This window comes from Clostridium sp. M62/1 (assembly GCF_020736365.1).
Lineage (GTDB): Bacteria > Bacillota > Clostridia > Lachnospirales > Lachnospiraceae > Otoolea > Otoolea saccharolyticum_A.
This window is the reverse complement of the sequence record NZ_CP085988.1, coordinates 3,714,236-3,829,578: the sequence shown is the minus strand read 5'-3', so window position 1 is coordinate 3,829,578 and position 115,343 is coordinate 3,714,236. Positions and strand designations below refer to the sequence as shown.

The following is a 115,343-nucleotide window of genomic DNA, read 5'->3' as shown; positions in this document are numbered from 1 at the left end:
GAGATGCTCCTGGCTGGAATCGCCATCATCTGTCTGACAGGCGGCCTCCTGGTGATGTGGGTGTACCGATCGATTTTATCGCCGCTCCACAGGCTCAGGGAGGCGACACAGAAGATACGGGACGGAAATCTGGATTTCACGCTGGACGTGGGAGATGACGATGAGATCGGACTTTTATGCCAGGACTTTGAGGAGATGCGCCTCAGATTAAAGGAGTCAGCGGAGGAGAAGGTTCAGTATGACAAGGAGAGCAAGGAGCTGATCAGCAATATTTCCCACGATCTGAAAACGCCCATCACGGCCATTAAAGGATATGTGGAAGGGATTCAGGATGGCGTGGCCTCCTCTCCGGAAAAGCTGAGCAAATATATCCGCACGATTTACAACAAGGCAAACGATATGGACCGCCTGATCGACGAGCTGACCTTTTACTCTAAGATTGACACAAACAGGATTCCATACACGTTTTCCAAAATCAATGTGGCTGAGTATTTCTGGGACTGCGTGGAAGAGGTCGGCCTGGATATGGAGACCAGGGGAATCGAGCTTGGCTATTTCAACTATGTGGACGAGGATGTGCTGATTATCGCGGATGCGGAACAGATGAAGCGCGTAATCAACAATATTATCGGAAATTCTCTCAAATATCTCGACAAGAAAAAGGGCATTATCAATATCAGAATTAAGGATGACGGCGATTTTGTCCAGATTGTCATAGAGGATAACGGGAAGGGCATAGCGGCGAAGGATCTGCCCTATATTTTCGACCGGTTCTACCGGACAGACTCTTCGCGAAACTCCTCCAAGGGAGGCAGCGGAATCGGTCTCTCCATTGTGAAGAAGATTATCGAGGATCACGGGGGACGCATCTGGGCCACCAGCAAGGAAGGAATCGGCACAGAGATTCACTTTGTGCTTAGAAAATATCAGGAGGTTATTCAGGAATGAGCAGAATTTTAATTGTTGAGGATGAGGAAGCTATCGCAGAGCTGGAGAAGGATTATCTCGAGCTTTCCGGCTTTGAAGTGGAAATCGAAGACAATGGGGAAACCGGCCTGAAAAGAGCGCTGGAGGAGGATTTTGATCTCCTGATTTTAGACTTGATGCTTCCGGGAGTAGATGGATTTGAGATTTGCCGGAAAGTCAGGGAGGCGAAAAATACGCCCATTATCATGGTTTCCGCAAAGAAGGATGACATTGACAAAATCCGGGGACTGGGGCTGGGAGCGGACGACTATATTACAAAACCCTTCAGCCCAAGCGAGATGGTCGCCAGAGTCAAGGCCCACATGGCCAGATACGAGAGGCTGATCGGAAGCGGGATGCCGGAGAATGAGATTATTGAGATACGCGGACTTAAAATTGACAAGACAGCCAGAAGAGTCTATGTAAATGGGGAGGAGAAAAACTTTACCACAAAGGAATTTGACCTGCTCACATTCCTCGCGCAGAATCCGAACCATGTATTCACCAAGGAAGAGCTGTTCAGCCGTATCTGGGATATGGAATCTCTGGGGGATATTGCGACAGTGACCGTGCATATTAAGAAGATCAGGGAGAAGATCGAGTTTAATACGGCAAAGCCTCAGTATATCGAGACGATATGGGGAGTCGGCTACCGCTTCAAGATGTAGGATGGAGCGGAAAAAGCGGCAGAAAAGCCGACGGCTGCAGGCTGAAACGTATGGGGGACAGGGATAAAGAGCTTATCCCTGTCCCTGTTTTGGTGTGAGAGCAGAGACGGCGAGAGAGAAGAGAAAGGCGCAGAGGAGGATTTGAAGAACGGAGATGGAGAAAGGTACATTTTCAGGAAAAATGCGCGGCAGCTGCAGGCGGAGACAGTCTGAAAATATCCGGGAGCAGAGAACCTGCCTGGAGGATGCAGCGGTAATTGTAGTACTTTTTATATTTTCGCTGATTCTGCTGCTGCTTCTTTTTTTCAGTGTGACGAGAAGCGCAACCGTCTACGGCGGGGCGGAGAAGGTGAGGTTTTATACAGATTCACCGCTGTTTCACCTGTTCGTATTCGCAGTCGTCACCGCTGCGGGAGTGATTCTGACCAGGGAGCAGGAAAACGGAAGCCGCCTCTGTCCTGCACTGAACAGGATTCAGTATAAACGCTGGATGACGATTCTATCCGGGCTGTACCTGATCTGGATTATGGGGATGCTCTTTGCCCCCGCGTCAGATCAGAGGCTGGTAGTGGATTCTGGAAAGGCCCTGGCAGAAGGCGATATGTCGCCGTGGAATCCCATCGGTTTTAAGTACAGCGGTTACAGCTGTGAGGGGTATGCCTACACCTATCCCCACCAGAACGGGCAGATTCTGTACGCGGCTTTGCTGGCGCTGATAGCGGGGGAAAACACGGCTTTTCTCTGGCAGATTTTAAATGTAGCTTTTCTGGCGGCCGGAATGTATTATACGGGAATGCTGGCGAAGGAAGTTCTCCCGCTCAGGCGCAGATATGGACTGACGCTTTTCCTGTCTGCCTTCCTTCCGTTTTCCTTCTATTTTACATTTGCTTACAGTACAGTTCCGGGATTTGCCTGTTCTGCGGCAGCTCTCTGGTACCAGAGATGTTTTCTGAGGGGCGGAGGAAGAAAAAATCTGCTCCTCTCGGCCCTCTCTATTGCGGCAGCTATTCTGCTTAAATCCAATTACCTGATCGTGCTGACGGCTATGGTAATCTTCTTTGCGGCAGATGCAGTATTTAAGCGGAGGGCCGCCTCCCTGCTGGGGGCTGTCCTGGCGGTATCTTTTTATGTTATCAGCCACAGCGCCGTGCTCTTTGGGCTCTCTGCGGCAGCCGGACATCCGGTGGAGGGAGGGCCCCCTATGATAATCTGGCTGGAGATGGGACTTCAGGATGGCAGCCGCGCCCCCGGCTGGTTCAACAATTATAATGTATATATTTATCTCGACAACCATGAGGATCCGGAGCTGACTCAGGCTGCCGTGGAGCGGGATCTGGCTATGACTGTCCAGTATTTTCTGGAACACCCTGATTATACGGCCGATTTTTTTGAGAAAAAGATTCAGTCTGTCTGGGCAGAGCCCACCTTCCAGAGTCTCTGGATTCAGGAGGTGAAGGGGCCGGGGTGGCTGTTTCCGTCGTTTACCCGCTCACTGTTCAGGGAAGGAGGATGGGCGAACGAAATCTACTGGGAGCTGTGCAACGCGCTGCAGAGCCTGATCTACGGGGGAGCGCTTCTGTTCGTAATCTTTAAGGGGGGCAGAGTGAGATTTGAAGGGCTTATCTTTGCGGTGATTTTTATCGGGGGATTTTTGTTCCACCTGTTCTGGGAGGCGAAAGGGCAGTACACGGTCTGTTATTTTCTTATGCTGCTCCCCTATGCCTGGAGCGGGTTTGGAGGATGGATTGCCTGGGTTAATGAGCAGCTGGGAGACAGGGCGAAAGGCAGAAAAACGTGAAGGAAGAAAACTGCTTGCAAAGGAAAGAGAGTACGCCTATAATGTAGGTTATATGTGCCTGCATGCCCGAGAGCCGTCCAGGAAATAAGGGCATGGAGAGGCAAAAGGAAATAGAATAAGTTAAGACTGAAACAAAGGAAAAGGGGAGAATGATATGAATGAAGCACTGAGGGGAAGAAAGCTCCTGATCGTGGGGCTTACTCTGTTCTCTATGTTTTTTGGAGCAGGAAACCTGATATTTCCGCCGTTTCTGGCAGCCCAGGCGGGGACGGCAGTGTGGCCGGCCCTTCTGGGTTTTCTGGTCAGCGCGGTGGGACTTCCTGTGCTGGGAGTGATTGCCGTATCACGTTCAGGAGGTCTTGACAGGCTGGCGGGGAGGGTTCATCCTGCCTTTGCCAGAGTATTTACTATCCTGATTTATTTGTCTATCGGTCCGTGTCTGGCAATTCCCAGAACGGCCAGCACTTCATTTGAGATGACAGTGCTTCCGGTTCTCAGAGACGGGCAGGGGACGGCAGTGTGGCAGCTCATATATTCTGTCGGATTCTTTTTCATAGCCGCACTTCTGGCTCTCAATCCGGAGAGACTGACCCAGAGGCTTGGAAAGATTCTCTGTCCGGTACTCTTATGCCTGATTTTTCTTCTTTTTGCAGGAAGCCTTTTTACAGCCGGTCAGACAGCGCCTGAGCCTGCGGCCGCTTACAGCGGGGTTGCACCTGTAAGTGGATTTCTGGAGGGATATCAGACAATGGATACCATTGCCGCTCTGAACTTTGGCATTGTCATTTCTCTGAATATCAGGGAGATTGGGGTGAAAAGCGAGAAAGCAGTGATGAGTTCCACAATCAGGAGCGGACTGATTGCCGGCGTTCTGCTTGCGGTTGTATACATTGCCCTTGCCTACACCGGAATCAAGGCAGGGCCTTCTGCCCAGAGCCTTGACAATGGGGCCAAGGTGCTGACCTTTGCAGCCGGAACCATGTTCGGAAGCGCAGGGGAGGCGATCCTGGGTGTGATCTTTTTTATCGCCTGCCTGAATACCTGCGTCGGGCTCCTGAGCTGCTGCAGCGAATTTTTCTGTCAGCTTATCCCGGTGCTGAAATACAGGATGTGGGTGCTTCTCTTTGCAGCGGTGAGCGTTGTGGTGGCCAATGCAGGCCTGACCAGAATCCTTGCCCTGTCTACCCCGGTGTTGAACGCCATCTATCCGGTGGCCATTATGCTTATTTTCCTCTCCTTCTTAAAAACTGCAACGAGAGGAATGTACCGCCTGGGCGTCCTGTTTACGGGAATCGTGAGCGTGTTCTATGCCTCTTGGGGCGCCGGGATCGCTATCCCGGGAGTAAATGATATGATGGTTCTTCTACCCGGCTACAGCCTGGGACTCGGATGGATCCTGCCGGGAATTGCAGGACTGGCCATAGGCCGGGTGACGGACAGGAGTGCGCTGCCGAAAGAGTAGAGACGACAGGCCTATAAAGAAAAATAAGACGACAGCCTGCTTCCCTTCTCTTCTGTTGGGAAGCAGGCTGTCTTTCTGCCGCTCAGGCCTCGTATTTATCCTCTGAACACAGCCGGAAACTTATTTTGGACCTGTTCTGAATTCAGTTTCGGCAATGTCTGTGATGTCCGTTTGCGCCGGGACTGTTCTGCCCGGGACGGCAGTATGTGCCGCCTCCTGCCCCATCACAGGAACCGTCGCAGTATCCGTTCTCATGGGCACCTGTGCAGTAAACGGAATCGCCGTGCCAGTGAAGTCCCGTTTCCTCACAGTCCTCAAAGCTGCAGACCGCCGGACATAATGCTCTCTGCTCTTCCCCACAGCAGGTTCCTCTGCCATGGTGGGCGTAGGCAGGGACGGCAAAAGTCCCGGCAGCCAGCAGGCAGAAAACCCCGGAGATCAGACATTTTTTTACTGCTCCAACAGACATAAAAACACCTCCTTGGAAGATAGAATCCTGGCAGACAGACGATTGAAGTCCTGGCTTTCTGCTGTCTGCTTCAGGAAACCGAACGATGGTGATACTGTTATTATAGCACAGTTGACGCGTTCGTCCAGTGATTGACAGAAATAAGATTTTCTGATATAGTAAACTGGACGTAAAAGCGGGAAGGTTCAAGAACTGAAACGGTCTTGAATCTTTTTTTATTTAACAGGAAATTCTGTTGAATTTCCTGTTAAATAAAAAGCCCGCCGGGCGGGAACGCACTGGGTTGGAAAGGAATACGGCTGCTTTGCAGCCCCGCCGCAGGCGGAGAATCCTGCAGAGCAGGATTCTTTGTTCGATTAAGGACAGTATGCTTTACAAAAGTTTTCCGAAACTTTTAGACAGGTAAAAATAAGAGGGGAGGCTGTCCGGCAGGAAGGGCAGCCCCCAGACGGTAGCTTTAGAAAGGAACAGAATGGAAACAATCAGATTTGAAGAATTAAACCTGGACGCAAAGATTCTGCGGGCAGTGACGGACATGGGGTTTGAGGCGGCGTCCCCGATTCAGGCGAAGGCGATTCCACTGGAGCTGGAGGGAAAGGATATTATCGGGCAGGCCCAGACGGGAACAGGAAAGACTGCCGCCTTTGGTATCCCCCTTCTGGAAAAGATCGATCCGAAAAATAAAAAGCTGCAGGCAGTTGTGCTCTGCCCTACCAGAGAGCTGGCAATCCAGGTGGCTGAGGAGATCCGAAATCTTGCAAAATACATGCACGGGATCAAGGTACTTCCCATTTACGGAGGTCAGGAAATTGTAAAGCAGATCCGCTCATTAAAGGATGGCGTGCAGGTGATTATAGGAACGCCGGGCCGGGTGATGGATCACATGCGGAGAAAGACCATCAAGTTTGGCCAGGTACACACCGTTGTCCTGGACGAGGCGGATGAGATGCTCAATATGGGCTTTCTGGAGGATATGGAAACCATCTTAAGCGAACTGCCCGAGGAACGGCAGACGGTGATGTTCTCCGCCACCATGCCGCAGGCTATTGCCGAGATTGCGAAGAAGTTCCAGAAGGATCCGGAAATCGTGAAGGTAGTAAAAAAGGACCTGACAGTTCCCAAGGTAACCCAGTATTACTACGATGTAAAGCCGAAGAACAAGCTGGAGGTTATGTGCCGCCTTCTCGATATGTACGCTCCCAAGCTGTCTGTCGTCTTCTGCAATACGAAAAAGCAGGTGGATGAGCTGGTGCTTGCCCTTCAGGGCCGCGGCTACTTTGCAGAGGGACTTCACGGGGATTTAAAGCAGGTGCAGCGTGACCGGGTCATGAACGGCTTCAGGAAGGGCCGCACGGACATTCTGGTGGCAACGGATGTGGCTGCCAGAGGAATCGATGTGGACGACGTGGAGGCTGTGTTTAACTATGACATCCCCCAGGACGAGGAGTATTACGTTCACCGCATCGGCCGTACCGGCCGGGCAGGAAGAGAGGGAAAGGCCTTCAGCCTTGTGGTGGGCAAGGAGGTCTACAAGCTCAGGGATATTCAGCGCTACTGCAAGACCAAGATTGTCCCTCAGCCGATTCCGTCCATTGACGATGTGACAGAGATCAAGGCGGACAAGATTCTCTGCCAGGCGGAGGAGATCCTCCAGGACAATGACATGGATCGTCTGATCGACATTATTGAGAGGAAGGTTCTCGAGGAGGACTATACCACCCTTGATCTGGCGGCAGGGCTTCTCCGGATGATCATGGGTGAGGATAATGAGGATATTATCGAGGATTCCCGTCCTCTGCGCTCCCTGGATGACCTGGGTGACTGGAGAGACAGAAATTACGGCCGCGGCAGAGGCTCCAGATCAGGCGGACGGGGAAACCGTTCCGGCGGGGATGACATGGCAAGACTGTTTATCAACATCGGAAAGAATCAGAATGTGAAGCCGGGAGACATCCTGGGCGCTATCGCGGGAGAGTCCGGAATGCCTGGCAAGATGGTGGGAAGCATTGACATGTATGATAAGTATACCTTTGTGGAAGTTCCGAGAGAGCAGGCGGACATTGTGCTTCAGGCCATGAAGGATGCGCGGATCAAGGGCAAAAACATCCATATCGAGAAGGCAAACAGGAGATAAAAAGAAATAAACAAGCAGAAATAACAAGGCAGAACCTGAAAGAAAAAACGGAAAGACAAAGTAAAAAGCGGAAATAGATAGCGAAAACAGAAAGCAAAAATAAAAAGCGGAAATAAAAAGACGCAATAAAAAGGCTGGAAGCTGCAGACGCCGGGGAGAGGCACCTGCAGTTTCCGGCTTTTTTCGCGTGGCTCCGGCGGCGCGCGCCTCGTTTTCTTTAGAATTTCTTTCGTTTTTTATGCAGGCTGTGTTTAGATTTCCCCGCTATACTGTCACTGACAGAGAGGAGGGGGAAGAGATGAATTATGACGGGCTTATAACGGCAGTGCTTTTCGTATTTGCCGGCATAACGGCAGTGAACCTTGTGATTCAGTTTTTTCAATTTGCGGCAGAGGAGAGGAAAAAATGTAGTATAATCAGAACAGAGCCGAAAAACATAAAAAAGGTGAAATTTTGCGGCAGCTTATCAGGGTACCGTCAGGGTAAAACGGGCGGCTGTATTTGTGATACAGAGCTTCCGGCAGCTGCGGCCCTGAACGGGCAGAGGGGACAGGCAAGACAGGCGGCCAGGCAGCCAGTATGTCCCGCGGGGCAGAAAATATAAAAGACGGAGATGAAAAGGGATATGGAAAAGCAGACAGGCGCGGATGCAGGGCACATTCTGATTGTGGAGGATGACAGAGAGATCAGGCAGGGCATCGAAATTTTTCTGAGAGGCCAGGGATACAGGGTATTTCAGGCAGCAGACGGAATAGAGGGGCTCAGAGTGATTGAGAAGGAGGAGATCCATCTGGCTATTGTAGACATTATGATGCCCAGAATGGACGGAATCACAATGGTCATAAAACTCAGAGAGCAGTATGATTTTCCGGTTATCTTCCTGTCAGCCAAGTCAGAGGAGGTCGACAAGATTATGGGACTCAACATGGGAGCTGACGACTATGTGACTAAGCCGTTCACTCCCATGGAGCTTCTGGCCCGGGTCAATTCCCAGCTTCGCCGCTACCGCCGGTTTATGAAGCTTCTGGAAGAGAAGGAAGCAGGCGGACAGGAAGAACAGGATAAAAATGTCTACCGCATCGGCGGACTGGAGTTAAATGAGGACACGGTGGAGCTCTTTGTGGATGGCTCACCGGTGAAGGTGACGCCCATGGAGTTTAAGATCCTCCTCCTTCTCATGAAGAATCCGGGACATGTGTTCTCGGCGGAGGAGATCTATGAGCGCGTATGGAACGAGCGGGCCGTCAATATTGACACGGTGATGGTCCATGTGAGAAATATCAGGGAAAAGATCGAGATCAATCCCAGAAATCCAAAATATTTAAAGGTGGTGTGGGGCGTTGGCTATAAAATTGAGAAGCAGCAGTGAGAAACAGATTTTAAAGGATGAAGGCAGAAACTGTGGACGGAACCTGAAGGGCAGAATTATGGGGCTTTTCCTGGCTCTTTTCCTGGCGGCCGCCGTAGCGGGAGGAGTGATGGCCTTTTATCCCTGGCTGTCAAAGGAGATGCAGGCCGGAAAGACCATTGTGCCTGCAGAGGAATGGGAGAGCGGGCCGGAAGAATACGCGGGCAGTGCGGAGAGCCTCTATGGGGAGGAGACATACGTCTATCCCGGCTATGATTACTATGTGGAAAGCCGGGACAGCTCCTCATACGAAGGCTATGTAATCTATATGGAGGATGAGGTATGGGTTCTGCCTGGCTATATCAGAGTGGAGGATGCCCTGGAGGCCATTACTCTGGGGGCTGCAGTGCTGGTGGTGCTCCTGGCCTTCTTTCTGGCAGCAGTCCGGTATTTCCAGATGACGGACATCCTGATTTTTAAAATGCCCTTTGAGCTGATGGTTCTCACTGGATTTCTGATCTTCGGGATTTCCATGGGAAGCGGGATGGGCCCCCAGATGGCCTGCGCCGCCCTGAGCGGAGAGAGCATGGCTCTCATGAGCGGCGGATATTACCAGATGAGCCCTGAGAGCGCTGAAACCGTGCTGGCTGCAGTCAATTATGCATCCTGGTTTTTCCTGGCCCTGACGCTGTTCTGGATGGCGGAGACGGCTGCCTCCTTCTTTACCCTGGGACCGGCCAGATGGTTCAGGGAGAGGACGCTCACCGGAGCATTTCTGCGGTTTTTAAAAAGGTTTGCCGTGAACAGCTACAGACAGGTGGAGAAAATAGATTTGAGGGAGCGCTCCACAAAGACGCTTATCAGGATCGTGGGAATCAATTTTGTCCTTCTCACTGTATTCTGCAGTCTCTGGTTCTTTGGGATTTTCGGGCTGATCGTATACTCTGCAGTCCTGTACCTGATTCTCAGAAGGCTGTATGACCGGATGCAGGAAAAATATAAAATCCTGCTCAGAGCGACGAATGAGCTGGCGGAGGGAAATCTGGATGTGGAGATCACAGAGGATCTGGGCGTGTTCGAGCCGTTTCGGGATGAGATACAGAAGATCCGGACAGGCTTTAAAAAAGCAGTGGAGGAGGAGGTAAAGAGCCAGCGGATGAAGACGGAGCTGATAACCAATGTCTCCCATGATCTGAAAACGCCTCTGACGGCGATTATTACTTATGTAAACCTTTTAAAGCAGCCCCAGCTCACGAAGGAGGAGCGGGAGGCGTATATTCAGATCCTGGATCAGAAGTCCATGCGGCTGAAAGCACTCATAGAGGATCTGTTTGAGGTCAGCAAGGCCAACAGCGGAAGCATTGCCCTGAACCTGGTGGAGGTGGACGTGGTAAGCCTGATGAAGCAGGTAAGGCTGGAGCTGGACGACAGGATGAGAACGAGCGGGATCGATTTCCGGTTTCAGCTGCCGGACAGAAAGATAAAGCTCCTTCTGGACAGCGAAAAGACCTACCGGGTATTTGAAAATCTGCTGATAAACATTGTCAAATACGGAATGCCGGGAACCAGGGCGTATATCGAGATAACGGAACGGGAGGAGGAAGGCCAGGAAAAGACAGGCGAGGTTCGCGTTGCCATGAAGAATATCTCTGCCGCGGAGCTGTCTGATGACGGACGTGATCTCACAGACCGTTTTGTGAGGGGAGACCAGTCCAGAAACACAGAAGGCTCCGGACTGGGCCTTGCAATCGCCAGGAGCTTTGTGGAGCTCCAGGGAGGAAGATTTGAACTGGAGACAGAGGCAGATCTGTTCAAGGTGACGCTGATGTGGAAAAAAGACGGGGAGAGAGAAGAGACGGCTTTCTCATAATACAGAGTACCCGAGCCTTACCCCAGATTCGCCTTTGGCAGGCTGAAAATAAACTCTGTTCCAACCCCCTCGGTGCTGACTACATCGATATTTTCGTCGTGGGCCTGAATAATCTCCTTCACGATGGCAAGGCCCAGGCCGGTCCCCTTTTTGTCCTTTCCGCGGGAAGGGTCGGACTTGTAAAACCGCTCCCAGATTTTTTTGATGCTGTCCTTTGGTATCCCCACTCCCGTATCTTTGACGGAGACGAAGATCTTCTCGTGCTTTTCTGCAACCTGGATATAGATCACAGAATCCTCGTGGCTGAATTTGATGGCATTGTCGATCAGATTGTACAGCACCTGCTGGATTTTTCCCAGGTCCGCGAAAACCATCTGGATGGAGTCACTGAACGTCAGATCAAAGGTGATGCCCTTGGCATTGCAGGTGCCCTCAAAGGCGGCCGCCGTATCCTTGATGACCCGGTTGATATCAAAGTTGGTGCGGGTCAGAAAGCCCTTGCTGTCAAGGGAGTTTAAGGTCAGCATTCCCTGGGTCAGTTTGTTGAGCCTCTCCGTTTCTGCAATGATGATATTCAGATATTTTTCGTACAGCTCCGGCGGGATAGTGCCGTCGATGATGGCTTCCAGATACCCCTTGATGGAGGTCAGAGGTGAGCGGAAGTCGTGGGACACATTGGCAATGAACTTGTGCTGATATTCCTCCATCTTGTTCAGCTCCATGGCCATGTAGTTCAGGGTATTGGCCAGATAGCCCATCTCGTCCTGAGTGTGGAGCTCTATACTGTAGGACAGGTTTCCTGCCGCGTACTCCGTGGCCGCCCGGGTAATTTTTTTCAGCGGGAAATACACGGTCTTGGTGAAGAAGAGCAGGAGGATCAGCGAGATGGCAAAGATAATTCCCGCTGTAATGTATATAATATTCAGAATACTGTTCTGTTCCTCTGTCACCAGGCTCATGGGCATGTGGATCACAATATAGCCGTATGTGTTGAAATTTCCCGTTATGGGAGACGACACGGACAGCACCTCATCAGAAAACATTCCGTAGTACATTCCAATCGCATAGGGCTTATTGCCTCCAGCCGTCGGGTCGAAATCTTCAATGGAGCTTCCGGTCAGTCGGCGGCTGCTGTCCATGATGATGGTGCCCTCGTGGTTTACAATCCAGATGTCGGAGGAGAGGTAGGATGCCATAGCTTCAAGCTGGGGTTTTGCCGCCTCCAGATTCAGCTGTTTTCCTGTGTAGACATTGCTGCAGTTTTCTGCAATCAGGTTGGCCTCATCGTACAGCGCCTCCGCCTTCTGTTTTACCAGATAGTCATGGGTTATGTCTGATGAGAAGGTGGCGATGGTCACAAAGCCCAGGAAACCGAAAATGAGATAGCCGAGAATAAATTTATAGTACAGGGAGTGGATCATGGGAATTTCACCTCTTAAATTCTCAGTCCGGCAGCCGGGAGGGCTGTCTGCCGGATGAAAAGTAATATTCAGATTTCATTACGGCGGAAGGGGAGAGCCCCATAGAAAAAAACGGGGCTGTTCCCTTCCGCCAAAATTCAGGGGCATATCTGCGCCCCGGCATTCACACAGTCCTACCGCTTTACTTCAAATTTATACCCGATGCCCCAGACCGTGGTTAAGGCCCATTTTTCGTGATCTTTGATCTTTTCGCGCAGGCGCTTGATATGCACATCCACCGTTCTCGTATCGCCGATATACTCATATCCCCAGATATGGTCGAGAAGCTGCTCCCTTGTGAACACCTGGTTCGGTGAGGAGGCCAGGAAGTATAAAAGCTCCAGCTCCTTGGGAGGCATCTCGATGGAATGGCCATTGTAAATGACAGAGTAGTTGGTCAGGTTTACAATGAGATCCGGAAATTCCACATACTGTCCCTTCTGATCCGGACCTGCCGGTTCCTGGGGCTGGGGGGCCGCCTGGTAGCGCCTGAGAACAGCCTTCACCCTGGCCACCAGCTCCTTGGAGTCAAAGGGCTTGATCATATAGTCGTCGGCGCCCAGCTCCAGTCCCAGAACCTTGTCAAAAATCTCTCCCTTGGCGGAGAGCATGATAATGGGTACCTGGGAGGAGGAGCGCAGCTCCCGGCACACCTGGTAGCCGTCCATGCCGGGAAGCATCAGGTCAAGGAGAATGAGGTTTGGCTTAAAGACCGGGAACACCTTCAGGGCCTCCTCGCCGTCGCCTACAATCTTCGTCTCATAGCACTCCTTGGTCAGATACAGGGAGATAAGCTCCGCAATATTTTCGTCGTCATCCACAATGAGGATTTTCTGTTTTTCTGCCATGATATTCCTTTCTGTCCTATTTAAAGGTAACAATGGTCACGCCGGAATCCCCCTCGCCGAACTCGCCCAGATGGAATTCCTTTACATATTTAAGACGCCTTAAATGCTGGTGTACGCCGGCTCTCAGCGCTCCCGTTCCGCGGCCGTGCACCACCCGCACCTGGGGAAGATGGGCCAGATAGGCGTCGTCCAGATATTTATCAAGCTCCGGAACGGCCTCGTCCACAGTAAGTCCGATCAGATTGATCTCCGGGGAAACGGAGAAGGACTTGGACATCTTGATTCCGCTCTGGGAGGAGCCGCCCTTCTTTCCGAAGGCTCCCGGCGTGCGCATGGGGGAGCCGGCTTTCTTTCCCGCTCCGTTTAAGCCGCCATGGCTTTCCAGGCCGGGGCCGGAGATGGAAGATTCGTTTAAGAGCTCCAGATCCCGGATGTTCACAAGGGAGCGGAGAATTCCCATCTGCACGTACAGATCCCCCTTGGCATTGGGCAGGGAGCTGACAGTCCCCTTCAGGTTCATGGAGAGCACCTTCACGCCGTCGCCGATTTTCAGAGACTTGGGAGAAATGGTCTTTCTGGGAGCCTGAGGCTTCTTGGGAGCCAGCTTTTTGTCCACATCCTTGATTTTATTCCTGAGCTTTGAGCGCTGTTCCTCCAGCTCCTTTCCAGCTCCGGACTGGTTGGCCAGTTTGTTGATATTTCGGATCGTGGAATCAGCGGTGTCCTTGGCATCCTGAAGGATCTTCTGGGCCTCCTCTCTGGCCTTCTCGAGAAGACGCTCTTTCTGATCCTGGAACCGCTCCTCCTTCTGGGTAAGCCTCTGCTTGAGCTGGGCGATCTCTGCCTTGTAGGCGCTAAGCTCCTCCCTCTCCTTTTCAATGGTTATGCGGCTCTCCTCCAGGTTCGCCAGCAGATCCTCAAAGGCCGCGTCTTCCTTCTCAATATGCCGCTTGGCGTCCTCGATAATATAGTCGGGAAGTCCCAGCTTCTTCGAGATGGCAAAGGCATTGCTCTTTCCCGGAATACCGATGAGGAGGCGGTAGGTGGGGCGCAGGGTTTCCACGCTGAACTCACAGCAGGCGTTTTCCACCCCGGGCTCAGTCAGGGCGAAGACCTTTAATTCACTGTAGTGGGTGGTGGCCATGGTGCGGCACTGCATGTTGTGGAGGAAGGTCAGGACGGCCACAGCCAGGGCAGCGCCCTCTGTGGGATCCGTTCCGGCTCCCAGCTCGTCGAACAGGCACAGGGAGTTGGAGTCTGCCTCATTCAGGATCGAGACAATGTTCGTCATATGAGCGGAGAAGGTACTGAGGCTCTGCTCAATGCTCTGCTCATCTCCGATGTCCGCGAACACATTGTCAAAGACTGCAAGCTCCGAGCCGTCAAAGGCCGGAATGTGAAGCCCTGCCTGGCCCATGAGAGTGAAGAGGCCCACGGTCTTTAAGGAAACCGTCTTTCCGCCTGTGTTGGGGCCTGTGACGATGAGAAGATCAAAGGAATCGCCCAGGTAGATGTTGATGGGCACTACCTTCTTCGGATCCAGAAGGGGATGGCGACCGTCCTTGATGTTGATGTAGCGTCTGTTATTAAACTTCGGCTCCGTACAGTTAAAGTGCCTGGACAGGGAGGCCTTCGCGAAGATGAAATCCAGTCTGGCCAGAATGGAGAGGTTCTCTGCGAGAGTCTCCGTGTAGGGGACAAGCTGGGAGCTCAAGGCCATGAGGACGAACTCAATCTCCCGCTTTTCCTGGATTTCCAGCTCCCTCATCTCATTATTCAGACGGATCACGGCCATGGGCTCGATAAATACAGTGGAGCCTGTGGCTGACTGATCGTGAACCATGCCGGGAACCTGGTTTTTATGCTCTGCCTTCACAGGGAGGCAGTATCTTCCGTCCCGCATGGTAATCACGGCGTCCTGCAGGTAGGTACGGCTGGAGTTGAGCACAGAGTTCAGCTGGGTGTGGATCCGGTCGTTGATCACCTTCATCTGGCGGCGCACCTGGCGAAGGCCCGGGCTTGCGTCGTCGCTCACCTCATCCTCGGAGAGAATACAGCGCTTGATCTCCGTATTGACGGGGGTGAGAGGCTCTAAGAGCCGGAACATCTCATCCAGGGAGTCGTCGGGAAGCTCAGATTCCTCCCGGCGGCCGTAGGACTTGGCCCTGGCGGCCACCGTGAGAACAGAGCTGACAGCCAGAAGCTCCACGATATTTAAGGAGCTGCCGATTTCCAGGCGCTTTAAGGAATCTGTAATGTCCTTCAAACCACCGAAGGACAGGCTGCCCTTCTGCCGCACCCTGGTGACGGCGTCGGTGGTTTCCTGCTGGTTTTGTACAATCTCACTGTAATCGCAGGACGGCAGAAGCTCACGGCAGAGCTTCTTTCCCGGCTCAGTGGAGGCATACTCCGTCAGGATGTCAATTATTTTATAATATTCCAGAGTTTTTAATGCTTTCTGATTCATATTCATTCACCTGTTAAAAAATTTAGACGGGCGGTTGCAAAATCCCATGATGATTATAACACAAAGGCCACAGAAATTGCTAGATTCAGTTCTCTCTTTCCTGGACGGCTGCGTTTTGCGTCTGATTTTATAACAATATTCTTGCAATCACCAGGGAAGAAACGTATAATACATATATGTTGTCCGCCGCAGACAGGGCGGACAGACGGATACTGAAACCAGATTGGATTCTCCTGTCCTCTCTGTGCAGGAGATAGATGGAATGAAGGAGAAGAATTATGCCAGATACGGAAGGACCTGATAAAAAGGTTCCCCGCGAGCGCGAGTTCATGAGGGAGAAGATAGTAAAACGCCCGCTGACAAAAAAACAGATAGCGGCGCGGGCGGCTGTTCTCCTCCTGTCGGCAGCTGCATTTGGGGCTGTGGCAGCCCTGAGCTTTGCGGCGGTAAAGCCGTGGGCGGAGAGGCGATGGGGGAAAAATACAGAGAATGAGAGCCCGTCTATACAGTTCGACAGAGATGATCCGGATGCCCTGCCGGAGGAAACCGCTGCATCAGCGGCGGAAACTGCCGAGAGCCAGACACAGCCTGTGGAGGATGTGGTGAAATCCTATATGGAGACATATAAGTTTTCCGCTGAAGATTTAACATCCATGTACGAGGGCATCAGACAGGTGGAGCAGCAGGCGGACAAGGGAATTGTCACCATCAATACGGGTAAGCAGCAGACCGATCTCTTTGGAAATCCCATTGAGATGAGCGGCTACTATGCCGGCGCCGTGATTGCCAGGACAAGCGGCTCCTATGTAATCCTTACAAGAGCTGAGGCTGCGGAGCAGGCAGACTCCATCCATGTGGTGTTTTTTGACGGCACTGAGGCTGCGGGGACCATACTCCAGACTGACGAGGTGATGGGGATGGCTGTGATCAGTGTGGATGCGTCCCTGGTGGATGCTGAAACCAGGAAGGAGATTCACGTAATCCCTCTGGGAAATTCCTATTCCGTAAAAGAGGGAGATTTTGTCATTGGCGTGGGGGCGCCTGCGGGAATCGTCCATTCCTCCGTTTATGGAACGATCACCTATGTGGCCAGAAATATTCCGGTGACAGACGGCTTGTCGCGCATTCTGTTCTCGGACTTAAGCTGCAGTGACGGAAAGGGAACCTTCCTTTTAAACACAGATGGGGAGATGATCGGCTGGCGGGATGAAACGCTGAAGGGAGAGAGTCAGATCTTCGGCAGTTCCGTTACGAGTATTTCCGATTATAAGGGAATCCTTGAAAAGATGACAAATGGCGAGGAGGTTTCCTATTTCGGTGTAAAGGGCCAGGAGGTAAACGACTCTATGCTGGAAGAGGGAATGCCGGCCGGCGTCTATGTGTCGGATGTGATTGCCGGCAGCCCTGCTTACGAGGCAGGACTGCAGAACGGGGACATCATTGTGAGCTTTGAGGAACACAAGGTGGCCACGCTGAAGGAGCTCAGCACTCAGATAGCAGGCTACCAGGTGGGAACCGCCGTCAAGGTGACGGTTATGCGAAGAGGACGCGAGGGCTACACCCCTCTGGACTATGAGGTGGTAATCAGAGGAAGATAGAGCAGGCGTCTGCCGTTTAAGGCTGCCTGAAAAGATGGAGAGTTCCGCTTAGGGGACTCTTCTGTTTCTGTGGAAAGCGTTTCTGCGGAGAGTATTTCTGCGGAAAGGCGCGGCTGTGCAGGTGCAAAAAGCCAGGCATGGCGGAGCCTTTTGGCCGGCTGATATGAGGCGGGAGATGAAAGAACTGCCGGGCGCGGCAGGGGAGCAGTGATGAGAATGAAGATGAAAGAGGATAGAAAATGAAGTATATCGGACAGTTTTATGACGGAATGCATGTTTCAGACGTGTATCTTTGTAAGAAAAAGCAGATTGCACTGACGAAGAACGGCAAGGAATACGGGGCCCTTACCCTTCAGGATAAGACCGGAACCGTGGACGCCAAGATCTGGGATCTGGGTTCTCCGGGAATCGGCAGCTTCGAGGTGCTGGACTATGTGTATATAGATGGAGATGTGACCGTATTCCAGGGCGCCAACCAGGTCAATATACGCCGGATCAGAAAGGCAGACGCAGGAGAATATGTGGAGAGTGACTATCTTCCCGTCAGCTCCAAGGACATTAAGACCATGTACGGGGAACTGAGAGGGCTGATCGATTCCATGAAGAATCCATTCCTGAGAAAGCTGGCGGGCAGCTATTTCATAGAGGACAAGGACTTTATGCGCCGCTTCTGCTTCCACTCCGCAGCCAAGAGCGTGCACCACGGCTTTGTGGGAGGGCTTCTGGAGCACACCCTGAGCGTGATGAAGCTGTGCGACTATTTTGCTGCCGTCTATCCGCGTCTGAACAGGGATCTTCTGCTGACAGCGGCCCTGTTTCATGACATCGGAAAGACGAGAGAGCTGTCTGCCTTCCCGGAGAATGACTATACGGATGACGGGCAGCTTCTGGGGCATATTATAATCGGGACAGAGATGGTGTCTGAGCGGATCAGGGAAATTCCTGGATTTCCGGAGAAGATGGCCGCAGAGCTCAAACACTGCATTCTGGCCCACCACGGAGAGCTGGAATACGGCTCGCCGAAAAAGCCGGCGCTGTTTGAGGCCCTGGCTTTAAGCCTGGCGGACAACGCAGACGCGAAGCTGGAAACCATGAACGAGGTGCTCACCGGCGCAGGCGACAACAGCGGCTGGCTGGGCTACAACAGGCTCTTTGAGTCCAATGTGAGAAAGACCACGGAGCTGTAGGCGGAGAACAGGGCAAAGAGTACAGGAAGTATAGGAGCATCTGAAATTTAGATTAAGTTGGCAAAGGAGAACAGAGATGAAAATTGCAATAGGAAACGATCACACAGCAGTGGAGCTTAAAAATATTATTAAAGAGTTCGTGGAGTCAAAGGGATATGAGGTCATTGACATGGGAACAAATTCCAGCGAGAGCTGTGATTATCCGGTTTACGGTGAGAAAGTAGGCCGTGCAGTGGCTTCCGGCGAGGCAGATCTGGGGATCACCATCTGCGGCACCGGTGTGGGAATCTCCCTGGCAGCCAACAAGGTGAAGGGCGTGCGCGCCTGCGTATGCAGCGAGCCGTACACGGCAAGGCTGTCCAGGATGCACAACAATACAAACGTGCTGGCCTTCGGCGCAAGGGTAGTGGGAAGCGAGATGGCCAAGATGATCACCGAGGAGTGGCTGGACGCCAAGTTTGAGGGCGGAAGACACCAGAGACGGGTGGATATGATCATGGACATCGAGAACAGGTAAGAAAGAGGACGATCAATATCGGGAACACCGGAAAGCGGTTCGGAAACGGCCGGGAAACGGCAGAAAACAGCCGCGCATTTTGTGACTTTTAGAGGAACAGAATGCGCGGCTGTTTTTTTGCACTTTTTTGTGGAAGAGGGGATGGGGGGGGGGAAGGCAGATGGCCATCGGGATACGAGGGCTATCTGGAAACAATCCCCAAATGGCGGAGGTATCAGCTGTCAATGCTGATGATAAGGACGAGTTATCATAATTTGGTCTTTATGATATTAAATAAAAAAGTTGCATAATTTTTGAAAGCGAAATAAAATAGAATTAAAATATAACAGATTTATTAAATAAAGAAAGGATTAAATTACAAAATACATAAAAAATGTTGAATAATAGTAAGATGACAATGTTATTGGTAAAAATGAAATAACATAGCAATATAACTTGAAAAAAACTAAATTTTGCAAAAATATACAGTATAATCACATGCTGCAAATATATTTCCCTCAGATTCAGATAAGAGACAGGAGTATGTCATAACAGCTCCTGAAATTCCATTATCAGATTTATAAAGTTCAGGCCTTATAGATGGAACAGCCTCATTACAGATGCGGAAAAGACTTTGGATGCATGGATTAAAGGCACAGATGTCATGCTTAGCCTGCTTGCTTATTAATGATGGTGTTTCTGGCTCGAAGACCAGCTCTGTTTACCAATATAAAAATCTAAAACGAAATGTAATTTAAAATTATTTTTACAGGAGGTGTTTCCAATGGGATGTGATTCAATGTAATTATTGTTAATAAAAATTGCAGGAGGTAGCATATGAAAAATATGATGAAAAGATTTATTTGCAGTTTATTAATTGCATCTTTAATGTGTGTCAGTATTGGGACTTCTGTGTTTGCTGCTGATAATGTTAAGGCCGGTGTCACGGGGGTATTAGAGATTCCTCATGAAGCTGATGATTTAGAACGTAGATTGAATGAAATGACATATGAAGAATTAAGAACAGTGCTGATGGAAGAGTTTGGCGCTACGCCGGAAGAAGCTACGTTATTGGCAAACTATCAAATGATGGGAAATGTGCAGACAAGAACCTTCCCATCAAATCCTGAAATTGGAGACGTTCATAAAGAATCTTTTACTGTTCATGTTGCACTAGATGCATCTGTTGCAGCATTAGCTGCTGCCATTGTATCTGGATCAAAATATATAACTCTAGCAAAGGCTTTGACAATTGCCAGCGCGATCCTTAGCGTTGGTTCTAATGTATTAGGAAATACTGTCAGAGTTACAGTAAACTATACATATGGGTATACAAATGATGGAGTTCTGGGATGGACACCTGGGTACTTTGAATATGAAATTCTGTAGGTGATGTCAATGAGCTTTTTCATCAACGAAAAAAAACAAAATTATTTCCTGGGTATTCTCTATCTGATTGACGCGCTGGCCATATATACGGACAGCCGCCTCCTGATATATTTTTTTACAGGGGCTATTCTTGTTCTTCAAACACTCAGTCTGATAGAGGCTTTGAGAAATCCCCCGGAAAAAAGCATTTCGCAGAAGGAGGAGAACAGATTCAGCAGCCTGGTATACAGGGCAGGGCTGGTTCTTTTTGCTGCCGCCATTTTGATTCATGCTTATCTGTAGCGATATGTGATTTATTTTCAGGGAGTATCCCGGAATCTTAAAGGGGGGGGCTGCCGGTTCTCCGGCAGCCCCCCAGGCTATGAATGCCATATCCTGAAAAAATCTGTTCCCGTCTTTCGCCTTAGAGCGCCACTGTCACAAAAATGTCATAGATCGCTTTCACAGCCGTCTCAAAATCTTCATTTTTGACCCCAATGATAATATTCAGCTCGCTGGAGCCCTGATCGATCATCTTTACATTGACTCTCGCATGGGCCAGGGCGGAAAAGATCCTTCCGGCTGTGCCGCGGGCCGACTTCATCCCCCGGCCTACCACGGCGATGAGGGCCAGATCCGAGTCAAGCTCCAGGTGATCCGGGGCCACGGCCCGGTGGATTCCGGCGATGACAGACTGCTCCTGCTTCTCGAACTCAGACTGGTGAAGGAAGATGCTCATGGTGTCAATGCCGGACGGCATATGTTCAAAGGAGATGCCGTTTCGCTCAAACACGTCCAGCACCTTTCTGCCGAAGCCGATCTCCGTGTTCATCATGGCCTTTTCAATATTAATGGCGCAGAAGCCCTTCTTTCCGGCAATTCCTGTGATGGTGTAGCGGGGCTTCTTCAGAGTGCTCTCCACAATCATGGTGCCCGGATCGTCCGGCCGGTTGGTGTTTCGGATATTGATCGGAATGCCTTCCTTTCTCACCGGGAAGATGGCCTCCTCGTGGAGTACGCTGGCGCCCATGTAGGAGAGCTCGCGAAGCTCCCTGTATGTAATGGTCTCGATGGTCTTTGGGTTGTCCACGATCCTGGGATCCGTAACCAGAAAGCCCGATACATCCGTCCAGTTCTCATAGAGATCCGCGTGAACGGCCCTGGCCACGATGGAGCCTGTGATGTCGGAGCCTCCCCGGGAAAAGGTCTTTACCGTGCCGTCAGGCATGGAACCGTAGAAGCCTGGAATTACGGCGCGGGGAGACTTCGCGAGGCGGGCGGAAAGTTCCGCGTTGGTTTTTTCCGGCAGAAAGACGCCGTTCTCGTCAAAGAGCACCACCTCTGCCGCATCTATAAACTCGTAGCCTAAGTAGGAGGCCATAAGAATTCCGTTTAAGTATTCGCCTCTGGAGGCTGCGTAGTCGCGGCCCTTTCTCGCCAGGAAATTTTCTTCGATAGTCTTAAACTCATAGTCGAGATTCACATTCAGGGACAGACCCTCGATAATCTGCTCATACCGCTCTGTGATGGCGGAAAAAATTTTTTTATAGCTCCCGCCGGAGGAGGCCGCGTCATAGCAGGCGTAGAGAAGATCCGTCACCTTATCGTCTTTGCTGCTCCGCTTTCCGGGGGCCGATGGGACAACATAGCATCTGGACTTGTCAGCCGTAATAATATCTTTTACCTTTTTAAACTGTTTTGCGCTGGCGAGAGAACTTCCGCCGAACTTCACAACCTTTTTCATGTCTTACTCTCTCCTCTCACCGGCGTTTCCTCGCCGGAGAATTTTATCTTTCCAGTCAGTCTGGCGGCTGCTTCCCTATTCCCTGTACGCAGCCGGTGATCAAAGCACATTCGAATCATGGCCTGTGCCGTCATTTTTCGTTTCAGGCCTGGCTGACAGGGCTTAATGGAGAATCTGAGGATTCGGGAAGTATTCCAGATAAACCTTGGCCACCAGATCCTCTTTTGGCACATATTTGTGCTCCCAGAACCGGGCATCATTGGAATTATTCCTGTTGTCGCCCAGCATGAAGTAATGGCCCTCAGGCACTTCATAGTGAAGGTGATCCTTTCCGTACATGTCCATAGGCTCATGCAGGTAAGGCTCGTCGAGGGGCGTATCTGAACCATCAATATAGATCTTTCCGTCTACGATGTCAACCGTTTCACCGGGAAGACCGATAATACGCTTTACATAATAGGTTTTCTTGCCTTCAGCCTTGTCGTCCGGGTAGATGAATATGGCGATATCGCCCCGCTCAGGCTCGCTGAATTTGTAGGTAAGCCGGGAACCCAGCACGCGGCTGTGAGCCATAATGGTATTTTCCATGGAACCAGTGGGAACGGTACTGTTTGCGATAATACAGCTGTTGAGAACGAGGGCTATGATCCCGGCGATGACTAAAATCTGAATCCAGCTTAAAATTTCCCGTTTCCAGCTGAAAGGCTGGTTTTCCTCATCGCGTTTCCTGCTTTTGGGAGGCTCATCATGTCTTATGCTTCCAAGACGCTTTTCTTTATTTTCCATATTTCAGCTTCCTCTTTTCATGGTTTCTGGACGAGGAGGAGAATGGCAGCTCACCGCCGAATCTGCTGTCCTCTGCCCGAATTGCTTTTAACAATGAATTACATGTCCTTTAGTTTATCTGAGTTTTTTTGATTTAGCAAGTATTATGCCTAAAAAAACATGGATTTTTCATATCAGGGAAATCCCGTCTTTTGACAGATGAACTGGGGGATTCTGCGGAAAGTACAGTTAAAATGGGCGGCAGAGCGTCGAAGGATGAGAGATTTTGGAGCGGCTGAGGCGAAATTTGTAAAATTATGGAATATTTCCTGAAAAAGGACCTTTCATCAGCTGGATGTAAAATATATTGTATTATTCAGGGCGAAATGATAGAATAGGAACTACCACAGAAGGAATTACAAGGGGGCGCATTTATGGACAAAGTATTATACGATCTTATGGACTGGGCAGGCATTGAGGAGCTGGTGTACTCTGAATCTTCTGATCCTCACCGGATGCTGGGGGCGCATCTGACGGAGCAGGGGATGCTGGTGCAGGCGTTTATACCCACAGCCAGAGATATTACAGTAAAGCTCTCAGCCACGGGAAAAACCTATCCCATGGAGATGGCAGATGAGGCTGGCTTTTTCGCCGTGCTGATTCCGAGAAAGACACTGGCCGACTATACGCTGCAGGTGTTCTATGACAATGGGACGCTGGGGGAGATCCGCGATCCATATTCCTTTGCGCCTCAGTTCACAGAAAATGATTTAAAGAAATTCGAAGCAGGAATCCACTATTCCATCTATGAAAAAATGGGAGCGCACCCGATGACAGTAAAAGGCGTGGAGGGAGTTTACTTCGCCGTGTGGGCGCCCTGTGCCATGCGCGTCAGCGTGGTTGGGGATTTTAACTTCTGGGATGGGCGCCGCCACCAGATGAGAAAGCTGGGGGATTCCGGTATCTTTGAACTCTTTATCCCGGGCCTTAAGAAGGGAACCATTTATAAGTATGAGATCAAATTCAGAAACGGGGATCCGGCTCTGAAGGCGGACCCATATGCAAACTATGCAGAGCTTCGACCGAATACTGCGTCTATTGTATGGGATCTGGGAAAATATGAGTGGAATGACGGGGACTGGATGAAGCAGAGGGCAGCCGCCGACAGCAAGGACAGGCCTATGTCTGTCTATGAGGTGCATCTGGGCTCCTGGAAGAGAAAGGAGTTCTCTCTGGACGAGCATGGCGATGAGATACCAGGCTCTGAGTTCTATAATTACCGCGAGATTGCACCGGAACTGGCGGCCTATGTGAAGGACATGGGCTATACTCATGTGGAGCTGATGCCGGTGATGGAGCACCCTCTGGATGCGTCCTGGGGATACCAGGTGACTGGCTATTATGCGCCTACCAGCCGCTACGGCACCCCGGATGATTTTATGTATTTTATGGATTACATGCACGGTCAGGGGATCGGCGTGATTCTGGACTGGGTTCCGGCCCATTTTCCGCGGGATGCCTGGGGAATGGCCCAGTTTGACGGCACCTGCGTCTATGAGCACCAGGATCCGAGGCAGGGCTCTCACCCACACTGGGGAACTCTGATCTACAATTACGGCCGTCCCGGGGTATCCAATTTCCTGATTGCCAATGCCATGTTCTGGGCAGACAAGTATCACGCTGACGGAATCCGCTTCGATGCGGTGGCATCCATGCTCTATCTGGACTATGGAAAGAACCCGGGAGAGTGGGTGGCAAATATTTACGGAGGCCATGAGAATCTGGAGGCCGTGGAATTTTTAAAGCATTTAAACTCTGTGTTTAAGGGAAGGAAGGACGGCGCTGTGCTGATTGCCGAGGAATCCACAGCCTGGCCGAAGGTGACAGGCTCTGTGAAGGAGGACGGCCTTGGTTTTGACTACAAGTGGAATATGGGGTGGATGAACGACTTCCTCGGATACATGAAGTGCGATCCCTACTTCCGCTGCCACCATTACGGGGAGCTGACCTTCAGCATGATTTATGCCTACAGTGAAGATTTCATCCTGGTATTCTCCCATGACGAGGTGGTCCACGGCAAGGGCTCCATGGCGGGAAAGATGCCGGGAGATACCTTTGAGGCGAAGTTTGCGAACCTTCGGGCTGCCTACGGCTTTATGATGGGCCATCCGGGCAAGAAGCTCCTGTTTATGGGACAGGAGTTCGGACAGATTGACGAGTGGAATGAAAATAAGAGCCTTGAGTGGGAGCTTCTGCAGTATCCGATTCACAGAAACATGCAGACCTATGTGAAAGCCCTCAATCATTTCTACAGAGAACATCCGGCCCTTTACAAAGAGGATTACACGCCGGACGGCTTCGAGTGGATTAACTGCATGGATTCAGCAAATAACATTGTAGTCTTTCTCAGAAAGACGGGAAAGCCGGAGGAAACGCTGCTTTTTGTCTGCAACTTTGCGCCTGTAGAGCATCAGAAATACCAGATCGGCGTGCCGTTCGCAGGAAAATACAAGGAAATTTTCAACAGCGAGTCCCAGGAATTCGGCGGCTCAGGAGTGGTTAACCCGCGGGTGAAAACCTCAAAAGAGGAGGAACACGACGGAAGGGAGAATTCGATCACTGTGCGCATCGCTCCTCTGGGCGTCAGTGTTTTCTCGTGCACACCGGATGAAAAAAAGAGCGCGAAGACATCTGCGGCAGGCAGGAAAGCGAAATCAGCAAAGAGCAGGACAGGAGCAGGAAACCCGAAGAAAACGGCAGGGAAGAAAAAGGGTTCCAAAACACCAGAGACAGCCTTCCCTGTAAATGAAGAGAGCGCTTCTGAGGACAGAGGGGACGCCGGGGATGAAAGGGAGCCTGCCAGGGGACAGGTGATCTCATTTAAAGCAGAAAAAAGCCTGTACGGCGCCCTGGCAGATTTGAAGGACGACGAGGAGGCCAGGGAGAGGCTCAAGAAAGAGATGGAGGGCAGCCGGACGGAACCAGAAAAGCAGCCCGAGAGTGTAGTGAAGAAGGCAAAAAAGGCTCAGAAGGCGGCCAGAAAGAAAGCCCAGGAGGCGGCAGATACCCTGATTGCAACTGTAAATGGGGTAAAGAGGGCAGCCAGAGAGAAGATAGAGAGTGTTCAGGAGCCGGACAAGAGAGAAAAGCCAAAGCATCCTGACGGAAAAGCAGAGCAGCCTAAGAAAGAATAAGGCAGAATGGTTCCTCCGGCCGCTCCTGAGATATCGTAGAAAGAGAAAAAACAGACAGGAAAAAACAGAATGAACATTTTATATACAGCAGAGACAGAAGGTTTGGCAGAGCTGGGGACAGAGCTGCAGGAATTAAAGGAGCTGAGCCAGCCGGACGTGCTTCTTGATATGGTGAAGGGATGGATTCCCGATTTGACCTCTCTTGGGATTAAACTCCTGATAGCCCTGGTTATTTTTCTGGTTGGGCGCAAAATTATCGGTCTGATACTGAGGATGGCCAAACACTCCTTTGAGCGGGCGGGAATGGAAATCAGCGTCATGAAATTTCTTAATTCCCTGATAGGCTTCTGCCTGAATGCCCTTCTCATATTCATAATAGCAGGACAGATGGGGATTGACTCGGCATCTATTGTGGCTATTCTTGGTTTTGCCGGTCTGGCCCTGGGCCTGGCCCTTCAGGAGAGTCTTAAAAATCTTGCCGGAGGCATTGTCATCCTGATAATGAAGCCATTCCGGGTGGGGGATTATATCCTGTCGCCTCAGGCTGAGGGAACGGTTGCCCTGATTGGGCTCGTATACACCACCCTTGTCACCATTGACAACAAGACGATCTCTATCCCAAACGGAACTCTTTCCAACTCTGTTGTCACCAATGTGACGGCTATGGACAGGAGACGCCTCGACCTGACGGTGGGCATCGGATATAATTCTGATCTGAAACAGGCAAAGGAGATTTTGAAGCAGATCTATACGAGACATCCGTCGATTCTCAAGGAGGAGGAGATATTAGTCTATGTGGACTCTCTGGCCGAGGACAGCGTGGTGCTTGGCGCAAGAGGCTGGACAAAATCGGAGGACTACTGGAAGACCAGATGGGATATTACCGAGCAGATGAAGCTGGAATTTGACCGGGCAGGTATCCAGATTCCTTTTAAACAGATGGATATCCACATCAGCACCTTCCCCCGGGAGGAGACGGCGGGACAAGAGCAGATGCATCTGCGGGCTGCCGGGTTTGACGGGGATGAAAAGGAACAGAAGCCCAGGCTGTAAGGAAGCTCTGCGGGCGAAATTCAGCACTGGATGACGGAGAGATGCAGGAAGAGGAACTGCCAAAGAATGGAGGAGGGATCGAGATGGATGCGGAAGAGACGCCAGACGGCATAAGGACAGCCGGGACTGTCAGGCTGATTCAAAAGGCTGCAGCCTTTGCGGCCAGAGTTCATGCAGGGGCAGTGAGAAAGGGCGGAGTAATTCCCTACATCACACATCCTCTGGACGCGGCTCTGATCGTTTCATCTATTACAGAGGATGAAGAGCTGATTGCGGCAGCGATTCTGCACGATACTATGGAGGATGCAGGAGTCGCTTTTGAGGAACTGGAGAGGGAATTTGGCTCCCGTGTGGCCTGGCTGGTGGCAGGGGAGACAGAGGACAAAAGCCGCCCATGGAAAGAGAGAAAGCAGGCTACCATCGACTACCTGAAGCAGGCTGACACAGATGCGAGGATTCTGGCTTTGGGCGATAAGCTGAGCAATCTGCGGAGTACGGCCAGGGATTACCTTCTGATGGGAGATCAGGTGTTCGAGCGGTTTAACATGAAGGAAAAAAGGTGGCAGGGCTGGTATTACACCTCTCTGATTGAAGGATTCTGGGAGCTTAAGCAGTTCCCGGAATATCGGGAGTTTGTAAGACTGTGCCATATGGTATTCGGATAAGCACAGGCAGGTATATGAAGGAATACTTAAGAAGATGAACAAAGAACAGGAAAACTGAGGTGACAGCGGCTTCGGACAGCCGCCGCATATTCCCGGAAGAATGTGGCCGGAGATATGCGGCGGTTTTTATTTTTGCGAATATTCTGGCAAAACATAGTCTGCAGAATCCGGTATGGCAGAGCATTTGGCTGGGGCATTGACAGGACAAAAAGAATACTTATATAATGTATAGCAATCAGGCACAGAGTTTTTTCAGCAGAAAAAGGAGAAGAGGTATGATTTTAAAAGATATTTGGCTTGACGTAAAGGCAGTGAAGGAGAGAGACCCGGCAGCCAGGAACTCGCTGGAGGTCCTTCTTCTGTATCAGGGCGTCCATGCACTGATCTGGCACAGGATCGCTCACTGGTTTTATAAAAAGAGAATGTTTTTCATTGCCAGGCTGATTTCCCAGATAGCCCGGTTTTTTACACTGATCGAGATCCACCCGGGCGCAGAGCTTGGACATGGCATCCTCATTGACCACGGCGCAGGCGTCGTGATAGGGGAAACGGCGGTGGTGGGAGATAACTGCACCATCTACCAGGGAGTGACGTTAGGGGGCGTGGGAACGAAGAAGGGCAAGCGCCACCCTACCCTCGGCAACAATGTGACAGTGGGCTCGGGAGCTAAAATTTTAGGTTCCTTTGAGGTGGGAGACAACTGCTCCATTGCCGCCAATGCAGTTCTTCTTCAGCCTCTCGAGGAAAATATCACGGCAGTGGGAATCCCGGCCCGCCCGGTGAAAAAGGACGGGGTAAAGCTTCAGAAGAAGGAGAAGGTGGTTCTCGGAGAGCATGATAAAAAGCTGGTAGAGCAGATAGAGGCTTTGCAGGATGAGGTAAGTCAGCTGAAGCGGGAGCTATGCCGTATGGAGAAAGAGCTTCAGGGCAGGAAGGAAGCTGAGAAGAAAGGCGAAAAAAAGGTTGGCTGAAACAGGGTCTGAAAAAGATGGGAAATCCGCTGCACAGCGGCATCAAATACGGATTGGACGGAAATTTATGGAAAATACAAGTGTGAATATGGACGGCCTGAGGGCAGAAAGTGTGGAAAAGAGGGAGCATAAGGAAGCGGCTGCTCAGGCAGGAGACTGCAGCGGGACGGCTGCAGAGGATCGGTGCAGAGAGATCGAGAGAAGCATTATCAAGAAATTCCGAAAAGAGATCTGGCGGCCCTTCGTGAAGGCGCTCAATGAGTACGACATGATTCAGGAGGGAGACAATATTGCCGTGTGCATCTCCGGCGGAAAGGATTCCATGCTGCTGGCCAAGTGCATGCAGGAGATTCTGCGCCACGGGAAAATGGAATTTGGTCTTCACTTTCTGGTAATGGATCCGGGCTACAACCCGGAAAACAGGAGGATGATAGAGGAGAATGCCAGGATCATGGGCATTCCCATCACCGTGTTTGAAAGCGATATTTTCAATGTGGTGGTAGATGTGGACCAGTCGCCCTGTTATCTGTGCGCCCGCATGAGAAGAGGCTATCTCTATGCAAACGCTAAGAAGCTGGGGTGCAACAAGATTGCCCTGGGACACCATTTTGACGATGTAATTGAGACGATCCTCATGAGCATGCTCTACGGGGCGCAGGTGAATACCATGATGCCAAAGCTCCACAGCACAAACTTTGAGGGCATGGAGCTGATACGGCCGCTCTATCTGGTGAAGGAGGCCGACATACAGGCGTGGAGAGATTTTAATCAGCTTCGCTTCCTGCAGTGCGCCTGCCGCTTTACGGAGGCCATTTCCAGGGAGGAGGAGGCCCACCTGTCAAAGCGCCAGGAGATGAAGGAGCTGATTTCAAAGTTCAGGACCATCAATCCTCATATTGAGACGAATATTTTTAAGAGTGTCGAGAACGTGAACCTGGACGCCTGCATCGGGTATGTGAAGGGCGGGGAGAGGCATCATTTTCTGGAGGAGTATTAAAGTGGGAAACCCTGGAAGATTTACAGTTCCAGCGAAGTCACAGTAAATCTTCCAGGGTTTCCCTGGGAAGAGTGGAGGAAGATTTACAGTTCCAGCGAAGTCACGGTAAATCTTCCAGGTTTCCCTGTGGGGAGAGTGGAGGAAGATTTACAGTTCCAGCGAAGTCACAGTAAATCTTCCAGGGTTTCCCTGGGAAGAGTGGAGGAAGATTTACAGTTCCAGCGAAGTCACGGTAAATCTTCCAGGTTTCCCTGTGGGGAGAGTGGAGGAAGATTTACAGTTCCAGCGAAGTCACGGTAAATCTTCCAGGGTTTCCCTTTGGGAAGGTAGTGGAAGAAAGGGAGAGAGCGGAGGAAGAATGGAAAGATGCGGGATATGCTCTGGAAAGAGGGCATATCCCGCATTTTCTGTGCATAGACTTTCACAAAGCAGTTGTGAAGGAAAGGCGTGGTGGCAGAGATGATGGAATTGGTTAAGAATAATATTCATATGAACCGGCAGAAGGGGACAGCCGTTTCGCAGATTACACTGGATGACGACTTTATTGTGCCTGATACGATGGATGATGTGTCGTCTGTGCTTCTTGGAAGCGGGGACATTCAGATAGAATCTTCAAAGATACAGGGGGATAAGGTGCTGATAAGGGGGAAGCTGATGTTCTGTGTGCTCTACCGGAGGGAGTCGGGGGGACTGCAGGCGCTTAAGGGGGAGATCCCGTTTGAGGAGACGGTCAATGTGCCGGATTTGGAGGAGAGGGATTACACACAGGTTTCCTGGAACCTGGAGGATCTGAGCACGGGGATGATTAACTCCAGAAAGCTGAACATCAAGGCGGTAGTCGTGCTGGAAGTGCGGGTGGAAAGCCTTTACGATGCGGAGGCCGCTGTGGATGTCCAGACAGATGACGGGCAGGTGGAGCTGTGCAGGAGAAATATCGATGTGGCTGCCATCGCGGTCAGGAGGAAAGATACATACCGGATACGGGAGGAGCTGTCTCTTTCTGCCAATAAGCCCAACATGGAAACGATTCTGTGGCGGGAGATGAAGCTTAGGGGAACGGCCTGCCGCTCCGGTGAGGGGAGTATGCATCTGGACGGAGAGCTTATGATCTTTGTGATTTATGGAGGGGAGGGGGAGAATACTCCGGTTCAGTGGGTGGAGGAGAGTATTCCCTTTTCCGGCGAGGTGGAACTTCCGGAGGCGTCAGAGCAGATGATCCCCTTTGTGTCTGTAAGACTGCTCCACCAGGAAATAGAGATGAAGCCGGACCGGGACGGAGAGATGAGGGAACTGTCGGTGGATGCCGTTCTGGAGCTTGACATGAAGCTCTATGAGGAAAAGAATGTGGAGCTTTTAAGTGATATGTATTCTACAGGCTGTGAGCTGGTTCTGGACACGGGAAATGCCTGCTTTGACCGTCTCCTCACCAGGAATACCTGCAAATGCAGGGTTGCGGAGAAGATCTCCCTCAACAGGCCGGAGCGGATCCTCCAGATCTGCCACAGCGCCGGTACCGTGAAGCTGGATGCGGCTGAGGCGAAGGAGGACGGCCTTCACATGGAAGGCGTTCTGGAGGTGGGGCTTCTGTACCTGACAGACGATGATGGGGAGCCGGTGGGATACACGACAGAGCTGGTGCCTTTCCACTGTGTAGCGGAGGCCAAGGGAATGAATGAGGAGAGTGTTTACCAGCTGAATCTGGGACTGGAGCAGCTTACGGCGGTGATGCTGGGGTCGGAGAGCGTGGAGGTGAAAGCGGTTATCACAGCAGACCTTCTGGTGCTGCAGCCAGTGTGTGAGCAGGTAATTACAGGGGTGAGGGTTGAGCCTCTTGACATGAAAAAACTGCAGGAGATGCCGGGAATCGTGGGGTATATTGTACAGCCTGGGGATACGCTGTGGAAAATCGCGAAGAAATTTCACACAACTGTGGATCATGTGGCTGAGGCTAACGGCCTGGCCCAGAACGATGTAAAGCCTGGAGAACGTCTGGTACTTGTAAAAGAGATTGCCCAGTAAACTATGCTGAAAGCAGATGGAATTCAGCCCTGGCATAAAAGAAACGACGACAGACACCCAAAGAGCATGGAAGGTATGAGAGAGGCAGCAGGAAAAGAAAGAGTTTAAAATAATAAAGGCAAGGAAAACGGAGAATTATGGGACAATAATGGAAAAACGGGAGAAACCGGAGCTGCCGGTTTCTCCCGTTTTTCTGCGGCGGATAAAGCAGCGTCCTATTTCAGCTCTCCGTATTTTGACTCATGTTCCCTGATGGCCTGTCGGATCAGGTAGATGACCTCTCGGTTAATCGAACGTCCCTCGAAGTCGGACAGGAGCTTCAGTTTTTCGTGCGTTGCCTTGTCAAGCCGCAGACCCAGATGTTTTTGACTTTCCATACTTTTATTCTTCTCCACTAAAGAAAGGCTATACGGGTTTCAAGTAAATACATTTTAGTCATATTTATGGTAAAATGGTAAAAAAGAACTTAAATTAAGTCCATAAAATTTCAAAATTGTGTCAAAAGAGGTGAAAATATGTATTTATCGGAGCAATTTTTGGATAAGGTGGGAAGCGATTTTTCCATGGAATCAATTCGTCAGGCAGTTCGGATATGCAGCAGGGAATTTTTAAACAGATACAGAGAGATGGACTGGGAACGGGATGCGAGAGCGCTGTTTTTTTATGAGGAAAACGGAGAAGTCAGGCCGACGGCTCAGTTCTGGGAGCTGATGGATTTCTGGGAGGTATTTCGGGAATTTTCCAGTCTGTTCGCAGGAGAGAAGGGGGAGGAGATGGAGCTTCTGCATACAGTCAGGAAGATTGATCAGATGTACCACTGCCTTCTGAATGGCAGCATTGTGAAGCGTCTGGGGGAAGAGGGCAGAAACCGCCTTCTGGAGCTGTGCAGGGATATGGAGAAGGCCGGGGAAGACAGGACGGTCAGAATCTTTTTCAGGGGCAGCAGGGGAATGGGACTAGTTTATGAAATGCAGGAAGACAGAGAGAAGGAGCGCCAGATCGGTCAGCTTGCCCTGCAGAATCGTCTGGCTGAAGCCATGGAGACGGGGGGAATGGCGCTGGCATATGCCGGCGCAGAGAAGGAAAACCGGGGAGTGAAGCAGGAGGAAGCAGGGAGAGCGCACTCAGGGAATGCGAGAGGATATGTTTTAAAGAAGGGAGACTGGAGTCCCTGCAGCGCAGAAGAGCTTTCGCAGATGCAGGAAGAGTTTTCAGGAGAGGACTGGATGGCCAGATTTCGGGGGGAGCTGAGGGGGCTGTAGCGCTAAAGGCAAAGCTGGCTGAAAGGAAATAACACCCCGTGCCGGCGAAGACTTTGACTTTCTTTGCATATCGTCTATAATAAATCCATACGTTTGAAACAGGTCTGAAAAACCCTGAGCTGCTGTGAAAAGACGGATAGAGAGGAGGCGCGCCATGCGTTTTACGTATATCCGCATCAGAAATTTTAAATCCATCCGGGATATGGAGCTGTCAGAAATTGACAGTGCCCTGATTCTGGTGGGAAAGAACAATACGGGAAAAACTTCTGTGCTGGATGCTGTCCGACTGATGACGGGCGGGCGGAAGGTGCAGGAGAGCGATTTTCTGGAGAGCGGACAGAACATTGAAATTGAGACAAGGCTTCAGATCGAAAAAGAGGATCTGAGACTGTTTCACGAGCTGGCAGTGGTCAGCGCCTACAGGAGGTATGAGGTCTGGGAGAGGGATTTTCAGAAAAAGCTGCCCTCCTTTCAGAAAGGGACCCTCTCCTTTACCTGTATGGTGAACCGGGAAGGGAGGATGCGTTTTTCAGACGGGGTGAGAAAGCACAACCCCTATATCGAGGAGGTGCTCCCCAGACTGCTCTACATTGACACAGACAGAGAGCTCGATGTGTTCCAGAGCGACCTGTTTCTCCTTGGAGAAAGCCTTCTGATGAACCAGATGAGGGAGGGAGCCTGTCTGTTTGACGCAGGAAGAAAGTGCTCCCATTGTTTCCAGTGCATCGGCCTGATTAACCAGAAAAAGCCGGAGGAGCTGAATGCTCTGGAGGCTCAGAAGCTGTTTGAGTATAAGCTCTATCAGCTCAACCTGGGGAAGATGGCCCGGCGCATCAATGAAAATTTCGAAAAGAACGGGGGGTATGACGAGATCCGCTACAGCCTGAAGGGAAATCTGGACGAGCTGTTTTCAGTAAAGGCAGAGGTCTACAGCAGTGAGAGGGGAACTATAAGCCCTGTCTCCAGAATGAGCCGAGGTATGAGGTGTATTTATATGCTCTCCCTTCTGGAAACGTATGTGGAGGGGGAGCATCAGCTTCCGTGCATTATTGTGGCAGAGTACCCGGAGCTGTTTCTGCACCCAAGGCTTCAGAAGACAGCCAGCGAGATCCTGTACCGTCTCTCGAAGAAGAACCAGGTGATCTTTAACACCCATTCTCCCCAGCTTCTTCTGAACTTTACCTCCCGCCAGATCCGCCAGGTAGTTCTGGACAGCGAGTGCTTTTCCACTGCCAGGGAGAACGTGGACATAGGGGAGATCCTGGACGATCTGGGATATGGGGCAGGGGATGCCATGAACGTGGATTTCGTGTTTATCGTGGAGGGAAAGCAGGACAAGAGCAGACTGCCTCTGCTTCTTAGAAATTATTATTCTGAGGTATACCGGGAGGACGGAACCCTGTCCAGGATTTCCATTATCACCACTAACAGCTGTACCAATATCAAGACGTATGCCAACCTGAAATATATGAACCAGGTAAGGTTCAGGGACCAGTTTCTGATGATACGGGACGGGGATGGAAAGGACAGGGAGGAGCTGAAGCGGCAGCTCTGCCGCTATTACAGCGAGCAGGGGAAGAAAGACGCAGACCGCCTTCCGCCGGTGACGGAGAAAAATGTGCTGGTTCTCAGGTATTATTCCTTTGAGAATTACTTCCTCAATCCAAAGATCATGGAAAAGCTTGGAATCGTGGAGTCGGAGGAGGAGTTTTATCAGATTCTGTACGAAAAATGGAGAGAATACCTTCACAGGCTGGCATCGGGAAAGAAACTGGTGGAGGTGATGGGAAGGGACTTCGATTCGCCGGAGGATATGAGGGGGCATATGGAGGAATTCAAGATCCATATGAGGGGACACAATGTGTTTGACATCTTTTACGGGAAGTATAAAAAGCAGGAGACAGAGCTGTTAAACCGCTATATTGAGCTGGCTGACAGGGAGGAGTTTGCAGACATATTGGACGCTATTGACCGGTTCCTGTATTTTGACAGCCGGAAAAAAATGCCTGGATGAAAGTTGCATTTCAGGAGAAAATTCATATAATAGAGTATAAACCGGAGAGTCGGAAGGAAATTCCGGCGCTTTGGCTGGCCAGGAGGCATTCCGCATCCGGCCGATGCTTTAGATAGATACGGGGTTTTAGGCTCTGTCTGTTCTGAGGCTCCGGGCGGCAACGGCACATCTGCGCAGGGTGCTGCTGCCGTTTACATAGCCCGGATTTCACAGGACAAAGGAGCGGCGAGAATCTGGCGGGAGGAGCGGCAGACGGTGAATTATACATATCTTCTGCGCTGTGCGGACGGGTCTCTCTACTGCGGGTGGACAAACCGCCTGGAGGAGAGAATTCTGGCTCACAACAGCGGAAAAGGGGCGAAATATACGAAAACCAGAAGGCCGGTGGCTCTGGCCTATTTTGAGGAGCATGCCACAAAGAGCGAGGCCATGAAACGGGAGGCCGCGATTAAGAGAATGACAAAAAGCCAGAAGGAAAGGCTGGCCGACCAATTCGGCCGGAAGAACCAGTCTGGCGGGGAAGGGCAGGAGCCGCAGCAGGCCTGCCCCTTTTGTCTGAAAAAGGGAAGGAAAAGGAGAAAAGAGCCGGTGAGCATGAAAATAATTATTTCACCTGCGAAAAAGATGCAGATAAGAAATGACGATATGCCATGGAGAGAGACTCCGGTGTTCTGCAGGGAGGCGGAAGAGCTGCTTAAGCTGCTTCAGAGCTTTTCTGAGGAGGAACTGGGAGAACTGTTTAAGGCGAATGCCGCTATTACCCATGAAAATTATCTGAGGTATGCGCAGATGGATCTGAAAACAGGGCTGACGCCGGCGGTGCTGGCCTATGTGGGGATCCAGTACCAGCATATGGCTCCTCAGATTTTTACTGGAGAGGAGTGGGAATATGTGTGCAGGCACCTCAGGATCTTAAGCGGCTTTTACGGAGTGCTGCGGGCAGATGACGGGATTGTGCCCTACCGCCTGGAAATGCAGGCAAAGCTGAAAACAGATTTACATAAGGATCTGTATGGATTCTGGGGCGATAAAATTTACCGGGAACTGGCCGCCGATGGGCCGGCCGTGATTTTAAATCTGGCGTCTAAAGAGTACAGCCGGGCGGTGGAACCTTATCTGAGGACGGGCGACCGGTTTGTCACCTGCGTGTTCGGGACACTGAAGGACGGAAAGGTCAGGGTAAAGGCTACAGAGGCAAAGATGGCGCGGGGGGAGATGGTGCGCTTCCTGGCAGGGACTCAGGCCTCGGAGCCGGAGGAGGCGAGAGCTTTTAACGAGATGGGCTTTTCCTTCTGTGAGGAGCGCTCTACGGACTGCGAGTATGTATTTCTTAAGGAGGACTGACAAGAGATGGTAACGCTGCTGGAAAAGCTTTTTGTAAAGAAAAAAACGGGGGCTGAGGAGAGACGGGCCTACGGCATATTGTGCGGAACCCTGGGAATCACCCTGAATATCCTTCTGTTTGCCGGAAAGTACCTGGCAGGAGTGATCAGCGGATCCATTGCCATTATGGCGGACGCCTTCAACAATCTGTCCGATGCCGGCTCTTCCGTTATCACGCTTTTAGGCTTTCAGTTTGCCGGAAGACAGGCCGATGAGGAGCATCCCTTCGGCCACGGAAGGATAGAGTACCTGTCCGGCCTGGCCGTATCCCTGGCAATCATTGTCATGGGAGTGGAACTTCTGAGATCCTCGGTAGAGAAAGTTCTCCACCCGGAGGCTGTGGACACGGGATTTCTGGCAATGGGAATCCTTGTGGTTTCGGTGGCTGTGAAGCTGTACATGAGCTATTATAACAGGAGAATCGGGAAAAAAATTGATTCGGCAGCCATGAAGGCAACGGCGACGGACAGCCTGAGCGACGCCCTGGCTACCTCCGTGGTGTTTTTATCCATGATTGTCCTGCGCACGACGGGCATTAACGTGGACGGCTGGTGCGGCGTGCTGGTGGCGGTTTTCATCCTGCGCGCCGGATATGGGGCAGCCAAGGAGACTCTCAACCCGCTTTTAGGCCAGGCGCCGGAGCCGGAGTTTATTGACGAGATCGAAAAAATCGTGCTTTCCAGGCCTGAGATTATCGGAATACACGATCTGGTGGTGCACGACTACGGTCCGGGTCACAGAATGATTTCCCTCCACGGGGAGGTGGACGGCAGCGGCGATATTTACGCCCTTCACGATGCCATTGACAGCGCGGAGATGGAGCTTCATGAGTGCCTTGGCTGTGAGGCGGTGATCCACATGGATCCGGTGAATCTGAAGGATCCTGAGATGAAGGAGAAGAGGGCTGCCACGGAGGCTCTGGTAAAGGAGATAGACAGCCGGCTTACTATCCATGATTTCCGCCTGGTACATGGAGGAGGGGTGACAAAGATTCTGTTTGACGTGGTAGTCCCCTTTGAGATGAAGATGCCTGAGGAGGAACTGAAGGCCAGAATTCAGGACAGTGTGAGCCGGACCATGGAGAACTGCGCGGCGCTGATCAATGTGGATCATTCCTATGTTTAGGCAGGAATTTCCGCTTTATGGATATTATGGATGAGCCGGCAGCTCGCTGAGACGGCAGAGAGATGATGCAGAGAGTAGAGGGATATACATATGAGGAAAAGAAAAACAGCGCTGGCTGCGGCAATAGCCGGGCTCTGTCTGTTTGCTGCCGGATGCCAGAACCAGACAAAGCCGGCGGCTGTTCAGTCTTCTGAGGCGGAGAGTGGAAGTGAGAGTACTGTTCCGGCTGAGGAGGAGAGCACGGACGGCAGTGAGGAGACGCTGGAGAGCCAGACAGCGAAAGAGGAGAGCCGGGATGAAACGGAGGAGGCAGAAACAGAAAACGGTGAAGAGGGAGAACGGGAGGATGAACCTCTCCATGAGATAGTCGTTGCCACAGACATGCACTATCTGGCAGAGGAGCTGGCGGGAAAACGCTGCCAGAGCTTCGTCCAGATGACCTACGGAAGCGATGGCCGAGTTCTTCTGTATGGCTGGGAGGTGATGGACGCCTTTGTGGAGGATATGAAGGAAAAAAGGCCGGATCTGGTGGTTCTGAGCGGGGATCTGACATTGAACGGGGAGAGAGCCAGTCATGAGGAACTGGCGTCCATTCTGAGGGAGCTGGACGAGGAGGACATTCCGGTGCTGGTCGTCCCTGGAAACCATGATATTAATAATCCCAACGCTCGCCGGTTTTCGGGCACACAGTCCTATCTGGTAGAAAGTGTCAGCCCGGAGGAATTTGCGGATATCTACGCAGACTTTGGCTATGTGGCTGCCGACAGCAGAGATCCCTCCTCTCTGAGCTATCTCTATAAGGTGGATGACAGCCTGTGGCTTCTGATGCTGGACTCCTGCCAGTATGATCCGGCCAATCTGACAGGGGGAATGATCCAGAGCGGAACCTACCGGTGGATGGAGCCAATTCTCTATGAGGCGTGGGAGAATGACACGGAGGTAATAACGGTTACCCACCACAACCTGCTGGAGCAGAGCGGAGTCAGCGATGCCTTTTACGATGACTGCACTATTGAACACAATGAGGAGCTTCTGCAGATGCTCTCTGACAATGAGGTGAGGCTCCATCTGAGCGGCCATCTCCACCTGCAGCATTATATGGAGGAGGATGGAGTGACAGAGGTGGTGACTGGCTCCCTCGTCATGGCGCCGTGCGGATACGGGGTAGTGGAGCTGTACGAGGACGGCTCCATTACCTACCATACCCAGCCGGTTAATGTGGAAAAGTGGGCCAGGGAGAATTCCTACAAAAACAGAGATCTGGCTGACTTCTTTGACTACAGTGAAGATTTTCTGAGGGAGATCTCCTACAGTCATGCGGTAAGAGATCTGGAAAAACAGAACAGACAGGGGATTTTAGATCTCTCTGAAGACGAGATTCAGGAGATGGCCCGGTTTTACGCAAAGCTCTGCGTATATTATTACGGCGGGCGGATGTATGAGATCCGGGATGAGGTGGAACACGATCCGGCCAGGGAGCTGTGGGACAGATACCAGTACGCCAGTGATCTGAGTGATTTCCTTCAGAGGATCCTGGAGGATGACGCGAAGGACTTCGGGAGACTGTATCTGGAGGAGTAGAAGTGAACTGCAGGCTGAAACCGGCAAACAGCGGGACAAAAGAATGAGACAGGAGGAAACGCCATGAGAGAAAAATCACAGCTTACCACGCTCTGCTATATTGAGAAGGACGGGAAGTATCTGATGCTTCACCGGGTAAAGAAGGAGAAGGACGTCAACAAGGACAAGTGGATTGGCATTGGAGGCCATTTCGAGGAAGGTGAAAGCCCGGAGGAATGTCTGCTCAGGGAGGCGAAGGAGGAGACAGGCCTGACGCTGCTGTCCTGGCAGTTCAGAGGCATTGTGACATTTATCGCTGATGGATGGCCCACAGAATATATGTGCCTGTACACAGCCGACGCATTCGAGGGAGAATTAAGAGAGTGCAGCGAGGGGACACTGGAATGGGTGAAGAAGGAGGAGCTTGATAAGCTCAATCTCTGGGAGGGAGACCGGATCTTTTTTGGGCTCCTCGCAGAGAACCGGCCGTTTTTTTCCTTAAAGCTGAGATATGAGGGAGATCATCTGGCAGAATGGAGTCTTGACGGAGAGAGGAAAAAAGGATGATAGGAACTTTTGTAAATGTAGGCACAATTTTGGCAGGAAGCCTGATAGGAAGTGTGGTAAACAGGGGGATTAAGGACGAATACCAGGGAGCCATGTTCAACGCCATGGGTCTGGCCGCCGTGATGCTGGGCGTCAACTCGGCGGTGAGCCATATGCCGGAGAGCAGATATCCGGTGCTGTTTATCGCAAGTCTGGCGGCAGGAAGCCTTCTGGGGACGATCCTGGATCTGGACGGCAGGTTTAAGAAACTGACAGGAGTGCTTCGTTTTGGCTCCTCCAATCTGGGGGAAGGCCTTTCCACTGCAGTTCTTCTGTTCTGCATCGGAACCATGTCTATCGTAGGGCCTATCGAGAGCGCGGTAAATGGAAACCACACCTATCTCTTCACCAATGCTACACTGGATTTCGTCTCTTCCATTGTCCTGGCATCTACCTATGGGATCGGGATTGCCCTGGCCGCTCCTGTGCTGTTTTGCTGGCAGGGGGCCATTTATATGGGTGCCAGCTTTCTGGCAGGCTTTCTCTCAGAGCCGCTGATGGCGGAAATCTCCATCGTGGGCGGAGTCCTGATTGCCACCTCCGGCCTCTCGATCTTAAATATAAAAGACTGTAAAACCATGAATATGCTGCCGTCCCTCCTGGTTCCTCCCCTCTGGTTCCTCCTTGCGGGAGTTCTGGGACTGGGCTGACAGGCAGCTCAGGGGCGCTCCGGAAGGATGCTCAGGACAGACGGGAGAGGAATACAGAAGAAGGAAGCAGCAGAAACAGCAGAAACAGCAACAGAAGATACAGACGAAAAGGAGTCAGGCTATATGGCAGAACATATGGACAGACATAGAGCGGCTGAAGACAGGATAGAGGCTGTCATTTTTGACATGGACGGGCTGATGTTCGACACAGAGCGCCTCTATGCGGACTGCTGGATTCAGGCCGGCAGGGAATTCGGAGTGGAGATCGGGGAAGAATATCTGAGTAAGGTCAGAGGAAGTTCGGCGAAGGAGGCAGGAGAAATATTCAGACGCTTTTTCGGAGAACAGCCGGATTTCTGGGAAGTAAGGAAGAGAAGGACAGAGCTGGCAAAACAGGCGGTAAGAGAGCGGGGAGTGCCTGTTAAGCCGGGGTTAGAGAAGCTTCTGAGCTATTTAAAGAAGCACGGGTATCGGATCGCCCTCGGCACATCCACAGAGTCCGGACGGGCTCTCATGTACCTGGAACAGGCCGGGGTGAAGGGATACTTTGACGCCTTCGCCTGTGGGGAGATGGTGGAGAAGGGAAAACCTGATCCGGGAATCTTCCTCCTGGCCGCCAGACTTTTGGGATGCGCGCCGGAGCGCTGCGCCGTGCTGGAGGACAGCTTTAACGGAATCCGCGCGGCCAAGGCGGGCGGATTTATCCCTGTCATGATCCCGGACATTACACAGCCGGACGGGGAGATTGAAAAGATGCTGGCAGGCAGGTACGAAAGCCTCGATGCAGCGATTGAGTTTTTTGCTGCCCGGGAGGGGAGGATACAGGATGGGATTTAAGCTGCTCTATGAGCAAAAGAACGGTACGGCGAAAATACTGAGATGTTTCGGTGAGGCAGAGGAAATTTCCCTGCCTGCTTTTGTGCACGGCTGTCCGGTGACTGAGATTGGAGATTATATCTTTTCGGCAGGCATGAGGACGGAACCCTTCGGATATCTGTGGGAGGAGGGCTGCCAAAAGCTTCCGGTCAGAAAGACGGCCGCCTCAGAGCTTGGTCCGGCCTTCTGCGGGGACAGGGTTCGGGAGATTTCCCTGCCGCCTGAGCTTTTGCGGATCGGACGGTATGCGTTCTACAACTGCGACGGGCTTCGCAGGCTTCAGTTTTCCTCAGGGATCCGCGACATAGGGGCAGGTGCTTTTAACGGGTGCAGGAAGATTGAGGAGCTGACGGTGACGGAAAACAGGGAGGAAAAATCCTGTCTGAAGGAGATCCTGTCAGAGCTGAATGAGACGGTGGCTGTACACTATCTGTTGACGGGACCTGATAAAGACAGGCCCGGCTCTGCTCCTGTGGGGGAAGAAAACCGGGCGGAGCTTCTGTTTCCAGCCTTCTACGAGGAGGCGGTGGAAAATACGCCTGCCAGAATTACAGAAACCCATGTCCATGGCTGCGGACACCGGTACAGATACTGCTTTCAAAATACCAGGTTCCAGTTTGCAGAGTATGACAGCCTGTTTCCCTACATGAAGGCGCAGGAAAACGTAAAAGAAGCCGTCAGGCTGTCAGTGGGAAGACTTCGCTTTCCCATGGAGCTGTCAGAAAAAGCCAGGTGCAGCTACAGGGCGTATCTTCTGGAACATCTGGAAGATACGGCCGAATATATCTGCTCCCTTCAGGATGTGTCTGAATGGAGATGGCTTGTAAATGAATGTTTTGGGATAATAAAGGTTGAGCACGCCGCTGCGGGTTGGTTGGGGAATGAGGGTTTGGCAGGGCGTGCTCACGAGGAATATTCAAATATAAAGGAACCGGCTCTTGATAAAACCGGATTTGATAAGCTGATTCATACTGCCGTCCGCCGCAGTCAGACGGAAGCGGTAAGCTTTCTGATGGATGCAGGCCGCAGAGCCTTCCCACCGAAGCGCAAAAAATTTGAACTGTAGGGCAGAAGTTTATGAAATCTTGATGAACTTTTGCTCTATGGCTTGATTATATACCAGGCTTGGTATATAATCAAATTCATATAGGAAAATAATTATTATTAATTTTTGATTATAGGAGAAAGCATGTTTGACGGAAAAGAATATGTATACGCGGTTTATGAGGAAAAGAGCTTTTCCAAGGCCGCGCAGAAGCTCTACATCACTCAGCCGGCTTTGAGCACCGCCATCAAAAAGGTGGAGAAAAAGATTGGAAGCCCTATTTTTGACAGGAGCACCTCTCCCATCGGTCTTACGCCCAGCGGCGAGGTCTATATTGACGCCATTGAAAAGCTGTTCGCTCTGGAGCAGAACACCATCAACCAACTCAACAATCTGAACGGCCTTCTGGCCGGAAAGCTCACTATCGGCGGCACGGTTTTTTTGACTTCCTACATTCTGCCGGGCCTTCTGGCGGAGTTTTCCAGGAAATATCCTCAGATTAAAATTGAACTGGTGGAGGGAACCACCTCCCAGCTGACGGACAAGCTGCTGTCAGAGGAGATCGATCTTCTCATAGACAATTCGGAGATGGACGACAAAAATTATGAAAAGTATTACTACAGCACGGAACGGATTATTCTGGCTGTTCCGGCCGGGTTTGAGATCAACGAAGAGCTCAGGCAGTATCAGATCTCGAGAGATGCCATTGAGACGAGAGCGTACCAGTCAGAGAAAATGCCCGCGCTGCCTCTTCCCCTGCTGAAAAAGACGCCGTTTATCTTCCTGAAGGAAGAAAACAGCATTTATAAGAGAGGAGTAAAAATGTGCAGCCGGCAGAACTTTACTCCCAATATTATCCTGAAGCCGGATCAGGTCATCACAGCCTTTAACATGGCAAGCAAGGGCGTGGGGGCCACCTTTATCCCGGATGCCCTGGTCAGCAGCGTGCCCTACGATGTGCCTCTGTGCTATTATAAGATGGACGACGATCTGGCCATCAGAAATGTATATTTTTATAAAAAGCGCAACAAATATATGACAAAGGCCATGGAAGAGTTTCTGAAGGTGACGGCAGGAGACGGAGAGCTGAAGCCTGTTCCCGTGCCGGAAAAGCCCTGCGGTGCAGCCGGAAGAGCCTCCCGGCAGGAATAAATGGCAGGAAGCCGCAAAACGCCAGGCTGGGAGACCGGCAGATAGAAGCGTTGCAGGAAAACGGCACAGGAGGAGACGGCGATGGAAAAATCCCCGATTGTCTGGGAGCAGGAGAAGGCAGAGGCGCTGACAGGCGTCTGCACCGATATTTTGAAGAATGCCAGAAATGAGCTGTACCTGAACATGAGATTTCTGGACGTGGCCTTAAGCTCCCTTCTGTTTTCACCGGACTTTAAGGCTGAGGGAATCGGAACGGACGGGTTTGTGCTCAGGTACAATCCAAACAGGCTTTCAGAGCTTTTCAGAAAAGGGAGGGTTTATGTAAACCGTGCCTATCTTCATATGATTTTTCACTGCCTGTTTGTCCATATGGACACCAGAGGAAGGAGAGCAAAGCCGTACTGGGATCTGGCCTGCGACATTGCGGTGGAATCCATGATTGACGGACTTCTGATCAGGGCCCTGAGAGTTCCTCCTTCCCCGGCCAGGCGGGAGCTGTACCAGCGCATTCAGGGAAAGATTCCCGTTATAACGGCCCAGGCGGTTTACGCATTTCTTCAGAAGGAAGGGCTGACGGAGGGGCGGTATCTGAGCCTTGCCCGGGAATTTTACGTGGACAGCCACGCGCTCTGGGAGGATGAGAAAAACAGGAAACCCAGGGCCCAGGAGAGAAAAAACAGGTGGGATGACATCCGACAGAGCATGGAGACAGAGATGGAAACCTTCTCAAAGCTGGCCTCCGACAAGGCGGGAGACCTGCTTGAGCAGGTAAAAATCGAGAACAGAGGCCGGGTGAACTACCGGGAATTTTTAAGAAAATTTTCCGTCATGCGGGAAACCATGCAGGTGGATACGGATGCTTTTGACTATATTTATTACGATTACGGGCTGAGAACCTACGGGAACATGCCCCTGATTGAGCCCCTTGAGACAAAGGAAATCAAGAAGATAGAGGAGTTTGCCATCGTCATTGACACCTCTATGTCCTGCTCCGGGGAGCTGGTGCACAGGTTTCTGACAGAGACCTACAGCGTGCTGTCGGAGGCAGAGAGCTTCTTTACCAGCGTGAATATCCACATTATCCAGTGCGATGAAAAGGTACAGAGCGATAAGCGGATTGCAGACAGAAAGGAGCTTTCCGACTATATGGAGCATATGGAGCTTCGGGGCCAGGGAGGGACAGATTTCCGGCCTGCCTTTGAATATGTGGATCAGCTCATTGCGGAAAAGCAGTTTACGAATCTGAAGGGGCTTATCTATTTTACAGACGGATACGGAATGTTTCCTGTAAAGATGCCGGCCTATGAGACGGCCTTTGTCTTTATGAGGGAGGACTACAGCGACGCGGATGTGCCGCCCTGGGCGATCAAGGTGATCCTGGGGCCGGGGGAGATAGAAGCGTCTGAGGAGATATAGAAGGAGCGTACAGCCTATGAGAAGAAATGACAGGGAAATTACAGATTTAAGGGAGATCCTCCGGCTGATGGATCGCTGCGACGTGGTGAATCTGGCCTTTGCGGACAATGGAGAGCCGTATGTGGTTCCGGTAAATTTCGGCTATGTGAGCGACGGGGAGACGAAGGTTGTCCTCTATTTTCACGGGGCCAGGGAGGGGAGGAAGGCATCTCTCGCCGAAAAGACAGGGAGGGCAGCGTTTTCCATGTACGCTTCCCACACACTGGAGCTTGCAGGAGAGGGAGAGCCTGCCTGCCGCTCCACTATGAAGTACAGCAGCGTGTGCGGTGTGGGAAGCATCGAGCTGGTTGAGGACAGGGAGGAAAAACGCCTGGGCCTGAATGCCATTATGGGACAGTACAGCGAGCCGGATGAGCAGGGCTTTTCCTTTGAAGAGGCTTCCGTGGACGCAGTGGCCGTTTGGCGGCTTACGGTGGAGGAAATCCACGGAAAGAGCAACAGAAAACAGGCATGACCTTCAAAAGGAGCAGACAGAAACGATGAATATTAAACGCGCAAAGCAGGAGATAAAGAACTGTATTGAGGCCTACCTTCTGAAAAATGAGAGAGGGGAATACGTGCTTCCGGCTGTCCGGCAGAGACCTCTGTTTTTGATTGGGCCGCCGGGAATCGGGAAAACCCAGATCATGGAGCAGGTGGCCAGGGAGTGCCAGGTGGGGCTTGTGTCCTACACCATCACCCACCACACCAGGCAGAGCGCCATCGGTCTTCCGTTTATTGAAAAAAAGCAGTACGGAGGCAGAGAGTATGCGGTGACAGAGTACACCATGAGCGAGATTGTAGCCTCGATCTACAACCAGATCGAGGAGACCGGGCTTAAGGAGGGAATCCTCTTTATCGATGAGATCAACTGCGTGTCAGAAACCCTGGCGCCCACCATGCTTCAGTTCTTACAGTGCAAGACCTTTGGAAACCACAGGATTCCGGAGGGCTTTATTATTGTAACTGCAGGGAATCCGCCGGAGTACAATAAATCTGTGCGGGAGTTTGACATAGCCACTCTTGACCGTATCCGACGGATCGAGGTGGAGGCAGATTTTGAGGTGTGGAAGGAATATGCCGCGGATATGGCGGTCCACCCGGCGGTGATCTCCTATCTGGAGGCCAGGAAGGAAAACTTTTACCGCATTGAGTCAACTGTGTCCGGAAAGCAGTTTGCCACTCCCAGAGGATGGGAGGATCTGGCCCGGCTGATGGAAGTTTATGAGAAGCTGGGAAGGAAGGTTGACAGAGAGGCAGTGGTGCAGTATATTGAAAATCCCGGGATTGCCAGGGACTTTGCGGCCTACCTGGAGCTGTATTATAAGTACAGGACGGATTATCAGATAGACGTGCTGCTGTCGGGAAAGGTGCCGGAGCGCGTATACGAAAAGCTTTCAAGGGCTGCCTTTGACGAGAGGTTAAGCGTGGTAAATCTGATTCTGGCATATCTGAACGGAAGATTCAGGGAGGCAGAGGACAGGGAGACATATCTGTCTGTTCTCCTGGAAGAGCTGAAGAAATTCCGGGATGGCCAGGTACCGGAGAGTGAGCAGGACAAAGAGGAAACACAGAAAGGCAGAGAGAACCACAGTCAGACTGCAGGAGGAGAGAAAAGGGCATCCGAGCTGCTTGGATTTCTCTCAGAGGAACTGGATCGAAATACAGGCTGGAAGAAGAAGGCAGGTTTTCTGGACAGGCGGGAGGAGTACACGCTGCTTGCTGTCTCTGACCGGCTGAGATTCTACGGCTCCATACTCGAGAAGGAGGAGTTAACCGGCAGAAATGAGGGCTTTTCGCGTGTGCGGGAGCTGTTTTCGCAGGAGCGGGACAGTTATGAGTCCTTCTGCCAGGAAACGCTGGAAATGCTGGAGAGAGCCTTTGATTTTCTGGAGGCTGCATTCGGCGACAGCCAGGAAATGGTTATTTTCGTCACAGGGCTGACTACGGGAAAGAGCAGCGTGCGCTTCCTGCAGGAAAATGAGTGTGAAAGATATTATGAGTACAACAGACGGCTGCTGTTTGAAAACCAGGAAAACAGCCTGCTGGAGCGGCTTGACAGCCTGAGCAGGCAGTTCCCTCTGCAGTAAGAAAAACATAGGAAATGATACGATGAATGAAGGAAAAGACAGGCAGCAGTTTGTGAGAGCGCTCATTTATCTGGGGGAGATTGCCATTCTCATTGCTGCAGTAGCGCTCGCAGTCCGGTTTCTGCCGGGCCAAAAGGGAGGGGGAGATGACGGCGGGACAGAAGCTTCAGGGGAAACAGGGCCTCTCACAGAGCTGACAGAGCCGGCAGAGACGGATAGGGAGCTTCCGAAGGAGACGGAGGAAGTACAGGAGCCCGGGACAGAAGAGGTTTTTTGGGAAGAACAGTGGAAACCGGCCCACCAGACAGAGGAGGAACCGGGCGAGCCTCCCTATGAACCGCCGTTTTTTATTGTAGCTTCTGATATTCATTACCAGTCGCCGAAGATGACAGACTTTGTCGGGGAGGCCTTCTGCCAGTTTGTCAGGTGGGACGACGGAAAGGTGATTCCGTATCTGGACACAATCACAGATGCATTTCTCGAAGAGGCGGCAGAAAAACAGCCGGATGCTCTGATTCTAAGCGGTGATCTGACACAGAACGGGGAGCTTGTGAACCATGAGGAGCTGGCAGAAAAGCTGCGAAAAGTGGAGGAACAGGGGGTCCCGGTGCTTGTGATACCGGGAAACCATGACATTAACCACCCTGAGGCGTCTTATTTTGAGGGGGCAGAGAGAAAGAAGGCTGACAATATAACCGCCGATGATTTTTACTCCATCTACCGGGAATTCGGATATGACGAGGCCATGGATCGGGACGAGGCTTCCCTGAGCTACATGTACCGGGCGGATGACAGGTACTGGCTGATGATGCTGGATTCCTGCCAGTATGATCCGGAGAATAAGGTTGGCGGCAGGATAAGGAAGGAGACGCTGGCCTGGATGAGCGGGTGGCTTGAGAAGGCCAGGGAGGAGAATGTCCTGGTGATTCCCATTGCCCACCACAATCTGCTGAAGGAAAGCACCCTCTACCCTGAGGACTGTACGCTGGAAAATTCCAGTCAGGCGGCAGAGCTCCTGGAGAGCTATGGGCTTCCCGTTTACATAAGCGGTCATCTTCACCTTCAGAGGATTAAAAAAAATATAAACGGCGGCCCGTCTCAGACAGAACCGCTTTACGGAATCTATGAGATTGTGTCAGATTCTATGGCTATTCCTCCCTGCCAGTACGGGGAGCTGAGATGGCAGGAGGACGGGAGCTTTGACTATCGAACCTGCCGGATCGATGTGGAGAGCTGGGCCAGGGATCACGGGATTACGGATGAGAACCTGCTCAATTTTAAGCAGTACAGCGAGGACTTTCTGGTGGAAACCATCCAAAGTCAGGTTTACGGCCAGCTCTCAGGGATTCCCAATGACAGAAAGTTCCATATGGCCAAGCTGTACGGCCAGCTCAACAGCGCCTACTGCGCGGGGACTCCCGTAAACAGGAGAGGCGTGAAGGAAAACCAGATGTATTTCTACTGGGAGAGGTACCTGGGTACGAGCGCATGGTATGATCAGATGCAGGCCATTTTAAAGGATGTAGGCCGGGACAATAATTCCCTCAGCCTGAAAGCCGGATCAGATTTCCCGTATCAGTACAGGGAAGAGAAGGACAGCAGTCTGGCCGGAGGCGAAGAGGGGGAGATATCCGGTGCGCAGGCAGCTGAGGAACCAGAACCCCAGTCTGGGGCGCCAGAGAAAGATGACGCCTCCGGTCCCGCGGGAGAGACTAAGCAGTAAAGGTCTGAGAACCCAAGGTCAGACAGAACTGGAAAATAGATTAAAGGAGAACAGAAAAATGAAATACGAGGGAATTGTTTACCGTCCGCCCAGCGAGGCGAGAAGCCTGATTGTGCAGGTAACCATCGGATGTGCCCACAATACGTGCACCTTCTGCAACATGTACAAGGCAAAGGATTTCCGTGTCAGAAGCATGGATGAGATTATGGAGGATCTGAGAGAGGCCCATGACGGCTACGGAGCGTATGTGCAGAAGGTATTTCTGGCAGACGGCGATGCGCTGGTGCTTCAGACTGAGAAGCTCCTTGCCATTTTAGATGCAGTGAGAGAGCTGTTCCCCAACTGCGTGAGAGTGGCATCCTACGGCACAGCGCAGGATATCCTCAGAAAGTCTGAGGAGGAGTTAAGGCAGCTGAAGGAGGCGGGGCTTGGCATTGTGTATGTGGGAGCCGAGTCCGGAGATGATGAAATCTTAAGGGAAATCAACAAAGGAGTAACGGCCCGTGAGCTCAAGGAAGCCGGACAGAAATTGAAGCGCTGCGGCATTCAGACATCTGTGACGCTGATTTCAGGGCTGGGAGGAAGAAAGAAGGTAAAGGAACACGCCCTTGCCTGCGCGGAGCTGATTACGGCTATGAATCCGGAGTATGCCTCTTTCCTGACGCTGCGGCTCTATGAGGGAACTCCCATGTATGAGGATGTAGTGGAGGGACGGTTTGAGAGGATAACTGCCGACGAGATTGTGGATGAAATGAAAATTTTCCTGGAAAATGTGGATTCACCGGGAACAGTATTCCGCACAAACCACGCATCCAACTATGTGGTGCTGGCGGGAACCTTAAATGAGGACATTCCGTCCATGCTTACTCAGCTCGATGAGGCGAAGAGAAACCACCATTACAGAAGATTCAGGGAGACAGGAGATCTGTAGGAAACCGGCGGCCGATCCGGATACTGCATTCGGCAAAAGAAGAAAATCGCGGATGCGAGAAAAGAGGAGAACAAGATCCCTGCTGGAAATACGGAACAGGAGCCGTATGATCCGGCAGGGATCTTTTGCATCACAAAAAGCCGAGCCTCCTTATCTCTCTCAGAATGCAGGAAATGAGAAGGCGGAGATTCAGGATATAAAAGGGAAAACAGAGATGATTTTTTAACGGATTTGGAGTACAGGAAAGAAACTTCAAATCCGTCTGCTTTTTTGGGATATAATCGAATTTTGGATAACATATATAAATTGCAGCCGATGTTAAAATAAATAACAGAAAACGAAATATGAGAGATAGAGGAAGGTACGAATGATTATTCTCGCTTCGATGATTGACGAGCCGGGAGATCTGGTAAAATTTCAAACTCTGTATTCTCTGTACAGCGGCGCCATGTATACGACAGCGTTTAATATACTGGAGAATGCAGACGATGCCGAGGACGCTGTTCAGATATCATCGCTGAAAATTATTAAAAATTTGAACCGACTGGAAATGGAGGAGATACACGACATAAAGACTAAGAGTTTCCTGCTGACCATTGCAAGGAACACTGCTCTTGATATTTGGAGAAAAAGGAAGAAGGAGCCGGTTTCTGTGGAAGAGGTTGAAATGGATGGACTTGCGCCAAGTGCAGAGAAGATCTATTTTGATAAGGTTTCCGTAAATAATCTGGCGGAGGCGATTGGCCGTCTGGACGGAATATATCAGGATGTGTTAAGACTTTACTATGTTCATGAGCTGCCGTCAAAAGAGATTGGGAAAATTTTGAATATTAACCATCTGACAGTCAACACCCGGTTAAAGAGAGCCAGAGAAAAGCTGTTTAAGATGCTGAAGGAGGAAGGGGCATGAAAACTAGGGATAAAAAAGATGAAATGATTCTTACCCTGGCCCTTCTGGAACAGATGGAAAATGACGAGGATCTGAAAGCATTTGATGCCTGTGCGGATGAGACAACAGGACAAAGCGGCACAGCAGGCCAGGGAGCAAAGCCGCATGTCTTTTCTGAACGCCATAACCAGAGAATGAAAGAGATTTTTAAAATTGCAGCCAGGGCCGAAAAGCGGAGAAAACGCCGCCGCATCGTTAAGAGGGCCGTCGCAGGCCTTGCGGCCTGCATCTGCGTCAGCACCTGCATGGTATTCTCGTCATCAGCCTTCCGCATTCCAGTGATGAATTTTTTCACAGATGTAAAGGAGAAGTACAGTGAGCTGGTTGTGGACAAGGGAACAAAAACGTATGTGACAAAAAACTTCCAGGAGTATGAGCCGAGGTATGTGCCTAAGGGGTTTAATGTCGCGGAGGTGGTAGAAAACAAGAGTGATTTTAGGATTTCGTATATAGCGGATAATGGACAATGGTATGACTTTTGCTGTTATGAAGAACCGTATAATACTCAAATAGATACAGAGGATCTGAGAAAAAAAGATATAGAGATAGATGGTGTTAAGGGAACATTTTGTGACAAGGGAGTTTATAGCCAAGTGGTCATTTATCATAACTCTCATCAGTTTATCGTATTAGGTAATATTCCTGTAAATGAATACAGAGAAATTATTAAAAGTATAAAAAATTGGGAAAGTTGAAATATTGATTAAGTTTTTTTCGTGTATAAATATAGAACAACATAAAGGAGGATTTACTATGAAAAGAGTAAAAAGAATTGTACAGTTATTGTTGATTGTAAGTGCAGTTTTGAGTTTTTCAACGACAGCATTTGCAAAGACCCAGGTTGATCCAAGGTGGTCATACTTTACTACCGTTGTAGGGGATTTGGATATAAGCAGTAGCGGCAAGGCTACAATTCTTGCAACTGTTTCTGCAAACAGAAGTTTGGTTGATGAGGTAAAAGCAGACTGCAATTTACAGAGATTAGAAGGAAGTACATGGAAAACAATCAAATCTTGGTCGGAAGAATCTTCTTCTGGTGCTCCTCATATTGTAGACTTTCGTAAAACATATTATGTAGAAAAAGGATACAGCTACAGAATTCAGGTGAAATCAAAAGCATATAAGGATGGTTCCTTAAAGGAATCTATTACCAGCACGTTTGATTATGGTTATTTCAACTAACTTTAACAGTTCTTCTTACACAAACCGCAATGCAGTTGGGAAATAGATGTTCCCAAACAGGGGCAGGTGTGACTCATACGAGTTACACCTGCCCCTGAAACTTTCTCACAAATGAGAAGGAAGGCCCTGAAGCGCAAGACACCGCTGCCGATAAGCCCGTACCGCAACTCAGGATTGGAAGCCTGTTCTGGCCAAGAAATTTTCTACCTCACCTTCCCTCTCCTCACCCTCTCATAATAGAATATATACTGCTGCATAACCCCCGCATACCCCTTGTACATGCCAAAGTGATCGGCAATCATTTCCTGATACAGCTTGGACTTTGGAAGGGAGTCATATTTTTTCTTCCGTTTCCTGTAATATTCCGCCATCAGGATCTGCTCGATCCAGGTGTCCACGGGAAAGGCCTCGATATGGTGAAGGCCGAACAGGCAGATACAGTTGGCAACCTTTGTTCCGATTCCGTAAAAGCTGCCAAGATAGGTCATGGCCTCGCCGTAGCTCAGCCTCTGGAGCAGTTCCAAATCCAGCCGCCCCTCCACAGCATCCTGGCAGAGGCGAAAAATATACTTGGCCCGGTACCCCAGCTTCAGCTCCCGCAGTTCTGTCTCCGATGCCGCTGAGAGCTGCGCCGGGGTCGGGAAGCTGTACCAGACGACGGTATGCTCCCCTTCGTCATCGTTTACCACTGTTTCATGCCGCGTCCCATAGTTTCTGCTTAAAGCTTCCACTGCCTCCCTGATCTTTGGGATGGTTTTCTGCTGTGAGATGACAAAGGTGATAACCATCTCCCAGGGATCCTGATTCAGAATTCTTATGCCGCTTCCGGCCCGGGCTGCCTGCGACAGATAGGAGTCTCTCTTTCTGACGGAATTTATGTAAACCCCATAATCGTGTTCCAGATCAAAGTAGTGTTCCCAGAAGTGCAGCTCTTCCTCATCACAGCAAAAGGTGAAAGACCGTTCTGCTGCATGGTCCTCGCCCGGTCCCTGAACAATCTCCAGGTAATGCTCCCCGCTTATAACAGAAAAACGCTTGTCCTGCAGCTTCGCCATGCGGAAGGACTGGCCGGAATCGGCGATCTGTCTCAAATCCATATAAGAAATTTTCTTTTGTATTCTATGAACCATTGTCTGCTTCCTTTCACGTATCGGCTGTCGCTGTCAGCCCTTATCTAGTTATAACAGCGCCTCTGGCGAAATACAAGAGGTTTTGAGAGTTTAGCCACCAGCTGACCTGGAATGGCATGGAAACAGAGATGGGACAGCCTGGCAGAGAGGAAAAGAAAAAAAGGCAGAGAAAGAGGGGGAGAGAAAAAAGGAGTGAGAAAAAAGGGAAGAAAAAAGGGAGAGAAAGGGGACAGAGAAAAGACCGGGGGAAAGGCAGAAGAAAGAAAAGCGCAGGCTTCTGATAAAATTATAGAGGAAAATCGGTTGCGAAACCCGGTATGATTTTGTATACTTGTATCAGATTTTTTCGGACAGGCATTCAGACGTCAGAAGGGCTGGGAATGCGGCAAAGAGGAAGGAGAAATATGATTTTTATAGGCGGGATCAGCTCGGCTGTAAAGCAGCTTAATTACCTGAAAACGGTTATCTGCAGCAGATGCGGCGGATACGGGAGATACCAGGTTTTCATGACATACACCTATTTCAGCTTCTTTTTTATTCCTGTTTTTAAATGGAACCGCCAGTTCTATGTAAAAATGTCCTGCTGCGGTTCTGTCTATGAGCTGGATCGGGAAGTGGGAATGAAAATCCTGAGAGGGGAGAGCGTGGATATACGGGAGGAAGATCTGACGCTTATAAAAGCGGGCGGAAGGAGCTTTGAGCTCTCCGATTTTGAGGAGGAGCGCACCTGCCCCGGATGCGGAGCCTCTGTCTCTGAAGATTATTCCTACTGCCCCTACTGCGGAGAGCCCCTTGACAGAAGGTAAAAACGGAAATTCTCCAGAGAATACTCTGTTTTGCAGGCATCCAGCCGGCAGGATGAGAGCAGGGGTCAGGCCTTTTGAGTGCCACAGCGCCAACCGAAAGATTGACAGCAAGAGCTGAACCTGCTGAACATTTGGGACAGCAGGACAGATAAATAGAATCAGAAAAGCAAAGAGAGGTAAATGAACATGTTAGAAGTGGGAATTAAGGGCAGAGAAGAAGTTATGGTGACAGAGGAGAATTCAGCGGCAGCAGTTGGCAGCGGCCTTTTACCGGTCTTTGCGACGCCGGCTATGGTGGCACTGATGGAGCAGACCTCCTGGAAGTCTGTGGCACCGTACCTGAATGAGGGAGAGGGAACCGTGGGAACCAGCTTAACGATCTCCCACAGCTCTGCGACACCTCTGGGAATGAAGGTGTGGTGTGAAAGCGAGCTTACAGAGGTAGACAGAAGACGCCTTGTGTTCCATGTAACCTGCTACGATGCTGCAGGCGTAATCGGTGAGGGAACCCATGAGAGATTTATTGTAGGCAATGAAAAATTCCTGGCAAAAGCACAGGCGAAAAAGGATGCAGAGAAATAAATGCAGAGATAACGGCGGCGGGCGAAGAGATGTCCGGCCGCCGTTTTTCGAGAATCGTTGTATTTTTTACAGGTGTCCGTTATAATGAAAACAGATGCAGGGTACAGGCTTTGGCGCAGGTTTGTGCAGGCAGATCTATCAGGAGGAGAGAAGATGAAAATTACCTATATCCACCACAGCGGCGTTTCCGTGGAGACAGAACATGCAGTGCTGCTGTTTGACTATTTTAAGGGACAGCTTCCTGCATGGGATGAAAAAAAGCCGCTGTTTGTGTTTGCCAGCCATTTCCATGAAGATCACTACAGCCCGGTTATTTTTGAGCTTCTTGAGGACAGGGAGGACGTGCATTATATTCTCTCAAAAGACATCAGGGGACGGAGGATTCCCCCCAGGGCAGAGGGGAAAATCCGGTTTGTGAAGCCAGGGGAGGTGTTTGCGTCTGCGGCAGACAGAGAAGGAATCACTCTGCGGGTTCAGACCTACAAATCCACAGATGAGGGAGTGGCCTTCTGGGTGACTGCAGACGGACAGGAGATTTACCATGCAGGAGATCTGAATAACTGGTGGTGGGAGGGGGAGGATAAAGCCTGGAACCACAATATGGCCGCCAATTACAGGCGGGAGGTGGAAAAAATCGCTGCCGATCACCCGGAAGGGGCAGATGCTGCATTTATCCCTCTGGATCCCCGACAGGAGCAGTGGTTCTATCTGGGAATGGACGATTTCCTGCGCCGGGTAAAGGCAGAGACTGTATTTCCGATTCACTTCTGGAAAGACTATACAGTTGTAAAAAAGCTCAGAGAGCTTCCCTGCAGCGAGCCGTACCGCAGCAGGATTAAGGAGATTGAGAGAGAAGGAGAGGAGTTTGAGATATGAAATTTACATTTGCACACAACAATTTCAACGTCATGAATCTGGAGAAATCCCTGAAATTTTATGAGGAGGCCCTGGGACTTAAGGAGGTGCGCAGGAAGGAGGCAGCCGACGGCAGCTTCATTCTCGTGTATCTGGGGGACGGTGTTACCCCGCACCAGCTTGAACTGACCTGGCTCAGAGACTGGGAAAAGGACAGCTACAACCTGGGAGACAATGAATTTCATCTGGCTTTTGAGGTGGATGATATGGAGGAGGCCCATAAAAAGCATGAGGAGATGGGCTGTATCTGTTTTGAGAATCCTTCCATGGGGATCTATTTTATCGCAGATCCGGACAACTACTGGCTGGAAATTGTGCCGAGGAAGATGAAATAGCAGAGGAACCGTCTGGTCAGCAGAGAGAAAGACGAGATGAAATCACGACACAAAAATTAGAAAATAAAAATTAAAATAAAAGCAGAAAACGAAAATCAGCAGAGGAATATGGGATGATAATTAAACATGGCCGGATGATTGATCCGGGAAGCGGTTTTGACGGAATCGCAGATATTGTTATAAAAGACGGGAAAATAGAAAAAATTTACAGAGACGGCGAGAGCTGTCCGGAGCCGGAGGAGGGGGAAGAGATCGTTGACGCCTCAGGCCTGGTGGTGGCTCCGGGACTTGTGGACGTGCATGTGCATTTCAGAGACCCGGGACTCACCTATAAGGAGGACATTGAGACGGGAGCTGCAAGCGCCAAGGCAGGGGGCTTCACAACCGTCGTCATGATGGCAAACACGAAGCCTGTGATTGACAATGAGGAGACGCTCAGGTATGTGCTGGAAAAGGGCAGCCATACGGGCATCCATGTGCTCTCAGCTGCCAATATTACCCGGGGAATGAAGGGGAAGGAGCTCACGGATATGGAAGCCCTGAGGGAAGCGGGGGCAGCCGGGTTTACGGACGACGGAGTCCCGATTATGGATGTGAAGCTCCTGATGGAAGCCATGGAGAGGGCAAAAAAGCTGAATGTGCCCCTGAGCTTTCACGAGGAGGATCCGGCGTTTATCACCAATAACGGAATCAACAGGGGAGAGGTCTCCGAAAAGCTGGGGATCGGCGGATCGCCCAGAGTGGCGGAGGATTCCCTGGTGGCAAGGGACTGTATGATTGCCCTGTATACGGGGGCCTGCGTCAATGTCCAGCATATCAGCTCCAGGAATGCAGTGGCTGCAGTGGCCATGGCGAAGACCCTCGGGGCAGATGTGTGGGCGGAGGTGACGCCTCACCACCTGACTCTGAACGAGACGGCAGTGCTGGAGCACGGGACACTGGCCAAGATGAATCCTCCTCTCAGAACCGAGGAGGACAGGCTCGCACTGATCGAGGCGCTGAAGGCCGGAACCATCGATATGATTGCCACGGATCACGCGCCCCACAGCAGAGAGGAGAAGGATAAGCCCCTTGTGGAGGCTCCCAGCGGCATTATCGGCCTGGAGACCTCCCTTCCTCTCTGTGTGACAGAGCTGGTGAAAAAAGGCCATCTCAGCTATGTTCAGCTTTTTGAAAAAATGTGCCTGAACCCGGCAAGGCTGTACCGCCTGGATGCGGGGTATCTGGCAGAGGGAGGACCGGCAGATCTGGTAATCTTTGACGACTCCCGTCTGTTTAAGGCAGGGCCTTTTGTATCCCGCTCATCCAACTCCCCGTTTACGGGAAGGGAACTGTTCGGAAAGGTGAAGATGACGATCTGCAGCGGAAAGGCGGTATACAGGGATTGACAGAGAGAAACATGGGAGAAGAAAGCCAGGGGAGCGGAAAGCTCGGAAAAGCAGACAGGAGAAAAAAGCGCTACCGGGCCCTGTTCTTAGATCTTGACAATACTCTGCTGGACTTCGACGCCTCGGAGTCAGAGGCCTTTAAAAAGGTTCTTGTCCGGTTCGGAATGAAGCCGGAGGACGAATTTGTGCGGGAGTACCACCAGATTAACCGCCAGTGCTGGGAGCTCTTTGAGGAGGGAAAGCTGGAAAAGAGTACGGTTCTGATAAGAAGGTTTGAAATTTTCTTTTCCGGACACGGCAGAGGGGAGGTCAGTTCAGAGGCGGAGGCTCTCTACCGCGCCTTCCTGGGAGAAAGCGCGATTCTGATACCGGGGGCCCTGGAACTGTGCCGGGATCTGAGCCGGGAGTACCGGCTTTACGCAGCCACAAACGGGGTGGCGCAAACCCAGTATAAAAGACTTAAAAAAAGCGGACTGACGCCCTTTTTCTCCGGTGTATTTGTTTCCGAGGAGGCGGGCAGCCAGAAGCCTCAGAAGGAATTTTTCGATTACTGTTTTCGAAAAATCGAGGAGGCCTCCCTGGGAGCAGGGGAGGGCAGCGGCTGCAGCCTGGCAGGGGAGAAGGACAGACATCCGGTCAGGCCTGAGGAGGTACTTTTGATCGGTGATTCCCTCACCTCCGATATGAGAGGCGGGGAAAATGCGGGAATTGACACCTGCTGGTACAACCCGGGACGCATTGCAAACGACCGCGGAGCGGCGGTGACCATGCAGGCGGCCTCCTATGAGGAGATACGAAGCATACTCCTTCCGTGAGAGGGGTGAGGTAAAAAATATGTTTCTTACCCGGATCGTAAGTCTGCGGGAGCCGATAGGCAAAAGTAAGCCGCGGCTGAAATGAAAACTGAATTATAACTACAGGAGAGTTACATATGACAACAATGCTGAAGCGGGGCGCGGGCATCCTTATGCCCATTTCCAGCCTTCCGGCTCCATATGGAATCGGCACCTTTGGAAAGAGCGCCTATGAATTTGCAGACAGTCTGAAACGGGCAAGACAGAGCTACTGGCAGGTGCTGCCCCTGGGACCCACCAGCTATGGGGACAGCCCGTATCAGTCTTTTTCTGCCTTTGCAGGAAATCCGTACTTCATTGATCTGGACACGCTTCTTGAGGAAGAGCTTCTGACGAAGGAGGAGATTGACGCCTGCTACTGGTTGGACAGCGAGGAGGAGGTCAAATATGACGCGGTCTATTATTACCGCTTTCCGCTGCTGAAAAAAGCCTATGAAAGAAGCCGTCACGGGGAGACAGAGGAGTACCGGGCATTCTGTGCTAAAAACAGCCACTGGCTGGACGATTATGCCCTCTACATGGCTCTGAAAGGCCATTTCGGCAATAAAGAGTGGATGAAATGGGAGGAGCCCATCCGGCTCAGAAAACCGGAGGCTGTAAAAAGGTATGAGGAACTTCTGAGGGAGGAGATTGGCTACTGGAAGTTTCTGCAGTTTAAGTTTTATGAGCAGTGGGAACAGCTGAAGAATTATGTCAACGGGCTGGGCATCAGCATAATCGGCGACATCCCGATCTATGTGGCCCTGGACAGCGCGGATGTGTGGACCCATCCGGAGCTGTTCCAGCTGGATCCGGATACGCTGACACCCCTCAGAGTGGCGGGCGTTCCGCCGGATGCCTTTTCTGATGACGGCCAGCTCTGGGGAAACCCGCTCTACGACTGGGATAAAATCGAGGAAACCGGCTTTGCCTGGTGGAAGGACAGGATGAGGGCTTCTGCCAGACTCTACGATGTGGTGCGGATCGATCATTTCATCGGTGTGGTGCAGTATTATTCGATTCCCTACGGGGCAGAGGACGGAAAGACGGGAGAGTGGAAGCAGGGACCAGGAAAGAAGCTGACGGATGCCATCAATGAGGCGGCCGGGGACGCAAAGATCATTGCTGAAGATCTGGGAATCTTCTGCCCGGCGGTCAAGGAGCTTCTGCGGGAGACTGGATACCCGGGAATGAAAATCATCGAGTTTGCCTTCAGCGGCGACCGGTTTAACGAGCATCTGCCCCACTGTTATGAGCCAAACTCCGTGGTTTACGGAGGAACTCATGACAATGAGACACTGGTGGGCTACTTTAAGCCGGAGGCAAGGCAGTGGTGGGAGCTGCAGTATATTGCGGATTATCTGGGAGCAGCACACCACGAGGAGGTGCCTGACAAGGTGTTCCGGGCAGCCTATGGCTCGGTTGCCAGTGTGGCAGTTTTCCAGATGCAGGATGTCCTCGGGCTGGGAAATGAGGCCAGAATGAATACGCCGGGAACGGTTGGAGGAAACTGGAAGTGGAGGATGAAGCCGGGAGCCTTCGGAGAGAGGGAGACAGGGTATCTGGCCTTCCTGGTAGACACATTCGGAAGGTTTTAAGGCCTGTGCCGGCGCGCGGCGGAAAGACTAACTATTAAAAGTCAAGTCTAAAATGAAGACTTTTGAATGAATTGCGGGAACGCATTTCATAGATCGTTGTACCTTGAAAATCGCACGACAAACAGAGCATCGGATATCGGTGCTCTAAAAGAGTGTTATAGGGCAGAAAAAGTTATGCCGTTTTTATGTAAGGTTTGCCGGATTTTTCCATTGCGTAAATTAACCGTACAAGTTTCTTTGCGGCGTGGGTGATGGCGACGTTGTAGTGTTTCCCTTCAGAAATCTTCTTCTGAAGGTATGCACCGAAAGTTTCATCCCATTGGCAGACGTATTTGGTGGCATTGATCAGAGCAAAACGTAAATAGCGCGATCCCCGTTTCTCCATGTGGGAATAAGAGGATTCCATCTGCCCGGATTGATAGGTAGATGGAGAAGCTCCGGCATATGCCAGGATCTTATCCGGCGAATCAAAGCGGGAGAAATCTCCAATCTCTGCCAGGATCATGGCGCCCATGCGGTAGCCTATTCCTGGAATGGTCAGGATGGGAGAATGGATTTCATCCATGATCCGTTTGATTTCGGATTCAATTTCTGAGATTTCGGAATCCAGTTCACCAATTAGCCGGAGTGTGTGCTTTAATTCCAGAGATTTGGCAGGCATGTTGGAACCGATGGAGGCTCTGGCAGCATTCCGTATTTCAATCGCTTTCTCCCGGCTGTAACGGCCTTTTGAAGCGTTTTCCAACCGCTTCGTCAGGTGTGTCAAATGGCAGGAGGCAATCGTTCCGGCAGAAGGAAACTCGGAAAGAAGGGCGTAGATAGAAGCGATATGAAGCGAAGGAACAAGTTTTTCCAATTCTGGAAAGAGAATGGTAACAAGCCTGGAAACAGACTGTCTAAGCTGAGCGCGTTCCTGAACCTTACGAAAACGATAACGGGTGAGTGACTTTAACTCCTCGTTATGGTATGATGTATCTGAGTAGGACTTCAGGTTCACGTCAGACATGAGCATCAAAGCAATGGTTCGGGCATCAACCTTATCTGTTTTCGTCTTTCTAAGGCTGAGACTTTTTCTGTAAAGATTTGTGTGGAGCGGATTGATAACGAAGGTGTGGAGACCTTTGTCAATAAGATAACCGAGCAGGTTGTAAGAGTAGTGTCCAGTGGCCTCCAGTCCTACTTTTATATTGGACACATCTGAAGAAGAGGATTGAATCCTGGAAAAAAGAACATCAAATCCATCCCGGTTATTCTGAATGGTAAAAACCGGAAAAAGGACTTTGCCATCTGAATTGGTGATAAAGCAGTCATGCTTATCCTTAGCGACATCAATTCCAACGTAGATCATAAGAACACTCCTTAGTAATAGATTTAGATACTGTTTAGGACCACAGAGCTCTCTGCGCTTGTAACCTCGTTCTAAATCAACCGTCATGCGGTATCTAACTGATTAACAACGATACAAAGAGACTGTGGTTGGAGCCTTTCCGTAACCATCAAGTGGTAGGAAAATGAAACCAATCCACAGTATCTCCAAACAGTATAGCATACAGACCTTGGAGAGGGTCTATAAACACTACTACTATATAATACGAGGAAAATGTCGCTTTTGCGGCCCGCCGCTGGCGGAGAATCCTGCGAAGCAGGATTCTTTCTTGGACGGGCGCTGACGGGAAAGGAGATGGACAGCCATGAAAAAGAGAGACAGATGGCTCATGACAGCGGCTCTGACAGTGGGAGTGCTGACCTTTGCAGCCGGCTGCGGAAGACAGGAGGAGACAAAGCCGGCGAGCGCCTCCCAGAGCGCTGTGGAGGAGGCAGAGGATGATACTTCGGAGACCTCCGGGACTTTGAGCCAAGAGGAAGAAGGAAAAACACAGGGGACAGAGACGGTTTCCGTGATGACGGGAACCGTTCTGGACGCTGCCATGAATTCCATTGTCATTCAGAATCAGGAGTATCCGGACGGAATTATTTTTTCCAAGGAGGATTCGGCGGCCAGCTTCACAGACGGCCTGACACTGGGGCTCGATGCCACCCTGTTCTACACAGGGAGGATTCAGGGAGACGATACCACAGAGACGGAGGTAGTCCTGGTGCGCGATGGCAGGGACGGCGATGACGGACTGGCGGCATTCCTTGTTTCCGGAACGGTGAGCGCAGTGAGCGGGGAGGAGCTTACGGTAAAAGCGGATGATAAGACAGAGGTTACCGTAAAAAGAGGCTCGGAGCTTATGGAGTTAGAGGGCGAGCCTCAGGAAGGCGACTTAGTGACCGTGCTTTATTCCTGCCCTGAAAGCGGCACAGAGCAGAAACAAGCAGAGCTGATCCGCTGATGAAACAGTCAGGCAGGCGGATTGGAAGGGAGGGTGAATATGGAGAAAATGCAGTACAGATGTCCCAAGTGCGGGGGCGGTGAGTATGTGAGCGATCAGTTTCAGGCCACAGGCGGAAATTTCGCAAAGATTTTTGATGTTCAGAATAAGAAATTTATTACGATCAGCTGCCGCAGCTGCGGATACACAGAGCTGTACCGGGCTGAGACGGACGGCGCTATGAATATTTTAGATTTCCTGATGGGATAGGCTGAGAAGAGAGACCTGGTGAAAAAGACCTGGTGAAAAAGGCTGCTGTAAAACGGAAGTTTGTGAAACCTTCCTTTTGCAGCAGCCTTTCTCCATATGTAGAATCGAGATATAACGGTTTTTCATTTCCGAAAGCGGAAAGTGGATAAAAAGCTAGCTCTCTTTTCTGAAATTCAGGAACCAGTCAAGAGAGTATTCGCCCTCCGGTGTGTGTTCCATCCGCTCCTTGGCCTCATCGCAGGTAGTCGGAGAAGGGATCAGCACGTCATCTCCCGGACGCCAGTTTGCCGGCGTGGAGCAATGCTCGGCATCCGCCTTCTGAAGAGCCTGGACAGCCCTCTTGATCTCGTCAAAGTTCCTTCCCAGATTCAGCGGATAATAGATGATTGCCCGGATCACAGACTGGGGATCGATGATAAATACGGCCCGTACAGCCTGGGTGCTGGACACATTTGGCTGAAGCATTCCATATTTGTGAGATACCTTCATATTCAGGTCTGCGATAACCGGAAAATCCACATGCACGTGGTCAATTCCGTTCCAGGAAAGCTCCTCGATCCGGCGTACCCATGCGATATGGGAATAGAGGGAATCGACAGAGAGCCCTAGAAGCTCTGTATTCAGGGCCCTGAATTCTTCTGCCATGGAGGCAAGGGTCATAAATTCTGTGGTGCATACCGGGGTAAAATCAGAGGGATGCGAGAAAAACAGCACCCATTTCCCCTTGTAATCTTCAGGAAAATTGACAGTTCCCTTTGTGGTAAGAGCTTTAAAGCTGGGAGCAGTGTCGCCGATCAGAGGCAGACGGTTCATTTCCATATCTTCCATGATATTCTCCCTTCTGGTAATTAATTTTTGATAGGTGTTATCCTGCGGAACTTAGCCCGAAAGCCGGCACAGCCTGTGATCGCCATTCGCTGCTCGCCTCGCGTGAGCAAGCTTTCGCAGGCTCGCTTGTGCTCATTATATCATTGTTGCATGGAAAAGACAATTACCTGGCTGGTGTTTAACAGCTGTGGAGCGGACAGAGAGAACAGGCAGGTGAAAACACCTGCCTGCCAGAGTGTACATTATAGGTTTTTTGCCTATTCTCTGCTGCCTAGTTTTCCGTAAAAGCTGATCAGGTAAAGTCCGCAAAGTCCTACAAGCGCGTAGATGATTTTGGAGACGGTCGAGGTACCGAACAGCCAGGCAACCAGATTGAAGCCGAAGAAGCCGATCAGCCCCCAGTTGACAGCGCCGATGATGGCGAGGGTGAGAGCTGCTCCGCCTAAAGTTTTCTGCATACCCTATCATTCCTTTCCGTATGGAAGCCTGCCTGGCAGCATCAAAAATCCGGCGCAGACAAGAAACAGAGAGGACAGAAACTGTCTGCCGCAAACTCGGATCAGGAAGCCGCCAGGCTGTCCTTACAGCATAAGTTTACCCGGAATGGAGGAAGGCTATTCTTATTTGCCGAGCATAATATTTAAAATTTCCACATCTGTGGACCGCATGCCCTCGCGTCCCATCCGGCCGACACTCTCAATGGTTTTTTCTACATTTTCCATCACCAGCCCCTCGCCCGGCTGAAAGGAAAGGCCCTGGCGGGCAAGCTCCATGGCAGTGATGGCACAGTCTACGGCAGAAGCGATCTTCGCCGCGCAGGAGGGCTTGGCCCCGTCACAGACCATGCCGCCGATGGTGGCGATGGTGTTTGTGATAAGCCGGGAGATCTCTTCATATCCAGCGCCGAACATCCAGGCAATCCCTGCCCCTGCCCCGCAGGCTGCGCTGACGGCTCCGCAGTAGGCGGAGAGGCTTCCGATGTATTTTTTCTGGTGGAGGGCAATCAGGTTGCTGACGGCCAGAGCCCGCAGAAGCTGCTCATCGCTGATATGATATTCCCTGGCATATGCAATCACGGGAAGAGAAACGGTCATACCCTGATTCCCGCTGCCGGAGTTGATGACAACCGGAAGAGGACAGCCGCTCATTCTGGCATCAGAGCCGGCAGCCGCCGAAGCCCTGGCGCGGACAGCTATGCTGCCGGAGCCGTAAGCGTTCAGGAGAGTCCTGCCCACCTGGACTCCCCAGGGATTTTTAAGCCCTTCCTCGGAGATTGCCGTGTTGCAGGCGATCTGGCGGGAGAGGACAGGGCGGATGGCTTCAAGCTCCACCGATGCGGCATAGTCCAGGATATCTCTGACGTTCAGAAGCGATTTGTCCGGAAACAGGGACTGTCCCGGGGAGGAAGTGCCGTCCTGCTTTGGAGATGCAAAGAGGGTGCGGCCGTTTTTTGTGATTTTTGTAATATTGCTGTGAAAATTTCGGATTTCTACCTGGGCCCAGTCACTGCCTTTGCAGGCGGTGATGACAATGTACAGGTTTTCCACCCCCTCGACCAGCTCGCACCGGCAGAAACCCGAGGCGGTCAGGCGTTTCGTCTGTTCAATCTGTTCGGCCGTCACATCCTCCAGAACAGCCAGAACCTTTTCAGGATTTCCTCCCACAATGCCAAGAACAGCGGCAGTATCGATGCCCTTCATTCCGCCGGAATTGGGAACCGTGACGCCCTTCACATTTTTAATAATATTTCCGCTGCATGCTGTCACGCAGCGATCCGGCATGGTTCCCAGGACTTTCCGAACCGTTGCGCCCGCATAGGCGATGGCAATAGGCTCTGTACAGCCCAGAGCCGTAATAAGCTCTGTATTTAAAATTGCAGTATAGTGATCACAGATTGACTGGTTCATATCAATATCCTTTCTTAACAGAAATTATCGTTTGTCGGGGCAAGGGCTATGGTAAACATAATATACCTTGCTTTTTGCCTCTCCCAGCCGTATAATCGTTAGATAAAGATGGCGGGGAGGTGTGTTATATGAATTTTCTGAATCTGAAATATTTTATCGTGGCAGCCGAGGAGATGAATTTTACAAAGGCGGCAAAGCGCCTGTACATTTCCCAGCAGTCACTGAGCAACCACATTGCAAAGCTGGAAGAGTACTTCGGAGTTCAGCTTTTTGACAGAAATACGCCTCTGACGCTTACCGTGGCAGGGCAGAGGCTTCTCAAAAATGCCCAGCTGATTATGGACGTAAAAAAGCAGACAGAGCTGGAGCTTCAGGATATACGGGATTTCAGGAGCGCTGAGCTGACCGTGGGCATTCCAAACGCCAGAGGCTCTGTTATGCTTCCTCCTCTTATCACGAGGTTCCACCGGGAATTTCCTCAGGTTCAGCTCCATCTGATGGAAAAGACCTCCCTCGAGATCACCGAAGCCCTGTACAAGGGAAAGGTGGATCTGACCATAGGCTTTGAGCTGGACGATCCGGCCAATATCCAGACGGAAACGCTGCAGGAGGAGCATACCATGATTCTGGTGCCTGCCTGCATCCTGGAACAGTTTTTCACAAAAGAGGAAAGGCTTCAGATAGAAAGGCGGGAATCTCTGCCCATCGATGTGTTTAAAAACTGTCCGTTTATCAAGATGAAGCATCAGAACTGGATCGGCGCAGTATTTGAAAGGAGCTGCCGTGACAGCGGATTTTCCCCGGATATTGTCCTGGAGACGGCCAATATTATGACCATGATCTCCCTGTGTATTTCAGGCCTTGGAATTATCATAGTGCCCAAGGTATTCCTGGGGGAGAGCAGTCCCATGTATGCGAGGATCCGGCAGGAGAAGGCAAAGATGTTTGTCCTTGATTATCCATCGGCTCACAAGCGGATTACCGTCAACTATCTGAAAAATAAATACCAGACAAAGGCTGCCAGAGAATTTATCGCCATAGCAAAGCAGGTCATCGGCAGCGGCCTGCTGTGAGAAGAGGACAGAGAAACCGTTTCTCTGCCTCTTTTTTGATCCATGGGAAGGAACTTGTCTTGAAGCCGCGCCCCCGCAGTTCTTTTTATCATGAAAACAGGAAAATCCGCCTCATGCTCTGCAGGAGTATTCCCCGGCGGAACGGGAATGCACTGAACCGGGAACGCCATTAAATGTGATTCTGCATTTTCGACTCTACAAAATCCTTAGTGCGCTTTACATACTCTAGCATCTCATCATCCAGCGGGTAGCGGATGACGCAGCCGGGTGTGAGAATCTGATGGAGCCCCTTTAACTGCTTGAAGCTCTCGAAAATCTGGTGCTGAATGGCATTCTTGTTCCGGTTGGTTATGTCCATTCTCTGAAGGCCGCCCATCAGGCATTTTCCAGTCAGGCAGAAAGCCTCGTCCAGATCCGGCAGGGTTTCCCAGGCGTGCCAGTTAAAGACGGAAACGGGATAGTCCTTCAGAACCTCAAACATAATATTATTGCCGTGGGCGTGGAGGGTGTTAAGCCATCCGTCCCCGGCGGCTTCCAGAACTCTCAGGTCATAGGGACGCCCGTATTCCATATACTCCTCTGCCGTCATGGTATCATAGGAGCTCATCTGAGAGGCAAAGAAAATCCCGTCAGCCCCCAGACGGATAGCTTCTGCCGCCACCTCCATGGTAGTCTCCGTAATAATTTCAAGAGCTTTTTTGACCATCTCCCCGTGGCCGCTTCTGATGTGGGAGAGCATTTTCTTGCCGGACAGCTTATCGGCTGTGGTGGCAGGGCTGAATACTGTAAACACCACAGGCACATCCTCTCCTTTTACCTTTTGAAGGAGGAGCTCTAAGGAGGCAAGCTCTCTGTGCAGACTGCCCTCATGGCAGGAACACTTTTTCAGAGTGAGCCAGTCCTCAGGCTCATGGACGGGAGTCTTTGTGACTCTGGCCACACCGCCTCTCTCAATATCTGAATAGTCCACCTCACAGCCGAAATCCTCAATAGCATACATACCGTTATTCATGGTCTTGATGAAATCCACGTCATAGGTTTTATAAAATTCATAAGTCTTTTCAGCCAGAAGAACCGGATCCAGGTCAATACCGGGCATATGTGTCCAGAGCGAGTAGGGAAGACAGTCAGGCTTTTGGCCGGATACGGCGGCTTTGATGCGTTCTTTTTTTGTCATTTAGTTGTTACCCCCTGTATTTTTCGGATTTTATTTAATAGATTACTCTTGTGGTTAAGTATAGAAATAAAATAGTGAAAATGTCCAACAGATTTTCGGATAAATCCAACAACTTAAAGGTTGTGGGCGTCAGAAAGAATTGAAGATACATAATAACCAGACAAATAATTATGTATTGAAAATAAAGCAGATATTTCTGCGAAAAATAAAGTAAAAAGACAATACTTACGAAAAACATCCTGAATAGTTATGAATATAGGAGAATAAAAAAGAGTAAACCGTGAAAACAGGAAATTTCTGTAAAATAACAGCTAACAGATTGTGAAGATAAAATAAAATAGTTGTTAGACAATAGTTTGATATTTTTTTATAATCATACTAATAATTTGAATATTTACTTAGAAACGGACTATATGGAGGGTATACGAAGGGGGAGTGATGAATTAATAGCGAAAAACGAGGATGTAACGCCGTGTTTTTCAGATATTCAGTGGTATTATAAACTGACCAAGAAATTGTAGAAGGCAGACTGCAGATAATGCCTAAAAATGTAAAAGGGTGGTGTTTTATGGCAAAAATGATTTTGAAGCGCCTGATCCAGATTATTCCGATTCTTCTGATCGTTCTCACGATTACGTTTATTTTTACGAGGATGATACCAGGAGATCCGGTGCTTACAGTTCTGGGAGATCAGGCAACGCCGGAGATGGTTGAAAAGCTCCGGGCAGAGATGGGGATGGATAAAAGTATACCGGAGCAGTATGTGATGTATATTCTGGATATTCTCCACGGGGATTTCGGTACATCCTTCGCTTATGGAAGACCTGTTCTTGAGCTGATCGCTGAGAGGCTTCCCAACACACTTCAGATTTCTCTGACGAGTATGGCCATTGCCGTTGTCATCGGGCTGAGCGTGGGGATTCTCTCGGCAGTGAAACAGTATTCTGTCTGGGATTACCTGGCAACCGTGATAGCGCTGGTGGGAGTTTCCATGCCCAGGTTCTGGCTGGCTCTGATGCTGGTGCTTCTGTTCAGCGTAAACTTGGGAATTCTTCCCGCATTCGGCATGGGAACGTCAGGCTTTGGGGATACGGTGCTGCACATGATTATGCCCTGTATCTGCCTTACGGTAGCCCCGGCGGCTACATTCACCAGAATCACCCGTTCCAGTATGCTGGAAGTCATAAACAATGATTCCATCAAGGCGCTCAGGGCGAGAGGCATGAGCGAGAAGGCGATCCTCTGGAAGCATGCTCTGAAAAATGCTCTTCCTCCCATTGTGACCGTATTCGGCCTTCAGCTTGCGACTGCGTTTACGGGCGCCATTCTGACCGAAACGATTTTTTCATGGCCTGGAATGGGTTCCCTGATTGTGGGGGCGATCGACAACCGTGACTACTCTCTGATTCAGGGTGCGGTGGTGCTCGTGGCCTTTGCCTTTGTGTTCATCAACCTGATCACAGACATTATTTACATGATTATCAACCCGAAGTTTGCGGCAGAAAGCACAAAAGGAGGTCAGTAGAGCATGGAGAACAGCAAAGTAACGAAAGCGGGAGCCTTAAGCCAGGAATCCCATGCTGCGATGATCAGGAAGGAACGACGCTCCAATGACGCGCTCCACAAGTTTTTGAGGAACAAGACCGCCGTTTTCGGCTTTATCGTCATTTTTATCATGACAGTGTTTGCGGTCTGTTCCCCGCTGATCGCGACCCACGATCCCAACGCCCTGAGCCTGGCAAACGCATATCTGCCGCCGGGCACAGACGGTCACCTGTTTGGCACGGACGAGCTGGGAAGGGATCTGTTCAGCCGTATTGTCTACGGCGCCAGGATCTCCATGGCAGTGGCCTGGGGCGGTACACTGATGGGCGGAGTGCTGGGAAGCATTCTGGGCATGATCGCCGGATACAATGGAAAATGGGCAGACAGCATTATCATGAGAATTATGGACGGTATGTTTGCCTTCCCGTTTATTCTTCTGGCCATCTTCCTGATGACGATTTTTGGCTCCGGCCTTTTCAACGTGATTATGGCAATCGGAATTGCGGATGTTCCCAAATTTGCCCGTATTGTCCGGGGCCAGGTGGTGATTCTGAAAAATGAGGAATACTGCAATGCAGAGAAGGTGCTGGGCGCATCGGGATTCCGTATCCTTGTCCACCACATTCTGCCGAACGCCATTTCTCCAATCATCGTCTACGCCACCTTAAATATAGCGACTGCGATCCTGGCAGAGTCATCCCTGAGCTTTTTGGGACTGGGAATTCTGCCGCCGACGGCTTCCTGGGGAAATATCCTCCGGGCCGGCAAGGACTGCCTGAACACAGCTCCGCATATTGCCACGCTTTCCGGCGGGTTTATCATGCTGACTGTGCTGGCATTTAACCTGTTCGGCGACGGTGTGAGAGATGTGCTGGATCCGAAGATGAAGAAATAGGCAGGAGGGACGTATGGGAGAACGCTTATTGACAGTAAAAAATCTGAAAACATATTTTTCCCTGGCCAGCGGAACTGTGAAGGCGGTAGACGGAGTCAGCTTTACCCTGGACAAGGGAGAAATACTCGGCATTGTGGGTGAGTCCGGCTGCGGAAAAAGTGTGACGGCCTCCTCTATTATCAGGCTCCTTCCGCCGAAAATCGGAAACATTGTGGACGGGGAAATCAATTTTGAGGGCAGGGATGTGAGAGCGCTCTCAGGGAAAGAGCTGCTGAAGTTCCGGGGACGGGACATCAGCATGATTTTCCAGAACCCCATGACATCATTGGATCCGGTGTTTAAGATAGGAAGCCAGATGGTGGAGATGATCCGGACCCATCACAGCGAGATCAGCAGGGAGGAAGCCCTGAAGATCAGCATTGAGGCCCTGAGAAAGGTGGGAATTCCCAATCCGGAAAGCCGGATCAATTCCTACCCCTATGAGCTCTCCGGCGGAATGTGCCAGAGGGTGATCATCGCCATGGCTATCTGCTGCGAGCCGAAAATGATGATAGCGGACGAGCCGACGACAGCTCTCGATGTGACCGTCCAGTCCCAGGTGCTGAAGCTCCTTCGGGGACTTCAGAAGGAGAAGGGAGTGGCCATCCTGATGATCACTCACAACCTGGGAATTGTGTGGGAGATGTGCGACAGTGTAATGGTCATGTATGCGGGAAAGACGGTGGAATATACGAGCGCTAAGGAACTCTACAGAAATCCCCTTCATCCCTATACATGGGGGCTTCTTGATTCCATGCCGAAGCTGTCGGATGATACAAATAAACGGCTGGTGGCCATAGACGGGATGCCGCCGGATCTGCGGCTGACGGGAACCTGCTGCAATTTTTACAACCGGTGTCCATATGCTTCCCCGATCTGTATGGAAAAGGTACCTGAGCTGACAGAGACAGAGCCGGGACACTTTGTTGCCTGCCATAGGCAGAATGGAAAAACTGCACTGAAAAGGGGGGAGAGGAATGGGGGAAACTAAGAAGGTTATTCTGAAAGTCAGAAATCTGTCCAAGGATTTCAGACTGCGTTCCGCTTCCTTCGGCGGAGAGAAAAAAATACTTCATGCGCTGAGCAACGTATCCATCGATATTTATGAGGGAGAAACCCTTGGAATCATCGGCGAGTCAGGCTGCGGAAAATCTACCTTCGGCAAGTGTCTGGTGCGGCTCCATGAGCCTACAGGCGGTGAGATTGAATATGAGGGAAAATCGCTCCTGAAACTTCGGGGAAAGGAGCTTAAGCATGCCAGAAAGGATCTGCAGATGGTGTTTCAGGACCCCTTTGCATCTCTGGACCCCAGGCAGGAGGCGGGGAAGATTATCGCTGAGCCCATGGTGATCCACCGGACGGAGATGGATGCGGCAAAGAGAGAGAAAACAGTCCTGGAGCTGATGCAGGAGGTGGGGCTTGACGCCCAGCATGTGCACCGCGTTCCCCATGAATTTTCCGGAGGGCAGCGCCAGAGAATCAATGTGGCGAGGGCCCTGGCTCTAAATCCCAGGATCATTGTCTGCGACGAGCCTGTGTCGGCTCTGGATGTTTCCGTTCAGGCCCAGGTGCTGAATCTGCTAGAGGATATACAGAAAAAATATAATCTCACCTACATCTTTATCTCTCACGATCTGGGTGTGATCAAGCACATCTCTGACAGGGTGGCGATTATGTATCTTGGAAGGATTGTGGAGCTGTGTGAGGCAGATGAAATCTATAAAAACCCGCTCCACCCCTATACAAAGGCTTTGCTCTCCGCCATACCGCCGGAAAGCCCCTTTGAGAAAAAGGAGGAGATCGAGCTGAAGGGAGAGATACCAAGCCCCATCGGAGACATGAAGGGATGCCCTCTGGCCGGCAGATGTCCAAACTGTATGGCTGCCTGCCGGGAAAAGACGCCGGAGCTTATGGAAGCAAAACCGGGACACAGCGTGGCCTGTCTGCTCTACCAGAAGTGATGCTGAAAGCCCTTTAAATGGACGGGGCAGAAGGGGACAGGGAAAGAAAGAGGAGAAAGAGGAATTTCTGCACAGGGCAGTCAGACTCTTAAGAAGATTTTAAAAAAAAGGAAGGAGAAGATGTATGAAAAAGAGGATAGCAAAGATGATGCTTCTGGCAGCGGCAGCCTTTTCGCTGACAGCCTGCGGGGGAAGCGGAGGAAACCAGGAGGCAGAGGAAACAGAAGAAACCAGCCTTGCATTGGTGGAAAAGGAAACGGTGGCAGAGGAGGATCTGGTACCCCAGAAGGGCGGAATGCTGAAAATAGGTCTGGAAGGCTCCCCGAAGAACCTGGATCCCAAGAACAGAACCAGCGTCTACGAGTCGAGGATTATTTCCCAGGTGTGCGACACCCTTATTATCTATAATAACGATCAGACAGAATACCTGCCGTCTCTGGCGGAAAGCTGGGAGATCAGCGACGATGGACTGGAATATACATTCCATCTGAGAGATGACGTACACTTCCACAAGGGTGAATTTCAGGACGGAAGGCTGATGACTGCCGAGGATGTGAAGTATTCTCTGGAGAGAGCCAAGGAGGCGAAGAATGTAACCCTTGTTATGCTGGACCATGTGGAGGTTATCGACGAGCACACCGCCAAGTGCGTTCTGACAGAGCCAAACGCCGTATTCCTCGACGTGCTGACCGGACCTACCAATGTGATTGTGCCCAAGGAAGAGGTAGAGGGCTGGGGAGATCAGTTTGGAGAGCACCTGATTGGAACAGGCCCCTTCAAGCTGCAGGAGTTTAAGCTGGATCAGGAGGCCACGATTGTCAGAAATGAGGATTACTGGGGGCCGGAACCATACCTGGACGGTGCTGTGTTTAAGGTGATTACCGATATCAACCAGCATGTGAACGGGTTAAAGACAGGGGAGATTGATTTTTCCTGCAAAATTTCAGGAGAGGCAGTTAAGCTGGTAAATGAGGACCCCAACTTAAGGCTTTTAGTTGCCCCGAATACCAGCATCAACTTCGTGGGATTCAACACGGAAAAGGGAATTACAGCGGATCCGAAGGTGAGACAGGCCCTTGCGGAAGCTGTGGATCTGGAGGATCTGTGCGCCGGCCTCTACCAGTATGAGGAGGCCGTCTATGCCGGACAGCCGATGCCTCCGGCATCCTGGGGCTATGACCCGTCCATGGATGAGTATAAGCAGAAATACGATCCGGAACATGCGAAACAGCTTCTCACAGAGGCCGGTTACCCGGATGGGTTTGAGATTACCATTACATTGTCAAACTCTTCCACCAACACAAGCCTTGCCACCATCCTTCAGCAGTACTGGAAGCAGAACTTAAATGTAGACCTCAAGATCAATATGTCGGAATGGGCAGTGTACAGCCAGACTGTCACATCAGGCAATCATGAGATCTATGCGGTAGGAATCGATTCCACAGTAGATCCTCACAACTTCACCGGCAAATGCCTCGGTTCTGATTACATCGGCACTCTTCCGGCCGGCTGCCGCTTAAACGATCCGGAGATGGACGAGCTGATCCGCCAGTCCCTGGAGGTGACCGATCAGACAGCGAGAAAGGAAATTTACAAGGAAATTGTGAAAAAGACCATGGAGCTGACGCCTGCCCTCTACTATTCCAACAACAACCTGCTCTGGGGAACCACAGATAAGGTGCATGGGCTGTGCCAGAAAACCTACTGGAACCTCTGCAACAGCGAGGTAAATGTGTGGATGGAGCAGGAGTAGCAAAATCTGCGAAGATGAAAAAGGAATCTTGATGAAAGTCTGGGGATGGGCAGCTGCCCGTCCCCTTCCTGTAAACGGACTTTGTGCTTATTCGCTTTGGACAGGGAAGAGGAGGAAATACAGAATGGAAATGGGCAAGAGCAGAGAGAAAACGGCGACAACCGGATATGGAAACTATGGCGGAACCATGAAGGAAGGACAGACCGGAAAAACTGCTGTGGAGGAGATAGACAGAAACCGGGATGTGTTCATCGGTCTTGCAAAAAAGATATGGGAGAATCCGGAGGTCGCCTATCAGGAATATCAGGCCTCCAGGTGGACGGCCGAAACTCTGAAATCCTTCGGCTTTGATGTGACTCTGGGTGCATACGGGATACCGACGGCTGTCCGCGCATCATGGGGAAGCGGACACCCGGTCATCGGGCTTCTGGGAGAATACGATGCGCTGGCAGGGCTCAGCCAGAAGGCAAAGCCGGAGAAGGAACCGGTGGAGGGGCAGAAATACGGTCATGCCTGCGGCCACAATCTGCTGGGAACAGGCCACCTGGCAGCGGCAGTTGCCATGAAGAAGGAGATGGAAGAAAAGAAGCTGCCCGGAACCGTTATCTTTTATGGATGCCCTGCAGAGGAGGTGGGGACAGGAAAGGGCTTTATGGCAAAAAACGGAGCATTCAGGGAGTGCGACGCGGCCATGGCCTACCATCCGTCCTGGTTCAGCTATGTTTTCACAGGGGGAAAAGCAGGGGTTCATTCAATGAGGGCAGAATTTTTCGGAAGGAGTTCCCATTCGGGAAGCTCCCCCCACAACGGAAGGAGTGCTCTACTGGCGGCAGAGATGGCAAAGCTGGCCGCCAGTATGATCCACGAGCAGCTGCCCCCGGGAAGCAGCATCCATGGGGCCGTGGCCGACGGCGGATTCCTGCCTGGGCAGATACCGGCCTATGCGAAAATTAATTTTTCCATCAAAGCCCAAAATCTGGAAGATATGGAGCTTGTCTGCGGCAGGCTGGAAAAAATCCTGAAGGCCACGGCGCTGGAAACCGAGACAGAGGTAAAGTACGAGCGAAGAGGCGGATGCTGTCCGCTGTTAAACAACCGCGTGCTGGCTGAGGTAGCCTATGAAGCCATGGAGGAGGCGCCTCAGGAGCCATGGACAGAGGAGGAGATCGCGTTTGCAGGCCGGTTAAACGAAACCACGCCCCTTCCCTACCAGAATAAGCTGAAGGAGGCAGGGATGACCGGCACGGATATGCAGCTTTTAAGAGGCATACTGCCCATGCGGGAGTTTGATACAAACGGCTGCACAGACGTGGGGGATGTGAGCCACATCGTGCCTGCGATCTTTTTCAAGGTATGCTGCTACGCTATGGGAACAAACGGCCACACCTGGCAGGCAGCCGCCTGTGCGGGAAGCTCCATCGGAATGAAGGGAATGCTGTTTGCTGCAAAGATCCTGGCCATAGCGGGACTGAAGCTGATGGAAAATCCAAAGATTCTGGAAAAGGCGAAGGAGGAATTTGACCGGGAAACAGAAGGACAGCCTTATGTGACAGCGCTGCCGGATGACTTTTCGGTGGAAAATGCCCTGGAATAGGCTTACTGCAGGAGAGCAGAGGGAGGAAGCAGTAAACGGCTTCCTCCCTGTTCTTAAAAGCGTTTCAGCTCTTTCTCAGCCGGAATGATAACCTGCTCATACCGCTCGATTTTCTGGTTCAGGCGTTCAAGGGACGCCTGCATGTCGGCCATTCGCTCCATCAGCCGTTCACGCTGCTCCACCAGGATTGCCTTCCTGGCCTCTGCGGTGCCATCTCCCTGCTGAAACAGGGCTACATACTCGATTAACGCCTCGATCTGCACACCGGCCTTTCTCATACATTTCATCAGCTCAATCCATCGGCAGGAATCCTCGCCGTAATCGCGGATCCCGCTCTTGTTTCTGGGAACGGGAGGGATCAGCCCGATTCTTTCATAGTACCGGAGTGTGTCTGCGCTTATATCGTATTTTTTGCTCACTTCTGCGATTGTCATAGTAATAACCGTCTCCTCTCATACGATTTTTGTAAATGAATGATAAATTAAGTGTACCACTTTGAGCCGGCTCCATGTCAAGCCGTCAGCGCGGATTATCCTGCAGACGGCTCTCTTTCTGCCGCGCCGTCTCTCCCTGGGACTGGAAAATCAGCTTCAGGGTTTCCGGCTATAAGTTTAAAAGCTTGTACGCTAAAAACAAAACAGCCGCATCTTTTGGAAGCCGTGGATCGTAGCCGGTCAGATCGATGATTTTTTTGATTTTATACTGTACCGTATTTTTGTGTATGTATAGTTTCTGGGCGATCTGGTCCAGCGAGCCGTTGGAGTCAAAGTAGACGGCCAGGAAATCTGCGGCCTGATTCCTCTGACCTGGCTCTGCATCTTTCCACACGTTATCTAAAAATGCGTGAATACTGTCGGGAGAAAGCTGGCTGATGATAATTTCCAGGGCCAGGTTTTCATAGATCAGACACTGGCTGATCCCGGCATGGGAAGCGATCTCCATGGCTTTTTCTGCATACAGGTAGGCAGTGTGGATCTGAGAGGGATCTTTTACACAGCAGCTTAAACCGCAGAATATGTGGATCTGTTTCTGCATGGAAAGCTCTCTGATTATGGCGTTAATATGGGCTACAGCGGAGCCTTTGGCCCTGAAGTGAAAGAACACGGCGAGATTTTGCCCGATATGGTGATGGTGGATGTAGACGGAATCTCCCAGGAAGGTCCTCAGCAGGGAGGTCAATTTATCATCAATGGCGAGGCGCTCTGTTTCTGAGATAAATTCCGGTATATGAAATACCCCTATGGACTGCACACGCTGAATCGGAAGGGAGAGCTCTTCGGCTCTTTTCAGGGTTTCTGAATTGATGACCAGCCTGGAGTTCAGAAGAAGCTCCTCGCAGAAAAGTCTTCTGCGCCGGGCGAGGCTTGCGTCCTTCATACTCTGCTGGGTGTTCATAAACATAATGTTGGCCATCTCCCCGATCACCATGGCAATATCCTGCAGTTCCTGGGGATTTCCGGTCACGCCTATCACACCGATGGTGCGCCCTTCGATGTGAATAGGCACATTGACTCCGTTTTTTGCACCGCTTAAATTGTCGTCCGGATAGATATCCATCTCCACCTCATTCTTTTCTATGAGTTTTTTTGCGCCTTCGTGGAGCGTCCCGATTCTGATATCCGTTGCAATCGGTATTTTATGCGGTGCAGTCAATGGTTTTGGAATCGCATTTTGCCGGATCCCGCCGTTTATCATGACCATGTGCATGATGCTTGCAGCGAGAGGCGCAGCCTATGTATACACCAATGCAAAGGCAATTTTCAACCTGAATCAGGAGTTTGTCAACATTTCAAACGGCTTTCTGGGGAGAACCTTCGATGAGAGCGGAAAGGTTGTGAATTACGGGATTCCCTACATGGTGTTTTACTTTATAGCAGCCATGATCATCGGAGTCATTCTTCTCCATTTTACCACATATGGGAGGAAGGTTTATGCACTGGGAGGAAATAAGGAGGCAGCCAGGTATTCAGGTATCAATACAAAGCTGATTGAGTTTTCGGTCTATGTGCTCAGCGGGCTCTGCGCCGGCATCTGCGGTTTTTTGATGGCGTCCAGAATCTCATCCGGAAATGCCAACTCGGCAGACGGATATGAGATGACGGTAATATCGGCAGCCGTCATAGGCGGAGTCTCCCTCTCAGGGGGAGTGGGAACCATGTACGGGACCATGATAGGCGTCCTGATTGTGGGAGTTATCAGCAACGGAATGGATATACTGGGAATTAATACATACTTCCAGCAGATTTTGCAGGCAGCCATTATTTTTACGGCAGTCTATATTGATGTTCACGTAAACCGAAAGAAGAAATAAGAGAGCGCAGAGATAAATTCTGCAAATCGGAAAATACCAAAAATGCAAAAACAAATATAAAAATATAAAAGAAGAAAGGAAGGCAGAGATTATGAAAAAAATGAAGAGGATGATGTCGATTCTTTTAGCGGGAGGTCTTGTACTTGGAATGGCGGGATGCAGTCCGTCTGATTCCTCCTCAGGAGCCACTGAAGCGGCAGCAGAAAAAACAGAGACCACAGGAGCGGCCGCAGGCACAGAGGAGACGGCGGCCCAGCAGGCAGAAAGCGAAAATCTCGGAAAGCTGCTGTTTCTTCAGACTCACAACAACAATTCCTTTATGTCCTATATGGGAGAGGTGTTTGTGGACACGGCCAAGGACTACGGATTTGAGGTGGATCATCTGACTGCAGATTCAGACGAGGCCACACAGCTGTCCCAGATCGAGCAGGGAATCGCAAGCGGACAGTATGTGGGAATTGTGTGCGACTGTACAGGAGAGGGCGTGACACAGGGCTTCAAGGAGGCAAAGGAAGCAGGTATGTTTGTCATCACGCTGCACGAGGGAGTCAAGGATAACTCAAATGTGGACTGTGTAGTGGCCTGCAGCCTTGCAGAGACAGGCTATGAGGCAATCCGACTTGAGGTGGAGGAACTGGGAGAGGCATTTAATCTTGCGATTGTCAATGGTTCAGAGGGCCATGGAGCCACTGTGGCAATCCGCGAGGGCTACGATAAGGCTCTTGAAGAGTTCCCGGAGATCAATGTAGTGTTCGACGGCGCCGGCAACTGGAATGCAGAGGAGGCAATGGCACTGACAGAAACCTGGTTCTCATCCGGCGAGGAGATTGACGGTATCGTATGTATGAATGACGGAATGGCAACCGGCGTGCGCCAGGTAATGAGAGACAACGGTGTGTTAGGCACGATCCCGATCTATTCAAACGACTGCGAGGAGAATACGCTGGATGCAATCGCGGCAGGCGAGCAGAGCGGTTCCTTTGACATGAATGCCCAGGCACAGTGTGATGCTGCCCTTGAGGCAATGCAGAAGCTGGTTGCAGGTGAGACTCTGGAGGAAAAGGAAATCTACGTTGAGCCGCTGCTTGTAACAGCAGAGAATCTGGAAGAGTACAGAGCCAGCCACGAAGGAAATTACTAAAAGATTCTGACAGGCGGCAGAAAGGCGTTGCAGATGAAATGTATTTTGATGATGGGAACCTTTGACTCAAAGGGAAAAGAATTTGAATATCTTTACCGGGAGCTTTTGAGGAGAGAGGTCAAAATCTTGACGATGGATACAGGGATTTTTGAGCCGGAGGTCCAGTTTGAGATTTCAGTCACATCCGACGAGGTGGCCGGGGCGGCCGGAGAGCGGATCTGCCATTTAAGGGAAAAGCAGGACAGAGGCTATGCCATGAGAATTATGTGCCAGGGAGCAAAAAGCATCTGCCGGCAGCTGTACAGAGAAAACAAGATTAACGGTGTGATCAGTATGGGAGGAGGCGGCGGAACTTCCATTGCCGCCTCAGCCATGCAGGCCCTTCCGATCGGATTTCCCAAGGTATGCGTTACCACTCTGGCGTCCGGGGATACCAGGGAATATGTGGGGACAAAGGATATTGTGCTGTACCCTTCCATCGTGGATCTGTGCGGCATTAACCGGTTCTCAAGACAGATTATTTCAAGAGCGGCGGGGGCTGTCTGCGGGATGGCCCAGATGGATCCCCAGGAAGAAAGAGAAGAAAAGCCGGTGGTGTTTCTGTCCATGTTCGGAAATTCAACGCCCTGTGTGGAGCAGTGTGTGAAGCTGCTGGAAAAGGATTATTCGCCCCTTGTGTTTCACGCCACCGGAGGCGGAGGAAGGACCATGGAGGAGCTGATCCGGGAGGGCTACTGCAACGCCTGCCTGGATATTACTACCACAGAATGGGCAGATGAGCTCTGCGGAGGGATTTTGTCAGCAGGCCCGGAGCGCCTTGACGGCCCGGCAGCAGCCGGGATCCCCCATGTGATTGTGCCGGGATGCCTTGACATGGTCAATTTCGGAAGCAGCCAGACAGTGCCGGAAAAATACAGGAAGGCAGGAAGGCTGTTCTATGAGTGGAATCCCATGGTGACTCTGATGAGGACAAACAGGCAGGAGAATGAAAAGCTGGGGGAGATTCTGGCTCAGAAGGCGAATGCCTCGAAGGCCCCGACAGCCTTCCTGTTCCCCCTTAAGGGGCTGTCCATCCTGGACGGCAGGGGAGAGGTATTCTGTGACTGGGAGACAGACGAAGTCCTGTTTCAGGCCATTGAGAGAAATCTAAAAAAAGAAATACCCGTTTATCGGGTGGATGCCAATATCAATGATCCGGAATTTTCCAAACGGTGCGTAGAGGTGCTGAAAAGCATCATGGAATAGAAAAAACAGACACTGGCTGAGCCAGTGGGAAAGGAAGCAGAAAATGGCTGTAGAGAGAAAAGAAATTTTAAGAAGGCTTAGAAAAAATATTGAGGAGGGACGCCCGATTATCGGAACGGGAGCAGGCACAGGCATCAGCGCTAAATTTGAGGAGGCCGGCGGAACGGATCTGATTATTGTCTACAACTCAGGAAGATACAGGATGGCGGGCAGAGGCTCCAGCGCCGGTCTGCTGGCCTATGGAGATGCCAACCAGATAGTTATGGACATGGCCGGAGAGATCCTGCCGGTGGTGAAGCATACGCCGGTTCTGGCGGGAGTAAACGGAACAGATCCTTTTAAGGATATGAACCTGTTTTTGAAGAAGGTAAAGGAGATCGGCTATTCAGGCGTTCAGAATTTCCCCACCGTCGGTCTGTTTGAGGGAAGGATGAGGCAGACCTTTGAAGAGACGGGAATGAGCTATAACCTGGAAGTAGAGATGGTACATATCGCCCATGAGATGGACCTGTTCTCCTCCCCGTATGCGTTTAACCCGGAAGAGGCTGTGAAAATGACAAAGGCAGGGGCGGATGTGGTTGTGGCCCACTGCGGCTGCACCGTGGGAGGCTCTATCGGAGCAGAGACCATCATGGAGCTGGATGCGGCAGTAAAGGTGGTTCAGGAAATCCACGATGCCGCTGTGGCAGAGAGAAGCGATGTGATCGTACTCTGCCATGGAGGTCCTATTTCCAGCCCGGAGGATGCAGCTTACGTACTGCAGCATACGAAGGGAGTGCACGGCTTCTACGGAGCATCCAGCGCAGAGAGGATGCCGGTGGAGACAGCCATCAAGCAGCATATCGAGAAATTTAAGGACATAAGGTTTTAAATTTTGAAGTGTTTTGCCTGACAGACTCGTTATAATAGATGGAGAGCAAAAGGATGAGCTATTTATAACTATTTATATAGAAAGGGGCTGTCATCAGATAATGAGTCTTTTAGGCAACATCCTCTGGTTCCTTATGGGCGGGCTTATCAGCGGCCTTGGCTGGGTTTTGTCCGGCTGCCTCTGGTGCATTACCATCATAGGGATTCCGGTAGGACTTCAGTGCTTCAAGTTTGCGTCTCTCAGCTTTTTCCCCTTCGGAAAGGAAGTGCAGTACGGCGGCGGGGCCGGTTCCCTTCTGCTGAACATCATCTGGCTTATTGCAACGGGGCTCCCCATGGCGGCAGGGTCGGCTGTGATGGGGATTCTCTGCTGTGTCACAATCATCGGCATACCCTTCGGACTCCAGCATTTTAAAATTGCAAAGCTGGCTCTGATGCCCTTTGGGGCAGAGATCCTGTCATAGGCTCTGTCTGCCGGGATAGGGTGAACGGCAGAAAACCCCTATTGACAATTTCCTCCAATGCTGATATAGTGATCCGGTACGGATGCAGACAGAAGACTCTGCACCGTTCATGAAGGACAGATTGGAGATGAAAGGATGAAGCTGTATTTCTGCAGATAATTCAACTGAATGAGGTGCATGGAGAGCAGGGCAGACAGCCCGCTGTTCGTGTGATGCAGGAATACGTGATTCTTTTCATTGAGATAAACTTGGAAACCGCCGCCTCCGGTGTCTGTTTTGAGATTGCAGACGGGGCTAGAGCCGGAGAGATGGGGGAAAGCTGAGGGCCTGAGCGTGCAGATGCAAAGCCGGGCAGCCTGAGAATATACCCTGACGGCGGACACAGACCTCTATATCACTGGTGAATGGGATGCAGGATTTTCCTGCATCCCATTTTTTCATGTAACAGGAAACCTCGTTCCCTGTTATATGAAAACGCTCCGCGGGGATCGCACTGCGGCAGAAAGGAAAATCCGGCCAGACTGTGCTGACAGCTGTCCGGCAGCGGGACCGGCCTCCTGCACGGGAGACAGAAGGAGGGAATGGATATGTCACAGATTCAGGTAAAGAACCTTACATTTTATTACGACGGAAGCGGGGAGGATATTTTTGCGAATGTATCCTTTACCATAGACACAGACTGGAAGCTGGGATTCATAGGAAGGAACGGAAGGGGAAAGACTACCTTTCTGAAGCTTCTGATGGGCCAGTATGAGTATCGGGGAACGATAGCGTCCCCGGAAGCCTTTGAATACTTTCCGTATCCGGTCAAGGACATGGAAAAAAATACCATAGACGTGGTGGAGGAGGTGAAGCCGGACTATGAGTTCTGGAAGCTGTGCCGGGAGATGAACCTTCTTTCCGTGAAGGAGGAGGTGCTTTTCAGGCCCTTTCGGACTCTCAGCAAGGGAGAGCAGACGAAGGTGCTTCTGGCGCTCCTGTTCAGCAGCGAAAACCGCTTTCTGCTGATTGACGAGCCCACAAACCATCTGGATTCGGAGGGGAGAAAGCAGGTGAGCCAGTATCTGAGCCGGAAAAAGGGCTTTATTCTGGTGTCCCACGACAGACGTTTTCTGGACGGCTGTATTGATCATGTGCTGGCGCTGAACCGGAAAAATATTGAGGTGGTTCAGGGAAACTTTTCTTCCTGGTGGGAAAACAGGGAGAAAAGAGAGGCCTTCGAGCTGCAGAAAAATGAAAAGCTGAAAAAGGAGATCGGAAGACTGAAAGAGTCGGCGGCCAGGGCATCTTCCTGGGCCGATCATTCAGAAAATCTGAAAATCGGAACCGGATCTTACGTAAATGGAAAATTTATCGGAAGCAGAAGCTATCTGGGAGAAAAATCCAGAAAAATGCAGCAGAGAAGAAAAAGTATGGAGCAGAGAAGAGAGAAGGCCATTCAGGAGAAGGAGGGGCTTTTGGAGGACAGGGAGGAGGCAGAGATCTTAAAGCTGATGCCCCTTTCCCACTTCCGGGAGGAGCTTGTCTCCTTTGAACACGTGAAGCTGGGATATGATCCGCAGAGTACGAAAGAAGCTATCTTTAGAGAGCTGAATTTCTCTGTCCGGCAGGGAGAGCGGGTCATCCTGACGGGAAAAAACGGCAGCGGGAAGTCAACCGTCTTAAAAGCGATTCTTCAGGCCTGCGGGTACGATGTCAGAAGGGGTGAAGCCGGCGGGGAGAAGCCCGCGGCAGATGACGGGGAACCGATGAAGGGGGCGAAGCAGAGGCAGCAGCCGGCTCAGCCCTGTCTGCTGGCCGGAACTGTCAGAACGGCGCCTGGTCTTGTGATCTCTTATGTCCCCCAGGATGCCTCCGGCCTTTGGGGCCTTCTGTCAGATTTTCAGGAGCAGAGGGGGCTTGACAGAACGCTGTTTCTGGCGGTCCTTCGAAAGCTGGGATTTTCCAGGGAGCTGTTTTCAAAGCCTATGGAAACCTACAGCGAGGGGCAGAAAAAGAAGGTGCTTCTGGCTGCGGGCCTTTGTACCAGTGCCCATCTCTATGTGTGGGATGAACCTTTGAATTTCATCGATGTGTTTACGAGGATGCAGCTGGAACAGCTGCTCTCTGAGAGCAAAGCTGCCATGGTGCTGGTGGAGCATGATGAGGCTTTTGCGGAAAAGATTGCCGCGAAAAAGGTAGAGCTGTCCTGACAGAGAGGCTGCGGTAAGACTTGGCTGTGCCGCCTGAATCTGCAGATGGTGATATTCCGTGCTTGACAGATTGGAAATCAGCAGTATAATAGTTCCTGTTGAAACGGTTATTTTTAATAACTATACAGACGGGAGGCGCAGAATTGAGTCACAGCACGGAATTTCTGATAAATATCAGGAGGATTATCAGGCTCCATGAGAGTATGCTTAAGGAGATTTGCGGAAAGTATCAGATGAATCTGATGGAGGCAACGGTAATCAGCTTTCTGAATAATAATCCGGGGAAGGATACGGCGGCTGATATTGTGGAGCTGAGGATGCTCCAGAAGAGCAATGTCTCTCAGGCAGTGGAATCCCTGGCCCAGAGAGGATTTATCTCCAGAACCCAGGACAGGAAGGACAGAAGACGAATCCACCTGTCTCTGACAGAAAAGGCAGGGGATATCGTCAGGGAGCTGGACGAGATCAGGGAAGCATTTCACAGAGAGATTTTCAGGGGACTGTCAGAGGAGGATATTGAAACCTTCCACAGAGTCAACGAGCAGATTGGCAGCAATATCAGCAAAGCGGAGAAGAGGAGGGAACAGCAATGAAGGACGACAGAGATTTTCTTGGGAAAGAGCCTATTGGCAGGCTTCTTTTAAAGCTGGCGCTGCCCACTGTGGCTGCACAGATTATTAATATGCTCTATAATATTGTAGACAGGATTTACATCGGCCATATTCCGGGAGAGGGGGCCATGGCGCTTACGGGTGTGGGCGTGTGCATGCCTCTGATTATGATCGTGTCGGCCTTTGCGGCCTTTGTAGGATTTGGAGGAGCTCCCAGGACTTCCATTTTTATGGGAAAGGGAGACAAGGTGTCAGCAGAGAAGACCCTTGGGAACTGCTTCTGCACACAGATTATTATTTCCGTAGTTCTGACGGCAGCGCTGCTTCTCTGGAACCGGGATTTCCTGCTGGCATTCGGAGCCAGTGAAAATACGGTGGAGTATGGCGTCAGCTACATGAACATCTATGCGCTTGGAACGATTTTCGTCCAGATGACCCTGGGAATGAACTCCTTTATCACGGCCCAGGGCTTTGCAAGGACGGGTATGCTCTCAGTGCTGATAGGCGCGGTTACCAATATTATCCTGGATCCGATCTTTATTTTTACGTTTGGAATGGGAGTGCGGGGTGCGGCTCTGGCGACGGTTCTCTCCCAGGCTCTGTCCTGCATATGGGTGCTGGCCTTCCTGATGGGAAAGAAGACCCATCTCAAAATCAGAAGGAAGTATATGCGCCTGGAGAAGAAAATCATCCTTCCCAGCCTGGCTCTGGGACTGTCCAGTTTTATTATGCAGTCCAGCGAGAGCATTATCTCCATCTGCTTTAACTCCTCCCTCTTAAAATACGGCGGAGATATTGCAGTTGGAGCTATGACCATTCTTACGAGCGTTATGCAGTTTGCCATGCTGCCGCTTCAGGGGCTGGGTCAGGGCGCACAGCCTATTATCAGCTATAACTACGGAGCCGGCAATGGAAAACGGGTGAAGGATGCCTTTAAGCTCCTTTTAAAGAGCAGTCTCGTCTATTCCACCGCGCTGTGGATTCTCGTAATGCTGTTTCCGAGGGCCTTTGCGGCTATGTTCACAACGGACGCAGAGCTTCTGGAATTTACAGGCACAGCGCTTCGGATTTATATGACCTGTCTGTTCCTGTTTGGAATTCAGGTAGCCTGCCAGATGACCTTCACCTCTCTGGGAAAGGCCAAGGATTCCATTATTGTGGCTGTCATGAGAAAGTTTATACTCCTGATTCCCCTGATCTACATTATGCCGATGATTTTCCAGGCAGATCAGAGCCGCGCCGTTTACATGGCCGAGCCGGTGGCAGATTTTCTGGCAGTAACCTTTACGGCTGTGCTGTTCAGCTTTGAGTTTAAGAAGGCTCTCAGGCAGATTGAGGGAGAATAAGCTCCGCCAGTTATGAATTCTTTAAGAAGAACTGACGCAACAAAAAAGGATGGTACAGAAAAATATGGAAATATCATATGAGGCAAAGCTGGCAGACAGGGCAGAAGCCCTGAAGGATTTCTTCGGCGGAGACGACAAAGAGGCTACATCCGTGGAAAAGCTGGAACTGCTGGATCAGTTTGAAAGTCTTATGATTAAATACAGGGCGGCCGTCAGGGAGGTGACGACCAAGCTGGAGGTATTAAACGACGAACTGTCGTCTTTCGCGGAGAGAAACCCCATCGAGGGCATTCAGTCCCGGATAAAAAGGCCTTACAGCATTGCCAAAAAGCTGAAGGCCAGAGGACTGCCTGTAGCGGTGGAATCCATTTCAGAAGAATCTGAACGACGTGGCAGGAATCAGGGTTATCTGTCCCTTTATCAGCGACATTTACGATGTGGCGGATATGCTGCTGAGCCAGGAGGACGTACTTCTTATCGAGAAAAAGGACTATATAGAGAAGCCGAAGGACAATGGCTACAGAAGCCTTCATCTGATTGTTGAAATACCCATTTTCCTCTCAAAGGGAAAAGAAAATATGAGGGTGGAAATCCAGATCCGGACGGTTGCCATGGATTTCTGGGCAAGTCTGGAGCATCAGATCCGCTACAAGAAGGGGCTTGAGGAAGGTCAGAAAATCTCTGAGGGACTGAAAGAGTGCGCGGATACCATAGCCCGCACGGATCTGAGAATGCAGGAGCTGAGGGAGATGATAAAAAGCCCGGTGTAAGGGTTTAACAGTGAGCATAAAGCCAGCGTAAGAATACGGGTGTCTGACAGGGCCCTGAAAAGGCCCCTGTTTTTAAAATTCCCAATGATTATGTGATTCCAGAACATGAAAGATTAGCGGAGAACAAAAAATAAAAAAATTAGCACTCACCTCTTGACAGTGCTAATAATACGTGTTATATTACGACTAGAACAAAAAAGACTTCACTTAATCATTGTTCGGAAGGAGGACAACGATTTATGAACATTAATAGATTTACGCAGAAATCGCTGGAAGCGGTTCAGAGAACAGAGAAGCTGGCCTATGAATATGGGAACCAGCAGATTGATCAGGAGCACCTTCTCTACAGCCTGCTCACCATTGACGACAGCCTGATTTTAAAGCTGATCACCAAGATGGGGATCCAGGAGAACCAGTTTTTAAACGAGGTGCAGCTTGCCATTGAGAAGCTGCCGAAGGTGTCCGGCGGACAGGTGTATTTCAGCCAGGATGCCAACAAGGTGCTGGTAAATGCAGAGGATGAGGCCAAGGCCATGGGAGATGAGTACGTTTCCGTGGAGCACCTGTTCCTCTCCATGCTGAAGCAGCCAAACAGAGCTGTGAAGGAACTCTTCAGGCTTTACAATATTACCAGAGAGGGCTTCCTCCAGGCACTTTCCACCGTCAGGGGCAACCAGAGGGTGGTAAGCGACAACCCGGAGGCCACCTACGATACGCTGAACAAATACGGGTATGATCTGGTGGAGCGGGCAAGGGATCAGAAGTTAGACCCGGTGATCGGCCGGGACAGCGAGATCCGGAATGTAATCCGCATCCTGTCGAGAAAGACGAAGAACAATCCGGTGCTGATCGGTGAGCCCGGCGTCGGAAAGACGGCCGTGGTGGAAGGACTGGCCCAGAGGATCGTCCGCGGCGATGTGCCGGAGGGACTGAAGGACAAGAAGCTGTTTGCCCTGGATATGGGCGCCCTTGTGGCCGGAGCCAAGTACAGAGGAGAGTTTGAGGAGAGGCTGAAAGCTGTCCTCGAGGAGGTCAAAAAGAGCGAGGGACAGATTATCCTGTTCATCGACGAGCTTCATACCATCGTGGGAGCCGGAAAGACAGAGGGCTCCATGGATGCGGGAAATATGTTAAAGCCTATGCTTGCAAGAGGAGAGCTCCACTGTATCGGAGCCACCACCCTCGACGAGTACAGGAAGTACATCGAAAAGGATCCGGCTCTTGAGAGACGGTTCCAGCCGGTTCATGTGGACGAGCCGACCGTGGAGGATACGATCTCCATTCTGAGAGGGCTGAAGGATCGCTACGAGGTTTACCACGGGGTTAAGATTACAGACTCGGCTCTGGTATCTGCGGCTGTGCTGTCCGACCGTTATATCTCGGATCGGTTCCTGCCGGATAAAGCTATTGACCTGGTTGACGAGGCCTGCGCCATGATCAAGACAGAGCTTGACTCCCTGCCCACAGAGCTGGACGAAAAATCCAGGCGTATCATGCAGCTGGAGATCGAGGAGGCGGCTCTGAAAAAGGAGACAGACCGGCTAAGCCAGGATCGCCTGGAGGATCTGCAGAAGGAGCTGGCAGAGCTTCGGGACGAGTTCGCAGCTCAGAAGGCTCAGTGGGAGAACGAAAAGGCTTCCGTAGACCGGCTCTCCAAGCTGAGGGAGGAGATTGAGCATCTGAACAGTGAGATCCAGGCTGCCCAGCAGAAATATGATTTAAACAGGGCGGCGGAGCTTCAGTACGGAAAGCTGCCGGAGCTTAAAAAGCAGCTTGCCGAGGAGGAGGAAAAGGTCAAGAATGCGGATCTGAGCCTCGTCCATGAGAGTGTGACAGAGGAGGAGATTGCGAGAATTATCTCCAAGTGGACGGGAATCCCTGTGGCAAAGCTGACAGAGAGCGAGAGGAGCAAGACCCTTCATATGGACGACATCCTTCACAAGAGGGTAATCGGTCAGGACGAGGCTGTCACCAAGGTGACAGAGGCCATCATCCGCTCCAAGGCAGGAATCAAGGATCCCACAAAGCCCATCGGCTCCTTCCTGTTCTTGGGACCTACCGGAGTCGGAAAGACGGAGCTTGCAAAGGCTCTTGCGGAGAGCCTGTTCGACGATGAGAACAATATGGTGCGTATCGATATGAGTGAATACATGGAGAAGCACTCTGTATCAAGGCTCATCGGAGCGCCGCCAGGATATGTGGGCTACGACGAGGGCGGCCAGCTGACAGAGGCAGTCAGAAGGAAACCCTACTCGGTAGTGCTGTTTGACGAGGTGGAGAAGGCCCACCCGGATGTATTCAATGTACTTTTACAGGTGCTGGATGACGGCAGGATTACGGATTCTACGGGAAAGACCGTTGACTTTAAGAACACGATCCTCATTATGACATCCAATATCGGCTCTCAGTACCTGTTAGAGGGAATTGACGAGAACGGAAATATCACAGAGGCCGCCGACAATATGGCCATGAACGATCTGCGGGCCCACTTCAGGCCGGAGTTCTTAAACAGGCTGGATGAGATTATCATGTTTAAGCCTCTGACAAAGGACAACATCGGAGGCATCATCGAGCTTCTGGTGGAGGATGTGAACAAGAGGCTTGCAGACCGGGAGCTTTCCATCTCCCTGACAGACAGCGCAAGGCAGTTTATCGTGGAGAACGGCTACGATCCGGTGTACGGCGCAAGGCCTCTTAAGAGGTATCTGCAGAAGCATGTGGAGACTCTTGCGGCAAGGCTGATCCTCGCTGACGGCGTGAGGGCCGGGGACGTGATTCAGATTGATCTGCAGGACGGGAAGCTTACGGCTTCGGCGCTCCATGTGGAGTAAAAGAGGGGTTTTGCCCTCAGGAAAATCAAAGACAGGAGAAAGCAGATGAAAAAAGTAATCTTATTCGGAACCTCCTCCTGAAGCGGCTGCCCGCCGGTGAAAGAGGTTCTTTCCGAAAACAATATCAAGTATCTCTATGTGGATGTCTGCGAGAGCGTGGGGAAGCTCAAGACCTTTTTAAAGGTGAGAGATACCTCAGAGGCCCATCGGGAGGCCAGGGAAACGTCGCACAGAGTCGGTATCCCCTGCCTGATGATAGACGGCGAGGTCATTCTGGTGGACGATGCAGACCATATGAGAGAGATTATTGACCAGTATAAACTTTCAGAAGAATAAATATGCCAGCCGGCATAAAAATCAGATGCCGGACGTCAGAGCTGCCGGGAAAGCTTAAGGAGAGCTTTCCCGGCAGCTTTTCTGCTTTTTTCCATGTTCTTAAAAACTTTACAGATTCCCCCTTTTCTTTGTTTATATTTTACAAAACTTTTCGTAACTTTGATAGAAGCTGCCCCGGCGCGAAGCTATAATAAAGAAACGTTTGGAACAGTTTACGAAAGATGCCAGGACGGAAGCGGGATTCCGCAGCCGCATGGGGCGTGAACAAAAATAAACAACGGCAACCGCAATCAAGAGGAAAAGGGGAATCACAATGCTAATACTGAAAAACATAAAAAAATCGTATGACGGAGTCACGATCCTTCATGACATCAACCTGGAAATCAAGGATGGGGAGATCGTTTCTATTCTGGGGCCGTCCGGCTGCGGCAAGACAACTCTTTTAAACCTGATTCTGGGGCTTACGGATCCGGATGAGGGACAGATTTTATTCAACGGACAGGAGATGACAGGGGTGCCCATGGAAAAAAGGGGATTCAACATTGTATTCCAGGATTACGCCCTGTTTCCAAACTTAAATGTATATAAAAATATTACATACGGCCTGAAAAACAAACCCGGAATCTCCACCAGGCAGGAAGTGGAGGAGCTGATTGACCTCTTAGGCCTGAGAGAGCATCTCACAAAGAAGATTGAGCAGCTTTCCGGCGGCCAGAAGCAGAGGGTGGCTCTTGCCAGGACCATGGTCATGAAACCGAAGATCCTGCTTCTCGACGAGCCCCTCAGCGCCTTGGACGGAGTGATCAAGGAGTCCATCAAAGAGAAAATCCGCCAGATCGCCAGGGATTACCATTTAACGACGATTATTGTCACCCATGACCCGGAGGAGGCCCTCACCCTGTCAGACAAGGTGCTGATTGTTAATCAGGGAGAGATTTCGCAGTATGGAACGCCGGAGGAGATTGTGTTCCATCCGGGCAACCGCTTCGTAGAGGAATTTATTTTAAATCAGCTGGAGATCAAGAGGAAAAATATCTTCCGCCTCTTTAACAAGACGGTTGATATACAGAACCGCGAGGCGGTAAGCCTTTCAGCGGACGTAAAGCTCAGGGAACAGGCGGTGTAGCGTCATGACAGGAAGAAAAGAATACGAGATAAAAGGAATTTACGCGGCAGTGGTGGCAATTTTTGCAGTATTTCTCGCAGTTCCCGTCATCCGCCTTTTGATGGAATCCTTTATGGCGGACGCCGGCGTAAGCGTCAGAAATTACGCGCAGGTGCTGACGGAGAGAGGCTTTGCCGCGGCTCTGGCAAACAGCGTCAAGGTTTCTGTGTCCAGCGCCCTGATCGCCACAGCCCTGGCCTTCTTCCTTGCATACACAATTCAGTATACAAGAGTGCCGGGAAAATTTAAGAGCCTGATCCGGCTGGCGGCCGTTCTGCCCATGCTGCTCCCGACGCTGACCTACGGCTTTGCTATCATCTATTCCTTCGGAAAGCAGGGACTTCTGACAAAGCTGTTTGGAAGGCAGTTTTTTGAGATTTACGGCTTTGGAGGACTTCTGTTCGGATACGTGATTTATACGCTTCCGGTGTCCTTCCTGCTCATTCTCAATACCATGGGGTACATTGACAAAAAATTCTCTGTCGTGTCCAGGATCATGGGGGACAGCCCCTTTAAAAATTTCCTTCAGACCGTGGTGAGACCGCTTTTGGGAACCCTGGCAGCTTCCATGGTACAGTGCTTTTTCCTCTGCTTTACGGATTACGGAATTCCGGCATCTGTGGGCGGTGAGTACGATGTGGTGGCAACAGTTCTCTACAATGAAATGCTGGGAAGCGTGCCCAATTTTAACAGGGGCGCTGTGGTAGCCATGATGATGCTGATACCGTCTGTCATCAGCATTGCGCTGCTCCACTATCTGGAGCGCTACAACATCCGCTACACAAAGATTTCAGCAGTAGATTTGAGGAAAAACAGAGTCAGGGACGGAATTTTCATGGCGGGCTCTGCAATGATTCTGCTGATGCTGATCTCGGTGTTCGCCGTGATCTTTGTGGTTCCTCTGGTGAGAGAGTGGCCTTATCAGACAAGCTTTACCATGGAGCATGTCATAGATACACTGACTGACAGCAGTCTGTTCGGCGTCTATCAGAACTCTCTGTTTGTGGCAGTCTGCACAGCCGCTGCAGGACTGCTTATCACCTACGGGGCAGCCCTGGCCACAGCCAGAAGCGGGCTTAAGGGAAGGCTCAAGGCAGTGATTGACAGCATTGCTCTGGTGACAAACACGATTCCGGGAATGGTCATCGGTATTGCGTTCATGTTCATCTTCTCAGGAACGCCTCTCCAGAATACCTTCCTCTTAATCATCATCTGCAATGTGGTGCATTTTTTCTCCACCCCCTACCTGATGATGAAAAATTCCCTCTCAAAGCTCAACAGCTCCTGGGAGGCCACAGCAGCCCTGATGGGGGACAGCTGGATCAAAACGATTGTAAGAATTATCACACCCAACATGGTTTCCACCCTTCTTGAGGTGTTCGGCTATTACTTTGTAAACGCCATGGTGACAGTCAGCGCCGTAATTTTCATTGCAGGAGCCCGCACTATGGTTATCACGACCAAGATGAAGGAACTTCAGTATTATACCAAGTTCAACGAGGTATTTGTGCTGTCACTGCTGATTCTGGCAACCAACCTGGCGGTAAAAGGGATTCTGGCAGTTCTGATGCGCAGCGGAAAAATTGGCAGACAGCAGGCCCGGGCCTGAAGCAGAACAAGAAAAAAGGGAATAATGAAAAATAACGAAACTATTATAATAACTTAAATAATTTTTAATTTAAAAATTTATAAATCAACAGCTCGATTGAAAGACAATCGAAATTTAATAACAAGAGGAGAAACGAAGCATGAAAAAGAAAACACTCGCACTGATGTTTGCAGCAGCAGCCCTCGCCTGTACAGCTCTTACAGGCTGTTCCGGTTCCGGCAAGGAAGAGGAGGTTGTCATCTACTCCAACGCTGACGATGAGGCCGTGGAGGCCATGAAAAAGACGCTGGACGCCAATGGATATGAGGGAAAATATCTGTTCCAGACCTTCGGAACCTCCGAGCTTGGCGGCAAGGTTATGGCAGAGGGGACAGATATTGAAGCGGATCTGCTCACACTCAGCACCTTCTATCTTGACAGCGCTCAGGAGCAGCAGAATATGTTCCAGAAGCTGAACTTTGACTATGAGCTGTTAAATGCAGATGAGAAGAGAGATTACTGTGCTCCGATCACCTCTCAGGAGGGAACGATTATTGTAAATACAGAGCTGATGGCAGAAAAGAATCTGGATATGCCGGAGAGCCTGAAGGATCTGACAAAGCCGGAGTACAAGGATCTGATTTCTGTGACAGACATCAAGAGCTCCTCCACTGCCTGGCTGCTGATCCAGGGTCTGGTGGATGCTTATGGCGAGGATGGCGCTAAGGAGGTTCTCACAGGAATTTACGAGAATGCAGGCCCGCACATCGAGACTTCCGGCTCTGCTCCCCTTAAAAAGGTCAGGGCAGGAGAGGTGGCAGTCGGCTTTGGGCTTCGCCAGCAGGCTGTGGCAGATAAGGCAGAAGGCCTTCCCATCGACTATGTGGATCCCACAGAGGGCAATTTCTCCCTGACAGAGTCAGTGGCTGTGGTGGACAAGGGAGAGGGGACAAATCCCTTAGCCCAGGAGATGGCAGAGTGCATTATCACAAAGGGACGCTCAGAGCTTCAGAAATACTATCCGAACGCCGTCTATGAAGGAGAGACAACCAGCTCTGAGAACAGCTCCAAATATCCAAAGACTTTCCCGGAGCCTCTGACGATCGAGCTTCTCGAGAAGCACCAGGAGCTTTCTGAGAGCTGCAAGTAGGGAAAACGGGTGAGCAATATCCGGACATGGACCAGGCAAAAAAATGAAGCACAAATGAAGCATTTAAGAGAGGAGAAGCCGCAGGGGCCTGTGAACCTGCGGCTTCTCTGCAGTTAAAACACCCACAGGCATACTTTCTGGGGTTTTCATAACTTCAGATTATGAAAGCTATGTGAAATTGGTATTCCAAAGATAGGTCTTAAGCCTTGCAGCCCGGTGGAGAAGCATGATATAATCTATACTTAACTGAACGAAAAATGAGATGTGTGCTTCGGCGCACACCGCGCCGCCAAAAGAGGCCGGACAGTGAAAGGAAATGATGTATATGGGGTTAGACCTGAGAGAGTAACGATTTTCATAGTCAAGAAATACGGCGTGATTTACCGACTCCAGGGCTTGAGTTAGGCAGAGGGACCGTCAGAAAAAAGCTTGAGAATTGGAGGAAAAGAAGATGCTGAACTATAAAAAATATAAGAGAGTTCCTGTTGTTGATTACCCGGAGCGCCAGTGGCCGAATAAGGAGATTGAGAAAGCGCCTGTCTGGTGCAGCGTGGATCTGAGGGACGGAAACCAGGCGCTGGTGGAGCCCATGGTGGTGGAGGAGAAGATAGAGATGTTTAACCTCCTCCTTCGTCTCGGATTTAAGGAGATTGAGATCGGCTTCCCGGCCGCATCCCAGATTGAGTATGACTTTTTAAGGCAGCTTGTGGAGAGAAAGCTGATCCCGGACGATGTGACCATTCAGGTGCTTACTCAGTGCAGAGAGCATCTGATCCGGAGAACCTTTGAGTCCATCCGTGGCGTAAAGAAGGCCATTGTCCACATTTATAATTCTACCTCCACTCTTCAGAGAGAGGTGGTATTCCACAAGGACAGGGAGGAGATCAAGGAGATCGCCGTCGAGGGGACAAAGCTGGTAAAGAAGTATATGGCTGATCACGACGGGGAGGTTATCCTGGAGTACTCGCCGGAGAGCTTTACGGGAACGGAGCTTGATTTTGCCCTGGACATCTGCACAGCTGTCCAGGAGGAGTGGAAGCCCACACCGGAGCACAAGATGATTATTAATCTCCCGGCTACTGTGGAGATGACCACACCGAACGTGTATGCGGATCAGATCGAGTGGATGAACAGGCATTTCAAGAACCGCGACACCATTATCCTGAGCGTTCACCCACACAACGACAGGGGAACGGGAATTGCAGCCACGGAGCTTGCACTGCTTGCCGGCGCCGAGCGGGTGGAGGGAACCCTTCTCGGAAACGGCGAGCGCACCGGAAATGTGGATATTTTAAATATCGCCTACAATATGTTCTCCCAGGGAATTAATCCCGAACTGGAGATTGAGAATATCAAGGAGATCGTGGAAGTCTGCGAGCACTGCACGAAGATGCCCGTGGATCCACGCCATCCATACGCGGGAAAGCTGGTATTTACAGCATTTTCCGGCTCTCACCAGGATGCGATCAGCAAGGGAATGCAGGCGCTCTCCAAACGGACGGACGGTATCTGGGAGGTTCCCTACCTTCCCATCGATCCCAGCGACATCGGCCGCGAGTACGAGCCGGTTGTCCGCATCAACAGTCAGTCCGGCAAGGGCGGCGTAGCCTTCGTGATGGATACCTTCTATGGCTTCAAGCTGCCTAAGGGAATGCACAAGGAGTTCGCGGACATTATCCAGGAGATTGCGGAGAGGCAGGGAGAGGTCGCCCCGGAGCAGATCTTCGACGAGTTCAAGAAAAACTATATAGACCGCAAGGAGCCGATCCATTTCAGAAGATGCCAGATCACAGACAGGGAGCTGGACGAGGGCGAGTTTGCTACAGTGGCAAATGTGATCTATACCGATCACGGCCAGGAGAAGCAGTTTGAGGGAGTCGGAAACGGTCCTATCGACGCGATCCAGAGAGGACTGGAGGACGCGCTGGGCATCGAGATCCGCGTTCTCGACTACTCGGAGCACGCACTGCGCTCCGGTTCCGGCGCACAGGCAGCTTCCTACATCCACCTGCTGAATGTAAAGACAGGGGAGACCACCTACGGCGTCGGCATCAGCTCCAACATTACACGATCCTCCATCCGCGGCATTTTCAGCGCGGTGAACAGGCTGTTCTATTGATGAACAGGACTGCTTATAAAGATGATAGATGTTTAACAGGCAGAAAAAGACCAGGCCGCCCTTTTTGGGGCGGCCTGGTCTTTTTCTGCCTGGAACCTGTATTTTTGGAGATGAGAAACCAAAAGGCCGTGAAACAGGAATCACTGCCGCCTTTACTTTCCCCCTCAACTATAGTAAAATAAAGAAATCGTGTAATAGAATGGATGTTGGCTGGCCCTGCCAAAGCCCCGGAGGATGGGGGCAAAAGATACGGGCAGAACTGAGAAAAGGAGTCACAGACAATGACAGGGAAGAAATACGATTATCTGCTGGTAGGAAGCGGACTTTTCAGCGCAGTGTTCGCCTGTATGGCAAGACGGCACAACAAGAGCTGCCTGGTGCTTGAAAAGAGGAATCATATCGGCGGAAATATTTACTGTGAAGAGATGGAGGGAATCCGGGTTCACAAATACGGCGCCCATATTTTCCACACCTCAGACCGGGAGGTATGGGAGTTTGTCAACCAGTTTACAGAATTCAACCGCTATACCAACAGCCCGGTGGCAAACTACAAGGGTGAGATGTACAACATGCCTTTTAATATGAACACCTTCAGCAAAATGTGGAATATCTCCACTCCGGCCCAGGCCAGGGCAATCATAGAGAAACAGAGGGCTGTGATCGCGGGAGAGCCGAAAAATCTGGAGGAGCAGGCCATCAGCCTGGTGGGAACGGATATTTATGAAAAGCTGGTTAAGGGCTATACGGAAAAACAGTGGGGCCGGGACTGCAGAGAGCTTCCGGGCTTTATCATCCGCCGCCTGCCGGTGCGCTATACCTACGACAACAATTATTTCAACGATACCTTCCAGGGGATCCCGGTGGAGGGCTACAATGCCCTGATTGAAAAGCTGTTTGAGGGCTGCGAGATCCGCACAGGGGTGGACTACCTGCAGTGCAGAGACGAGTACAGGGGTGCGGCAGAACGTGTGGTATACACGGGGACCATTGACGGCTATTTCGGCTTCCGGTACGGAAACCTGGAATACAGAAGCCTGAAATTTGAGACAGAGACACTGGACACAGACAATTTTCAGGGCGTGGCGGTGGTGAACTACACAGATCGGGAAACTCCGTTTACCAGGATCATTGAACATAAGCACTTTGAATTCGGGACACAGGAAAAGACAGTGATTACCAGGGAATATCCGGCAGACTGGAAACCGGGAATGGAACCCTACTATCCGGTCAACGATGAGAAAAACCAGGCCCTCTATGAAAGGTACAGAACGCTTGCCGAAAAGGAGGAGAACGTGATCTTCGGCGGCCGTCTGGCAGAGTACAAATATTACGACATGGACAAGGTGATCCGCTCTGCCCTTGACCGGGCGAAGGAAGAATTCGGGGAATAGAAGAGAAAAGCGCCGCAGAAAGCGGCCGCCTGAATGACAGGAACAAAAAATCAGGAGGAATACGAAATGGGACACCCGGAATTTTACGAGCCGGAAACCTTAAAGCGGCTTCAGGGGGAGATTCTCTCCATCCTGGACGATTTTACGGCAATCTGCGACAGATACCACCTGGAATATTTCGGCATTGCCGGCACAGGGATCGGCGCCATCCGCCACAGGGGCTTCATTCCCTGGGACGATGACATTGACATTGCCATGCCGAGGAAGGATTTTGAGCGGCTGATAAAAATTGTGGAGAGGACCATGGGGGACAAGTACCTGGTTTTAAACGGGAAAAAATACCCAAACTATCCTCTCATGACAACCCGCCTGGTAAAGAGGGGGACAGTCTTTGTGGAAAAGGTGATGAAGGATGTGGACTGCCCCTTCGGGATCTTTCTGGATCTCTATGTGCTTGACAATGTGTCGGACAATCCTCTCCTCTACCAGATTCAGTCCTGGGAGGCCTGGTTTTACAGCAAGCTCCTGATCCTGAGAAGCATTCCACGGCCGACCCTCGCCCAGAAGGGCGTGAAGGCGGAGCTTATCTGGGCTGTGTGCAGGCTGGCGTACCAGGGGATGAAGCTCCTTCGGATCTCGCCGGACGGCATCCGCTGGCGCTGTGAGAAGGCCTGCCGCCGCTACAGGAAGCAGGATACCAGAAGGATGGCCTTTCTGCCGGATACCAGTCCCTACTGGAATGTGGTGGACAGAACGAAGTGCTACCCTTTAAAGAAGCTGGAATTTGAGGGCAGGATGTTAAACTTCCCCGCCAATATCGACGAGATGCTCTGGAACATGTACGGGGATTATATGGAGCTTCCGCCGGTGGAAAAGAGAAAGACCCATTACCCCTACCGGCTGGAATTTTCTGAGGAGAACAGATGAAACTGCTGAGAACCCTTCTCATCGGCTCTGATGAGAATATCGAACAGAGAAATATGATCTGGAACATGCTGGGGAGCTTCCTGTACGCCTTTGCGTCCATGGTGCTCACTATCGCGGTTATTCAGGTGGTGGGGGAGGATCAGGGGGGCGATTTCACCTTTGCCTTTACCACCTTCGGACAGCATATGTTCATGGTGGCCTATTTTGGAATCCGGCCGTTCCATATCACTGATACGAGACAGAAGTATACCTTCGGAGAATATCTGCGCCTTCGCTTCATTACCTGCGGCGCTGCGCTGCTCTTCGGGCTTCTCTATGTGGCCGCCCACGGAGGAACTTATACCCGTGAGAAGGCGATGACTGTATTTCTGATGGTCTGCTACAAGGTGATCGACGGATTTGCAGACGCCTACGAGGCAGAGTTTCAGAGGGACGGACGGCTGTACCTGACAGGAAAATCAAATACCTTCCGCACCCTTCTCTCTGTTTTCTGCTTCATGGGAAGCCTGGTGACGACAAGGGATCTGGTATTCTCCTGCGTCGTGGCGGTGGCCGCCCAGGCGGCCGGCGTGCTGCTGTTTGACTTTTCGGTCATCGGCCATATTTCCGGCGTGGACTGGAAGGTGAGAAAACATAAGACCTGGTGGCTTTTCAGGGACAATATCCTTCTGTTTTTGTCGGTTATCATCGATTTCTATGTATTTTCCGCCTCCAAGTACGCAGTGGACGCCAATATGGCCAGCCGTGACATGTCTGTGTTCGGAGCGATTTTCATGCCCACCAGCTTTATCAATCTGGTGGCAGGCTTTGTCATCAGGCCCTATCTGACAAAGCTCTCCTGTTCCTGGGAGGGGCGGGATTTCAGGAGCTTTATGGGAGTGATCAGGCAGCTTGCGGCTATTATCGCGGGACTTACAGTGTTTGCCATCGGCTGTGCATGGTTTCTGGGAATCCCTGTACTCAGCATGCTGTACCCGAAAATCAGCTATGCCTTAAAGGACTGCCGCACGGCACTGATCCTGATTATTCTGGGAGGCGCCGGAAATGCTTATGTAAACCTGTTTTATTATTCCCTGATCATCATGCAGAAGCAGCCCTTTATTTTCATCGGCTATGCGGTTGTGGGGGTAATGGCTGTCAGCATTTCCACCCCGTTTGTGCGCGCAGCGGGAATCCTGGGAGGGGCAATGTCCTATCTGATTCTCATGGTGACACTGGCGGGCTGCTTTGCCGTCACCTCGGCAGTATTTTACCTGGGAGAAAAGAAAAAGGAAAGGAGGGGCCAGAATGATTAATTTTGCAGTGGGCCCGGTTCAGATGGAGGAGGACATAAGAGCTCTGGGCGCAGAGGAAATCCCCTATTTCAGGACGCCGGAATTTTCCGGTATTATGAAGGAAAACGAGGCCCTGATGAAAAAGTTTATGAAGGCAGGGGAGGATTCCAGGGCTGTCTTTCTGACAGGCTCCGGAACGGCCGCCATGGAGGCTGCGGTCTTAAATGTGTTTACGGGGGAGGACCGGGTTCTCATCGTAAACGGAGGCAGCTTTGGGGCGAGGTTTGTAAAAATCTGCCAGGTTCTGGGAATCCCTCACGAGGTGATCTGCCTTGAGGCGGGGAAGGCCCTGAAACGTGAGCACCTCCTGCCCTTTGAGGACAGGGGCTTTACCGGTTTTCTGGTCAATGTCCATGAAACCTCCACGGGCGTTCACTATGACATGGAACTGATCGGGGAGTTCTGCAGAAGAAACAGGCTGTTTCTTGTGGTGGATGCCATCAGCTCCTTCCTGGCCGACGACTTTGAGATGGAAAAATGGGGAGTCGATCTGGTTCTCACCGGCTCTCAGAAGGCGCTCGCTCTCCCTCCGGGGCTCTCTGTCCTGGTGCTGAATGGAAAGGCTGCAGAGCGCATCAGAAACAATCAGGTGAAATCCATCTATTTTGACTTAAAAGAGTACCTGAAGGACGGGGAGAGGGGACAGACACCCTACACGCCGGCAGTCAGCATCCTTCTGCAGCTGAACCTGAGGCTTCGAAAGATTGACAGGGCGGGGCTCTCGAAAGAGCAGGAACGGATCCGGGCTCAGGCAGAGGATTTCAGGGAGAAGATAAAAGAGCTGCCCTTTGAGATTGTCTCAGAATCCCTCTCCAGCGGGGAAACGCCTCTGCACCCCACAGGAAGGGCTGCAGACGGAACTGCCGTCTCGGCCCACAGGATATTCGAGATTCTGAAGGATGAGTACGAGATCTTTGTGTGCCCCAACGGCGGTGAGCTGGCTGACCGGATCTTCCGTGTGGGGCATATGGGAAATCTGACCTTTGAGGACAACGACAGACTGATTGCGGCATTGAAAGATATGCAGAACAGGGGGCTTCTGTGAGAGTTCTGATACTTGCGGCAGGGCGGGGGACCAGGATCTCCCGCTACCTGTCAGGAAAACCGAAGTGTACGGTGGACATTGGAAACGGGCTGTGCCTGATACAGTATACGGTAGAGCTTTTAAAAAGCCGCGGCATTGACCGGATCGGCATCGTGCTGGGCTATCAGTCCCAGGTGATACGAGAGGTGCTTGAAGGCAGCGGCGCGGAGTTTTTTGTCAATCCCTTCTACGATGTGACAAACAGCATTGCCTCTGCCTGGTTTGCCAGGGCCTTTCTCGAGGAGGCCGCGTCTGACGGGGAGGATCTGATGATTATGAACGGGGATGTCTATATGGAGGATGGCCTCCTTGACCAGATCCTATCGGAAAAGCTGAGCCCTGTCATGTTTGCGGATGAGAGCCGGAAGGAAACGGCGGACTATAAATTTTACTACGAAAACGGTGTCCTGAAAAAATACGGAAAAGAGCTGACAGGCGGGGACATAACCGGAGAATACATCGGGATCGGCCGCTTCGACAGCCGCTTCATCCCCATTTTCCTTAAGAGGATGGATGAGATGATCGCAGTCCAGGAACACTCGGTCTGGTGGGAAAATGTCCTCTACGGCATGGCAAACGAGCGGGAGATCTATGTAAAGGACATCCAGGGAAAGTTCTGGGCCGAGGTGGACTATATCGAGGACTATGAGAGGATACTGGAACACAGAGGAATTGAGAGGTTAGAGCCATGCAGTTTTGGAGGAAACCGCTAGAGGGGCAGGAGCCGGATAAGCAGGAGCCAGAAAGGTCGAAGCCGGAAGGACAGAAGCCAGATAAGCAGGAGAAAGGAAGCCAGAAGCCAGAAGGGCAAAAGCCGGATAAGCAGCAGCCGGAGAAAAAGCGGCTGGGAAAAAATCAGGCAGAAAAAAAACGGCCGGAAAAAAAGAAAGCCGGGACAGGGAGCTGGAAGGCAGACAGAAGGCTGCTCATAAAGGCGGCTGCCTGTGCGGCTGTCGTGTTTGCTCTCGGCATTCTGTTTGAGCTTTTCTGCAACCTTCCTCTCATTCAGAACAAAGGGGAGGGGAATTTTGAGATTCCCCTCTCGCAGACAGAGTACGAGGGATTTGAGCTGAGAACGGCTGAAAACGGCAGCCAGGCTCTTGTCCTGACTGAAGAAGTCGGGAGGATCCACATACCGGTGGGGGAATTTATCGGAAAGCTGGCCTGCAGCTATGAGTATGAAGGCCTCCTGAATCTGACGGCTGAGGCCCATGTGGAAAATGAGTACGGGGAAGTGAGAGAGAGGGATTCCATTAAAATCCAGGACAGGAACCCGAAGACAAATAAGACCACCTGGCTGAATATCAGGAGGGAGACAGAGTCGGTGGATTTGACCGTGAGCCGGGAGGGGCTCTTCGAGCCGGGACTCTCCTACATCGACTTTTCCTCCATGCCCCTGGCTGTCACAGGATTTTCTGCAGTGACGAAGCCTGCTGTAAATCCCTACAGGCTGTGTTTCTTCTGGGCTGCCTGCGGAACGGCTCTGTTTCTTATCATGGCCAGAAGACAGATTGGGCGCCATATAGAGATGGGCTTTCTTATTGTGGCCCTTGTGGGGGGAACCCTGTTCTCCCTGTCTCTTCCCGCTGACAAGGTGGGGTTCGACGAGGAGATCCACTTTGAGCAGAGCTTCTGGATTGCCAACTACAGGAGTCCGGTCCATCTGTCGCCCACGATTTTCCAGGAATTTTCAGCGGGGATTGACACCTGGCCTCTGAACCAGCCGGGAGGGCTTGAGGAACAGAGGGAGTTAAGCCATTATCTGAATGAAACAGGAGATTACAGAAACGGGAGCATGCTCTGGAGCGCGGATCTGAATAAGACCACCTTCACCGGCTATCTGGGACAGGCGGCTGTCTTAAAGGCCTGCCAGATCCTGAATCTGCCCTTTTCCCTCTTATTTAAGCTGGGGCGCCTGGGCAATCTCTTTGTCTACTGCCTGGTTATGGCCCTGGCCATCCGGAAAACTCCCGTGGGAAAGGGGATTATGGCTTTTATCGGCTTAATGCCGGCGCCGCTTATGCTGGCCGGTGTGTACTCCTACGATCCTGCGGTGACAGCCTTCCTTTATCTCTCCTGCGCCTGCATCCTGAAGGCTGTGCTGGAGCCGGAGGGAAGGCTCTCGGTGAAGGAATACGTGCTCATTCTGGCTGCCTTCTTCTGGGGCTGCAGGATCAAGGCAGTTTACGCGCCGCTGATCCTGACAGGTCTTCTGATCCCGGCGTCCAGATACGGCAGCAGAAAACAGATGCGGTGGATGCGGGCCGGCTTTGTGGCGCTGTTTGTCATCCTGATGGCCTCCTTTGTGCTTCCTGTTTTAATTTCGCCCAGCGAAACCGGCGATCTGAGAGGCGGAGCCACCAGCGAGGCAGGCCAGATGGCCTATGTCCTGGGACAGCCCTTCGCCTACGCAAGGATTCTGTTTGAAAATATTTTCCTGAATTTCCCCTCCTATGTGCTGGGAGAGGGGGCCTTCGGCGTGCTGGGGCATCTGGGGACGATTTCCTTCCCCTGGCTTTTGTATGCGGGGAGTACGGCAGTTATCCTCACGGACACCAGGTCGTCCTGTGGAAAACGTCTGACCGGATGGCAGAGACTGTGGATATTTGTGCTGGCAGGCGCCTGCGCGGTGCTTGTCTGGACTTCCATGTATATTGCGTTTACGCCGCCGGGGAATACCTATATAGAGGGCGTGCAGGGAAGATATTATCTGCCGTTTTTATTCCTGCTGTGGCTGGTGCCAAGCCCGTCCGCCGTGACGGTTCACCTGAAAAATGAGGTGTACTATCCGGCGCTTCTGGGCCTGGCGGGAGTGATTCTGTATGCCGTGTACGCAGCGGATGTTCTGATCCCCCACTGTCTGTAGCATGGGGGAAGAGTGATGGAAGGAGAGGAAGGAAGCCATGGAAGAAAAAAAGGAACAGCTGGGGTTTCATACCTTTGCCATCTGCGCCTATAAGGATTCGCCCTATCTGGAGGAGTGCATGGCCTCAGTAAAACGCCAGAGCTGCAGCTCAGAGGTCATCTGCTGTACATCAACGCCCAGCCCCTATATCAGCCGTCTGGCTGAAAAATACGGCATTCCCCTGTATGTGCGGGAGGGGAAAAGCGGCATTCGGGAGGACTGGCTGTTCGCCTATGAGAAGGCAGGCGGAAAGTTCGTGACAATCGCCCACCAGGACGACAGGTACAGGAAAAATTACACGGAAACCCTTCTGGCTATGTACAGAAAATACCCGGATATGACAGTATTCTGCAGCGACTACGCCGCTGTTATGATGGAGCCTAAGCCGGATGGAAGCCTTCGGGCAAGGCTTCAGACGGTGAATCGGGTGTGGCTGGTGAAAAAGTTTCTCAGGCTCCCTCTGCGCCTGCGTTTCCTGGCAGACAGGACCGGCGTGAAGCGGGCTGCCCTTTTGTTTGGAAATTCCATCTGCTGTCCGTCCTGCGCCTACAATAAGGAGGAGCTTGGAAACCGCCTCTTTGAATCCTCCTTTGAGTTTGCCCTGGACTGGGACAATCTCTATGAGCTGGCGGGGCGAAAAGGCAGGTTTGTCTGCTCAGAACGGCCGCTCATCTACTACAGGGTGCATCCGGGGGCAACCACGAAGCAGTGCATCGAGGACAACCGGAGAAAAGAGGACGAGACGGCCATGTTCAGGAAGATGTGGCCGGAGCCGGCAGTGAGGCTTCTGATGCATTTCTACAGAAAGGCGTATGACGCTTACGGAAAACAGGATTAGAACGAAGATATGGAAAATATTGCCTGGAGGAAAGCAGAGACAGATATGGAACTGAAAAAAGCAGAAGAAAGAGCAGAGGGCCGGAAAAAGTCAGTGGATTTAATCATTCCTGTTTACCGGCCGGGTAAGAGTTTTAAGGAGCTTCTGAAACGGATACGGGAGCAGGATTATCCCATCCGCCGGCTCATCATCATGAATACAGAGGAACAGTTCTGGAAGCCGGAATATGAGGAGATCTTTGAGAAAAAAGGGACTCAGGAAACAGAGATGGAGGTGCATCACCTGTCCAGGGAGGAGTTTGATCACGGCGGGACGAGGGACCGGGGCATCCGCCTGTCTGACGCGGATGTGTGTATTCTGATGACCCACGACGCAGTTCCGGCAGACAGGAAGCTGGTGGGAAATCTCATAAAAGCTCTCGAGAGCGGGCCGGACATTGCGGCAGCCTACGCCAGGCAGCTGCCCTTTGAGGACTGCTCCCTGATGGAAAAATATACGAGAGCCTTCAACTATCCGGCAGAGAGCCGGATCAAGTCGGTAGCGGATCTAAAGGAGCTTGGCATCAAAACCTTCTTCTGCTCCAACGTCTGCGCGGCCTACGATACAGCCATATACAGGAGTCTCGGAGGCTTTATTAAAAAGACGATCTTCAATGAGGACATGATCTATGCGGCAAAGGCTGTCGAAAACGGCTATCGGATTGCCTATGCGGCGGACGCAAGAGTGTTTCACTCTCACAACTACACGGCAGTGGAGCAGCTCCACCGGAATTTCGATCTGGCAGTCTCCCAGGCCGACCATCCGGAGGTCTTTTCCGGGATCCGGTCAGAGGGAGAGGGAATCCGGCTGGTCAGGCGCACCGCGGCCTTTCTCGTCAGACAGGGAAAGTGGATGCTCCTACCGAAGCTGGCTGTTCACAGCGGCTTCAAGTATGCCGGATACCTGCTTGGGAAACAGTATAAAAGGCTGCCCAGAAGCCTGGTGCTCTGGCTGACCATGAATAAAAATTACTGGAACTGAAGACGGTTTAAAATGCCGGAATGAAGAGGACAAGAAAAAGATGCCGCTGCCGGCAGTCAAAATACAGGAAGAGCAGCAATGGAGGACATGATGTCAGATTTACTGATCGTAATACCAGCCTACAATGAAGAAAAAAATATTGAGCGTGTGGTGGACCGCCTGATACGTGATTTTCCCCAGTACGATTACCTTGTAATCAACGACGGCTCCAAAGACAGGACGGGGGAGATATGCAGGGAGCGGGGCTATGAATTTCTGGATCTGCCGGTAAACCTGGGACTTGCCGGGGGATTTCAGGCGGGGCTAAAATATGCGGCGAAAAAGGAGTACCGATACGCGGTGCAGCTGGACGGGGACGGCCAGCACCGGCCGGAATATCTGGAGGCCATGATAGAAAAGATGGAGGAGGGGTATGACATTGTCATCGGCTCCCGGTTTGTGGGAGCCAAAAAGCCTCTGTCCATGCGGATGATAGGAAGCCGCCTGATTGAGTGGGCGATTCGCCTGACCACAGGGGTGACAATCAAGGATCCTACCTCCGGCCTGCGTATGTTCAACCACAGAATGATAAAAGAATTTGCAGGCGGCCTGAATTACGGACCTGAGCCGGATACGGTATCCTATCTGATCAAGGGGGGAGCGAAGGTGGCGGAGATCCCGGTTATCATGGATGAGCGGCTTTCAGGAGTCAGCTATCTGACACCCGTAAAATCCATATTTTATATGGCGAAAATTCTGTCGTCTATTCTGCTGATTCAGAGCTTCAGAAAACGTGAAAGGAAGGGGGAAGAGGTATGACCATGCTTCTTAGGGCCGTTCTCATTGTGGTGTCCATTCTCACAACGGTTCTGATTTTGAGGAAAATACGCCAGTCAAAGCTGCAGATAGAGGATTCCCTCTTCTGGATCGGTTTTTCCTTTATGCTGATCCTGTTCAGCGTATTCCCTGTGGTGCCGACTGTCCTGTCGGAGCTTGCGGGGACGTACTCCACATCGAATTTTATCTTCCTGTTTGTGATCTTTCTTTTGATCGTCAAGCTGTTTCACATGTCCATCAAACAGTCTCAGATGGAGACAAGGCTCAAAGAGCTGGTTCAGAAAATAGCCATCGAGGACAAGGAACAGCGGGACAGACAGGCCGGAAAGGTTGACTGCAGGGAACAGACGGACAGGGAAGGCAGAGACAGCTGTGGGGAAAAAGAGATCGGAAAAAAGGGCTGAGACTTTCCGGTATTCATTTGCCTTGTCAGGTGCCGGTTCTGGTGGTATAGTAGGTAAGTCGGCAGGAGACAGGTCTGCCTGCCGGACGGCATAAAAAGAGTGTTAGAGAGAATTTCAATAGAAAAGGAGTGCAGAAAATGGGAAAAATTAAAGTAACGCCATGTGATATCAAAGGGCTTTACGTGATTGAGCCGACCGTGTTTAAGGATGAGAGAGGATACTTTGTGGAAACCTACAATCAGAACGACTTCAAAGAGGCCGGCCTTGACATGGTATTTGTCCAGGACAATCAGTCCATGTCTGTGAAGGGCGTGCTTCGGGGACTTCACTACCAGAAGCAGTATCCCCAGGGCAAGCTGGTGCGCGCTATCCGCGGAACCGTGTTCGACGTGGCTGTGGATCTGAGGGCAGACTCTGAAACCTATGGAAAATGGTTCGGAGTGGTTCTCTCTGCAGAGAATAAGAAGCAGTTTTACATTCCGGAGGGCTTCGCCCACGGTTTCCTGGTTCTGTCTGACGAGGCAGAGTTCGCCTATAAATGTACGGATTTCTACCACCCCGGAGACGAGGGCGGTCTGGCCTGGAATGACCCTGAAATCGGCGTAGAGTGGCCTATCGAGGAGGGAATGAAGCTGATTATTTCCGAGAAGGATCAGAAGTGGGGCGGCTTTAAGGATACCTTCCGCTTCTAAAGCCGGAACAAAAATCCCATTCCCCACAAAAAGCAAAGACCGGAGGAAATGAATGAATTACTATACTTCCCTGTTTAAAGGGATCATTGAGAAGAGAAAGCTGATCTGGGATCTGGCCAAGGCAGATTTCAAGAAGCGGTTTGTGGGCTCCTATTTTGGAGTTGTCTGGATGTTTGTCCAGCCCCTTGTAACCATTCTGATTTACGCCTTCCTGTTCGGCGAGTACGGCTTTAAGAGCCCGCCTCCTGTGCCTGGGGCTTCCTATGTCATCTGGATGGTTCCGGGAATTGTGCCCTGGTTCTACTTCAGCGAAGCCCTGAATTCCGGCACAAACTGCCTTCAGGAGTACCACTACCTGGTGAAAAAGGTAGTGTTTCAGGTGGAAATGCTTCCGATTATCAAGCTGATTTCCTGCTTTATGGTACACGCCTGCTTTCTGGCAATTATGGTGGGCTTTTACCTGGTGGGAGGCTATTTCCCCATCGCGACCTGGATTCAGGTACTGTACTACTCCTTTGCAGTGTCCATGCTGGCCCTGGCAGTTACCTATATTACGAGCTCTATCCAGGTATTTTTTAAAGATATGGCTCAGATTGTGGGAATCTGCCTGCAGTTTGGCATGTGGCTGACGCCGATTATGTACCATGAATCCATGTTTACCGATGCCCACCCGTGGCTTCTGCCGATTTTTAAGCTGAACCCGTTTTACTATATTTCCACAGGGTTCAGGGACAGTATGCTGCAGGGAAACTGGTTTTTTGAGAGGCCCACGCTTACGCTTTATTTCTGGGCAGTGACGCTTGTGCTGATGTTCCTGGGGCTTCGGATTTTCAGAAAGCTGAGGCCGCATTTCTCTGATGTGATGTAAAGACGGGAAAAGCCGCTGATAAGACGAACGCGAAGATGCAGAGATAAAAAGAAATTATAAAAGAGATGAAATAAAAAAGGGCAAAAAGCAGCCCGCCGCACAGACAATCCTGCAGGAGTCTGTACGGCGGGCTGCTTCTTTACAGCGACGGCTGTTTTATCCGGCAAATCCCATGATTCCAGGTGCGAAGGACATAAACAGAGGGTTGAAAATGTCCACGCAGAGTACGGAGAAGGCCGGGTAGAGAACCCAGGCAATGTGGGAGTAGCCGTACTTTTCCATAACAGCGCGCTCGTTGGCAACTGCGTTGGAGCCGGAGCCCATGCCCATTCCAATCAGACCGGCGCACATGCAGGCTGCATTGTAGTCGCTCTTATACATGCGAAAGCCGATGAAATAGGTAAATAAAAGAGTGGCCACTGTCACGGCAAAGAGTGTGATCAGCATTGGAACAGCGGAGCCGGCAATCTTTGTCAGATCCATGGTCATAATCGTGATAGCCAGGAAAATGTCCAGGGAAATATGCTCGATGGCTTCCACCTCCTGAGGGCGGATTTCCACGTGAATCCCTTCCAGGATATTTCTGGCTATGGCTCCTGCAAACAGACAGCCGATAAAGTATGGCATCTCAATCAGAGGGATCTGGCTCAGAAGGAGATAGATCGGGATGCCGCAGGCTGCGATGATAGTCATCATGCAGACAGAGGACAGAAGATTCTTTGCATCGAGAGGAAGCGTTTTCTCACCGTCGTCCTCAAACTCTGTCTCTGCCGGGTTGGAGGTGAGCTTGTGCTTTTTAATCAGAAGCACAGCCAGAGGTCCTCCGGTGAGGCTTCCGGCGATCATGCCCAGAGTGGCAGCAGACACACCGATCTCGGTTGCGCCGACGGCTCCCATGCTCTCATAGACCGGTCCGAAGGCAGAGGTGGTTCCCACACCGCCTGCCAGAGCCCCTGTTCCGATCTGGATGCCCATCAGCGGGTGCATGCCCAGAGAGGAGGCGACTATGATACCGAGAATACCCTGAAGAAGTACCAGAAGCAGGACAGACAGCGCAATTCCGGCACAGAATTTTTTGCCGCGGTCTAACAGCTTCCGGCTGAAGCCGAAGCCGACACAGGTAAAGAAGATATTCATCAGGTGATTTCCGAGCGTGGAGGTCCACTGCACGGAGAAAATGCCGTTGCTCTTTAAAATGCTGAGGATGACGGCCACAATCAGGCCGCCGATAACCGGAGCCGGAAGGCTCCAGTCCTGGAATACCTTTACACGGCGTACAATGCCCTTACCCAGATAAACCATAACACAGCCAAAACCGGTTGTGGCCAGAAGATCCAGAGTAAGGGTTGAGGTAGCTGGATCAAAATTCATTGTATACATCCTTTCCCTTTCTTTTTTTGGCCTGCTCTTGCTGCACAGATGCCGTTTCGGCATGCTGGTCAGAAAGGACAGGCCATACGTATATACACTATACACGGTCTGCTATGGAAAAGGCAAGAAATGAAGACAAATTTTAACAGAAATGAAACAAAATTTCAAGTTGATAGAAAAAATAAAAAAGTTGCATAAAAAATAAAAAAAACAGATAAATAAAACAAAAATAGGACGGCTTTATTCCGTCTGGAGCGGACGCACGGCCTCCGCCACCGTGCAGGCCTCAAGGTGGCTGCTTCTGCCGTTTGGTTCAAATCCGTTTTTGCGCCAGAAGTGCTCACTTTGCCGGTTTCCCTCCACCCAGGCAAGCTTCATGAAGCGATAGCTCTGACGCTGCAGAATATCTGCTGTATGGCTGATGATCAGGCTGCCGGTACCTTTTCCCTGAAGCTGTCGGTCTACCATAAAAAAACCGATGTAAACAGTTTTTTCATCTGGATAGCCGAAGACCAGATCCATGACAGCGGCTAAAGAGCCATTTTTGCAAAAACCCAGAAAATATTTGTCCTCACAGTTTTTACCCGGAGGAAGGGCGGTGAAATCAGACTGCACCAGGTCTGGCGTGAGGGGGCAGTTCAGGTGCTTATAATACAGCGGATTGCCAAGGCAGAGAGAATACACAGAGGGCAGATCGCTGAGGGTGAGGACAGATACTGTAAACGGAAAGGAAGGGGGAAACGTGAGAGGGTTCTGCCTCACATCACGAAGAATCTTTCTTTTCACTGAACTGAAATGAGTTTCTGACATGAATACCTCCTGTAATTTGGCAGAGCTCTGCCGAAATGACGGATTTTATCCGGAAAATAACATCCCAGACGTCTTTCCGAAGACCAGCCGTCAAAGATGGTCAGGCTGGTCTTATTATATAGCAGGAAAAGAGCGGATGCAAGAGAAGAGGGGATATCTGACCATCCTGCTGTCAGCTGTGCTGTACCGTTTTCTCCAGAAGGCGTTCTCTCAGAAAATACAAATTCATTTGTTGACGAAACGCCGGCTTTCCTATATACTATTTTAGGAAAAAAAGAAATCAACATGGCATCCTGCCAGTCTGGCTCTATCCTGCAATCATTTTCTGCACAAGCAGAAGGACAGCGGACAAACCGCTTAACAGACCGGCAGAACGAAAAATCAGGCCAGCTCAGCTGGATAAATCCCGTATGGGACAACAGATCGCCTTACGGCTGACGGCGGTCATTTCATATCAAAAGGACAAAGCAGTACCAGGAAGGTATTTTTACTCTGAGAATCAGGGAAAATAGCTTCCTGGTTTTTTTATATAGCAGGAAACTTTGTTCCCTGCTATATAAAAACGCTCCGCGGGGATCGCACTGGGTTGGAGAGGAATACGGCTGCTTTTGCAGCCCCGCCGCAGGCGGAGAATCCTGCAAGGCAGGATTCTTTGTTCTATAGCAGGAAACTTTGTTCCCTGCTATATAAAAACGCTCCGCGGGGATCGCACTGGGTTGGAGAGGAATACGGCTGCTTTTGCAGCCCCGCCGCAGGCGGAGAATCCTGCGAGGCAGGTTTCTTTGTTCTTTTATTTACAGAATACAGGCAGCATAAAAGGAGGCAGCAAAAGCCTATGGAACACAGGAAAACAAAGATTGCAGCAGCTATAGGAGCATTATCGCTGGCGGCAGCACTGTCCGGATGCGGACAGCAGGCAGAGAACCAAGCTTCTGAAACCGATGAGAAGGATTCCGTCGTGGTTGTTATGACAGCGGAGTCGGAGCCGGAAGAAGGCTTTGATCCGGCTTACGGCTGGGGAGCCGGAGAGCACGTTCACGAGCCTCTGATTCAGAGCACTCTCACTGTAACGAACCCGGATCTGACCATCGGGTATGATCTGGCCACCGGCATGGAGGCTTCCGAGGACGGGCTTACCTGGACGGTTGATATAAGAAGTGATGCGTTTTTTACAGACGGAGAGCCATTGACAGCAGAGGATGTGGCCTTTACCTACAATACCTTAAAGAACACCAGCTCTGTCAATGACTTTACCATGCTGGAGCGGGCTGAGGCCCAGGATGAGGACACAGTTGTCTTTCACATGAGCCGCCCGTATTCTATCTGGCCCTACACAATGGCCGTGACGGGAATTGTGCCGGAGCACGCATACGGGCCGGACTACGGAGTGAATCCCATTGGCTCCGGGCGGTATATTATGAAGCAGTGGGACAGGGGGCAGCAGGTGATTTTCGAGGCAAATCCCGATTATTACGGGGAGGAGCCCAGGATGAAAAAGGTCACAGTCCTCTTCATGGAGGAGGATGCCGCCTTTGCGGCCGCTCTGGCAGGTCAGGCAGATGTAGTCTACACAGCTGCATCCTACACGGATCAGGAGGTGACCGGCTACCATCTGCTGGCCTGCGAGAGTGTGGACAACAGAGGCTTTAATCTTCCGGCGGTTCCCCGTTACACAGACGAGAATGGTATCGAGAGGGGCAATGATTTCACAGCCGACGTGAGAGTCCGCCGGGCCATCAGCATGGGGCTTGACAGGCAGGCGATGATCGATCACGTTCTGAACGGCTATGGAAGTCCTGCCTACAGCGTCTGCGACAAGCTCCCCTGGTATAACGAAGAGGCAGAGACGGCATACGATCCCGAGCAGGCAAAGGCGCTGCTGGACGAGGCAGGATGGACCCCGGGGGCGGACGGCATCCGCACCAGGGACGGGGTCCGCGCAGAGCTGGAATTTATCTATCCGGCCGACGATTCTGTGAGACAGGCTCTCGCCGCAGACACGGCAAACCAGCTGAAGGCCCTGGGGATCGACGCCTCTGCCAGAGGGGTAGGCTGGGATACTGCATACACAGAGGCCTATTCACAGCCCCTGCTCTGGGGATGGGGAGCGCATACGCCTATGGAGCTCTACAATATTTACCACACAAGCCCGGATACAGGCACTGCCCAGTATTCCCCGTATTCCAATGAAACCGTTGACCGGTATATGGACGAGGCCCTGGCATGTTCTGATCTGGAGGAGTCCTATGAGCTCTGGAAAAAGGCTCAGTGGGATGGACAGACAGGAGTGACAGAGCAGGGCGATGTCCCGTGGGTGTGGCTGGTGAACGTAGATCATCTGTACTGGGTGCGGGACGGACTGACAGTAGCCGAGCAGAAGATTCATCCCCACGGCCATGGCTGGTCAATTGTCAACAATGTGGACCAGTGGAGCTTTGAGGGACAGCAGTGAGAAACAGGAAGAATTTTTAAACGAAATCAGATGCAGGAAAGGAGACAGAAACCATGGGCAGACTGGCAGGATGGGCAGGAAAAAATCTGATAAGGGCAGCCGTGCTTTTGGCTCTGGTCAGCGCAGCTTCCTTTTTCCTGCTGTCCCTGTCCCCCATCGACCCGCTTCAGAGCAATGTGGGGCAGGCGGCTCTCGGCTCCATGAGCCCGGAGCAGGTAGAGGAGCTCAGAGAATACTGGGGGGTGGGAGTGCCGATGACAAAGCGCTTTGCCTCCTGGTTTTCAGGACTTCTGAAAGGGGATATGGGAATCTCCCTTCTGTACCGCCGCCCTGTGATTGAGATTGTGGGAGAGCGGTTTCTCAGCTCTCTCTGGCTGATGGCGTCCGCCTGGGTATTTGCAGGTGTACTTGGCCTTCTTCTCGGCATCCTGGCGGGAACCTTCCGCGGGAGATGGCCGGACCGCCTGATCACAGGCTACTGTATGCTGACGGCCAGCACGCCTGCCTTCTGGATCGGGCTTTTGCTTCTGCTGGTGTTTGCCGTCCAGCTTCGGATTTTTCCCATCGGCCTGGGAGTCCCTATCGGAATGGAGTCCGCACAGGTGACATTTGCCGACCGGCTCTCCCATGCTTTTCTGCCTGCCCTGACTCTGGGGCTTACGGGAATTTCATCCATCGCTCTTCACACGAAGGCGAAGATGGAGGAGGTTATGGACAGTCCGTATGTGCTCTATGCCAAGGCCAGGGGAGAGAGCCTGTTTCATATCGTAAGGTGCCATGGGCTTCGCAATATCCTTCTGCCTGCTGTCACCCTTCAGTTCGCATCAATCAGTGAAATTTTCGGAGGCTCTGTCCTGGTGGAGCAGGTATTTTCCTACCCGGGACTGGGGCAGGCAGCCATCGCTGCCGGGCTGGGCAGTGATGTCCCCCTTCTTCTGGGAATTACCCTTATAAGCTCCCTGCTTGTCTTTGGAGGCAATCTGGCTGCCGATCTTCTGTACCATGTGGTAGATCCCAGGATGAGGGGAGAGGCACGGCAGAGAAAGAGGGAGAGAAGGAGAGCAAAGAAAAAAGCGGAAGAGGGTATGGCAAAGGCGGCGTTATCTGTCGGCTCAGAGGAGGCAGGCACCCCTGGGAGAGGGGACGGCGGGCGGGAAATAAGCTCTGGGCAGGAGACGCGGGCTCTGCAGATGAGACATAACCACAGGCAGGATGAGAGCATGTTCTGCAGGGCTGAGGCAGGTTCTGCTGAGGGCCGTCCCTCAGGAGCGCAGACTGCTGTGGAGGGAGGAAAAGACAGCCAGGGACAGACGTTCCTGCCGTCACAGAAAAACACCCATGGACAGGCTCTCCCATGGCCGGAGCGCAAAAAATGCCGTTTTTTAGCAGACAGAAGGGCCCTTACCATAGCTCTTCTTATCTGCTCGGCAGTTCTTCTGGCGGGGATAGCCGCGGCAGGGCTTCTGTGCTCCGAAGGGGCGTCAGTGTCGGACTTTTCCAGAAAAAATCTGGCTCCAAATGCAGAATATCTGTTTGGGACAGACTGGCTGGGAAGAGATATGTTCCTGCGCACGCTGGCCGGACTCTCCATGAGCATACGGCTGGGGCTCTTAACTGCCACAGTCAGTGCAGGGATCGCCCTGGCACTGGGACTTTTGGCTGCCATGGGAAGGACAGCAGATCTGGTGGTGTCGGGACTCATCGATCTGGTGATGGGGATTCCTCATATGCTGCTTTTAATTCTCATATCCTGCGCCTGCCAGAAAGGGTTTGCGGGAGTGGCAGTGGGTATCTCCCTCACTCACTGGCCCTCCCTTGCCAGGCTGATCCGCGGGGAGGTACTTCAGCTGAAGGAGAGCCAGTATGTAAAAATCTCCTCAAAGCTGGGAATGAGCCGGTTCAAAATCGCCTGCACCCACATGCTGCCCCACCTGCTCCCGCAGTTTCTGACGGGCCTGATTCTCATGTTTCCCCACGCCATTCTTCACGAGGCCAGCATCACCTTTCTGGGGTTCGGCCTTCCGCCGGAGGAGCCGGCAGTGGGAATCATTCTCTCGGAAAGCATGAAATACCTGATAACGGGAAAGTGGTGGCTGGCGGTATTTCCCGGCCTGCTTCTGACGGCGACGGTGCTGCTCTTTGAGGCTCTCGGCCACTCAGTCAGCCGCCTGCTCTCGCCGGGAGGGGCCCATGAGTAGAGAAAAGGCACAGGCAAAGTCCCAGGCCTCCTTTTTAGGAGAGGAAGCTAAAAACACGGCTGTGAAAGGCTTATACAGGAAAGGAAAGAGGCGGGAATGAGAATGGATGAGAGCAGAAGGGCTGAAACGGCGGAGCATCCGTGCAGGGGGAGGGATGACATCCCCCTCCTCCTGGTCAAAGGACTCTCTGTCACCTTCACCCAGTATGACAGAGGGCTCAGAAGAAAGCTGCTGCACCCCATAACGGATCTCAGCCTGCAGGTGCGAAGGGGGGAGGTTACAGCCCTTGCAGGCGCAAGCGGCTCGGGAAAGAGTCTCTTAGCCCACGCAGTGCTGGGGATTCTTCCCTACAATGCTGTGTGCAGCGGGAGTATGGAATATCAGGGGGAACTGCTGACAGAGAAGAAACTTAAGAATCTGAGAGGAAAGAAAATTGCCCTGATCCCCCAGGGCGTGAGCGGCCTTGATCCGCTAATGAAGGTGGGGGCTCAGATTCGGGGAGGAAGAAAGGACAGACCGTCTGCGGACCGGTGCCGATGGCTGCTTGAGCGGTATGGACTTCCCCCGGAGACAGAGGAGCTGTATCCATTTGAACTCTCCGGAGGAATGGCAAGGCGTGTGCTGATTGCGGCAGCCATGATGGAAGAGCCTGAGCTTGTCATTGCAGATGAGCCGACGCCGGGCCTGGATCTTCAGACTGCCAGGCGGGTAATGGGACATTTCCGTGAGATGGCAGATCAGGGTACGGGGGTGCTTTTAATCACCCACGATCTGGAGCTTGCCATGGAAACGGCTGACCGCGTTCTGATTTTCAGCGAGGGGAGCGTGATAGAGGAGCTGCAGATGGAGGCAGAGCCGGAAAGCGGGACGAGAAAACTGAAAGGAGTGCCCCAGAATGCGTATACAAAAAGACTCCTCTCCTCTGTACCGGGAGTCGGAACTCCGTGGAGCATCCTTGCAGGAGAACGTCTTTGAAATAAAAACAGAAGGAAAGAGGGGAGAAACATGGAGCTGACAGCCAAAGAACTTTCTTTCTCTTATGGAGACGGAGGAAGGCAGATCTTTCAGAATATTTCCTTTCGGGCAGGAAGTACCGAGCGGGTGGGACTGATGGCAGGGAGCGGTTTTGGAAAGACAACACTCTGCAGAATTCTGGCGGGCTATGAGAGGCCCCAGTCAGGAGCCGTTTATCTGGACGAAAAGCCCCTTCTCTCTCTGCGGGGAAAATGTCCCGTGCAGATGATTTTCCAGCATCCAGAGCAGTCGGTAGACCCCGTGCGGAGGATGGGGCATGTCTTAAAAGAAGGAGGAGTCCAGTTAGGGGAGATGACTGAGCGCCTGGGAATCCGCAGGGAATGGCTGTCCCGCTATCCCAGGGAGCTGTCAGGCGGAGAGCTGCAGCGGTTCTGTATCGCCAGGGCCCTGGGGGAGGGAACCAGGTTCATCCTGGCCGATGAGATAAGCACCATGTTAGATCTGGCCACCCAGAAAGAGATATGGCTGTCTTTATTGGAGGAAACGCGCCGGAGAGGGATTGGACTGATTGCGGTCAGCCATTCAGAGGGACTTCTGAGGGAGGTATGCACGAGGATTATGCGCC

General features: G+C 51.3%; 101 protein-coding genes and 1 pseudogene (2 of these 102 running past the window's edge). 84 read left to right on the top strand and 18 right to left on the bottom strand.

The window, feature by feature from the left end; all coding sequences use genetic code 11:
- The 4 genes from LK436_RS17780 to brnQ form a co-directional block, all read left to right on the top strand.
- Positions 1-948: the 3' portion of a sensor histidine kinase gene (locus tag LK436_RS17780; RefSeq protein ID WP_008399114.1), read on the top strand. The gene continues 543 nt to the left of window position 1, outside the view; only the last 948 of its 1,491 coding nucleotides appear in the window; its start codon lies off the left edge, out of view; it ends in the stop codon at positions 946-948.
- On the top strand, positions 945-1,634 hold the full coding sequence (locus LK436_RS17775) for a response regulator transcription factor (protein ID WP_008399116.1): 690 nt from the start codon (positions 945-947) through the stop codon (positions 1,632-1,634). The genes LK436_RS17780 and LK436_RS17775 overlap by 4 nt, the downstream gene beginning before the upstream one ends.
- Positions 1,635-1,788: 154 nt before the next feature.
- Complete coding sequence (locus tag LK436_RS17770) at positions 1,789-3,432, top strand: hypothetical protein (protein WP_008399120.1); 1,644 nt, start codon at positions 1,789-1,791, stop codon at positions 3,430-3,432.
- 154 nt (positions 3,433-3,586) lie between these two features.
- Positions 3,587-4,894 carry a branched-chain amino acid transport system II carrier protein gene (brnQ, locus tag LK436_RS17765; protein WP_008399121.1) on the top strand — a complete coding sequence of 436 codons (1,308 nt, stop codon included), beginning with the start codon at positions 3,587-3,589 and terminating at the stop codon, positions 4,892-4,894.
- Between the two features lie 142 nt (positions 4,895-5,036).
- Here the strand turns inward: brnQ and LK436_RS17760 are convergent, their stop codons facing one another.
- Positions 5,037-5,363 carry a hypothetical protein gene (locus tag LK436_RS17760; protein WP_008399125.1) on the bottom strand — a complete coding sequence of 109 codons (327 nt, stop codon included), beginning with the start codon at positions 5,361-5,363 and terminating at the stop codon, positions 5,037-5,039.
- Between the two features lie 472 nt (positions 5,364-5,835).
- Here LK436_RS17760 and LK436_RS17755 point away from each other — a divergent pair, with 472 nt between their 5' ends.
- From LK436_RS17755 to LK436_RS17740, 4 genes are all read left to right on the top strand, one after another.
- Complete coding sequence (locus LK436_RS17755) at positions 5,836-7,497, top strand: DEAD/DEAH box helicase (RefSeq protein ID WP_008399129.1); 1,662 nt, start codon at positions 5,836-5,838, stop codon at positions 7,495-7,497.
- Positions 7,498-7,795: 298 nt separating this feature from the next.
- Positions 7,796-8,101, top strand: a complete 306-nt coding sequence (locus LK436_RS17750) for a hypothetical protein (protein WP_021965494.1) — start codon at positions 7,796-7,798, stop codon at positions 8,099-8,101.
- Positions 8,102-8,122: 21 nt separating this feature from the next.
- Positions 8,123-8,866, top strand: coding sequence for a response regulator transcription factor (locus tag LK436_RS17745; RefSeq protein ID WP_044931790.1), 744 nt, complete (start codon positions 8,123-8,125; stop codon positions 8,864-8,866).
- Positions 8,838-10,715: a sensor histidine kinase gene (locus LK436_RS17740; RefSeq protein ID WP_049932414.1), complete on the top strand. Its 1,878-nt coding sequence runs from the start codon at positions 8,838-8,840 to the stop codon at positions 10,713-10,715. Before LK436_RS17745 ends, LK436_RS17740 begins: the two co-directional genes overlap by 29 nt.
- Positions 10,716-10,732: 17 nt before the next feature.
- Here LK436_RS17740 and LK436_RS17735 read toward each other — a convergent pair whose 3' ends face one another.
- From LK436_RS17735 to LK436_RS17725, 3 genes are all read right to left on the bottom strand, one after another.
- Positions 10,733-12,136, bottom strand: a complete 1,404-nt coding sequence (locus LK436_RS17735; RefSeq protein WP_008399135.1) for a sensor histidine kinase — start codon at positions 12,134-12,136, stop codon at positions 10,733-10,735.
- Positions 12,137-12,309: 173 nt separating this feature from the next.
- Entirely contained in the window at positions 12,310-13,023 is a 714-nt protein-coding gene (locus LK436_RS17730) for a response regulator transcription factor (protein ID WP_008399139.1), read from the bottom strand.
- A gap of 16 nt (positions 13,024-13,039) precedes the next feature.
- On the bottom strand, positions 13,040-15,490 hold the full coding sequence (locus tag LK436_RS17725) for an endonuclease MutS2 (protein ID WP_044931791.1): 2,451 nt from the start codon (positions 15,488-15,490) through the stop codon (positions 13,040-13,042).
- A 278-nt stretch (positions 15,491-15,768) separates the two neighbouring features.
- On the opposite strand from LK436_RS17725, the gene LK436_RS17720 reads away from it, so the two are divergent.
- From LK436_RS17720 to LK436_RS17705, 4 genes are all read left to right on the top strand, one after another.
- Positions 15,769-17,088, top strand: a complete 1,320-nt coding sequence (locus LK436_RS17720; protein WP_008399143.1) for a S1C family serine protease — start codon at positions 15,769-15,771, stop codon at positions 17,086-17,088.
- 239 nt (positions 17,089-17,327) lie between these two features.
- Positions 17,328-18,275, top strand: coding sequence for a 3'-5' exoribonuclease YhaM family protein (locus LK436_RS17715; protein ID WP_008399144.1), 948 nt, complete (start codon positions 17,328-17,330; stop codon positions 18,273-18,275).
- A gap of 76 nt (positions 18,276-18,351) precedes the next feature.
- Entirely contained in the window at positions 18,352-18,792 is a 441-nt protein-coding gene (gene rpiB / locus LK436_RS17710; RefSeq protein ID WP_008399146.1) for a ribose 5-phosphate isomerase B, read from the top strand.
- 816 nt (positions 18,793-19,608) lie between these two features.
- Positions 19,609-20,160 (top strand): hypothetical protein, encoded by a 552-nt coding sequence (locus tag LK436_RS17705; protein ID WP_008399149.1) that lies wholly within the window; start codon positions 19,609-19,611, stop codon positions 20,158-20,160.
- Positions 20,161-20,166: 6 nt separating this feature from the next.
- Here LK436_RS17705 and LK436_RS17700 read toward each other — a convergent pair whose 3' ends face one another.
- The 3 genes from LK436_RS17700 to lepB form a co-directional block, all read right to left on the bottom strand.
- The gene (locus LK436_RS17700; protein WP_008399151.1) at positions 20,167-20,532 is read right to left on the bottom strand and encodes a hypothetical protein; all 366 of its coding nucleotides are present in this window, start codon (positions 20,530-20,532) and stop codon (positions 20,167-20,169) included.
- Positions 20,533-20,563: 31 nt separating this feature from the next.
- Positions 20,564-21,883: an aspartate kinase gene (locus LK436_RS17695; protein WP_008399153.1), complete on the bottom strand. Its 1,320-nt coding sequence runs from the start codon at positions 21,881-21,883 to the stop codon at positions 20,564-20,566.
- Positions 21,884-22,045: 162 nt separating this feature from the next.
- On the bottom strand, positions 22,046-22,669 hold the full coding sequence (gene lepB, locus LK436_RS17690; RefSeq protein WP_008399157.1) for a signal peptidase I: 624 nt from the start codon (positions 22,667-22,669) through the stop codon (positions 22,046-22,048).
- A gap of 413 nt (positions 22,670-23,082) precedes the next feature.
- Between lepB and glgB the strand changes: the two genes are divergently transcribed.
- The 6 genes from glgB to LK436_RS17660 all read left to right on the top strand — a co-directional run bounded on the left by glgB (position 23,083) and on the right by LK436_RS17660 (position 31,547).
- Complete coding sequence (gene glgB / locus LK436_RS17685; RefSeq protein WP_008399159.1) at positions 23,083-25,842, top strand: 1,4-alpha-glucan branching protein GlgB; 2,760 nt, start codon at positions 23,083-23,085, stop codon at positions 25,840-25,842.
- 69 nt (positions 25,843-25,911) lie between these two features.
- Positions 25,912-26,895: a mechanosensitive ion channel family protein gene (locus tag LK436_RS17680; protein ID WP_227910115.1), complete on the top strand. Its 984-nt coding sequence runs from the start codon at positions 25,912-25,914 to the stop codon at positions 26,893-26,895.
- A 41-nt stretch (positions 26,896-26,936) separates the two neighbouring features.
- Positions 26,937-27,560, top strand: coding sequence for an HD domain-containing protein (locus tag LK436_RS17675; protein ID WP_008399162.1), 624 nt, complete (start codon positions 26,937-26,939; stop codon positions 27,558-27,560).
- 275 nt (positions 27,561-27,835) lie between these two features.
- Positions 27,836-28,531, top strand: a complete 696-nt coding sequence (gene cysE / locus LK436_RS17670) for a serine O-acetyltransferase (protein WP_044931796.1) — start codon at positions 27,836-27,838, stop codon at positions 28,529-28,531.
- A 67-nt stretch (positions 28,532-28,598) separates the two neighbouring features.
- Positions 28,599-29,528: a tRNA 2-thiocytidine biosynthesis TtcA family protein gene (locus LK436_RS17665; RefSeq protein WP_015573388.1), complete on the top strand. Its 930-nt coding sequence runs from the start codon at positions 28,599-28,601 to the stop codon at positions 29,526-29,528.
- A gap of 459 nt (positions 29,529-29,987) precedes the next feature.
- Positions 29,988-31,547 carry a DUF3794 and LysM peptidoglycan-binding domain-containing protein gene (locus LK436_RS17660; protein ID WP_008399169.1) on the top strand — a complete coding sequence of 520 codons (1,560 nt, stop codon included), beginning with the start codon at positions 29,988-29,990 and terminating at the stop codon, positions 31,545-31,547.
- A gap of 215 nt (positions 31,548-31,762) precedes the next feature.
- Here the strand turns inward: LK436_RS17660 and LK436_RS17655 are convergent, their stop codons facing one another.
- Positions 31,763-31,924, bottom strand: a complete 162-nt coding sequence (locus LK436_RS17655) for a hypothetical protein (RefSeq protein ID WP_015544825.1) — start codon at positions 31,922-31,924, stop codon at positions 31,763-31,765.
- 138 nt (positions 31,925-32,062) lie between these two features.
- On the opposite strand from LK436_RS17655, the gene LK436_RS17650 reads away from it, so the two are divergent.
- The 18 genes from LK436_RS17650 (at position 32,063) to LK436_RS17560 (ending at position 51,550) form a co-directional block, all read left to right on the top strand.
- Positions 32,063-32,809: a hypothetical protein gene (locus LK436_RS17650; protein WP_008399171.1), complete on the top strand. Its 747-nt coding sequence runs from the start codon at positions 32,063-32,065 to the stop codon at positions 32,807-32,809.
- A gap of 154 nt (positions 32,810-32,963) precedes the next feature.
- Positions 32,964-34,823, top strand: a complete 1,860-nt coding sequence (locus LK436_RS17645) for an ATP-dependent nuclease (RefSeq protein WP_008399172.1) — start codon at positions 32,964-32,966, stop codon at positions 34,821-34,823.
- A gap of 255 nt (positions 34,824-35,078) precedes the next feature.
- Complete coding sequence (gene yaaA, locus LK436_RS17635; RefSeq protein WP_008399174.1) at positions 35,079-36,167, top strand: peroxide stress protein YaaA; 1,089 nt, start codon at positions 35,079-35,081, stop codon at positions 36,165-36,167.
- A 6-nt stretch (positions 36,168-36,173) separates the two neighbouring features.
- Entirely contained in the window at positions 36,174-37,331 is a 1,158-nt protein-coding gene (locus tag LK436_RS17630; protein ID WP_008399175.1) for a cation diffusion facilitator family transporter, read from the top strand.
- 90 nt (positions 37,332-37,421) lie between these two features.
- Positions 37,422-38,912 (top strand): metallophosphoesterase, encoded by a 1,491-nt coding sequence (locus LK436_RS17625; RefSeq protein WP_008399176.1) that lies wholly within the window; start codon positions 37,422-37,424, stop codon positions 38,910-38,912.
- Between the two features lie 63 nt (positions 38,913-38,975).
- Positions 38,976-39,458, top strand: a complete 483-nt coding sequence (locus LK436_RS17620; protein ID WP_008399177.1) for an NUDIX hydrolase — start codon at positions 38,976-38,978, stop codon at positions 39,456-39,458.
- Entirely contained in the window at positions 39,455-40,147 is a 693-nt protein-coding gene (locus LK436_RS17615) for a DUF554 domain-containing protein (RefSeq protein ID WP_008399178.1), read from the top strand. Before LK436_RS17620 ends, LK436_RS17615 begins: the two co-directional genes overlap by 4 nt.
- A gap of 123 nt (positions 40,148-40,270) precedes the next feature.
- Positions 40,271-40,984: an HAD family hydrolase gene (locus LK436_RS17610; protein ID WP_166460519.1), complete on the top strand. Its 714-nt coding sequence runs from the start codon at positions 40,271-40,273 to the stop codon at positions 40,982-40,984.
- Positions 40,974-42,089 carry a leucine-rich repeat domain-containing protein gene (locus tag LK436_RS17605; RefSeq protein WP_008399180.1) on the top strand — a complete coding sequence of 372 codons (1,116 nt, stop codon included), beginning with the start codon at positions 40,974-40,976 and terminating at the stop codon, positions 42,087-42,089. The genes LK436_RS17610 and LK436_RS17605 overlap by 11 nt, the downstream gene beginning before the upstream one ends.
- 123 nt (positions 42,090-42,212) lie before the next feature.
- The gene (locus tag LK436_RS17600; protein ID WP_008399181.1) at positions 42,213-43,220 is read left to right on the top strand and encodes a LysR family transcriptional regulator; all 1,008 of its coding nucleotides are present in this window, start codon (positions 42,213-42,215) and stop codon (positions 43,218-43,220) included.
- 81 nt (positions 43,221-43,301) lie between these two features.
- Complete coding sequence (locus tag LK436_RS17595; RefSeq protein WP_008399183.1) at positions 43,302-44,636, top strand: VWA-like domain-containing protein; 1,335 nt, start codon at positions 43,302-43,304, stop codon at positions 44,634-44,636.
- Between the two features lie 16 nt (positions 44,637-44,652).
- Positions 44,653-45,150, top strand: coding sequence for a pyridoxamine 5'-phosphate oxidase family protein (locus LK436_RS17590; RefSeq protein ID WP_008399185.1), 498 nt, complete (start codon positions 44,653-44,655; stop codon positions 45,148-45,150).
- A gap of 25 nt (positions 45,151-45,175) precedes the next feature.
- A complete protein-coding gene (locus LK436_RS17585; RefSeq protein ID WP_008399186.1) occupies positions 45,176-46,765 on the top strand; it encodes an ATP-binding protein in 1,590 nt (529 codons plus the stop codon).
- 22 nt (positions 46,766-46,787) lie between these two features.
- Positions 46,788-48,488: a metallophosphoesterase gene (locus tag LK436_RS17580; RefSeq protein ID WP_008399188.1), complete on the top strand. Its 1,701-nt coding sequence runs from the start codon at positions 46,788-46,790 to the stop codon at positions 48,486-48,488.
- 58 nt (positions 48,489-48,546) lie between these two features.
- On the top strand, positions 48,547-49,419 hold the full coding sequence (locus LK436_RS17575) for a B12-binding domain-containing radical SAM protein (protein WP_015573397.1): 873 nt from the start codon (positions 48,547-48,549) through the stop codon (positions 49,417-49,419).
- 367 nt (positions 49,420-49,786) lie between these two features.
- Positions 49,787-50,329, top strand: a complete 543-nt coding sequence (locus tag LK436_RS17570; RefSeq protein ID WP_008399192.1) for an RNA polymerase sigma factor — start codon at positions 49,787-49,789, stop codon at positions 50,327-50,329.
- 53 nt (positions 50,330-50,382) lie between these two features.
- Positions 50,383-51,063 carry a DUF4367 domain-containing protein gene (locus tag LK436_RS17565; protein WP_227910114.1) on the top strand — a complete coding sequence of 227 codons (681 nt, stop codon included), beginning with the start codon at positions 50,383-50,385 and terminating at the stop codon, positions 51,061-51,063.
- A gap of 58 nt (positions 51,064-51,121) precedes the next feature.
- Positions 51,122-51,550, top strand: a complete 429-nt coding sequence (locus LK436_RS17560) for a hypothetical protein (protein WP_008399196.1) — start codon at positions 51,122-51,124, stop codon at positions 51,548-51,550.
- 203 nt (positions 51,551-51,753) lie between these two features.
- Here the strand turns inward: LK436_RS17560 and LK436_RS17555 are convergent, their stop codons facing one another.
- Positions 51,754-52,680 (bottom strand): DNA glycosylase, encoded by a 927-nt coding sequence (locus LK436_RS17555; RefSeq protein ID WP_008399198.1) that lies wholly within the window; start codon positions 52,678-52,680, stop codon positions 51,754-51,756.
- Positions 52,681-53,084: 404 nt separating this feature from the next.
- On the opposite strand from LK436_RS17555, the gene LK436_RS17550 reads away from it, so the two are divergent.
- The 7 genes from LK436_RS17550 to malQ all read left to right on the top strand — a co-directional run bounded on the left by LK436_RS17550 (position 53,085) and on the right by malQ (position 59,137).
- Positions 53,085-53,486: a zinc ribbon domain-containing protein gene (locus LK436_RS17550; protein WP_021966793.1), complete on the top strand. Its 402-nt coding sequence runs from the start codon at positions 53,085-53,087 to the stop codon at positions 53,484-53,486.
- A gap of 186 nt (positions 53,487-53,672) precedes the next feature.
- Positions 53,673-54,068 (top strand): thioesterase family protein, encoded by a 396-nt coding sequence (locus LK436_RS17545; protein ID WP_015544250.1) that lies wholly within the window; start codon positions 53,673-53,675, stop codon positions 54,066-54,068.
- A 153-nt stretch (positions 54,069-54,221) separates the two neighbouring features.
- On the top strand, positions 54,222-54,944 hold the full coding sequence (locus tag LK436_RS17540) for an MBL fold metallo-hydrolase (protein WP_044931800.1): 723 nt from the start codon (positions 54,222-54,224) through the stop codon (positions 54,942-54,944).
- A complete protein-coding gene (locus tag LK436_RS17535) occupies positions 54,941-55,318 on the top strand; it encodes a VOC family protein (protein ID WP_008399205.1) in 378 nt (125 codons plus the stop codon). Before LK436_RS17540 ends, LK436_RS17535 begins: the two co-directional genes overlap by 4 nt.
- A gap of 113 nt (positions 55,319-55,431) precedes the next feature.
- On the top strand, positions 55,432-56,706 hold the full coding sequence (locus tag LK436_RS17530) for a dihydroorotase (protein ID WP_008399207.1): 1,275 nt from the start codon (positions 55,432-55,434) through the stop codon (positions 56,704-56,706).
- Positions 56,703-57,521, top strand: coding sequence for an HAD family hydrolase (locus LK436_RS17525; protein ID WP_021965579.1), 819 nt, complete (start codon positions 56,703-56,705; stop codon positions 57,519-57,521). Before LK436_RS17530 ends, LK436_RS17525 begins: the two co-directional genes overlap by 4 nt.
- 116 nt (positions 57,522-57,637) lie before the next feature.
- The gene (gene malQ / locus LK436_RS17520; RefSeq protein ID WP_015573405.1) at positions 57,638-59,137 is read left to right on the top strand and encodes a 4-alpha-glucanotransferase; all 1,500 of its coding nucleotides are present in this window, start codon (positions 57,638-57,640) and stop codon (positions 59,135-59,137) included.
- 172 nt (positions 59,138-59,309) lie between these two features.
- Here the strand turns inward: malQ and LK436_RS17515 are convergent, their stop codons facing one another.
- Complete coding sequence (locus LK436_RS17515) at positions 59,310-60,485, bottom strand: IS110 family transposase (RefSeq protein WP_044930339.1); 1,176 nt, start codon at positions 60,483-60,485, stop codon at positions 59,310-59,312.
- Between the two features lie 343 nt (positions 60,486-60,828).
- Here LK436_RS17515 and LK436_RS17510 point away from each other — a divergent pair, with 343 nt between their 5' ends.
- A complete protein-coding gene (locus tag LK436_RS17510; protein WP_008399214.1) occupies positions 60,829-61,473 on the top strand; it encodes a hypothetical protein in 645 nt (214 codons plus the stop codon).
- 39 nt (positions 61,474-61,512) lie between these two features.
- The gene (locus LK436_RS17505) at positions 61,513-61,722 is read left to right on the top strand and encodes a zinc ribbon domain-containing protein (protein WP_008399215.1); all 210 of its coding nucleotides are present in this window, start codon (positions 61,513-61,515) and stop codon (positions 61,720-61,722) included.
- A gap of 153 nt (positions 61,723-61,875) precedes the next feature.
- Here the strand turns inward: LK436_RS17505 and LK436_RS17500 are convergent, their stop codons facing one another.
- The 3 genes from LK436_RS17500 to LK436_RS17490 form a co-directional block, all read right to left on the bottom strand.
- The gene (locus LK436_RS17500) at positions 61,876-62,550 is read right to left on the bottom strand and encodes a peroxiredoxin (protein WP_008399217.1); all 675 of its coding nucleotides are present in this window, start codon (positions 62,548-62,550) and stop codon (positions 61,876-61,878) included.
- Between the two features lie 257 nt (positions 62,551-62,807).
- Positions 62,808-63,008 (bottom strand): DUF378 domain-containing protein, encoded by a 201-nt coding sequence (locus LK436_RS17495; RefSeq protein ID WP_008399219.1) that lies wholly within the window; start codon positions 63,006-63,008, stop codon positions 62,808-62,810.
- Positions 63,009-63,170: 162 nt separating this feature from the next.
- Positions 63,171-64,457 carry a serine dehydratase subunit alpha family protein gene (locus LK436_RS17490; RefSeq protein WP_008399220.1) on the bottom strand — a complete coding sequence of 429 codons (1,287 nt, stop codon included), beginning with the start codon at positions 64,455-64,457 and terminating at the stop codon, positions 63,171-63,173.
- 128 nt (positions 64,458-64,585) lie between these two features.
- Here LK436_RS17490 and LK436_RS17485 point away from each other — a divergent pair, with 128 nt between their 5' ends.
- Positions 64,586-65,530 (top strand): LysR family transcriptional regulator, encoded by a 945-nt coding sequence (locus tag LK436_RS17485; protein WP_008399221.1) that lies wholly within the window; start codon positions 64,586-64,588, stop codon positions 65,528-65,530.
- 169 nt (positions 65,531-65,699) lie between these two features.
- Here LK436_RS17485 and LK436_RS17480 read toward each other — a convergent pair whose 3' ends face one another.
- Positions 65,700-66,707 (bottom strand): uroporphyrinogen decarboxylase family protein, encoded by a 1,008-nt coding sequence (locus LK436_RS17480; RefSeq protein WP_008399222.1) that lies wholly within the window; start codon positions 66,705-66,707, stop codon positions 65,700-65,702.
- A 568-nt stretch (positions 66,708-67,275) separates the two neighbouring features.
- On the opposite strand from LK436_RS17480, the gene LK436_RS17475 reads away from it, so the two are divergent.
- The 6 genes from LK436_RS17475 to LK436_RS17450 all read left to right on the top strand — a co-directional run bounded on the left by LK436_RS17475 (position 67,276) and on the right by LK436_RS17450 (position 74,494).
- A complete protein-coding gene (locus tag LK436_RS17475; RefSeq protein WP_021965576.1) occupies positions 67,276-68,232 on the top strand; it encodes an ABC transporter permease in 957 nt (318 codons plus the stop codon).
- Between the two features lie 3 nt (positions 68,233-68,235).
- On the top strand, positions 68,236-69,147 hold the full coding sequence (locus tag LK436_RS17470; RefSeq protein ID WP_008399226.1) for an ABC transporter permease: 912 nt from the start codon (positions 68,236-68,238) through the stop codon (positions 69,145-69,147).
- A 13-nt stretch (positions 69,148-69,160) separates the two neighbouring features.
- Entirely contained in the window at positions 69,161-70,177 is a 1,017-nt protein-coding gene (locus tag LK436_RS17465) for an ABC transporter ATP-binding protein (RefSeq protein ID WP_008399227.1), read from the top strand.
- Positions 70,164-71,147 carry an ABC transporter ATP-binding protein gene (locus LK436_RS17460; RefSeq protein ID WP_008399229.1) on the top strand — a complete coding sequence of 328 codons (984 nt, stop codon included), beginning with the start codon at positions 70,164-70,166 and terminating at the stop codon, positions 71,145-71,147. Before LK436_RS17465 ends, LK436_RS17460 begins: the two co-directional genes overlap by 14 nt.
- A 124-nt stretch (positions 71,148-71,271) precedes the next feature.
- Entirely contained in the window at positions 71,272-72,900 is a 1,629-nt protein-coding gene (locus LK436_RS17455; protein WP_008399230.1) for an ABC transporter substrate-binding protein, read from the top strand.
- 124 nt (positions 72,901-73,024) lie between these two features.
- On the top strand, positions 73,025-74,494 hold the full coding sequence (locus tag LK436_RS17450) for an amidohydrolase (RefSeq protein ID WP_015573411.1): 1,470 nt from the start codon (positions 73,025-73,027) through the stop codon (positions 74,492-74,494).
- A gap of 53 nt (positions 74,495-74,547) precedes the next feature.
- Here the strand turns inward: LK436_RS17450 and LK436_RS17445 are convergent, their stop codons facing one another.
- Together LK436_RS17445 and LK436_RS17440 are read right to left on the bottom strand one after the other, a co-directional pair.
- Positions 74,548-74,928, bottom strand: coding sequence for a MerR family transcriptional regulator (locus LK436_RS17445; RefSeq protein ID WP_008399232.1), 381 nt, complete (start codon positions 74,926-74,928; stop codon positions 74,548-74,550).
- Between the two features lie 169 nt (positions 74,929-75,097).
- Complete coding sequence (locus LK436_RS17440; RefSeq protein WP_044931803.1) at positions 75,098-76,051, bottom strand: PucR family transcriptional regulator; 954 nt, start codon at positions 76,049-76,051, stop codon at positions 75,098-75,100.
- A gap of 19 nt (positions 76,052-76,070) precedes the next feature.
- Between LK436_RS17440 and LK436_RS17435 the strand changes: the two genes are divergently transcribed.
- The 27 genes from LK436_RS17435 to LK436_RS17305 all read left to right on the top strand — a co-directional run bounded on the left by LK436_RS17435 (position 76,071) and on the right by LK436_RS17305 (position 106,912).
- Entirely contained in the window at positions 76,071-76,805 is a 735-nt protein-coding gene (locus LK436_RS17435; protein WP_021965572.1) for an ABC transporter permease, read from the top strand.
- A 91-nt stretch (positions 76,806-76,896) separates the two neighbouring features.
- On the top strand, positions 76,897-77,946 hold the full coding sequence (locus LK436_RS17430; RefSeq protein ID WP_008399238.1) for a sugar ABC transporter substrate-binding protein: 1,050 nt from the start codon (positions 76,897-76,899) through the stop codon (positions 77,944-77,946).
- 33 nt (positions 77,947-77,979) lie between these two features.
- Positions 77,980-79,191, top strand: a complete 1,212-nt coding sequence (locus LK436_RS17425; RefSeq protein ID WP_008399240.1) for a Tm-1-like ATP-binding domain-containing protein — start codon at positions 77,980-77,982, stop codon at positions 79,189-79,191.
- Between the two features lie 43 nt (positions 79,192-79,234).
- Entirely contained in the window at positions 79,235-80,062 is an 828-nt protein-coding gene (locus tag LK436_RS17420) for a phosphoenolpyruvate hydrolase family protein (protein ID WP_008399242.1), read from the top strand.
- A 100-nt stretch (positions 80,063-80,162) separates the two neighbouring features.
- On the top strand, positions 80,163-80,525 hold the full coding sequence (locus LK436_RS17415; RefSeq protein WP_044931807.1) for a YccF domain-containing protein: 363 nt from the start codon (positions 80,163-80,165) through the stop codon (positions 80,523-80,525).
- 587 nt (positions 80,526-81,112) lie between these two features.
- On the top strand, positions 81,113-82,717 hold the full coding sequence (locus LK436_RS17410; RefSeq protein ID WP_044931810.1) for an ATP-binding cassette domain-containing protein: 1,605 nt from the start codon (positions 81,113-81,115) through the stop codon (positions 82,715-82,717).
- Positions 82,718-82,860: 143 nt separating this feature from the next.
- Complete coding sequence (locus LK436_RS17405; protein ID WP_021965567.1) at positions 82,861-83,310, top strand: MarR family winged helix-turn-helix transcriptional regulator; 450 nt, start codon at positions 82,861-82,863, stop codon at positions 83,308-83,310.
- The gene (locus tag LK436_RS17400; protein WP_008399249.1) at positions 83,307-84,674 is read left to right on the top strand and encodes an MATE family efflux transporter; all 1,368 of its coding nucleotides are present in this window, start codon (positions 83,307-83,309) and stop codon (positions 84,672-84,674) included. Before LK436_RS17405 ends, LK436_RS17400 begins: the two co-directional genes overlap by 4 nt.
- 389 nt (positions 84,675-85,063) lie before the next feature.
- The gene (locus LK436_RS18610) at positions 85,064-85,444 is read left to right on the top strand and encodes a hypothetical protein (RefSeq protein WP_049932426.1); all 381 of its coding nucleotides are present in this window, start codon (positions 85,064-85,066) and stop codon (positions 85,442-85,444) included.
- Between the two features lie 239 nt (positions 85,445-85,683).
- The gene (gene clpB / locus LK436_RS17390; RefSeq protein ID WP_008399253.1) at positions 85,684-88,275 is read left to right on the top strand and encodes an ATP-dependent chaperone ClpB; all 2,592 of its coding nucleotides are present in this window, start codon (positions 85,684-85,686) and stop codon (positions 88,273-88,275) included.
- 96 nt (positions 88,276-88,371) lie between these two features.
- On the top strand, positions 88,372-88,611 hold the full coding sequence (locus LK436_RS17385; protein ID WP_008399254.1) for a hypothetical protein: 240 nt from the start codon (positions 88,372-88,374) through the stop codon (positions 88,609-88,611).
- Between the two features lie 313 nt (positions 88,612-88,924).
- Positions 88,925-89,737: an ABC transporter ATP-binding protein gene (locus LK436_RS17380; protein WP_008399257.1), complete on the top strand. Its 813-nt coding sequence runs from the start codon at positions 88,925-88,927 to the stop codon at positions 89,735-89,737.
- A 4-nt stretch (positions 89,738-89,741) separates the two neighbouring features.
- Entirely contained in the window at positions 89,742-91,385 is a 1,644-nt protein-coding gene (locus LK436_RS17375; RefSeq protein WP_008399259.1) for an ABC transporter permease subunit, read from the top strand.
- 139 nt (positions 91,386-91,524) lie between these two features.
- Positions 91,525-92,514, top strand: coding sequence for an extracellular solute-binding protein (locus LK436_RS17370; protein ID WP_008399260.1), 990 nt, complete (start codon positions 91,525-91,527; stop codon positions 92,512-92,514).
- 451 nt (positions 92,515-92,965) lie between these two features.
- Entirely contained in the window at positions 92,966-94,633 is a 1,668-nt protein-coding gene (gene leuA, locus LK436_RS17365) for a 2-isopropylmalate synthase (RefSeq protein WP_044931816.1), read from the top strand.
- A 281-nt stretch (positions 94,634-94,914) separates the two neighbouring features.
- Entirely contained in the window at positions 94,915-96,024 is a 1,110-nt protein-coding gene (gene glf, locus LK436_RS17360; RefSeq protein WP_044931818.1) for a UDP-galactopyranose mutase, read from the top strand.
- Between the two features lie 33 nt (positions 96,025-96,057).
- Entirely contained in the window at positions 96,058-96,951 is an 894-nt protein-coding gene (locus LK436_RS17355; RefSeq protein ID WP_008399270.1) for a LicD family protein, read from the top strand.
- The gene (locus LK436_RS17350; protein ID WP_008399271.1) at positions 96,948-98,246 is read left to right on the top strand and encodes a lipopolysaccharide biosynthesis protein; all 1,299 of its coding nucleotides are present in this window, start codon (positions 96,948-96,950) and stop codon (positions 98,244-98,246) included. Before LK436_RS17355 ends, LK436_RS17350 begins: the two co-directional genes overlap by 4 nt.
- Positions 98,239-99,330: a pyridoxal-phosphate-dependent aminotransferase family protein gene (locus LK436_RS17345; protein ID WP_008399272.1), complete on the top strand. Its 1,092-nt coding sequence runs from the start codon at positions 98,239-98,241 to the stop codon at positions 99,328-99,330. Before LK436_RS17350 ends, LK436_RS17345 begins: the two co-directional genes overlap by 8 nt.
- The gene (locus tag LK436_RS17340) at positions 99,327-100,082 is read left to right on the top strand and encodes an NTP transferase domain-containing protein (protein ID WP_008399274.1); all 756 of its coding nucleotides are present in this window, start codon (positions 99,327-99,329) and stop codon (positions 100,080-100,082) included. The genes LK436_RS17345 and LK436_RS17340 overlap by 4 nt, the downstream gene beginning before the upstream one ends.
- On the top strand, positions 100,058-102,235 hold the full coding sequence (locus LK436_RS17335) for a DUF2142 domain-containing protein (protein WP_227910110.1): 2,178 nt from the start codon (positions 100,058-100,060) through the stop codon (positions 102,233-102,235). The genes LK436_RS17340 and LK436_RS17335 overlap by 25 nt, the downstream gene beginning before the upstream one ends.
- A gap of 37 nt (positions 102,236-102,272) precedes the next feature.
- Positions 102,273-103,112 (top strand): glycosyltransferase family A protein, encoded by an 840-nt coding sequence (locus tag LK436_RS17330; RefSeq protein WP_008399277.1) that lies wholly within the window; start codon positions 102,273-102,275, stop codon positions 103,110-103,112.
- A gap of 9 nt (positions 103,113-103,121) precedes the next feature.
- Positions 103,122-104,132 carry a glycosyltransferase family 2 protein gene (locus LK436_RS17325; protein ID WP_008399279.1) on the top strand — a complete coding sequence of 337 codons (1,011 nt, stop codon included), beginning with the start codon at positions 103,122-103,124 and terminating at the stop codon, positions 104,130-104,132.
- Between the two features lie 78 nt (positions 104,133-104,210).
- Complete coding sequence (locus tag LK436_RS17320) at positions 104,211-104,930, top strand: glycosyltransferase family 2 protein (RefSeq protein WP_008399281.1); 720 nt, start codon at positions 104,211-104,213, stop codon at positions 104,928-104,930.
- Positions 104,927-105,352 (top strand): DUF2304 domain-containing protein, encoded by a 426-nt coding sequence (locus LK436_RS17315; RefSeq protein ID WP_008399282.1) that lies wholly within the window; start codon positions 104,927-104,929, stop codon positions 105,350-105,352. The genes LK436_RS17320 and LK436_RS17315 overlap by 4 nt, the downstream gene beginning before the upstream one ends.
- A 137-nt stretch (positions 105,353-105,489) precedes the next feature.
- Positions 105,490-106,044, top strand: coding sequence for a dTDP-4-dehydrorhamnose 3,5-epimerase (gene rfbC, locus LK436_RS17310; protein WP_008399284.1), 555 nt, complete (start codon positions 105,490-105,492; stop codon positions 106,042-106,044).
- A 52-nt stretch (positions 106,045-106,096) separates the two neighbouring features.
- Positions 106,097-106,912 (top strand): ABC transporter permease, encoded by an 816-nt coding sequence (locus LK436_RS17305; protein ID WP_008399286.1) that lies wholly within the window; start codon positions 106,097-106,099, stop codon positions 106,910-106,912.
- A 156-nt stretch (positions 106,913-107,068) separates the two neighbouring features.
- Here LK436_RS17305 and LK436_RS17300 read toward each other — a convergent pair whose 3' ends face one another.
- Both LK436_RS17300 and LK436_RS17295 read right to left on the bottom strand, forming a co-directional pair.
- On the bottom strand, positions 107,069-108,283 hold the full coding sequence (locus LK436_RS17300; protein ID WP_021965555.1) for a sodium/glutamate symporter: 1,215 nt from the start codon (positions 108,281-108,283) through the stop codon (positions 107,069-107,071).
- A gap of 240 nt (positions 108,284-108,523) precedes the next feature.
- On the bottom strand, positions 108,524-109,093 hold the full coding sequence (locus LK436_RS17295; RefSeq protein ID WP_008399289.1) for a GNAT family N-acetyltransferase: 570 nt from the start codon (positions 109,091-109,093) through the stop codon (positions 108,524-108,526).
- Between the two features lie 835 nt (positions 109,094-109,928).
- Here LK436_RS17295 and LK436_RS17290 point away from each other — a divergent pair.
- From LK436_RS17290 to LK436_RS17270, 5 genes and pseudogenes are all read left to right on the top strand, one after another.
- Complete coding sequence (locus LK436_RS17290) at positions 109,929-111,545, top strand: ABC transporter substrate-binding protein (protein ID WP_008398943.1); 1,617 nt, start codon at positions 109,929-109,931, stop codon at positions 111,543-111,545.
- Between the two features lie 53 nt (positions 111,546-111,598).
- Positions 111,599-112,558: pseudogene (locus LK436_RS17285) on the top strand (ABC transporter permease); the annotation flags it as partial.
- A 393-nt stretch (positions 112,559-112,951) separates the two neighbouring features.
- The gene (locus LK436_RS17280) at positions 112,952-113,743 is read left to right on the top strand and encodes an ABC transporter permease (RefSeq protein ID WP_416207822.1); all 792 of its coding nucleotides are present in this window, start codon (positions 112,952-112,954) and stop codon (positions 113,741-113,743) included.
- 102 nt (positions 113,744-113,845) lie between these two features.
- Positions 113,846-114,718, top strand: coding sequence for an ABC transporter ATP-binding protein (locus tag LK436_RS17275; RefSeq protein ID WP_021965552.1), 873 nt, complete (start codon positions 113,846-113,848; stop codon positions 114,716-114,718).
- A 30-nt stretch (positions 114,719-114,748) separates the two neighbouring features.
- Positions 114,749-115,343 carry the 5' portion of an ABC transporter ATP-binding protein gene (locus LK436_RS17270; RefSeq protein WP_008398940.1) on the top strand. It continues 62 nt past the right edge of the window, so 595 of the gene's 657 nt are visible here — the first part of the coding sequence; the start codon lies at positions 114,749-114,751; its stop codon lies beyond the right edge, outside the window.

Bases quoted from the DNA above. Each gene is read 5' to 3' on its own strand.
- LK436_RS17775 (WP_008399116.1), top strand. From the start codon at position 945: ATGAGCAGAATTTTAATTGTTGAGGATGAGGAAGCTATCGCAGAGCTG.
- LK436_RS17770 (WP_008399120.1), top strand. From the start codon at position 1,789: ATGGAGAAAGGTACATTTTCAGGAAAAATGCGCGGCAGCTGCAGGCGG.
- brnQ (WP_008399121.1), top strand. From the start codon at position 3,587: ATGAATGAAGCACTGAGGGGAAGAAAGCTCCTGATCGTGGGGCTTACT.
- LK436_RS17760 (WP_008399125.1), bottom strand. From the start codon at position 5,363: ATGTCTGTTGGAGCAGTAAAAAAATGTCTGATCTCCGGGGTTTTCTGC.
- LK436_RS17755 (WP_008399129.1), top strand. From the start codon at position 5,836: ATGGAAACAATCAGATTTGAAGAATTAAACCTGGACGCAAAGATTCTG.
- LK436_RS17750 (WP_021965494.1), top strand. From the start codon at position 7,796: ATGAATTATGACGGGCTTATAACGGCAGTGCTTTTCGTATTTGCCGGC.
- LK436_RS17745 (WP_044931790.1), top strand. From the start codon at position 8,123: ATGGAAAAGCAGACAGGCGCGGATGCAGGGCACATTCTGATTGTGGAG.
- LK436_RS17735 (WP_008399135.1), bottom strand. From the start codon at position 12,136: ATGATCCACTCCCTGTACTATAAATTTATTCTCGGCTATCTCATTTTC.
- LK436_RS17730 (WP_008399139.1), bottom strand. From the start codon at position 13,023: ATGGCAGAAAAACAGAAAATCCTCATTGTGGATGACGACGAAAATATT.
- LK436_RS17725 (WP_044931791.1), bottom strand. From the start codon at position 15,490: ATGAATCAGAAAGCATTAAAAACTCTGGAATATTATAAAATAATTGAC.
- LK436_RS17720 (WP_008399143.1), top strand. From the start codon at position 15,769: ATGCCAGATACGGAAGGACCTGATAAAAAGGTTCCCCGCGAGCGCGAG.
- LK436_RS17715 (WP_008399144.1), top strand. From the start codon at position 17,328: ATGAAGTATATCGGACAGTTTTATGACGGAATGCATGTTTCAGACGTG.
- rpiB (WP_008399146.1), top strand. From the start codon at position 18,352: ATGAAAATTGCAATAGGAAACGATCACACAGCAGTGGAGCTTAAAAAT.
- LK436_RS17705 (WP_008399149.1), top strand. From the start codon at position 19,609: ATGAAAAATATGATGAAAAGATTTATTTGCAGTTTATTAATTGCATCT.
- LK436_RS17700 (WP_008399151.1), bottom strand. From the start codon at position 20,532: ATGGCATTCATAGCCTGGGGGGCTGCCGGAGAACCGGCAGCCCCCCCC.
- LK436_RS17695 (WP_008399153.1), bottom strand. From the start codon at position 21,883: ATGAAAAAGGTTGTGAAGTTCGGCGGAAGTTCTCTCGCCAGCGCAAAA.
- lepB (WP_008399157.1), bottom strand. From the start codon at position 22,669: ATGGAAAATAAAGAAAAGCGTCTTGGAAGCATAAGACATGATGAGCCT.
- glgB (WP_008399159.1), top strand. From the start codon at position 23,083: ATGGACAAAGTATTATACGATCTTATGGACTGGGCAGGCATTGAGGAG.
- LK436_RS17680 (WP_227910115.1), top strand. From the start codon at position 25,912: ATGAACATTTTATATACAGCAGAGACAGAAGGTTTGGCAGAGCTGGGG.
- LK436_RS17675 (WP_008399162.1), top strand. From the start codon at position 26,937: ATGCAGGAAGAGGAACTGCCAAAGAATGGAGGAGGGATCGAGATGGAT.
- cysE (WP_044931796.1), top strand. From the start codon at position 27,836: ATGATTTTAAAAGATATTTGGCTTGACGTAAAGGCAGTGAAGGAGAGA.
- LK436_RS17665 (WP_015573388.1), top strand. From the start codon at position 28,599: ATGGAAAATACAAGTGTGAATATGGACGGCCTGAGGGCAGAAAGTGTG.
- LK436_RS17660 (WP_008399169.1), top strand. From the start codon at position 29,988: ATGATGGAATTGGTTAAGAATAATATTCATATGAACCGGCAGAAGGGG.
- LK436_RS17655 (WP_015544825.1), bottom strand. From the start codon at position 31,924: ATGGAAAGTCAAAAACATCTGGGTCTGCGGCTTGACAAGGCAACGCAC.
- LK436_RS17650 (WP_008399171.1), top strand. From the start codon at position 32,063: ATGTATTTATCGGAGCAATTTTTGGATAAGGTGGGAAGCGATTTTTCC.
- LK436_RS17645 (WP_008399172.1), top strand. From the start codon at position 32,964: ATGCGTTTTACGTATATCCGCATCAGAAATTTTAAATCCATCCGGGAT.
- LK436_RS17630 (WP_008399175.1), top strand. From the start codon at position 36,174: ATGGTAACGCTGCTGGAAAAGCTTTTTGTAAAGAAAAAAACGGGGGCT.
- LK436_RS17625 (WP_008399176.1), top strand. From the start codon at position 37,422: ATGAGGAAAAGAAAAACAGCGCTGGCTGCGGCAATAGCCGGGCTCTGT.
- LK436_RS17620 (WP_008399177.1), top strand. From the start codon at position 38,976: ATGAGAGAAAAATCACAGCTTACCACGCTCTGCTATATTGAGAAGGAC.
- LK436_RS17615 (WP_008399178.1), top strand. From the start codon at position 39,455: ATGATAGGAACTTTTGTAAATGTAGGCACAATTTTGGCAGGAAGCCTG.
- LK436_RS17610 (WP_166460519.1), top strand. From the start codon at position 40,271: ATGGCAGAACATATGGACAGACATAGAGCGGCTGAAGACAGGATAGAG.
- LK436_RS17605 (WP_008399180.1), top strand. From the start codon at position 40,974: ATGGGATTTAAGCTGCTCTATGAGCAAAAGAACGGTACGGCGAAAATA.
- LK436_RS17600 (WP_008399181.1), top strand. From the start codon at position 42,213: ATGTTTGACGGAAAAGAATATGTATACGCGGTTTATGAGGAAAAGAGC.
- LK436_RS17595 (WP_008399183.1), top strand. From the start codon at position 43,302: ATGGAAAAATCCCCGATTGTCTGGGAGCAGGAGAAGGCAGAGGCGCTG.
- LK436_RS17590 (WP_008399185.1), top strand. From the start codon at position 44,653: ATGAGAAGAAATGACAGGGAAATTACAGATTTAAGGGAGATCCTCCGG.
- LK436_RS17585 (WP_008399186.1), top strand. From the start codon at position 45,176: ATGAATATTAAACGCGCAAAGCAGGAGATAAAGAACTGTATTGAGGCC.
- LK436_RS17580 (WP_008399188.1), top strand. From the start codon at position 46,788: ATGAATGAAGGAAAAGACAGGCAGCAGTTTGTGAGAGCGCTCATTTAT.
- LK436_RS17575 (WP_015573397.1), top strand. From the start codon at position 48,547: ATGAAATACGAGGGAATTGTTTACCGTCCGCCCAGCGAGGCGAGAAGC.
- LK436_RS17570 (WP_008399192.1), top strand. From the start codon at position 49,787: ATGATTATTCTCGCTTCGATGATTGACGAGCCGGGAGATCTGGTAAAA.
- LK436_RS17565 (WP_227910114.1), top strand. From the start codon at position 50,383: ATGGAAAATGACGAGGATCTGAAAGCATTTGATGCCTGTGCGGATGAG.
- LK436_RS17560 (WP_008399196.1), top strand. From the start codon at position 51,122: ATGAAAAGAGTAAAAAGAATTGTACAGTTATTGTTGATTGTAAGTGCA.
- LK436_RS17555 (WP_008399198.1), bottom strand. From the start codon at position 52,680: ATGGTTCATAGAATACAAAAGAAAATTTCTTATATGGATTTGAGACAG.
- LK436_RS17550 (WP_021966793.1), top strand. From the start codon at position 53,085: ATGATTTTTATAGGCGGGATCAGCTCGGCTGTAAAGCAGCTTAATTAC.
- LK436_RS17545 (WP_015544250.1), top strand. From the start codon at position 53,673: ATGTTAGAAGTGGGAATTAAGGGCAGAGAAGAAGTTATGGTGACAGAG.
- LK436_RS17540 (WP_044931800.1), top strand. From the start codon at position 54,222: ATGAAAATTACCTATATCCACCACAGCGGCGTTTCCGTGGAGACAGAA.
- LK436_RS17535 (WP_008399205.1), top strand. From the start codon at position 54,941: ATGAAATTTACATTTGCACACAACAATTTCAACGTCATGAATCTGGAG.
- LK436_RS17530 (WP_008399207.1), top strand. From the start codon at position 55,432: ATGATAATTAAACATGGCCGGATGATTGATCCGGGAAGCGGTTTTGAC.
- malQ (WP_015573405.1), top strand. From the start codon at position 57,638: ATGACAACAATGCTGAAGCGGGGCGCGGGCATCCTTATGCCCATTTCC.
- LK436_RS17515 (WP_044930339.1), bottom strand. From the start codon at position 60,485: ATGATCTACGTTGGAATTGATGTCGCTAAGGATAAGCATGACTGCTTT.
- LK436_RS17510 (WP_008399214.1), top strand. From the start codon at position 60,829: ATGAAAAAGAGAGACAGATGGCTCATGACAGCGGCTCTGACAGTGGGA.
- LK436_RS17505 (WP_008399215.1), top strand. From the start codon at position 61,513: ATGGAGAAAATGCAGTACAGATGTCCCAAGTGCGGGGGCGGTGAGTAT.
- LK436_RS17500 (WP_008399217.1), bottom strand. From the start codon at position 62,550: ATGGAAGATATGGAAATGAACCGTCTGCCTCTGATCGGCGACACTGCT.
- LK436_RS17495 (WP_008399219.1), bottom strand. From the start codon at position 63,008: ATGCAGAAAACTTTAGGCGGAGCAGCTCTCACCCTCGCCATCATCGGC.
- LK436_RS17490 (WP_008399220.1), bottom strand. From the start codon at position 64,457: ATGAACCAGTCAATCTGTGATCACTATACTGCAATTTTAAATACAGAG.
- LK436_RS17485 (WP_008399221.1), top strand. From the start codon at position 64,586: ATGAATTTTCTGAATCTGAAATATTTTATCGTGGCAGCCGAGGAGATG.
- LK436_RS17480 (WP_008399222.1), bottom strand. From the start codon at position 66,707: ATGACAAAAAAAGAACGCATCAAAGCCGCCGTATCCGGCCAAAAGCCT.
- LK436_RS17475 (WP_021965576.1), top strand. From the start codon at position 67,276: ATGGCAAAAATGATTTTGAAGCGCCTGATCCAGATTATTCCGATTCTT.
- LK436_RS17470 (WP_008399226.1), top strand. From the start codon at position 68,236: ATGGAGAACAGCAAAGTAACGAAAGCGGGAGCCTTAAGCCAGGAATCC.
- LK436_RS17465 (WP_008399227.1), top strand. From the start codon at position 69,161: ATGGGAGAACGCTTATTGACAGTAAAAAATCTGAAAACATATTTTTCC.
- LK436_RS17460 (WP_008399229.1), top strand. From the start codon at position 70,164: ATGGGGGAAACTAAGAAGGTTATTCTGAAAGTCAGAAATCTGTCCAAG.
- LK436_RS17455 (WP_008399230.1), top strand. From the start codon at position 71,272: ATGAAAAAGAGGATAGCAAAGATGATGCTTCTGGCAGCGGCAGCCTTT.
- LK436_RS17450 (WP_015573411.1), top strand. From the start codon at position 73,025: ATGGAAATGGGCAAGAGCAGAGAGAAAACGGCGACAACCGGATATGGA.
- LK436_RS17445 (WP_008399232.1), bottom strand. From the start codon at position 74,928: ATGACAATCGCAGAAGTGAGCAAAAAATACGATATAAGCGCAGACACA.
- LK436_RS17440 (WP_044931803.1), bottom strand. From the start codon at position 76,051: ATGGATATCTATCCGGACGACAATTTAAGCGGTGCAAAAAACGGAGTC.
- LK436_RS17435 (WP_021965572.1), top strand. From the start codon at position 76,071: ATGAGTTTTTTTGCGCCTTCGTGGAGCGTCCCGATTCTGATATCCGTT.
- LK436_RS17430 (WP_008399238.1), top strand. From the start codon at position 76,897: ATGAAAAAAATGAAGAGGATGATGTCGATTCTTTTAGCGGGAGGTCTT.
- LK436_RS17425 (WP_008399240.1), top strand. From the start codon at position 77,980: ATGAAATGTATTTTGATGATGGGAACCTTTGACTCAAAGGGAAAAGAA.
- LK436_RS17420 (WP_008399242.1), top strand. From the start codon at position 79,235: ATGGCTGTAGAGAGAAAAGAAATTTTAAGAAGGCTTAGAAAAAATATT.
- LK436_RS17415 (WP_044931807.1), top strand. From the start codon at position 80,163: ATGAGTCTTTTAGGCAACATCCTCTGGTTCCTTATGGGCGGGCTTATC.
- LK436_RS17410 (WP_044931810.1), top strand. From the start codon at position 81,113: ATGTCACAGATTCAGGTAAAGAACCTTACATTTTATTACGACGGAAGC.
- LK436_RS17400 (WP_008399249.1), top strand. From the start codon at position 83,307: ATGAAGGACGACAGAGATTTTCTTGGGAAAGAGCCTATTGGCAGGCTT.
- clpB (WP_008399253.1), top strand. From the start codon at position 85,684: ATGAACATTAATAGATTTACGCAGAAATCGCTGGAAGCGGTTCAGAGA.
- LK436_RS17380 (WP_008399257.1), top strand. From the start codon at position 88,925: ATGCTAATACTGAAAAACATAAAAAAATCGTATGACGGAGTCACGATC.
- LK436_RS17375 (WP_008399259.1), top strand. From the start codon at position 89,742: ATGACAGGAAGAAAAGAATACGAGATAAAAGGAATTTACGCGGCAGTG.
- LK436_RS17370 (WP_008399260.1), top strand. From the start codon at position 91,525: ATGAAAAAGAAAACACTCGCACTGATGTTTGCAGCAGCAGCCCTCGCC.
- leuA (WP_044931816.1), top strand. From the start codon at position 92,966: ATGCTGAACTATAAAAAATATAAGAGAGTTCCTGTTGTTGATTACCCG.
- glf (WP_044931818.1), top strand. From the start codon at position 94,915: ATGACAGGGAAGAAATACGATTATCTGCTGGTAGGAAGCGGACTTTTC.
- LK436_RS17355 (WP_008399270.1), top strand. From the start codon at position 96,058: ATGACAGGAACAAAAAATCAGGAGGAATACGAAATGGGACACCCGGAA.
- LK436_RS17350 (WP_008399271.1), top strand. From the start codon at position 96,948: ATGAAACTGCTGAGAACCCTTCTCATCGGCTCTGATGAGAATATCGAA.
- LK436_RS17345 (WP_008399272.1), top strand. From the start codon at position 98,239: ATGATTAATTTTGCAGTGGGCCCGGTTCAGATGGAGGAGGACATAAGA.
- LK436_RS17335 (WP_227910110.1), top strand. From the start codon at position 100,058: ATGCAGTTTTGGAGGAAACCGCTAGAGGGGCAGGAGCCGGATAAGCAG.
- LK436_RS17330 (WP_008399277.1), top strand. From the start codon at position 102,273: ATGGAAGAAAAAAAGGAACAGCTGGGGTTTCATACCTTTGCCATCTGC.
- LK436_RS17325 (WP_008399279.1), top strand. From the start codon at position 103,122: ATGGAAAATATTGCCTGGAGGAAAGCAGAGACAGATATGGAACTGAAA.
- LK436_RS17320 (WP_008399281.1), top strand. From the start codon at position 104,211: ATGGAGGACATGATGTCAGATTTACTGATCGTAATACCAGCCTACAAT.
- LK436_RS17315 (WP_008399282.1), top strand. From the start codon at position 104,927: ATGACCATGCTTCTTAGGGCCGTTCTCATTGTGGTGTCCATTCTCACA.
- rfbC (WP_008399284.1), top strand. From the start codon at position 105,490: ATGGGAAAAATTAAAGTAACGCCATGTGATATCAAAGGGCTTTACGTG.
- LK436_RS17305 (WP_008399286.1), top strand. From the start codon at position 106,097: ATGAATTACTATACTTCCCTGTTTAAAGGGATCATTGAGAAGAGAAAG.
- LK436_RS17300 (WP_021965555.1), bottom strand. From the start codon at position 108,283: ATGAATTTTGATCCAGCTACCTCAACCCTTACTCTGGATCTTCTGGCC.
- LK436_RS17295 (WP_008399289.1), bottom strand. From the start codon at position 109,093: ATGTCAGAAACTCATTTCAGTTCAGTGAAAAGAAAGATTCTTCGTGAT.
- LK436_RS17290 (WP_008398943.1), top strand. From the start codon at position 109,929: ATGGAACACAGGAAAACAAAGATTGCAGCAGCTATAGGAGCATTATCG.
- LK436_RS17275 (WP_021965552.1), top strand. From the start codon at position 113,846: ATGGATGAGAGCAGAAGGGCTGAAACGGCGGAGCATCCGTGCAGGGGG.